This window comes from Citrobacter rodentium NBRC 105723 = DSM 16636 (assembly GCF_021278985.1).
Lineage (GTDB): Bacteria > Pseudomonadota > Gammaproteobacteria > Enterobacterales > Enterobacteriaceae > Citrobacter_A > Citrobacter_A rodentium.
In genome coordinates this window covers 3041868-3157210 of record NZ_CP082833.1, presented here as the reverse complement: position 1 = coordinate 3157210, position 115343 = coordinate 3041868, and the positions used below count along the sequence as shown (strand labels likewise).

General features: G+C 56.1%; 104 protein-coding genes and 4 pseudogenes (2 of these 108 cut by a window edge). 33 read left to right on the top strand and 75 right to left on the bottom strand.

Annotated features, from left to right (window positions below):
- From K7R23_RS14855 to narP, 3 genes are all read left to right on the top strand, one after another.
- Window positions 1-972 carry the 3' portion of a glycosyltransferase family 2 protein gene (locus K7R23_RS14855; RefSeq protein WP_012906518.1) on the top strand. The gene continues 27 nt to the left of window position 1, outside the view, so 972 of the gene's 999 nt are visible here — the last part of the coding sequence; the start codon falls outside the window, past its left edge; the stop codon is at window positions 970-972.
- A gap of 38 nt (window positions 973-1010) precedes the next feature.
- Window positions 1011-1580, top strand: coding sequence for a serine acetyltransferase (locus tag K7R23_RS14850; protein ID WP_012906519.1), 570 nt, complete (start codon window positions 1011-1013; stop codon window positions 1578-1580).
- A gap of 140 nt (window positions 1581-1720) precedes the next feature.
- Window positions 1721-2368, top strand: coding sequence for a nitrate/nitrite response regulator protein NarP (gene narP / locus K7R23_RS14845; RefSeq protein ID WP_012906520.1), 648 nt, complete (start codon window positions 1721-1723; stop codon window positions 2366-2368).
- 68 nt (window positions 2369-2436) lie between these two features.
- Here narP and K7R23_RS14840 read toward each other — a convergent pair whose 3' ends face one another.
- The 15 genes from K7R23_RS14840 to napF all read right to left on the bottom strand — a co-directional run bounded on the left by K7R23_RS14840 (window position 2437) and on the right by napF (window position 14609).
- Window positions 2437-3489, bottom strand: a complete 1053-nt coding sequence (locus tag K7R23_RS14840) for a cytochrome c-type biogenesis protein CcmH (protein ID WP_012906521.1) — start codon at window positions 3487-3489, stop codon at window positions 2437-2439.
- A complete protein-coding gene (gene dsbE / locus K7R23_RS14835) occupies window positions 3486-4043 on the bottom strand; it encodes a thiol:disulfide interchange protein DsbE (RefSeq protein ID WP_012906522.1) in 558 nt (185 codons plus the stop codon). Before dsbE ends, K7R23_RS14840 begins: the two co-directional genes overlap by 4 nt.
- Window positions 4040-5983, bottom strand: coding sequence for a heme lyase CcmF/NrfE family subunit (locus tag K7R23_RS14830; RefSeq protein WP_012906523.1), 1944 nt, complete (start codon window positions 5981-5983; stop codon window positions 4040-4042). The genes dsbE and K7R23_RS14830 overlap by 4 nt, the downstream gene beginning before the upstream one ends.
- A complete protein-coding gene (ccmE, locus tag K7R23_RS14825; RefSeq protein WP_012906524.1) occupies window positions 5980-6459 on the bottom strand; it encodes a cytochrome c maturation protein CcmE in 480 nt (159 codons plus the stop codon). Before ccmE ends, K7R23_RS14830 begins: the two co-directional genes overlap by 4 nt.
- Window positions 6456-6668 (bottom strand): heme exporter protein CcmD, encoded by a 213-nt coding sequence (ccmD, locus tag K7R23_RS14820; RefSeq protein WP_012906525.1) that lies wholly within the window; start codon window positions 6666-6668, stop codon window positions 6456-6458. The genes ccmE and ccmD overlap by 4 nt, the downstream gene beginning before the upstream one ends.
- Window positions 6665-7402, bottom strand: coding sequence for a heme ABC transporter permease (locus tag K7R23_RS14815; protein WP_012906526.1), 738 nt, complete (start codon window positions 7400-7402; stop codon window positions 6665-6667). Before K7R23_RS14815 ends, ccmD begins: the two co-directional genes overlap by 4 nt.
- Before the next feature lie 69 nt (window positions 7403-7471).
- Window positions 7472-8131, bottom strand: coding sequence for a heme exporter protein CcmB (gene ccmB / locus K7R23_RS14810; protein ID WP_012906527.1), 660 nt, complete (start codon window positions 8129-8131; stop codon window positions 7472-7474).
- On the bottom strand, window positions 8128-8748 hold the full coding sequence (gene ccmA, locus K7R23_RS14805) for a cytochrome c biogenesis heme-transporting ATPase CcmA (RefSeq protein ID WP_012906528.1): 621 nt from the start codon (window positions 8746-8748) through the stop codon (window positions 8128-8130). The genes ccmB and ccmA overlap by 4 nt, the downstream gene beginning before the upstream one ends.
- Window positions 8749-8771: 23 nt before the next feature.
- Window positions 8772-9374, bottom strand: a complete 603-nt coding sequence (gene napC / locus K7R23_RS14800) for a cytochrome c-type protein NapC (RefSeq protein WP_012906529.1) — start codon at window positions 9372-9374, stop codon at window positions 8772-8774.
- Between the two features lie 9 nt (window positions 9375-9383).
- Window positions 9384-9833 carry a nitrate reductase cytochrome c-type subunit gene (napB, locus tag K7R23_RS14795; RefSeq protein WP_012906530.1) on the bottom strand — a complete coding sequence of 150 codons (450 nt, stop codon included), beginning with the start codon at window positions 9831-9833 and terminating at the stop codon, window positions 9384-9386.
- A complete protein-coding gene (napH, locus tag K7R23_RS14790) occupies window positions 9830-10693 on the bottom strand; it encodes a quinol dehydrogenase ferredoxin subunit NapH (RefSeq protein ID WP_012906531.1) in 864 nt (287 codons plus the stop codon). The genes napB and napH overlap by 4 nt, the downstream gene beginning before the upstream one ends.
- Window positions 10680-11375 carry a ferredoxin-type protein NapG gene (gene napG, locus K7R23_RS14785; RefSeq protein ID WP_012906532.1) on the bottom strand — a complete coding sequence of 232 codons (696 nt, stop codon included), beginning with the start codon at window positions 11373-11375 and terminating at the stop codon, window positions 10680-10682. The genes napH and napG overlap by 14 nt, the downstream gene beginning before the upstream one ends.
- A 6-nt stretch (window positions 11376-11381) precedes the next feature.
- A complete protein-coding gene (gene napA, locus K7R23_RS14780) occupies window positions 11382-13868 on the bottom strand; it encodes a nitrate reductase catalytic subunit NapA (protein ID WP_012906533.1) in 2487 nt (828 codons plus the stop codon).
- Entirely contained in the window at window positions 13865-14128 is a 264-nt protein-coding gene (napD, locus tag K7R23_RS14775) for a chaperone NapD (protein ID WP_012906534.1), read from the bottom strand. The genes napA and napD overlap by 4 nt, the downstream gene beginning before the upstream one ends.
- Window positions 14118-14609, bottom strand: a complete 492-nt coding sequence (napF, locus tag K7R23_RS14770; RefSeq protein WP_012906535.1) for a ferredoxin-type protein NapF — start codon at window positions 14607-14609, stop codon at window positions 14118-14120. Before napF ends, napD begins: the two co-directional genes overlap by 11 nt.
- Before the next feature lie 494 nt (window positions 14610-15103).
- Here napF and eco point away from each other — a divergent pair, with 494 nt between their 5' ends.
- On the top strand, window positions 15104-15601 hold the full coding sequence (gene eco / locus K7R23_RS14765; RefSeq protein ID WP_012906536.1) for a serine protease inhibitor ecotin: 498 nt from the start codon (window positions 15104-15106) through the stop codon (window positions 15599-15601).
- Between the two features lie 43 nt (window positions 15602-15644).
- Here the strand turns inward: eco and K7R23_RS14760 are convergent, their stop codons facing one another.
- Window positions 15645-17108, bottom strand: a complete 1464-nt coding sequence (locus K7R23_RS14760; RefSeq protein ID WP_012906537.1) for a malate:quinone oxidoreductase — start codon at window positions 17106-17108, stop codon at window positions 15645-15647.
- A gap of 276 nt (window positions 17109-17384) precedes the next feature.
- Here K7R23_RS14760 and K7R23_RS14755 point away from each other — a divergent pair, with 276 nt between their 5' ends.
- Window positions 17385-18632: a SulP family inorganic anion transporter gene (locus tag K7R23_RS14755; RefSeq protein ID WP_012906538.1), complete on the top strand. Its 1248-nt coding sequence runs from the start codon at window positions 17385-17387 to the stop codon at window positions 18630-18632.
- Here the strand turns inward: K7R23_RS14755 and mgtE are convergent.
- The 6 genes from mgtE to K7R23_RS14725 form a co-directional block, all read right to left on the bottom strand.
- On the bottom strand, window positions 18595-20031 hold the full coding sequence (gene mgtE, locus K7R23_RS14750; RefSeq protein ID WP_012906539.1) for a magnesium transporter: 1437 nt from the start codon (window positions 20029-20031) through the stop codon (window positions 18595-18597). The two genes, K7R23_RS14755 and mgtE, sit on opposite strands and share 38 nt — an antisense overlap.
- Window positions 20032-20179: 148 nt before the next feature.
- Window positions 20180-21823 (bottom strand): multidrug ABC transporter permease/ATP-binding protein, encoded by a 1644-nt coding sequence (locus tag K7R23_RS14745; protein ID WP_012906540.1) that lies wholly within the window; start codon window positions 21821-21823, stop codon window positions 20180-20182.
- A gap of 75 nt (window positions 21824-21898) precedes the next feature.
- The gene (gene alkB, locus K7R23_RS14740; protein WP_012906541.1) at window positions 21899-22549 is read right to left on the bottom strand and encodes a DNA oxidative demethylase AlkB; all 651 of its coding nucleotides are present in this window, start codon (window positions 22547-22549) and stop codon (window positions 21899-21901) included.
- Window positions 22549-23613: a bifunctional DNA-binding transcriptional regulator/O6-methylguanine-DNA methyltransferase Ada gene (gene ada, locus K7R23_RS14735; RefSeq protein ID WP_012906542.1), complete on the bottom strand. Its 1065-nt coding sequence runs from the start codon at window positions 23611-23613 to the stop codon at window positions 22549-22551. The genes alkB and ada overlap by 1 nt, the downstream gene beginning before the upstream one ends.
- A gap of 83 nt (window positions 23614-23696) precedes the next feature.
- Entirely contained in the window at window positions 23697-24752 is a 1056-nt protein-coding gene (apbE, locus tag K7R23_RS14730; protein WP_012906543.1) for an FAD:protein FMN transferase ApbE, read from the bottom strand.
- A 116-nt stretch (window positions 24753-24868) separates the two neighbouring features.
- Entirely contained in the window at window positions 24869-25987 is a 1119-nt protein-coding gene (locus K7R23_RS14725; protein WP_012906544.1) for a porin OmpC, read from the bottom strand.
- Window positions 25988-26726: 739 nt separating this feature from the next.
- Between K7R23_RS14725 and rcsD the strand changes: the two genes are divergently transcribed.
- Both rcsD and rcsB read left to right on the top strand, forming a co-directional pair.
- Window positions 26727-29396: a phosphotransferase RcsD gene (gene rcsD / locus K7R23_RS14720; protein ID WP_012906545.1), complete on the top strand. Its 2670-nt coding sequence runs from the start codon at window positions 26727-26729 to the stop codon at window positions 29394-29396.
- Window positions 29397-29412: 16 nt separating this feature from the next.
- Window positions 29413-30063 carry a response regulator transcription factor RcsB gene (rcsB, locus tag K7R23_RS14715; RefSeq protein ID WP_001061919.1) on the top strand — a complete coding sequence of 217 codons (651 nt, stop codon included), beginning with the start codon at window positions 29413-29415 and terminating at the stop codon, window positions 30061-30063.
- A gap of 348 nt (window positions 30064-30411) precedes the next feature.
- On the opposite strand, the gene rcsC is transcribed toward rcsB, so the two are convergent.
- Both rcsC and gyrA read right to left on the bottom strand, forming a co-directional pair.
- On the bottom strand, window positions 30412-33258 hold the full coding sequence (rcsC, locus tag K7R23_RS14710; protein ID WP_024132754.1) for a two-component system sensor histidine kinase RcsC: 2847 nt from the start codon (window positions 33256-33258) through the stop codon (window positions 30412-30414).
- Between the two features lie 129 nt (window positions 33259-33387).
- The gene (gyrA, locus tag K7R23_RS14705) at window positions 33388-36024 is read right to left on the bottom strand and encodes a DNA topoisomerase (ATP-hydrolyzing) subunit A (RefSeq protein WP_012906547.1); all 2637 of its coding nucleotides are present in this window, start codon (window positions 36022-36024) and stop codon (window positions 33388-33390) included.
- 192 nt (window positions 36025-36216) lie between these two features.
- Here gyrA and ubiG point away from each other — a divergent pair, with 192 nt between their 5' ends.
- The 4 genes from ubiG (at window position 36217) to yfaE (ending at window position 41110) form a co-directional block, all read left to right on the top strand.
- A complete protein-coding gene (gene ubiG, locus K7R23_RS14700; RefSeq protein WP_012906548.1) occupies window positions 36217-36945 on the top strand; it encodes a bifunctional 2-polyprenyl-6-hydroxyphenol methylase/3-demethylubiquinol 3-O-methyltransferase UbiG in 729 nt (242 codons plus the stop codon).
- 380 nt (window positions 36946-37325) lie between these two features.
- Entirely contained in the window at window positions 37326-39611 is a 2286-nt protein-coding gene (gene nrdA / locus K7R23_RS14695) for a class 1a ribonucleoside-diphosphate reductase subunit alpha (protein WP_012906549.1), read from the top strand.
- 114 nt (window positions 39612-39725) lie between these two features.
- Window positions 39726-40856: a class Ia ribonucleoside-diphosphate reductase subunit beta gene (nrdB, locus tag K7R23_RS14690; RefSeq protein ID WP_012906550.1), complete on the top strand. Its 1131-nt coding sequence runs from the start codon at window positions 39726-39728 to the stop codon at window positions 40854-40856.
- Complete coding sequence (yfaE, locus tag K7R23_RS14685; protein ID WP_012906551.1) at window positions 40856-41110, top strand: class I ribonucleotide reductase maintenance protein YfaE; 255 nt, start codon at window positions 40856-40858, stop codon at window positions 41108-41110. The genes nrdB and yfaE overlap by 1 nt, the downstream gene beginning before the upstream one ends.
- Window positions 41111-41402: 292 nt before the next feature.
- Here the strand turns inward: yfaE and K7R23_RS14680 are convergent, their stop codons facing one another.
- From K7R23_RS14680 to tnpA, 7 genes and pseudogenes are all read right to left on the bottom strand, one after another.
- The gene (locus K7R23_RS14680; RefSeq protein ID WP_012906552.1) at window positions 41403-41669 is read right to left on the bottom strand and encodes a hypothetical protein; all 267 of its coding nucleotides are present in this window, start codon (window positions 41667-41669) and stop codon (window positions 41403-41405) included.
- Between the two features lie 12 nt (window positions 41670-41681).
- Window positions 41682-42035 carry a hypothetical protein gene (locus K7R23_RS14675; RefSeq protein ID WP_231851612.1) on the bottom strand — a complete coding sequence of 118 codons (354 nt, stop codon included), beginning with the start codon at window positions 42033-42035 and terminating at the stop codon, window positions 41682-41684.
- Between the two features lie 99 nt (window positions 42036-42134).
- Window positions 42135-42221: pseudogene (locus tag K7R23_RS25980) on the bottom strand (hypothetical protein); the annotation flags it as partial.
- Between the two features lie 117 nt (window positions 42222-42338).
- Complete coding sequence (locus K7R23_RS14665; RefSeq protein WP_012906554.1) at window positions 42339-42749, bottom strand: hypothetical protein; 411 nt, start codon at window positions 42747-42749, stop codon at window positions 42339-42341.
- A 189-nt stretch (window positions 42750-42938) separates the two neighbouring features.
- Window positions 42939-44510, bottom strand: a complete 1572-nt coding sequence (locus tag K7R23_RS14660; protein ID WP_012904571.1) for an IS66-like element ISCro1 family transposase — start codon at window positions 44508-44510, stop codon at window positions 42939-42941.
- Between the two features lie 19 nt (window positions 44511-44529).
- Window positions 44530-44877: an IS66 family insertion sequence element accessory protein TnpB gene (gene tnpB / locus K7R23_RS14655; RefSeq protein ID WP_012904570.1), complete on the bottom strand. Its 348-nt coding sequence runs from the start codon at window positions 44875-44877 to the stop codon at window positions 44530-44532.
- Window positions 44877-45554 carry an IS66-like element accessory protein TnpA gene (gene tnpA, locus K7R23_RS14650; protein ID WP_012904569.1) on the bottom strand — a complete coding sequence of 226 codons (678 nt, stop codon included), beginning with the start codon at window positions 45552-45554 and terminating at the stop codon, window positions 44877-44879. Before tnpA ends, tnpB begins: the two co-directional genes overlap by 1 nt.
- Window positions 45555-45609: 55 nt before the next feature.
- Between tnpA and K7R23_RS14645 the strand changes: the two genes are divergently transcribed.
- Entirely contained in the window at window positions 45610-46047 is a 438-nt protein-coding gene (locus K7R23_RS14645; RefSeq protein ID WP_024132756.1) for a hypothetical protein, read from the top strand.
- Between the two features lie 1229 nt (window positions 46048-47276).
- Here the strand turns inward: K7R23_RS14645 and K7R23_RS14640 are convergent.
- Window positions 47277-47903 (bottom strand): hypothetical protein, encoded by a 627-nt coding sequence (locus K7R23_RS14640; RefSeq protein ID WP_024132757.1) that lies wholly within the window; start codon window positions 47901-47903, stop codon window positions 47277-47279.
- Between the two features lie 350 nt (window positions 47904-48253).
- Entirely contained in the window at window positions 48254-49180 is a 927-nt protein-coding gene (locus K7R23_RS14635) for a LysR family transcriptional regulator (RefSeq protein ID WP_012906557.1), read from the bottom strand.
- 89 nt (window positions 49181-49269) lie between these two features.
- Between K7R23_RS14635 and K7R23_RS14630 the strand changes: the two genes are divergently transcribed.
- Entirely contained in the window at window positions 49270-50268 is a 999-nt protein-coding gene (locus tag K7R23_RS14630; RefSeq protein WP_012906558.1) for a bile acid:sodium symporter family protein, read from the top strand.
- Here K7R23_RS14630 and K7R23_RS14625 read toward each other — a convergent pair.
- The 3 genes from K7R23_RS14625 to zipA all read right to left on the bottom strand — a co-directional run bounded on the left by K7R23_RS14625 (window position 50265) and on the right by zipA (window position 53567).
- On the bottom strand, window positions 50265-50483 hold the full coding sequence (locus tag K7R23_RS14625; RefSeq protein WP_024132758.1) for a DUF3820 family protein: 219 nt from the start codon (window positions 50481-50483) through the stop codon (window positions 50265-50267). The two genes, K7R23_RS14630 and K7R23_RS14625, sit on opposite strands and share 4 nt — an antisense overlap.
- 1 nt (window position 50484) lies before the next feature.
- Window positions 50485-52500 carry an NAD-dependent DNA ligase LigA gene (ligA, locus tag K7R23_RS14620; protein WP_012906560.1) on the bottom strand — a complete coding sequence of 672 codons (2016 nt, stop codon included), beginning with the start codon at window positions 52498-52500 and terminating at the stop codon, window positions 50485-50487.
- 71 nt (window positions 52501-52571) lie between these two features.
- Window positions 52572-53567, bottom strand: a complete 996-nt coding sequence (gene zipA, locus K7R23_RS14615; RefSeq protein ID WP_012906561.1) for a cell division protein ZipA — start codon at window positions 53565-53567, stop codon at window positions 52572-52574.
- A gap of 230 nt (window positions 53568-53797) precedes the next feature.
- On the opposite strand from zipA, the gene cysZ reads away from it, so the two are divergent.
- From cysZ to crr, 5 genes are all read left to right on the top strand, one after another.
- Window positions 53798-54559, top strand: a complete 762-nt coding sequence (cysZ, locus tag K7R23_RS14610) for a sulfate transporter CysZ (RefSeq protein WP_012906562.1) — start codon at window positions 53798-53800, stop codon at window positions 54557-54559.
- Window positions 54560-54722: 163 nt separating this feature from the next.
- On the top strand, window positions 54723-55694 hold the full coding sequence (gene cysK, locus K7R23_RS14605) for a cysteine synthase A (RefSeq protein WP_012906563.1): 972 nt from the start codon (window positions 54723-54725) through the stop codon (window positions 55692-55694).
- 381 nt (window positions 55695-56075) lie between these two features.
- Window positions 56076-56333, top strand: a complete 258-nt coding sequence (ptsH, locus tag K7R23_RS14600; RefSeq protein WP_000487600.1) for a phosphocarrier protein Hpr — start codon at window positions 56076-56078, stop codon at window positions 56331-56333.
- A gap of 46 nt (window positions 56334-56379) precedes the next feature.
- Window positions 56380-58107, top strand: coding sequence for a phosphoenolpyruvate-protein phosphotransferase PtsI (gene ptsI / locus K7R23_RS14595; RefSeq protein WP_012906564.1), 1728 nt, complete (start codon window positions 56380-56382; stop codon window positions 58105-58107).
- 40 nt (window positions 58108-58147) lie between these two features.
- Window positions 58148-58657 (top strand): PTS glucose transporter subunit IIA, encoded by a 510-nt coding sequence (crr, locus tag K7R23_RS14590; RefSeq protein ID WP_012906565.1) that lies wholly within the window; start codon window positions 58148-58150, stop codon window positions 58655-58657.
- Window positions 58658-58823: 166 nt separating this feature from the next.
- On the opposite strand, the gene pdxK is transcribed toward crr, so the two are convergent.
- The gene (pdxK, locus tag K7R23_RS14585; protein WP_024132759.1) at window positions 58824-59684 is read right to left on the bottom strand and encodes a pyridoxine/pyridoxal/pyridoxamine kinase; all 861 of its coding nucleotides are present in this window, start codon (window positions 59682-59684) and stop codon (window positions 58824-58826) included.
- A gap of 82 nt (window positions 59685-59766) precedes the next feature.
- Here pdxK and ptsJ point away from each other — a divergent pair.
- The 3 genes and pseudogenes from ptsJ (at window position 59767) to K7R23_RS14570 (ending at window position 65122) form a co-directional block, all read left to right on the top strand.
- Window positions 59767-61058, top strand: a pseudogene (gene ptsJ / locus K7R23_RS14580) (MocR-like B6 salvage transcription factor PtsJ).
- 325 nt (window positions 61059-61383) lie between these two features.
- Window positions 61384-63267, top strand: a complete 1884-nt coding sequence (locus tag K7R23_RS14575) for a hypothetical protein (protein WP_012906567.1) — start codon at window positions 61384-61386, stop codon at window positions 63265-63267.
- A 19-nt stretch (window positions 63268-63286) separates the two neighbouring features.
- Window positions 63287-65122: a hypothetical protein gene (locus K7R23_RS14570; RefSeq protein ID WP_012906568.1), complete on the top strand. Its 1836-nt coding sequence runs from the start codon at window positions 63287-63289 to the stop codon at window positions 65120-65122.
- A gap of 40 nt (window positions 65123-65162) precedes the next feature.
- Here K7R23_RS14570 and cysM read toward each other — a convergent pair whose 3' ends face one another.
- From cysM to ucpA, 6 genes are all read right to left on the bottom strand, one after another.
- Entirely contained in the window at window positions 65163-66074 is a 912-nt protein-coding gene (gene cysM / locus K7R23_RS14565; RefSeq protein ID WP_012906569.1) for a cysteine synthase CysM, read from the bottom strand.
- A gap of 67 nt (window positions 66075-66141) precedes the next feature.
- Window positions 66142-67239, bottom strand: coding sequence for a sulfate/thiosulfate ABC transporter ATP-binding protein CysA (gene cysA / locus K7R23_RS14560; protein WP_012906570.1), 1098 nt, complete (start codon window positions 67237-67239; stop codon window positions 66142-66144).
- The gene (gene cysW, locus K7R23_RS14555) at window positions 67229-68104 is read right to left on the bottom strand and encodes a sulfate/thiosulfate ABC transporter permease CysW (protein WP_012906571.1); all 876 of its coding nucleotides are present in this window, start codon (window positions 68102-68104) and stop codon (window positions 67229-67231) included. The genes cysA and cysW overlap by 11 nt, the downstream gene beginning before the upstream one ends.
- Window positions 68104-68937, bottom strand: coding sequence for a sulfate/thiosulfate ABC transporter permease CysT (cysT, locus tag K7R23_RS14550; protein WP_012906572.1), 834 nt, complete (start codon window positions 68935-68937; stop codon window positions 68104-68106). Before cysT ends, cysW begins: the two co-directional genes overlap by 1 nt.
- Window positions 68937-69953, bottom strand: a complete 1017-nt coding sequence (cysP, locus tag K7R23_RS14545) for a thiosulfate/sulfate ABC transporter substrate-binding protein CysP (RefSeq protein WP_012906573.1) — start codon at window positions 69951-69953, stop codon at window positions 68937-68939. Before cysP ends, cysT begins: the two co-directional genes overlap by 1 nt.
- A 152-nt stretch (window positions 69954-70105) precedes the next feature.
- On the bottom strand, window positions 70106-70897 hold the full coding sequence (ucpA, locus tag K7R23_RS14540) for an SDR family oxidoreductase UcpA (RefSeq protein ID WP_012906574.1): 792 nt from the start codon (window positions 70895-70897) through the stop codon (window positions 70106-70108).
- Window positions 70898-71048: 151 nt separating this feature from the next.
- Here ucpA and K7R23_RS25975 point away from each other — a divergent pair.
- Window positions 71049-71198, top strand: a pseudogene (locus tag K7R23_RS25975) (hypothetical protein); the annotation flags it as partial.
- Here the strand turns inward: K7R23_RS25975 and K7R23_RS14535 are convergent.
- The 4 genes from K7R23_RS14535 to K7R23_RS14520 all read right to left on the bottom strand — a co-directional run bounded on the left by K7R23_RS14535 (window position 71134) and on the right by K7R23_RS14520 (window position 73625).
- Complete coding sequence (locus K7R23_RS14535) at window positions 71134-72033, bottom strand: Dyp-type peroxidase (protein ID WP_012906575.1); 900 nt, start codon at window positions 72031-72033, stop codon at window positions 71134-71136. The pseudogene K7R23_RS25975 and the gene K7R23_RS14535 sit on opposite strands and share 65 nt — an antisense overlap.
- Before the next feature lie 95 nt (window positions 72034-72128).
- On the bottom strand, window positions 72129-72704 hold the full coding sequence (locus tag K7R23_RS14530; protein ID WP_012906576.1) for an RpoE-regulated lipoprotein: 576 nt from the start codon (window positions 72702-72704) through the stop codon (window positions 72129-72131).
- Between the two features lie 59 nt (window positions 72705-72763).
- A complete protein-coding gene (locus K7R23_RS14525) occupies window positions 72764-73213 on the bottom strand; it encodes a DUF2919 domain-containing protein (RefSeq protein ID WP_012906577.1) in 450 nt (149 codons plus the stop codon).
- Entirely contained in the window at window positions 73200-73625 is a 426-nt protein-coding gene (locus tag K7R23_RS14520) for a GNAT family acetyltransferase (RefSeq protein ID WP_012906578.1), read from the bottom strand. Before K7R23_RS14520 ends, K7R23_RS14525 begins: the two co-directional genes overlap by 14 nt.
- Before the next feature lie 213 nt (window positions 73626-73838).
- Between K7R23_RS14520 and amiA the strand changes: the two genes are divergently transcribed.
- Both amiA and hemF read left to right on the top strand, forming a co-directional pair.
- Window positions 73839-74708 (top strand): N-acetylmuramoyl-L-alanine amidase AmiA, encoded by an 870-nt coding sequence (gene amiA, locus K7R23_RS14515; protein ID WP_012906579.1) that lies wholly within the window; start codon window positions 73839-73841, stop codon window positions 74706-74708.
- Window positions 74709-74710: 2 nt separating this feature from the next.
- Window positions 74711-75610 (top strand): oxygen-dependent coproporphyrinogen oxidase, encoded by a 900-nt coding sequence (hemF, locus tag K7R23_RS14510; protein WP_012906580.1) that lies wholly within the window; start codon window positions 74711-74713, stop codon window positions 75608-75610.
- A gap of 314 nt (window positions 75611-75924) precedes the next feature.
- Here the strand turns inward: hemF and eutR are convergent, their stop codons facing one another.
- From eutR to maeB, 18 genes are all read right to left on the bottom strand, one after another.
- Window positions 75925-76977, bottom strand: a complete 1053-nt coding sequence (gene eutR / locus K7R23_RS14505; protein WP_012906581.1) for an HTH-type transcriptional regulator EutR — start codon at window positions 76975-76977, stop codon at window positions 75925-75927.
- A 47-nt stretch (window positions 76978-77024) separates the two neighbouring features.
- Window positions 77025-77522 carry an ethanolamine utilization microcompartment protein EutK gene (gene eutK, locus K7R23_RS14500; RefSeq protein WP_012906582.1) on the bottom strand — a complete coding sequence of 166 codons (498 nt, stop codon included), beginning with the start codon at window positions 77520-77522 and terminating at the stop codon, window positions 77025-77027.
- Window positions 77523-77534: 12 nt separating this feature from the next.
- Window positions 77535-78194 carry an ethanolamine utilization microcompartment protein EutL gene (eutL, locus tag K7R23_RS14495; protein ID WP_012906583.1) on the bottom strand — a complete coding sequence of 220 codons (660 nt, stop codon included), beginning with the start codon at window positions 78192-78194 and terminating at the stop codon, window positions 77535-77537.
- 9 nt (window positions 78195-78203) lie between these two features.
- Entirely contained in the window at window positions 78204-79100 is an 897-nt protein-coding gene (gene eutC / locus K7R23_RS14490; protein ID WP_012906584.1) for an ethanolamine ammonia-lyase subunit EutC, read from the bottom strand.
- Between the two features lie 20 nt (window positions 79101-79120).
- Window positions 79121-80482 (bottom strand): ethanolamine ammonia-lyase subunit alpha, encoded by a 1362-nt coding sequence (gene eutB, locus K7R23_RS14485; protein WP_012906585.1) that lies wholly within the window; start codon window positions 80480-80482, stop codon window positions 79121-79123.
- A gap of 11 nt (window positions 80483-80493) precedes the next feature.
- Window positions 80494-81897, bottom strand: coding sequence for an ethanolamine ammonia-lyase reactivating factor EutA (gene eutA / locus K7R23_RS14480; protein WP_012906586.1), 1404 nt, complete (start codon window positions 81895-81897; stop codon window positions 80494-80496).
- Window positions 81894-83120 (bottom strand): ethanolamine utilization protein EutH, encoded by a 1227-nt coding sequence (eutH, locus tag K7R23_RS14475; RefSeq protein WP_012906587.1) that lies wholly within the window; start codon window positions 83118-83120, stop codon window positions 81894-81896. Before eutH ends, eutA begins: the two co-directional genes overlap by 4 nt.
- A gap of 39 nt (window positions 83121-83159) precedes the next feature.
- Window positions 83160-84347, bottom strand: coding sequence for an ethanolamine utilization ethanol dehydrogenase EutG (gene eutG / locus K7R23_RS14470; protein ID WP_012906588.1), 1188 nt, complete (start codon window positions 84345-84347; stop codon window positions 83160-83162).
- Window positions 84337-85176 carry an ethanolamine utilization protein EutJ gene (eutJ, locus tag K7R23_RS14465; protein WP_012906589.1) on the bottom strand — a complete coding sequence of 280 codons (840 nt, stop codon included), beginning with the start codon at window positions 85174-85176 and terminating at the stop codon, window positions 84337-84339. The genes eutG and eutJ overlap by 11 nt, the downstream gene beginning before the upstream one ends.
- Before the next feature lie 10 nt (window positions 85177-85186).
- Window positions 85187-86590: an aldehyde dehydrogenase family protein gene (locus tag K7R23_RS14460; protein WP_012906590.1), complete on the bottom strand. Its 1404-nt coding sequence runs from the start codon at window positions 86588-86590 to the stop codon at window positions 85187-85189.
- A gap of 11 nt (window positions 86591-86601) precedes the next feature.
- Entirely contained in the window at window positions 86602-86889 is a 288-nt protein-coding gene (gene eutN / locus K7R23_RS14455) for an ethanolamine utilization microcompartment protein EutN (protein ID WP_012906591.1), read from the bottom strand.
- 109 nt (window positions 86890-86998) lie between these two features.
- Complete coding sequence (gene eutM, locus K7R23_RS14450) at window positions 86999-87289, bottom strand: ethanolamine utilization microcompartment protein EutM (protein ID WP_012906592.1); 291 nt, start codon at window positions 87287-87289, stop codon at window positions 86999-87001.
- A 35-nt stretch (window positions 87290-87324) separates the two neighbouring features.
- Complete coding sequence (gene pta, locus K7R23_RS14445) at window positions 87325-88341, bottom strand: phosphate acetyltransferase (RefSeq protein WP_012906593.1); 1017 nt, start codon at window positions 88339-88341, stop codon at window positions 87325-87327.
- Window positions 88338-89141 (bottom strand): ethanolamine utilization cob(I)yrinic acid a,c-diamide adenosyltransferase EutT, encoded by an 804-nt coding sequence (gene eutT, locus K7R23_RS14440; protein WP_012906594.1) that lies wholly within the window; start codon window positions 89139-89141, stop codon window positions 88338-88340. Before eutT ends, pta begins: the two co-directional genes overlap by 4 nt.
- Window positions 89138-89827 (bottom strand): ethanolamine utilization acetate kinase EutQ, encoded by a 690-nt coding sequence (eutQ, locus tag K7R23_RS14435; protein WP_012906595.1) that lies wholly within the window; start codon window positions 89825-89827, stop codon window positions 89138-89140. Before eutQ ends, eutT begins: the two co-directional genes overlap by 4 nt.
- The gene (gene eutP / locus K7R23_RS14430) at window positions 89805-90284 is read right to left on the bottom strand and encodes an ethanolamine utilization acetate kinase EutP (protein WP_012906596.1); all 480 of its coding nucleotides are present in this window, start codon (window positions 90282-90284) and stop codon (window positions 89805-89807) included. The genes eutQ and eutP overlap by 23 nt, the downstream gene beginning before the upstream one ends.
- A 12-nt stretch (window positions 90285-90296) precedes the next feature.
- Entirely contained in the window at window positions 90297-90632 is a 336-nt protein-coding gene (gene eutS, locus K7R23_RS14425; protein WP_024132761.1) for an ethanolamine utilization microcompartment protein EutS, read from the bottom strand.
- Between the two features lie 160 nt (window positions 90633-90792).
- Window positions 90793-93072 (bottom strand): NADP-dependent oxaloacetate-decarboxylating malate dehydrogenase, encoded by a 2280-nt coding sequence (maeB, locus tag K7R23_RS14420; protein WP_012906598.1) that lies wholly within the window; start codon window positions 93070-93072, stop codon window positions 90793-90795.
- Window positions 93073-93348: 276 nt separating this feature from the next.
- Here maeB and tal point away from each other — a divergent pair, with 276 nt between their 5' ends.
- Together tal and tkt are read left to right on the top strand one after the other, a co-directional pair.
- Complete coding sequence (tal, locus tag K7R23_RS14415; RefSeq protein WP_012906599.1) at window positions 93349-94299, top strand: transaldolase; 951 nt, start codon at window positions 93349-93351, stop codon at window positions 94297-94299.
- A 19-nt stretch (window positions 94300-94318) separates the two neighbouring features.
- Entirely contained in the window at window positions 94319-96313 is a 1995-nt protein-coding gene (gene tkt, locus K7R23_RS14410; RefSeq protein WP_012906600.1) for a transketolase, read from the top strand.
- Between the two features lie 50 nt (window positions 96314-96363).
- On the opposite strand, the gene K7R23_RS14405 is transcribed toward tkt, so the two are convergent.
- From K7R23_RS14405 to aegA, 3 genes are all read right to left on the bottom strand, one after another.
- On the bottom strand, window positions 96364-97404 hold the full coding sequence (locus tag K7R23_RS14405; RefSeq protein ID WP_012906601.1) for a DUF1176 domain-containing protein: 1041 nt from the start codon (window positions 97402-97404) through the stop codon (window positions 96364-96366).
- 126 nt (window positions 97405-97530) lie between these two features.
- The gene (gene nudK / locus K7R23_RS14400) at window positions 97531-98106 is read right to left on the bottom strand and encodes a GDP-mannose pyrophosphatase NudK (protein ID WP_012906602.1); all 576 of its coding nucleotides are present in this window, start codon (window positions 98104-98106) and stop codon (window positions 97531-97533) included.
- Between the two features lie 394 nt (window positions 98107-98500).
- Window positions 98501-100459, bottom strand: coding sequence for a formate-dependent uric acid utilization protein AegA (gene aegA / locus K7R23_RS14395; RefSeq protein ID WP_012906603.1), 1959 nt, complete (start codon window positions 100457-100459; stop codon window positions 98501-98503).
- Window positions 100460-100664: 205 nt separating this feature from the next.
- On the opposite strand from aegA, the gene narQ reads away from it, so the two are divergent.
- Both narQ and acrD read left to right on the top strand, forming a co-directional pair.
- Window positions 100665-102371 (top strand): nitrate/nitrite two-component system sensor histidine kinase NarQ, encoded by a 1707-nt coding sequence (narQ, locus tag K7R23_RS14390; RefSeq protein ID WP_012906604.1) that lies wholly within the window; start codon window positions 100665-100667, stop codon window positions 102369-102371.
- 172 nt (window positions 102372-102543) lie between these two features.
- A pseudogene (gene acrD, locus K7R23_RS14385) lies at window positions 102544-105657 on the top strand (multidrug efflux RND transporter permease AcrD).
- Window positions 105658-105749: 92 nt separating this feature from the next.
- On the opposite strand, the gene ypfM reads toward acrD, so the two are convergent.
- Window positions 105750-105809, bottom strand: a complete 60-nt coding sequence (gene ypfM / locus K7R23_RS14380; protein ID WP_001386977.1) for a protein YpfM — start codon at window positions 105807-105809, stop codon at window positions 105750-105752.
- A 394-nt stretch (window positions 105810-106203) separates the two neighbouring features.
- On the opposite strand from ypfM, the gene K7R23_RS14375 reads away from it, so the two are divergent.
- Genes K7R23_RS14375 through K7R23_RS14365 form a run of 3 tightly spaced genes read left to right on the top strand, consistent with a single transcriptional unit; the run spans window position 106204 to window position 107918 of the window.
- Window positions 106204-106560, top strand: coding sequence for an ArsC family reductase (locus K7R23_RS14375; protein ID WP_012906605.1), 357 nt, complete (start codon window positions 106204-106206; stop codon window positions 106558-106560).
- Window positions 106561-106563: 3 nt separating this feature from the next.
- Window positions 106564-107691 (top strand): succinyl-diaminopimelate desuccinylase, encoded by a 1128-nt coding sequence (gene dapE, locus K7R23_RS14370; protein ID WP_012906606.1) that lies wholly within the window; start codon window positions 106564-106566, stop codon window positions 107689-107691.
- A gap of 26 nt (window positions 107692-107717) precedes the next feature.
- Window positions 107718-107918 carry a YpfN family protein gene (locus K7R23_RS14365; protein WP_012906607.1) on the top strand — a complete coding sequence of 67 codons (201 nt, stop codon included), beginning with the start codon at window positions 107718-107720 and terminating at the stop codon, window positions 107916-107918.
- An 81-nt stretch (window positions 107919-107999) separates the two neighbouring features.
- On the opposite strand, the gene ypfH is transcribed toward K7R23_RS14365, so the two are convergent.
- The 6 genes from ypfH to dapA all read right to left on the bottom strand — a co-directional run bounded on the left by ypfH (window position 108000) and on the right by dapA (window position 114624).
- Window positions 108000-108698: an esterase gene (ypfH, locus tag K7R23_RS14360; RefSeq protein ID WP_012906608.1), complete on the bottom strand. Its 699-nt coding sequence runs from the start codon at window positions 108696-108698 to the stop codon at window positions 108000-108002.
- Window positions 108699-108771: 73 nt separating this feature from the next.
- Window positions 108772-110781: a tRNA(Met) cytidine acetyltransferase TmcA gene (locus tag K7R23_RS14355; RefSeq protein ID WP_012906609.1), complete on the bottom strand. Its 2010-nt coding sequence runs from the start codon at window positions 110779-110781 to the stop codon at window positions 108772-108774.
- 14 nt (window positions 110782-110795) lie between these two features.
- Entirely contained in the window at window positions 110796-111662 is an 867-nt protein-coding gene (gene ypfJ / locus K7R23_RS14350; protein WP_012906610.1) for a KPN_02809 family neutral zinc metallopeptidase, read from the bottom strand.
- A gap of 128 nt (window positions 111663-111790) precedes the next feature.
- The gene (gene purC, locus K7R23_RS14345) at window positions 111791-112504 is read right to left on the bottom strand and encodes a phosphoribosylaminoimidazolesuccinocarboxamide synthase (RefSeq protein WP_012906611.1); all 714 of its coding nucleotides are present in this window, start codon (window positions 112502-112504) and stop codon (window positions 111791-111793) included.
- Between the two features lie 190 nt (window positions 112505-112694).
- A complete protein-coding gene (gene bamC / locus K7R23_RS14340) occupies window positions 112695-113729 on the bottom strand; it encodes an outer membrane protein assembly factor BamC (RefSeq protein WP_012906612.1) in 1035 nt (344 codons plus the stop codon).
- A 16-nt stretch (window positions 113730-113745) separates the two neighbouring features.
- Complete coding sequence (gene dapA / locus K7R23_RS14335) at window positions 113746-114624, bottom strand: 4-hydroxy-tetrahydrodipicolinate synthase (RefSeq protein WP_012906613.1); 879 nt, start codon at window positions 114622-114624, stop codon at window positions 113746-113748.
- 145 nt (window positions 114625-114769) lie between these two features.
- Here dapA and K7R23_RS14330 point away from each other — a divergent pair, with 145 nt between their 5' ends.
- Window positions 114770-115342: a glycine cleavage system transcriptional repressor gene (locus K7R23_RS14330; protein ID WP_012906614.1), complete on the top strand. Its 573-nt coding sequence runs from the start codon at window positions 114770-114772 to the stop codon at window positions 115340-115342.
- On the top strand, window positions 115342-115343 hold a 2-nt sliver of the coding sequence (gene bcp, locus K7R23_RS14325; protein ID WP_012906615.1) for a thioredoxin-dependent thiol peroxidase. The gene runs 469 nt beyond the window's last position; just 2 of its 471 coding nucleotides fall inside the window; only part of the start codon is in view: it crosses the right edge, with 2 bases visible at window positions 115342-115343; its stop codon lies beyond the right edge, outside the window. The genes K7R23_RS14330 and bcp overlap by 1 nt, the downstream gene beginning before the upstream one ends.

Below are 115343 nucleotides of genomic sequence, written 5' to 3'. Positions count from 1 at the left end.
GGCTTACCTGATGTTTCAATTATTGTCCCTGCATATAATTCTGCCGAATTTATACATGTTCTTTTAGATTCGCTGGCGAAACAGACTGATAAAAACTTTGAGGTCATCGTTGTTGATGACGGCTCTACGGATAATACTGGTGACGTCGTTAATCATTATAAAGCCGCACAGACATTTCCAGTAACGCTTATCCGGCAACAGAATGCGGGAGTGTCCTCTGCAAGAAATACCGGTATGGACAATGCCTGCGGTGAGTTCTGTATCTTCATAGATAGTGATGATTTTGTTTCTCCCGATTTTATTGAGAAATTATTATCCCGTCAGGAGCAGACGCAGGCTGATATCGTCTATTGTGGCTATCATCATGGCCAGAGAAACGGAACCCATTGTAAACCCGAACATTTTTATGAGGGCAATTTGTTAACCAGACGAATTAGACGGGAGATTATTTTTCACCTCGGAGGCGTATTAATTCGCAGATCGCTACTGGTTAACAGGAACCTGCGATTCAATACCCAATTGGCTCTTGGGGAAGATCTTCTATTTACCTATTCGCTACTCGCAAAGGAGCGCGTTTATAGCGTACCAGAGTACCTCTATCACCAGACTTACAGAAAAGGGTCAGTGATGAATTCGTCGTGGTCTTTATTACGTTACGAACATAACGCATCGGCGATGGAACTCATTCATAACGTTATTGTGAACCTGTGCCCGGTGCAAGAAAAAAAAGACGTATCCAGATTACTTAAACATTCGGCCAATATCGCAAAAATAAAATATATCTGGCAACTCTTAGCGGCGAAAGAATATGAGAAAGCAATGGCCAGGCTTAACCTGAATTATCTGAACTTCTCATCAGAAGAAGTATCTTCGCTTCAGCGCAAAGACAGAAAAAAATATAAAATAATCAACTCTAAAAACAAGTTCCTGTGGGCAACTTATTTTTTCATCCGTAAAAGCAAGCACAATTAAAGAAGGATACTTTACACAAGGAGCATAGCGAGAAGAAGATGGACAAAAATTTCTTAAAGGAATGTCTCAGAGTCGAAGTTATTGGTGGAAAAGATAAAGTTTTTTCATGGCCGCGGGCAATTCGTCATGCGTGGCGACAGCCCCACAGAAGATATTTATTCTGGTTCCGCATTTATTCCTATCTGTACAACAAGCACAGTAACCTGTTGAAAAAAATTGCAAATTCTTTAAATCGCAAATTAATACGAAAATATAATACAGATATATCTTTAAACGCGAAGATTCAACCCGGATTACATATTGCGCACTATAACTCGATAGTCATTACATCGCATTGTAGTATTGGCAAAAATTTTAAAATACGTCAATGTACTACAATAGGAATACAAAATCAGGGAAGAAGAAGCGAAGAGTACAGTATAAATATCGGCGACAATGTATACGTGGGCGCACATGTGTGCATTGTCGCCGATAGCATCCGCATCGGCAATAACGTGATAATTGGCGCCATGTCATTTATTAACAAAGATATACCTGACAACTGCACCTACTATACCAGAAAAGAAGGTGCGATTAGTGCGCACAGCGCCAGCGTAATCGAGAAGTAATTCTCGCATTTCAGCAGCAGGTTTCACTACTTACCCATGCACAAATTGGGGTAAAATTTAGCGTCTTATCGATGCCATGAATCTGGACGATTCGTGCGCTAATAACAATAATGATTCTAATAAAATCTCAGGAGATAACTATGCCTGAAGCAACGCCTTTTCAGGTGCTGGTTGTAGACGATCACCCTCTTATGCGACGTGGAATTCGTCAATTACTGGAGCTGGACCCGGCATTTGACGTGGTGGCCGAAGCGGGCGATGGCGCAACGGCGATTGATCTGGCGAACCGTCTCGACCCCGATTTAATCCTGCTTGATCTGAACATGAAGGGTCTGAGCGGTCTGGACACGTTGAATGCCCTGCGCCGCGATGGCGTGACGGCGCAAATTATTATTCTGACCGTTTCGGATTCCGCGAGCGATGTGTATGCGCTGATTGATGCTGGCGCGGACGGCTATTTACTGAAAGACAGCGATCCGGAAGTGCTGCTGGAGGCGATTCGCAAGGGCGCCAACGGCGGTAAGGTGTTCAGCGAACGGGTGAATGAATACCTGCGCGAGCGGGAACTGTTCGGCGAGCAAGACGATCCGTTCAGTATCCTTACGGAACGCGAGCTGGACGTCCTGCACGAACTGGCACAGGGGCTGTCGAACAAACAGATCGCCTCGGTACTGAATATTTCCGAACAGACGGTTAAAGTGCATATCCGCAATCTGCTGCGCAAACTTAACGTGCGCTCGCGCGTCGCCGCCACCATTCTTTTCCTGCAAACACGCGGGATACAGTGACGAAAACCACGTTGCCGGATGGCGACGCAAATGCGTCTTATCCGGCATACGTATTCTACGAACTCGCTTTACTCTTTCGCTGGCGCCAGGTGCTGCATCGCCTGGGCGATACTGCGCTCGATGACCGCCCGACGGGTGTCGTTAGCGGGTAACAATTTCAGCATCATTTCCCAGGCCGCGACCGCCTCGCCAAAACGCTGCTGCTCAAAGGCGTTAAACGCGTACATGCTTAACACCCGGACGTTGGCGTGATCGCTGCGCACCAGTTGACGCAGTATCTCCCCGCCCTGGCGGTTATCATCGGGATCGGGGGAACGGGTCAGCGCCTCGGCGTAGCCCAGCGCGACATCACTGTTTTTCGGCTCCAGCCGGTAGGCATTGGCATAAGCTTCAGTGGCGGTGCTGGCGTTGCCAATTACCATGCCAATCCGCCCGAGCATAATCCAGCCTTCGACATTTGTCGGATCGTCCTGCAGGCGGGTGCGCAGGCCCAGCGCCAGCCGCATCATCTCTTCTCCGTTCAGCGGCTGAGCGTTCGGATCCAGCGCACGCTGCAGCAGCACCGGCGTCTGCGCCGTCGCCTGCCGCCAGATCTTCACCTGCGCATAGCTTCCGGTCTGATAATAGCTGACGCCGCCAATCGCCAGAGCAACAATGCCTGCCGCCAGATATATGCCGACCCCGGCGCGCTTGTCGCCCTGCACTGGCGCATCCAGCGTATACGTCTCCTGCGTCAGTCGTACCCGACGACGGGTGCGGGCGTAAATCACCCAGCCGCCCACGCATATCGCCGCAGCCGGCAGCAGCCACAGCAGAATGGTCAGCGGCGTCAGCGGCGGATCGTAGGTCACGAAATTGCCGTAGCGCGCCACCATATAATCGATAATCTCCTGCTGGCTTTTGCCTTCCTGCATCAGCTCATACACCTTCTGACGCAAATCGGTGGCGATCATCGAATTGGAGTCCGCAATGCTGTTATTCTGGCACTTCGGGCAGCGCAGCTGTTCGGTAAGCTGGCGGAACTGCTGCTCCTGAGCCTCGTCCTTAAACGGCATCACGTCAATGGTCGCCAGCGCGTTCGCCGAGAGCAGCAGCATCAGCACGCCCATCAGAAATCTCATTGCGCGGCCTCCTTGCTGTATTTTTCCCACAGCGGCCGGATTTCGCTCTCCCACACCTGGGCATTTAAATCACCGGCGTGGCGATATCGAATGATGCCTTTGCCGTCAATCAGAAAGGTTTCCGGCGCGCCGTACACGCCGAGATCCAGTCCCAGCATGCCGTCGCCGTCAAACAGGCTCAGGTCGTAAGGATTCCCCAACTCTTTCAGCCAGACGATGGCCTGTTGCCGATCGTCTTTATAGTTCATACCCACTACGCGAATCCCCTGCGCCGAAAGCTGGTTCAGATACTGATGCTCAGCGCGGCAGGTTGGGCACCAGGTGGCCCAGACGTTGAGCAGCACCGGTTTCCCCTGGGTCAGCACATCCGCTTCGTAGTACTTGCCCGGATTCTCCAGCGACTCAAGGCGAAACGTCGGCACCGGTTTACCAATCAGCGCCGACTCGAGATTGGTCGGCGTATCCCCTTCCGCATTGCGCGCCAGCTGCCACAGCAGCGCTGCGGCAATCAGCAGAAAAATAATCAATGGGATCAAAAGTACGTTGCGCTTCATACAGCCTCCGGCGCGGTGTTCTGCGGTCGTGCGCGCTTGCGATAGCGCGGATCAAACAGGCAGAACAGCCCGCCCAGCGCCATCAGCAGCCCACCCGCCCATATCCAGCGAATAAACGGTTTGTAATACAGGCGTACCGCCCACGCGCCGTTGTCCAGCTCCTCACCCAGCGCCGCATACAGATCGCGGGCGATGCCGCCGTCAATCGCCGCTTCCGTCATCATCGAGCGGGTACTGTTGTAAAAGCGTTTTTCCGCGTGCAGCGTCGCTTCCGCCTTGCCGTCCCGCGTGACGTCGATCATCGCCACCCCGCCGCGGTAGTTCGGACCGGTAATGTCTTTCACATCGCGGAAGGTAAAACGGTACTGATGGATATCGACGCTGTCGCCCACCTTCATCCGCACATCCCGCTCAACGCTATAGTTCTGGCTAAAGGCAATGCCGACGACGGTCACCGCCAGGCCAACGTGACCGAGCACCATCCCCCAGTAGCTCAACGTCATTTTACCGCCGAGGGAGACGCGTCGGACGACCTCAGCGATCGCCAGCACAAAGACCCAGCAGGCCATCGCCAGTCCGACTACCGTCATTGCGACAATTTTGTTTTCAAACAGCCACGGCAGCAGAAGAGAGAGCGCCAGCGTACTGACGAGCGCAACCATCAGCAGACGCCGCAGCTTCCGCGGACGATCCCGCCCCCAGCGCACCAGCGGGCCGATGCCCAGCAGCAGAGCAAACGGCGCCATCAGCCAGGTAAACATGGTATTAAAGAACGGCTCGCCGATGGAAATACTGCCCAGCCCCAGCTGCTTGTGCACCAGCGGCAGCAGCGTTCCTAACAGCACCACCAGCATGGCGGCAATCAGCAGCACGTTGTTACCCAGCAGCAGCGACTCACGCGACCACAGCGCGTTATTGACCCGTGAACGAACCTTATGCCCCCGGGTAGCGAACAGCAGCAGCGAGCCGCCGATCACCAGCACCATAAAGGCCAGGATAAACATCCCGCGCGACGGATCGGAAGCAAACGCGTGCACCGAAACCAGCACTCCCGAGCGCACCAGGAAAGTGCCGAGCAGACAGAGCGAGAAGGCGCAGATGGAGAGCAGCAGCGTCCACGCCTTAAAGCTGGCGCGCTGTTCGGTAACGGCCAGCGAGTGCATCAACGCGGTGCCCACCAGCCACGGCATGAACGAAGCGTTCTCTACCGGGTCCCAGAACCACCAGCCGCCCCAGCCAAGCTCGTAATAAGCCCAGGCAGAACCAAGCACGATCCCCAGCGTCAGAAACACCCACGCCGCCAGCGTCCACGGGCGCGAGAAGCGGGCGAAGGTGCTGTCCAGACGACCGCTCATCAGCGCGGCGATAGCAAAAGCAAAGGCGACCGAAAAACCGACGTAGCCCATATACAGCAGCGGCGGATGGAAGATAAGCCCCGGATCCTGCAACAGCGGATTGAGATCGCGCCCCTCTATTGGGTAATCCGGCAGCGTGCGGGCGAACGGATTCGAGGTGAAGAGAATGAACAGCAGGAAGCCGACGCTGACCATCCCCATCACCGCCAGCACCCGGGCGACGATATCCAGCGGCATCCGCTGAGAAAACAGCGCCACGGCGAACGTCCAGCCGCTCATCAGCAGCACCCACAGCAGCAGCGAACCTTCGTGCGCGCCCCAGGTGGCGGCCACGCGATACCAGACCGGCAGTTCGGTGTTGGAGTTGCTGGCCACGTAGAGCACGGTGAAATCATTCACCACAAAAGCGTTAATCAGCACCATAAAGGCGCCCATCACCAGGATGAACAGCAGCCAGGCAAACGGTCTTGCCGAAGCCATCATCCGCACGTCGCCGCGCCCTACGCCCCATAGCGGCAGGACGGAGAGGAGCACGGCGACGCCCAGCGCCAGACACAGCAGCGCGTTGCCAAATTCAGGCATCATGATGTCTTATCCTTATATACGCTTTCCGGGCGGCGATGATTTTCCTGCATCGCTTTTTCCACCTCCGGCGGCGTGTAGTTCTCATCATGTTTCGCCAGCACCTCTTTCGCCTGAATATGGTTATTTTCGCCGAGCTCTCCCTGCACCACTACCCCCTGCCCTTCGCGGAACAGGTCCGGCAGAATGCCTTCATAGCTGACATCGACCACCCCCTCGGCGTCGTAGATACTGAAATTGATCTTCAGGGAATGCGGATCGCGCTTCACACTGCCGGGCATCACCATACCGCCGACGCGCAGACGTTGTCCCACTTCCGGCATCTCGTGAGTTTCACGCTTACCGTACAGAATCTCGCCCGGCGTATAGAACAGGTCGATATTCGAACGCAGTGCATACAGCACCAGCGTAGTGGTCAGCGCCAGCCCCACCAGGACGCCACAGGCAATCCATAACCGGTTTCTGCGTCGAATATTCACGCTGCCTCCTGTTGCGCCTGCGCCGCGCGCAGACGCGCTTCACGCGCCCGCTGACGGGCGACGCCGCGTAAAATCACCCGCTGCCGGGTAGCGGTATGAATCACTAACACCGCCAACGGTATCACGCTCATCGCCACCGCCAGCCAGACGTAAAAGGCGTAACCGCCCATGGCGAAAAATTCACTCCACGATGTAAAAGCGCTGGTCATTGACGCCCCCTTTTTAAAATCAGCTCGCTCACCCACGGGCGACGTTTTTCCATCATCAGAATCAGGTTACGCATCCGCATCAGCGTCAGCGTGATAAACAGCAGCAGATAGCCGACGATCGCCAGGCGCAGCGGCGCGCGCATCGCCGGATCGATGCTTTGTTGCATCCGGGTCGATCCCTGATGCAGGGTGTTCCACCACTCCACGGAGTAATGGATGATCGGCAGGTTAACCACGCCGATCAGCACCAGAATCCCCGCTGCGCGCCCCGCCATTTTGCGGTCATCAAAGGCATGCCACAAGGCGATGGCGCCAACATAGAGGAACAGCAGCACCAGCTCCGAAGTCAAACGCGCGTCCCATACCCACCAGGTGCCCCACATCGGTTTGCCCCACGCGGAGCCGGTCACTAACGCAATGAAGGTAAACACCGCGCCAATCGGCGCCATCGCGGCGAGGGCGAGGTTAGCCATTTTCATCTGCCAGACGAGACCGATAAACGCCGCCACCGCCATCGAGGCGTAAATTCCCATCGACCAGATCGCCGCCGGAACGTGCAGATAAATAATGCGATAGCTATCCCCCTGCTGATAGTCGGCCGGCGCGAAGCCAAATCCCCAGATCCAGCCGGTCGCCAGTACGACGGCGCTGGCGACGGCCAGCCACGGGACGAACCAGCCGCAGATTTGATACAGCCGTGGCGGGATTGCCAGTTGATGAAGTGTTTTCCACATATGCGTTACCAGATTTATACAAACCAATGAAATTTCGCGGCGCCGGATGGCGGCTTCGCCTTATCCGGCCTACTGCACGCTAATACGTAACGCCGCCGCCGTTGCAAACGGGCTTAACGTCGCGCTGCCTGCCAGCAGCGCGCCCAAAATTGCCATATAGCCGTCAACCGGCAGATGCATCGACGCCGCGTCCATGGCGGCGGTGGCGAATATCAATAACGGGATAGTTAACGGCAGCACCAGCACGCTCAGCAATACGCCGCCGCGCTTCAGTCCGACGGTTAATCCTACGCCCGGCGCGCCGAGAAAGCTCAGCGTCGGCGTCCCCAGCAGCAGCGTCAGCGCCATAATTTTCCAGCCGTAGACGTCCATTCCCAGCAGCAGCGCCACCAGCGGAGAAAGTATCAACAGCGGTAAGCCGGTCACCACCCAGTGGGCCAGCACTTTCGCCAGCACCACGACCGGCAGCGGAACCGGCAGCAGCATCAGTTGCTCCAGGCTGCCGTCCTGTAAGTCGTCACGAAACAGCCGCTCCAGCGCCAGCAGCGAAGCCAGCAGCGCGGCGACCCAGATAATGCCCGGCGCAATACGCGCCAGCAATTGCGGCTCCGGCCCGATGCTCAGCGGAAACAGCGTGATCACAATCAGGAAGAACCACAGCGGGTTGGCGATTTCCGCGCTGTGGCGAAAAGCGACGCGCAGCTCAAGGCGAAAAATACGCCACATCATGGCTCTGTCCTTTCATGTGTAAGGGCTATGCGGCGGATACGCTCCGAAGCGACGTTCAGCGGCTGGTGGGTGGTGAGGATAACAATCCCCCCCTGTCCGGTATGCTGCGCCATTCGCTGCGTCAGACGCTCTACGCCGTTGACGTCGATGGCGGTGAAAGGTTCATCAAGGATCCAGAGCCGGGCATGGGTCAGCCAGAGACGCGCTAAGGCCACGCGACGCTGCTGTCCGGCAGAGAGCTGATTGACGGGGAGATCTTCGTATCCGGCAAGCCCGGCCTGCGCCAGCGCCGCCAGGCACTGCGCGGTGTCGCCATCCTGATGAAAAAAACGCAGGTTCTCCAACGCCGTCAGCCGGGTTTTTATGCCCGGCTGATGTCCAATCCACAACAAATTTTGATGGTAGCTGTCCCGCACGCGATGCAGCGGTTGCCCTTGCCAGCATACCTCCCCGGCGTCAGGGCGGGCGAGCCCCGTCAGCAACCGCAACAGGGTAGTTTTTCCTGCGCCGTTGCTGCCGGTGATTTGTATCCACTCGCCAGGGTTAACCTTAAACGACAAATCGCTGAACAGGACCCGTTCGTCCCGTTCACAGAGAAGCTTTCTGGCTTCAAGCATACTGCCCACTTATTATCATCCCGTCAGAAACCCGGTTTGACGTCGCGCATGTCAGGAAGCTTATGGGCGATCCCTTTATGGCAGTCAATACAGGTTTTCCCGTCTTTCACCGCCTGGTCGTGCATTTTCGCCGCGACGCCTTTCTGGGCGGTTAAATCCATAAACTCAAAGTTGTGGCAGTTACGGCACTCCTGCGAGTTATTGTCTTTCATCCGCCGCCATTCGTTTTGCGCCATGGTCAGACGGTGATCTTCAAATTTCTGCGGGGTATCGATCAGACCAAAGGCTTTAGCATACAGCTCTTTGCTGGCCTTGATCTTACGGATCATTTTCGGTCCCCACTCATGCGGCACGTGACAGTCCGGACAGGTTGCGCGCACGCCGCTGCGGTTGTTGTAGTGTACGGTTTCCATATATTCCTGGTATACCGTGTTACGCATTTCATGACAACTGATGCAGAACTCTTCGGTATTGGCCTTTTCCATCCCGGTGTTGAATCCACCCCAGAAAATAATGCCGCCAACGAACCCGATTAACAACAGCGTACCCAGCGCCAGGCGGCTGGGGCGACGCCACCATTGCCAGAGGCGCTTAATCCGGCCAGGTTTACGGTTAGAATTTTCCATAATCGCCTCTTATTTTCCGTAACCTTTCGACGGTGTAAAGCTATTCCCTACAATTGGCGCGGCATCGGCCTGCGGCACATGGCATTGCAGGCAGAAATAACGACGCGGCGCCACTTCGGCCAGCACTTTGCCGTCGCTGTCCATAAAGTGCGTCGGGCTGATGCGCGGCGCGCCGGTCGCGCGGTAGCTTTCCACGCCGTGACACTGCAGGCAGCGGTTAGTGTTAGTGGTCACCTGATAGCCCTCGACGCTGTGCGGCACCATCGGCGGCTGGTTAACGTAGTTCAGCGGCATACGCTCCTGCTCTTTCGGCATGCGAATAGCCCCTTCCTGCGTCCCCGACACTTCCGGCGACTGGCTAAAATCCACTCCATTTGCCGCCCAAACCGCGCCGCTGACTACCAGGGCAAGCAGGGCCGTCCATTGACACAGCGCTTTCTTCAGGTCATGGCTTTTCATTGTTTCGCTCCCGAACTCCATCGTGTTGTTATTGTAAAAACATCCTCAGAACAGACATCCACGCAGCGACCGCAGGTCATGCAATCGCGGCTGGTGACCTGCACCGGACTTTGCTCATCCAGCACCGGGGCACGTAGCACATGCGGTTCCGGGCAAACATGAAAACAGTCCATACAGCGGTTACATTTCTGTCGGTCAGTCGCCGCAACGGTTAATGCGCCTTTGCTACCCAGCACGCCGTACAGCGCGCCTAAAGGACAGAGATGTCCGCACCAGCCGTGTTCAACGACCAGTAAATCAAATAAAAACAGAGCGATAATCAGCAGTGCGCCGCTTCCGAACCCCATTACCAGACTGCGTCCCAGCAGCGAAACGGGGTTAATCCATTCCCACAGCAGCGTTCCGGTGAGCGCTGACCCTACCAGCACCACAATCAGCAGCACGTACCGTATATGACGCGGCAGCGTCGCGGACTGATTCAGGTCAAACCTTCTGCGTAACCAGGCTGCAAAATCGGTTACCGGATTCAGCGGGCAGACCCAACTGCAAAACAATCGCTTTCCTGCCAGTGCGTACAGCGCGGCAATAATGACCGCCCCGGTCAGCGCCAGCGCGGCGGGTAGATGACCGCTCGCCAGGCTTTGCAGGGTAATCAGCGGATCGGTCAACGGAACGGTGTCCAGCAGCAGACTGCCGGAGTAGTTCCCGTGCAGGATCCATACCCCCAGCCAGGGACCGCTGAGGAACATCGCCAGCACCAGCAGCTGACTGATACGACGAAGCGCCAGCCAACGGTGGCTGCGCCACCAGCCTTTTTTCGCCAGCGCCTCGCGTCCGGCGTCACGTTTACGATTTGCCATTGCTCCCCTCCAGCCAGCCGAAGCGGTAATGGTGGCCCAGTTCCCCTTTCGCCAGCGACAGCGGCAGCACTTTGATGGCGGGCTGTTCCAGCACGCACACCTTTTCGCATTTGCCGCAGCCGGTGCAGGCGTCGCTGTGGACGGTGGGCAGGAATCGCGCATGTTTACCGGTCCGCATATTGCGATCCAGCTCCAGCGTGATGGCCTCGTCGATTTTCGGGCATTCGCGATAGCAAACGTCGCAGCGTAGCCCCTGAAAATTCAGGCAGTTCTCCTGATCCAGCAGCACCGCCAGCCCCATCCGCGAGTCATCGATGGATGCGATATCTTTATCCAGCGCACCGCTGGGACAAACTCTGGCGCACGGAATGTCTTCACACATTTCGCACGGGATGTCGCGGGCGACAAAATAGGGCGTGCCTGCCGACAAACCGGACGCCAGCGTCGCCAGCTTTAAGGTGTCGTACGGACACGCCTGAACGCACTGCCCGCAGCGCACGCAGGCGCTGGCAAACGCGTTCTCGCTCAGCGCGCCGGGGGGACGCAGCCGCACGCCGGTCGCGCGCGCGGTTTGCTGTTGTAGCCCCAGCGCCACGCCAACGGCAGCCAGTCCGCCAGCTGTGCGAACGACGTCGCGCAGAAAGCGGCGGCGGCCATTTTGCGATTTCGCAGACCGGGACATGATGGCTTACACCTTCGCCAGCTTCACGGCGCACTTCTTGAAATCCGTCTCTTTAGAGAGCGGATCCGTCGCATCCAGCGTCAGGTTATTCACCAGCTGCGCGGCGTCGAAGAACGGCATGTATACCAGCCCCCGCGGCGGACGGTTACGTCCACGGGTTTCGACAATCGAAATCACCTCGCCGCGGCGGGAGACCACTTTTACCTTGTCGCCACGACGCAGATCGCGCTCCTTTGCATCCAGCGGATGGATAAACAGCACCGCCTCCGGGAACGCGCGGTGCAGCTCCGGCACGCGGCGGGTCATACTGCCGGTATGCCAGTGCTCCAGTACGCGACCGGTGGAAAGCCACAGGTCGTACTCTTTGTCCGGCGACTCGGCGGCCGGTTCATACGGCAGCGCGAAGATCACCGCTTTGCCGTCCGGCTTACCGTAGAATTTGTAGCCCTCGCCCGCCTTCACGTACGGGTCGTGACCTTCGCTGTAGCGCCACTGCGTCTCTTTACCGTTCACCACCGGCCAGCGCAGGCCACGCGCCTTGTGGTAATCGTCGAACGGCGCGAGATCGTGGCCGTGGCCGCGACCAAACCAGGCGTACTCCTCAAACAGTCCTTTTTGCAGATAGAAGCCCAGCTCGCGGGATTCATCGTTAAGTTGGTCCTCTTTCAGCTCCGTAAGCGGGAACTTCGTCACCGCTGGCGTGGCAAACAGCACGTCGTACAGCGTTTTGCCGCGCAGTTCCGGTTTCTGCACCAGCAGTTCTTCCGGCCAGACCTCTTCGGTTTTGAAACGACGCGAGAACTGCACCAGCTGCCACAGGTCGGATTTCGCTTCGCCCGGCGCCTTAATCTGCTGACGCCAGAACTGGGTGCGACGTTCGGCGTTGCCGTAGGCCCCCTCTTTTTCCACCCACATCGCCGTCGGCAGGATCAGGTCGGCAGCCAGCGCGCTGACGGTCGGATACGGATCGGAGACGATGATAAAGTTGCGCGGATCGCGCCAGCCCGGTAAACGCTCTTCGTTAATATTCGGACCGGCCTGCATGTTGTTCGTACACATCGTCCAGTAGACGTTGAGCTTGCCGTCCTTCAGCGCGCGATCCTGCGCTACCGCATGGAGACCAACCTTCGCCGGAATGGTGCCCGCCGGGATATTCCAGTGTTTCTCGCAGATATCGCGGTGTTTTTCGTTGGTGACCACCATGTCCGCCGGCAGACGGTGGGAGAAGGTGCCCACTTCGCGCGCGGTGCCGCAGGCGGAAGGCTGGCCGGTCAGGGAGAACGGTCCGCAGCCCGGCTGGGCGATTTTGCCGGTCAGCAGGTGGATGTTGTAGACCAGGTTATTGGCCCACACGCCGCGGGTATGCTGGTTGAAGCCCATCGTCCAGTAAGAGATCACTTTCTTGTTCGGATCGGCATACAGCTGCGCCAGTTTCTCCAGCTGATCTTTCGGCACGCCCGTCATTTCCGCCGTTTTATCCAGCGTGTATTCAGCGACGAACGCTTTGTAATCGTCAAAGCTCATCGGCTCGGAGGCGTCGGAACCCGGATTCTTCGCTGCTTTTTCCAGCGGGTGCGTCGGACGCAGGCCATAGCCGATATCGGTGGCCCCTTTGCGCACGTTGACGTGCTTGCTGAAGAAGTCCTGATTAATCGCGTTATTTTGAATGATATAGTTGGCGATATAGTTGAGGATCACCAGGTCAGTTTGCGGGGTAAAGACCATGCCGTTGTCCGCCAGCTCAAAGCTACGATGCTGGAAGGTGGAAAGCACGGCGACGGTGACATTCGGATCGGAGAGACGACGGTTAGTGATGCGCGACCAGAGGATCGGGTGCATCTCCGCCATGTTAGCGCCCCATAGCACAAACGCATCGGTATGTTCGATGTCGTCGTAGCAGCCCATCGGTTCATCCATGCCGAAAGTGCGCATGAAACCAACCACCGCAGACGCCATACAGTGACGGGCGTTCGGATCGATGTTGTTAGAGCGGAAACCGGCTTTAAACAGTTTCGCCGCGGCGTAACCTTCCCAGACGGTCCATTGACCGGAACCAAACATGCCGATGGCCTCTGGTCCCTTCTCTTTCAGCGAGGCTTTGAATTTTTCTTCCATCACGTCGAAGGCCTGATCCCAGCCGATCGGCGTAAATTCGCCGTCTTTGCTGTATTTACCATCCTTCATACGCAGCAGTGGCTGCGTTAAACGATCCTCACCGTACATGATTTTGGGCAGAAAATAGCCCTTGATGCAGTTCAGGCCGCGGTTAACCGGGGCATCCGGATCGCCCTGGCAGGCGACGATACGCCCCTGCTGGGTTCCCACCAGCACGCCACAGCCCGTACCGCAAAAACGGCACGGGGCCTTATCCCACTTGATGGCTTCCTGCTGCCCCACGACCGCGCGGGCCACACCCGGCACGCTTAGTCCGGCAGCCGCCGCAGCGGCCGCAACGGCGTTAGCTTTCATAAAGCTACGACGACTGAGTTTCATGGCGTTTCCTCACCTTGCTCATCCTGCTGGTGATAAACCAGCGACACCGCCAGCACGCCCGCAACGTTGCGTACCGACTCAATTGTTTGCATCAGCGTTTCGCTGTGTTCTGCTTCCGCCACCACAATCAACTGACCGCTCTCCCTGTCGCTTACCGCGACCTCGCAGCCGGGAAAGGCGTTCAATTGCGTGCCGATGGCCTGTAAATCTTCACCTTTGGCCTGAACGATCAGGCTGCAAACCTGCCAGTTAGTGGGCATGGTTGTACTCCGCGGTAATGGCCGTTACCGGACAGCTGGCGGCACAGGCGCCGCATCCGTTACAGGCCTGATTGTCGAGCTGCGGTTGATAGATGCCGGAAAGCGTCGGGCGAAAGGTAATCGCCTGCGGTTCGCAGCTATCCTGACAGCGGCGGCACTCTACCGAACGGTACGCCAGACACGCTTCCCCGAGAGTGAATATCAGATCCCATGCCCTGGTGTGGCGCAAAGAGAACAGAGATTCGGGGCAAGCCTGCGCGCACGCGTAGCAGAAGCTGCATTCGTTATGCTGGAAGTTAACGCTCGGATAACCGCCCGCGCCGCGCTGCAATATGGCGTTTTCACACGCTTTGATACAGGCATCGCAACGGGTGCAATGAGACAGAAAATAAGATTCATCCATGCTCCACGGTGGACGTATCCCGCCGTTGGCTTTGCGCCAGCTACCGGTCAGTATGCCTCTGCGGGAGAGATCAACCATGGCATCGCCCTTCCATAAACGACGCTCCCCCTGGCGGGGTGAACGACAATAAAAACCGCATTACTACTAAAAGCCTGTTCCATCAGGCGTCACTGGCGCAGGCAGTCTTAACACTGCCTCAGGTGCAAAATAGCCCTGATGGATAAGCTTTAAGTCATTATTATGACGAGTAAGATATTAAAGGATATGTCAGAGGTGCATACCCCAATTGGGGTAAAACAGGTGGTCGGATCAAAAGAGAGTGAAAGAAGCGGTTAAGAATGTGCTTATACTCACATTTCAAAGGGTTATGTGAAGTTTTATATATCGAATTATCTTAACAGAATCTACAACTATTCATAAATAAAATACCAGCACAAACCACCATCATTGATAGTGACGCAAATTTAATACACTTAAAATATACGTAAAGACGAACTAATGGATTGAATGAATGTGTTAACCTGCGGCGCAATCGTTCATAAGATAAAAAAGGAACGCCTGTGAACTTAAAAATGAAAACAATGGTCCCTGCCGTGCTATTCGCCGCCTTCGCCAGCACCTCCGCCTGGGCGGCAACAAATGAAAACACCCCTCAGCCACTGGAAAAAATCGCCCCCTATCCGCAGGCGGAAAAGGGCATGAAGCGTCAGGTGATTCAGCTACCCCAGCAACAGGATGAGTCTACCCTGAAAGTGGAACTGCTGATTGGTCAGACGCTGGAAGTGGACTGCAACCAGCATCGTCTGGGCGGTGAACTGGACAGCAAAACGCTGGAAGGCTGGGGCTATGACTATTACGTGTTCGACAAAGTCACGTCGCCGGTTTCCACAATGATGGCCTGCCCGGACGGTAAGAAAGAGAAGAAATTCGTGACGGCGTATCTGGGCGATGACGGCATGTTGCGCTACAACAGCAAGCTGCCGATCGTGGTTTATACCCCGGAAAATGTCGAGGTGAAATACCGTATCTGGAAAGCGGAAGAGAAGATTCAGGACGCGGCAACACGCTAACAGAGATTGTGCCGGATAGCGCAACGCCATCCGGCACACAGATTTACAGCGCGATATCCGCCACTTCTTTACGCGCCGGCTGCGGTTTGAGCTGCGGCTGCGGCGCCGGATCCGCCGCCTGCGGCGTGTCATATTTCAGGCCGAGCACTTCGCTGGTGTACTGCAACTCCCGCTCCGTCGCCGCCACGTTGCCGTTCAGCTTCGTGCCGTAAGACGGAATAATCGTCTTCAGCTTCGCCTGCCACTCCGGCGTCACCACTTTATCTTTAAATACCGTTTCCATCAGGTGCAGCATAATCGGCGCTGCGGTAGAAGCCCCCGGCGATGCGCCTAACAGCGCCGCGACGGTTCCCTCTTTATCGCTCACCACTTCGGTGCCCAGACGCAGCACGCCACCCTTGTCTTCATCGCGTTTGATGATCTGAACGCGCTGACCGGCCTGCCACAAACGCCAGTCCTCTTTCTTCGCCTGCGGGTAATACTCTTTCAGCGCCGCAAAACGATCGTCATCGCTCAACATCACCTGACTAATCAGGTATTTCACCAGATCGAAGTTATCCAGTCCGACATTGACCATCGGCATCACGTTCGAGGTGGTGGTGGAACTGAGCAGATCCCACAGCGAGCCGTTTTTCAGGAATTTAGTCGAGAAGGTGGCGAACGGTCCGAACAGCACCACGCGCTTCCCGTCCAGCATGCGGGTATCGATGTGCGGAACCGACATCGGCGGCGCGCCGACGGAGGCCTGACCGTACACTTTCGCCAGATGACGATTCACCACCGCCGGGTTTTCCGCCACCAGGAACTGACCGCCAACCGGGAAACCGGCATAGCCTTTGGCTTCGGAAATACCGGTTTCCTGGAGCAGCTTCAGCGCCGCGCCGCCCGCGCCGATAAACACAAATTTCGCTTTGATCTGATGCTCCGCTTCGCCGTTTTTCAGGTCAGCGACGGTCACGGTCCAGGTGTTATCGTTATTGCGCTTAAAGCCGCGCACTTCGCTATTCAGCTCCAGCGCAAAGTTTGGCTTTTTCTGCAACGATGCCACCAGCTGACGCGTAATTTCGCCGTAGTTCACGTCAGTACCGATTTCGGTGCGGGTGGCGGCCACTTTCTGGTTCGGGTCACGCCCTTCCATCACCAGAGGCGCCCAGAACTGGCGGGATATCTGAAAGGCTTCGTTGATTTCAACAGCTTTTTCAATACTGACGCTGCCGTCGGCTTTCTTCGGCGTGTAGTTCAGCTCCATCAGCGCGGAGTGTCCGGTTCCGGCGTTATTCCAGCCGTTCGAGCTTTCCTGCGCCACGCCGTCAAGACGTTCAACCATAGTCATCGACCAGCCGGGTTCCAGTTCCTGTAAATAGGTTCCCAGGGTGGCGCTCATGATCCCGCCGCCGATCAGCAGCATGTCCGTCTCCTGCTCTTCCGTCGCTTTCGCTTTTGCCGCCATCGAGACGGCATTCAGCCCCACGGCCATCGAGAAGAGGATGGCAGTCACTTTTTTCATATTGTAAAGCCTTACTTTTAGTCGTGTTTTTTGTTTTTTTGCAGGTGAAAATCGAGCGTCGGCAACGTTAACATTTTGGAAGTGGAATTTAAATATTGTTTATAAATTATATTAAATTTTTAAATTTGTTATTAATAGGTTGAATTTTTATAGGGGTATTGACAATATTTTCTGGAAACTGGCGCGTCAGAAAGGTACTATTCTGCGCTTTGCTATTTACCGCACGGACGCCTGCCGGTCTGCTGTCATCAGGCCCCTTCTGCCCTGAGAGAATCTATGTCTGTAACTCCCTCATCTTCTGCTGTCGCGACGGAAAACAGCGTCGCCAGCGTTATCCGCGCGCCGCGCCTGCTGGTACGCGAAACGCTGGCCGGGGTGATCACCGCGCTGGCGCTGATCCCGGAAGTGATCTCCTTTTCCGTTATCGCCGGGGTTGACCCGAAAGTCAGCCTGATCGCGTCAGTAGTGTTGTGCCTGGCGATGTCGCTGCTCGGCGGCCGTCCGGCGATGGTCACCGCCGCCGCAGGCTCCGTCGCGCTGGTAATAGGCCCGATGGTCCATCAACACGGCGTGGAATACATCCTGCCTGCGGTGGTGCTGGCCGGCGTGATTCAGATCCTGTTTGGCGTGACCGGAATGGCGCGCCTGATGCGCTTTATTCCGTCCGCGGTAATGACCGGTTTCGTCAACGCCCTCGGCATTCTGATTTTCTTTGCCCAGGTGCCGCATTTCTGGAGCAAAAGTCCGCTCATCTGGGGCCTGTTCGCGCTGACCCTACTGATTGTGCTGTGGGCGCCGCGCTTTATTAAAAGCGTTCCCGCGCCGCTGATCGCCATTGTGCTGCTGACGATGTTTACGGTGACGACCGGCCAGATCCTGCCGACGGTGGGCGATGAAGGCTCAATGAGCGGCGGGCTGCCCGGACTGACGCAGCTGCTGGTGCCGCTCAATCTGCAGACGCTGACGATTATCTGGCCCTGCGCGCTGAGCATCGCCTTCGTCGGCCTGATGGAGTCGCTGCTTACCGCGAAGCTGGTGGACGACCTGACCGTCACGCCATCAAATAAAAATCGTGAAAGCGCGGGGCTGGGCATCGCCAATATCTGCGCCGGTTTTTATGGCGGCATTGCCGGTTGCGCGATGATCGGCCAGACCATCGTCAACGTTGAAATGGGCAAAGGACGCAGCCGCGTATCGACTATCGCTGCAGGCGTGGTGCTGTTGCTGCTGGTCACCGCCCTGAGCGAAGTGATGGCGAAAATCCCGATGTCGGTGCTGGCGGGGATTATGGTGATTGTGGCGGTTAAGACCTTCAGCTGGCACAGCGTTCAGCCGGCCACGCTGACGAAACTGCCGCTTGCGGAAACGCTGGTGATGCTGATCACCGTTGGCGCAACGGTATCTACTGGCAACCTGGCGATTGGCGTGGTTGCCGGGGTCATCGCGATGGGCCTGCTTCCGCGGGTTATCCGGCGCAAGCCGCGCGCTACAGCAGAAACAGCGTCGCCAGTCCAAGAAAAATAAAGAAGCCGCCGGTATCGGTAATGGCGGTAATCATCACGCTCGAGCCGACCGCCGGGTCGCGCCCGAGCTTCATCATCGTCATCGGAATGATGACCCCCATCAGCGCCGCCACCAACAGGTTCAACACCATCGCCAGCGTCATCACTCCGCCGAGCGCCATATCGTCATACAGCCACCAGGTGACGCCGCCCATAATCCCGCCCCAGACGAGGCCATTAACCAGCGCCACGCCCATTTCACGCAGGATCAGAAAGGTCAGGTTTCCCGGCTGAATGTTCTGCAACGCCAGGGCGCGGACAATCATGGTGATAGTCTGATTACCGGTATTGCCGCCTATTCCGGCGACAATCGGCATCAACGAAGCCAGCGCCACCAGCTGTGAAATGGTATGCTCGAAACCATCGATCACCCTTGAGGCGATAAACGCGGTGCAGAGGTTGATCGCCAGCCACGCCCAGCGAGTCTTTACCGCTTTGCTCACCGGCGCGAAGACATCCTCTTCGGCGCTCAGGCCCCCCATCCGGCGCAGATCGCTGTCGGTTTCCTCATACACCACGTCCACGATCTCATCGATGGTTAAGCGGCCCATCAGTTTACCGTCGGTATCGACCACCGCCGCGCTCACCAGGTTGTCACGTTCAAAGGTGCGCGCGGCGTTTTCCGCTTTATCCTCCGGCTCAAAGGTCAATGGATCGTCATCCATCACCTCGCTCACCTTACGCTGCGCATCGTTAAGCAAAATGCAGGTCAGGGAAAGTTCGCCGACCAGCGTTTTATCGCGCCGGGTCACAAACAGTTTATCGGTGTTTTCCGGCATCTTTCCCAGCCGACGCAGATAGCGCTGCACCGCCTGCAGGGTGACCTCCGGACGCACGGTGATGACTTCAAACTCCATGATCGCGCCGACGCGATTCTTTTCGTAGTGCAGCACCTGGCGCACGCGGGCGCGCTCTTCAGCGGGCAGCGTCGCCAGCAGCCGTCCGGTCAGGTTGCGCGGCAGGTGCTGAACCAGATAAATCTGTTCGTCGATGTCGAGATACTGTAGCGCTTCCAGCAGTTCCCGGTCGCTCATGCCATCGATCAGATCGTCCCAGACGCTTTCCGACGCTTCAAGCAGCACGTGTCCGCGCTTTTCTTTGGCGACCAGATTCCACAGGGCGTGGCGTTCTTCCGCAGGCAACGCTTCAAGGGTATCCGCCAGATCGGGCGGCGGCAGATGGGCGACCAGTACGCCTACCTCAGCAATATCGTCGGCCAGCGTACCGACATCATATTGCTCAGCCAGGGTCAGTTTGCCCAGCAGCGTTGAAACGATGGCTTTATTGGTGTTCAGCAGCCAGATCAGGCGCGCACGCTCTTCATCACGCAGCCTTGCGCTGTTTTTACTTTTTACAAACATCAGTCATAAATCCGTGTTATGCGTCGTCATTAAGCATGGCGCGGGGTTGTGTAAATGACAATAAACGGCAGAAGCGGCTGGATAAAAAAACGGCGGATGCGCGGCGGGATCCGCAGGCCCAGCGTTATCGGGCCTGCCTTGTCTGCAATCAGGCGGTGCGCGCCACCGCATCGCGCGACGCGAGGTCGCGCTCCTCCCCCACCAGCTCGCTTAGCTGGCCGTTACGCATTTCCAGCAGTCGGTCGGCATGAATAAAGTAGTGATCGTCGTGACTGATGGCGAAAATGGTTTTGCCCATCTCCTGCATCAGCGGTAGCAGCACCTGATAAAACTCGCGGCGGAAGTGCGGGTCCTGATCGGCGGCCCATTCATCAAGCAGAATAATGTCACGCTCTTCCGCCAGCGCCAGCAGCAGCGCCACGCGTTTCTTCTGCCCTTTCGAGAGCTTCAGGTTCAGGATCCGTCCATCCTTCAGCTCCAGCTTGTGCGCCATTTTCAGGTGCGCCAGCCATTTTTCCACCAGCGCCGGGTCTGCCGGTTCGCCCTGCGGACCAAGCAGCTGATCGAACAGCCAGACGTCGGTAAACACCGCTGAAAACAGCTTGCGGTAATCTTCCGGCTTTTCTGCGCCAACCGGCTTGCCGTCGAGCAGAATGGCGCCGGACTGCGGCTGATACAGCCCCGTCAGCAGCATCGCCAGCGTCGACTTGCCGCTCCCGTTGCCGCCGATCAAAAACAGCAGTTCGCCGCGGTGAATGGTGAGATTAACTGGCCCGACCGAGAAGGCGTTATCCTGGTAGCGGAACGTCACATCGCGCAGTTCCAGCGTCTGCCAGTCGGGGAAAGCCTGCGGACGCGGAAATTGCGCTTTAAACGGCGCGAGGGCGAATTTGTTCAGCTTATTGAAGGCGACCTGCGCCGTCAGCAGCGTCGGCAGCGCGCCGACCGCCGACAGCAGCGGCGTGCGCAGGAACAGCAGCGTCAGCGAATAGGTGGCGGCAACGTTGGTATCCGCCCAGCCGAGACTGTTCGCCATCCAGAATACCAGGCCGATAGCGCCGAGCATCATAATGTTTGACCAGTTCACCGCGCTCAGGTGAAAGGTATCGGCGCGGATGATATGGTGGCGGTACTCCCGGGCGTCCGGCAGGTACAGGTTATTAAAGATATGCTCCGCCCGCTCGCGGTTGAGCGTCAGCTCTTTGCGCCCTTCCAGCACCGTCTGGTAGTCGTTATACAGTTTGTCTTCGGTTTCACGCAGGGTCGCCATATGCCTGTAAACCCGCGCCACCAGCACAAATCCGCCCCAGATGGTGATCGCCATCCAGATGGCGGTCACCAGCAGCATTTTCGTCGATAACATCGCGAGGTACGCCGCTGACCCCACGGTAAGGATGATCCCCTGCACCAGCTCCGGCAGGCGGACAAAAGCGATGGTGATATTGCGGATATCGCTGGTCAGCCCGGCCAGCAGCGAGGCGCTGCCCAGCTGTTCAATGCGCTCAACGTGGGTATCAAGAATACGTTTGATAAATTCGCTGCGCAGTCGGTAAACGAAGTGGTGCCCAAGCGTGGTCAACGCCAGCTGAGAGCCGAGCGTTACCACCATCAGCAGCAGCAATAAGCCGAGGAATTCCGGCAATACCAGCAGCGAGGTATCCGCCGTTTCAATCAGGCGCTGATTAATAAAGGCAATCAGCCCAATCCCTAACGCAGCGCTGGCGAGACTGAGCGCCATCACGCTGATAAATGGCCAGCGATACTGCCGCCAGACAAGAAGAAGGAGTTCCATTGAGACAACCCGGACAAGAAATAACAGCCCGCAGTTTAAACATCTCAACGCTTTCAGCAATAATAATTCTTATTTTTATTCTTTTTTACCCGCATGGCGGAAGGTCAGATTGTAACGACAGTCGCCGGTAAGGGGATGGAAGCCCGCTTTCAGCGGCTGGATACCGTGATAAAACAGCCGCGATTCCCCGCCCCACACCACCACATCGCCATGCTCCAGCAAAATACGTTGCAGCGGATCGTTACGCTTCAGGCCGCCAAACTGAAAGACGGCAGGCAGCCCCAGAGAGACAGAAACAATCGGCGCGCGCAGATCCGGCTCGTCTTTATCCTGATGCAACGACAGCTTTGCGCCCGGCGCGTAGCGGTTAATCAGACAGGCGTCCGGCTGAAAATCAGGATAGCCCGCCGCCGTCGCCGCCCGCTGACAAAGGTCAACAAACGCGGCCGGAAATGGCGGCCAGGCGCTGCCGGTAAGCGGGTCAATGGCAGAGTAGAGATAGCCGCGCCGGTCGGTCGTCCAGCCCAGCTGTCCGCAGTTGGTCATCGCCACCGACATGGTATAGCCGCCCGGCGTCACCATCTGGCGAAACGGCGACCGGCTGGCCACCGTTTCGATATCCTGCATCAGCTGCTGCGCCGTGCTGAAAGCGAAGCGGCGCAATACCGTCGCGCCGGGGGCCAGCGGCTCCTGCCACGGTTGTGAATCAGCAAAAAGATCGAGCATTATGACTCCTTACCTGACGACTCACGCCGCAGGAGCTGCGCCTTGCGCGCCACGCCCCAGCGGTAGCCTGAAAGCGCCCCATCGCCGCGTACCACCCGGTGACAGGGGATCACGACCGCCAGCTTATTCGCGCCGCAGGCGCTGGCGACGGCGCGCGCCGCGTTCGGTTTGCCAATCTTCGCCGCCAGCTGCTGATAGCTGACGGTTTCGCCGCCGGGAATGGCGCGCAGCGCCTGCCAGACCTGCTGCTGAAAAGCGGTGCCCTGGATATCCAGCGGCAGCACCAGCGGAACGTCGCGCCCGTCAATGCTGGCAATCACCTGAGCCACGCGCTGGCGAAACGCCTCGTCGGCGGGCTCATCCTGCGCTGCCGGAAACAGCGAATGCAACCCGGCGATAAGCGACGCGTCATCATCGCCCAGCAGAATGGCGCATATTCCCCGCTCGCTTTCCGCGACAAGGCAGCGCCCGAGCGAACAATCCGCCAGCGTATAGCGTACCGCCAGCCGGTCGCCGCCGCGGCGAAACTGTTTTGCCGTCATCCCCAGTGCGCTATCGGCGTGACGATAGTAGCTGCTGCTGTCGGGAAGCCCGGCGTTGAGGATCGCCTGCGTCACGCTGTCGCCGCCGTTCAGCGCATCGCGCAGACGGCGCGCGCGGCTGGCCTGCTGCCAGGCTTTCGGCGTCATGCCGGTGGCGGCTTTGAACAGGCGATGAAAATGGTATGGACTCATTGCCACCTGCTGCGCCAGCGCCGCCAGAGCGATCGGCTCATCCTGCTCCAGCAGTTGGCAGGCCAGGGTTATTTTATCCAGCCGGTGCTGCTGCGGATGGGCTTTATCCGGCTGACAGCGTTTACATGGCCGGAACCCCGCCGCCAGCGCGGTCCGGGCGTCCGGAAAGAAGCGGACGTTTTTACGCAGCGCGTGTTTCGCGCTGCACGATGGCCGACAGAAAATGCCGGTCGTTCGCACCGCAAAGACAAACTGCCCGTCGGCAGCGGGATTTCGCGCCAGCACCGACTGCCAGCGTTCATCATCAGTGACTGATAGATTCGGTTTCATACTCGACTCCTTCATTAAGCATAGTGCCTGCTTAACGACAGTGTGGCCGAAACGCTCTGCGCAAAAACCGACAATCTTGCGGTTTAATTTTGCTCACGGATAACAAATCCCGCAAACTGCGGCGACATCCAGGTTTTAAACGCCTCGCCCTCGCGGGTGATCATGTATACCGCCAGTCCTTCCCTGCGCACGACCTCTTTCGCTCTCTCCGCGCCCAGCACCATCAGACCGGTATCCCAGGCATCCGCCTCCAGCGCGGTGGGCGCAATCACGGTCACTGATACCAGATTGTGTTCAATGGGACGGCCGGTTTGCGGATCGATAACGTGTGACAGCCGCTTGCCGTCCAGTTCGTAATAGTTGCGATAGCTGCCGGAGGTGCTGATACCGTGCCCGTTAATGTCCACCACCGCCTGAACGGCATTTTCGCGATCGGTCGGTTTCTGAATCGCCACCCGCCACGGGCGCCCTTCGGCGTTCATACCGCGACTGTTCAGCGCGCCGCCGACCGAGACCAGGTAACGCGCAATGCCTTCCTGCTCCATCAGACGCGCCAGACGATCCGCCGCGTAGCCTTCGCCTACCGTCGAAAGATCAACATACAGTTCCCGCAGATCTTTTTGCAGATACTGCCGTCCGGCCTGGTTAATGACCGTCAGATGGCGAAGCCCGGTTTTGGCTTTTGCCGCGTCGATTTGCGCCTGCGTCGGTATCTGTAGCGGCTGTTTGTCGGGGCCAAACCCCCACAAATTCACTAACGGGCCGACTGTGATATCCATCGCCCCCTGCGTTTTGGCGCCGACGCGCAGCGAGGTGGTGACAATATCCGCCATCGCCTCGTTCACCGGCCAGGGCGACAGGCTTTTCGACAGATTAAAACGCATCAGCGCCGAGTCGTTTTTCCAGGTGGAAAGCAGCTGATCGTCAGCATCCAGCTGCGTCTGGATCCGGGTGCGAAGTTTTTCAGCGCGCGCGGCGTCGATGTCGACCACGCTGACGCGCCAGTAGGTGCCCATGGTTTTGCCTTCGAGCACCACCGGCGCGGAAGCCGGGGCCTGCGTCGCCTGCGTAGCGCTATCGCACCCGGCGAAAAAGAGCGTGGCGACCAGCATCGCCACGCGCGCCATATTGATTTCCATAGGTGATTATCCTTCTGTGAGCGATGCGCAAGATTACACTAAAACCCGGTGCTTGTACGCCGTGAAAAATCCATAAAAAAAGGCCCCGCAGGGCCTCTTGTCGACATGAAGCGAAATCAGAACTGGTAAACCAGACCCAGCGCGACGATATCGTCGGTGCTGATGTTCGCTGCACGGGTAAAGCTGTTGTCATCCAGCAGGTTGATTTTGTAATCAACGTAGGTGGACATGTTTTTGTTGAAGTAGTAGGTCGCGCCAACATCAACATATTTCAGCAGATCTTCGTCGTCGTAGTTACGACCGTTAACGGTGCCCAGGTTTTTACCTTTCGACTGCAGGTAAGCCACGGACGGACGCAGGCCGAAGTCGAACTGATACTGCGCCACCACTTCAAAGTTCTGCGCTTTGTTAGCCCAGCCAATGTCGCCTGCACGCGTCGCGTTATACGTCTGGGTGTACTGTGCCGCCAGGTAGAGATTGTTAGCGTCATATTTCAGACCGCCGGTGTAGGTTTCAGCGCGGTCGCCGTTACCAATGTAACGTGCTGCGTTGTTCTGCTCATCGGTACGTTTGGAGCTGGTGACTGCCGCACCCAGGTTAAATCCTTCGCCGAGATCGTAAGTGACGGAACCGCCTACGCCGTCGCCGTTCTGACGCAGGGCATCACGACCGTTGTTGGTGATGCCAGTCATGCCTTCGCCGGACGGACTGCCGTTTTTACCCTGGTACTGCACGGCGACGTCCAGACCATCCACCAGGCCGAAGAAGTCGGTGTTACGGTAGGTTGCGAAGCCATTACCACGCTGCTGCATAAAGTTGTCGGAATTGTAGGTATCGCCGCCGAACTCCGGCAGAACGTCGGTCCAGGAGGTCACGTCATAAGCCACGCCGTAGTTACGACCGTAGTCAAACGAACCCGCATCGCCAAATTTCACACCGGCGAACGCCACACGGGTCCAGGAGTCATTTTCGTTTTCAGAGGTATTCCCCTGAATCTGATACTCCCACTGGCCGTAGCCGGTGATTTGGTCGTTGACCTGCGTTTCGCCTTTAAAGCCGATACGCATGTAGGTCTGATCGCCATCTTTGCTGTTGTCATCGGAGAAATAGTGCAGACCGTCTACTTTACCAAACAGGTCTAATTTGTTGCCGTCTTTATTATAAATTTCAGCCGCATTTGCTGCGCCCGCTACCAGCAGAGCCGGTACCAGGAGGGACAGTACTTTAACTTTCATGTTATTAACCCTCTGTTATATGCCTTTATTTGCTTTTTTATGCCACTGCATACTGATTAACCCTCATTAACCAGTCGGCAGGATCATTCTCCGCAAAATTGCAGAATAATCCAACAGGAATATGATACTAAAACTTTTAAGATGTTTCATTTACCCATCAACGTGTTTCATTTTGTAAAATGCCGGGAACTTTTTAGCGCCTCGCATTGCAAATAAATAAGCACTTTTACACAAGAAATATAATAACACTTTTAAAAACAAGAAATTAAGGTAACTAAAATCATAGCACTGAATGACAAAACAAAACCTTCACCCGCAACTAAAATAATCCTCGCTATCATCATTAACTTTATTTATTACCGTCATTCATTTCTGAATGTCTGTTTACCCCTATTTCAGCCGAACGTTTTCACGTTCGGTTTTTTTTTACCCTTATTTCCACCCCATACTGCTTTTTGTGTTACCCGCCGAGAACTATCACCATTATTAATCATTCCGTTTCGTTAAATAACGGGTGGATATCAATAACGCTTTTTTGTTATTTCGTGCTATTTTGCGCGCAACCTCTGTTCTATTTGTACGATGTTCGTCAGTTTGTACACATTTACCCCGTTGCGCTGCCGCGACCTGTACGGGTAAAAAAATGCAGGCCAGCGATGCTGAGAGGGTGTGGAAATCTGCACCGTAGCCTTTATACTGCGCTATCACCTTTGCGTTGTTTGACAGGTCATAACCACGAATGAGTCAGTCTGATACCACGGCTACGTCCCGATTTTCCCTGCTGCCGGGAAGCATTACCCGCTTCTTTTTATTGCTGATCATTGTGCTGCTGGTGACGATGGGTGTGATGGTGCAAAGCGCCGTCAACGCCTGGCTGAAGGACAAAAGCTATCAGATTGTCGATATTACCCATGCCATTCATAAACGCGTGGATACCTGGCGATATGTGACCTGGCAAATCTATGACAACATCGCTGCCGCCGCCAGCCCCTCCTCCGGCGAAGGGCTGCAGGAAACGCGCCTGAAGCAGGATGTTTACTATCTCGAAAAACCGCGGCGTAAAACGGAAGCGCTGATTTTTGGTTCTCACGACAGCTCCACGCTGGAGATGACCCAGCGTATTTCCACCTATCTCGATACCCTGTGGGGCGCCGAAACGGTGCCGTGGTCTATGTACTATCTGAACGGGCAGGACAACAGCCTGATTCTGATCTCTACGCTGCCGCTGAAAGATCTCTCCTCCGGTTTTAAAGAATCGACCATTGGCGGCATTGTCGATTCCCGCCGGGCGGAAATGCTACAGCAGGCTAACGCGCTGGATGAGCGGGAAAGTTTCTCTTCGCTGCGCCGCCTGGCGTGGCAAAACGGGCGCTACTTTACGCTGCGCACGACCTTTAACCAGCCGGGGCATCTGGCCACCGTCGTCGCCTTCGACCTGCCGATTAACGACTTAATCCCGCCGGGAATGCCGCTGGACAGCTTCCGCCTCGAGCCTGACGGCACGCCCGCTTCCGCGCGCAATAGTGAAAAGGAGTCGCCGGACAGCGTGAGCATCAGCTTTAACAGCTCGAAGATTGAGATTTCTTCGGCGCTGAACTCCACCGATATGCGTCTGGTCTGGCAGGTTCCTTTCGGTACGCTGCTGCTCGACACGCTGCAAAACATTCTCCTGCCGCTGTTGTTGAATATCGGCCTGCTCGCGCTGGCGCTGTTTGGTTATACCACCTTCCGCCATCAGCCGGGACGCTCCACTGAAGTGGCGCCCAGTTCCGCGGCCAATAATGAGCTGCGCATTCTGCGCGCCATTAACGAAGAAATTGTCTCCCTGCTGCCGCTGGGCCTGCTGGTGCACGATCAGGAGGCCAACCGCACGGTCATCAGCAATAAAATTGCCGATCATCTGTTGCCGCATCTTAATTTGCAAAATATCACCAGCATGGCGGAACAGCATCAGGGGGTGATTCAGGCAACCATCAACAACGAGCTATATGAGATTCGCCTGTTCCGCAGCCAGGTGGCGCCGCGCACGCAAATTTTCATCATTCGCGATCAGGATCGCGAAGTACTGGTCAATAAAAAGCTAAAGCAGGCGCAGCGTCTGTATGAGAAAAACCAGCAGGGCCGTATCGCATTTATGCAGAACATCAGCGAGACGCTGAAAGAGCCGGTTAAAACCCTTGCCGCCGGCGTGGCGCAGGTTGATACGCCCGACGCGCAAAAGCTGGTCAATCAGGCGGACGTGCTGGTGCGCATGATTGATGAAATTCAACTGGCGAATATGCTGGAAAACGACGCGTGGAAAAGCGAGTCAACGCGCTTCCCGGTACAGTCGCTGATCGACGAAGTGGTGCCGGAAGTACTGCCGGCCATGAAGCGCAAAGGCCTGCAATTACTGATCAATAATCGTCTGAACGCTAACGACGAGCGGCACGGCGATCGCAACGCGCTACGCCGTATCCTGCTTCTGCTGATGCAATATGCCGTGACCACCACCCAGATTGGTAAAATCACCCTTGAGGTCGAACAGGATGAGTCCGTCGCGGAGCGCCTGACCTTCCGCATTCTGGATACCGGCGAAGGCGTGACGCTGAGCGAAGTCGACAACCTGCATTTCCCGTTTATTAGCGAAACGCAGAAAGACCGCTATGGTAAAGCGAATCCGCTCGCTTTCTGGCTATGCGATCAGCTGGCGCGCAAACTGGGCGGACATTTAAACATTAAAGCGCGTGATGCGTTAGGCACACGCTACACGGTCCATGTTAAAATGACCCCGCTGGATCAGCATGTGGAACACGATGAACGTCTGCTGGATGATGTCTGCGTCATGATTGACGTGACCTCCAGCGAGATCCGTAATATCGTACTCCGCCAGTTAGAAAACTGGGGAGCGACATGCGTCACTCCAGATGAAAGGCTGATAAGTCAAGAATACGATCTCTTTTTAACTGATAATCCGTCTAATCTTACTGCTTCCGGATTGCTTTTAAGCGATGATGAGTCAGGCGTGCGGAAAATTGGCCCCGGCCAGCTTCGCGTCAACTTTAATATGAGTAATGCTATGCAGGAAGCTGTTCTACAACTCATAGAAGAACAGCTGGCGCAGGAAGATATTCCGGAATCGCCTCTGGGCGGCGATGAGAATGCCGAACTCCATGCCAGCGGTTATTATGCGCTATTTGTAGACACAGTACCGGATGATGTTAAGAGGTTGTATACTGAGGCGGAAAACGGCGATTTTGCGGCGTTAGCCCAAACGGCTCACCGCCTGAAAGGCGTGTTTGCCATGCTAAATCTGGTACCCGGCAAGCAGTTATGTGAAACGCTGGAACATCTGATTCGCGAGAAAGATGTTCCAGGAACAGAAAAATATATCAGCGACATTGACGCTTACGTCAAGAGCTTGCTGTAGCAAGGTAGCCTTATACATGAACAATATGAACGTAATTATTGCCGATGACCATCCGATTGTACTGTTCGGTATTCGCAAGTCACTTGAACAAATCGAATGGGTGAATGTTGTCGGCGAATTTGAAGACTCCACAGCACTGATCAACAATCTGCCAAAATTAGACGCGCATGTATTGATTACCGATCTCTCCATGCCGGGCGATAAATATGGCGACGGGATTACGTTGATTAAATACATCAAGCGTCATTTTCCGAGCCTGTCGATTATTGTTCTGACCATGAACAATAACCCGGCGATTCTGAGCGCGGTACTTGATCTTGATATCGAAGGGATTGTCCTGAAACAGGGCGCGCCGACCGATCTGCCGAAGGCGCTCGCAGCGCTGCAGAAAGGCAAAAAATTCACTCCGGAAAGCGTTTCTCGTCTGCTGGAGAAAATCAGCGCTGGCGGCTATGGCGATAAGCGCCTCTCGCCGAAAGAGAGCGAAGTGTTGCGCCTGTTCGCAGAAGGTTTCCTGGTGACCGAAATCGCCAAGAAGCTGAACCGCAGCATCAAGACCATCAGCAGCCAGAAGAAATCCGCGATGATGAAGCTGGGCGTCGAAAACGATATCGCCCTGCTGAACTATCTCTCTTCTGTGACCCTGAGCCCGACAGACAAAGAGTAATCGCTTTTCGCCGTAAAATGCCTGATGGCGCTACGCTTATCAGGCCTACGGATAACTCCCGGTCCGGATGAGGCATTAACCGCCACCCGGCAATGCGGCGCCCGGAAAATGCCAGATGTAGGCCGGGTAAGGCGTAGCCACCACCCGGCAATGCGGCACCCGGAAAATGCCAGATGTAGGCCGGGTAAGGCGTAGCCACCACCCGGCAATGCGGCACCCGGGAAATGCCTGACGTAGGCCGGGTAAGGCGTAGCCGCCACCCGGCAAATGTGTCGCCTGATGGCGCTACGCTTATCAAATTTACGGATGACCCGGGCCGGATGAGGCATTAGCCGCCATCCGGCTTTTTTATGCCCGCGTTTTACGTACCCGCTCGGCGTACGCTGCCAGCGTTTGCTTCAGCACGTCCAGCGTCACCGGTTTTGACAGACAGCTGTCCATCCCTGACTCCAGACAGCGCTGCTTCTCTTCCGCCAGGGCGTTCGCCGTCACGCCAACCACTGGCAGGGTCAACCCAAGCTGGCGTATACGCTGCGTCAGGCGATAACCGTCCATGTTCGGCATATTGACGTCGCTCAGTACGATGTCGATATGGTTTTTGCTCAACACGTTCAGCGCATCCACGCCGTCGTTAGCCGTCTTACACTGATAGCCAAGCGATCCCAGCTGATCGGCCAGCAGGCGGCGGTTTATCGGATGATCGTCCACCACCAGGATCATCATGTCATCGTTGGCGACTGCCGTTTTTTCCGGCGCCGGAAGCGAGGCGGAAAGCTCCTCATCATCCAGTTCAATACTGTAAATGCGCGCCAGCAGCGCAGGCAGTTCATGGGGAGAGGCCACGCTATGCACCCATTCGCCGGGTGTCCTTTCCAGCGGAATGCCAATGTGACGGCGGCAGAAGTTCACCGCCGCTCTCCCCCGCCACGGCTGTTCCAGCGCATCGTCGGTGACCAACAGGTCGTCAGCGGAAGGCTCCTGACCTTCATACCGAACCACCTCCATCCCGCTGCGCGTCAGGCTGTTTTCGACAAAATGGCACAGCGAGGCGTTGCGTACCGCCAGCCAGCAGCGCGTTTTACTCAGCCCTTCAAGCCCTTTTTTCGCCGGATACTGCGCGCCATATAGCGGAATACGCACCGTAAACTGGCTGCCCATTCCCGGTTCAGAATCAACCGAGATATCGCCGTCCATCATGCTGATCAGCTTTTCACAAATCGCCAGCCCCAGCCCGGTGCCCTGGAAATTACGCTGTACGCCGGTGCCGACCTGGAAGAACGGGTCAAACAGGCGCACCACCTCTTTCGCCGGAATGCCGACGCCGGTATCGCGTACCCGGATACTGAGATAGTCGCTATCGCGCTGGACGTGCAGCACAATGCAGCCGATGTCAGTAAACTTAATCGCGTTGCTCAACAGGTTAGAAATAACCTGCTGTAAACGCATCGGATCGCCATTCATCGCCACCGGCACATCCGGTTCAATAAAGCAGTACAGGCCAAGCTGTTTACGCACCACCAGCGGCAGATAGTTCGCGGTAATGTGGCTCATCACCTCACGCGGCGAAAACTCCCGCGGCTCGATTTTCAACTGCTCGGACTCAATCTTCGAGAAGTCGAGAATATCGCTGATAATCTTCAGCAGCAGGCTGGAGGAGTTATTCATCGCCGTCACCAGGCGATCGACGCCTTTCGGCAGCTCTTTAGTTTGCAGCAGATCGAGGTTGCCGATAATACCGTACAGCGGCGTACGCAGTTCATGACTCACGGTGGCGAGGAACATGGATTTCGACTGGCTGGCCTGCTCCGCCGCCTGCGCCATCTCCTGTAACGACTCTTCCATTTTGACGCGCGCGGAGACATCCACCAGTACGCAGATCGCCACGTTTTCGTTGCGATAGCGGGAGTGGACAAAGCTAATCTGCAAATTAGTGTTATTGCTGGTCAGTACATCGACAAAATTAACCTGCTGCCCGCAGATAATTTGCGTCAGCCGCTGGCGATCCTCATGGGTGAGCATGTTGAGATAGGTATGCGCCAGCTCGTTACTGAGAATGTTGATGCCGTCAACGGTACGCAGAATACAGATCCCGACCGGCGCAGAGGCGACAATCTTGCGGTTAAACTGTTCATGTTCTTCCAGCCGCTGGGCATCGCTTTCCGCCGGAATAAAGATCCGCCGTTCGTACATCCGCGCCAGAGTGAACAGCGCGGCGCCGACCAGCACGTTAAGCAGGATCGCATTGAGAATTAATATCCGGATGCGTTCCAGCACCACGTCGACCGGCACAGAGTAGACGACGCTGAGCGAGGATGACGGCAGGCTTTTCTTCAACGCCAGCTCGCGGAAACCTTGCGTATAGCCAAACCAAGAGCGCTCCTGCATCCAGCGCGGCTCCGCTTTAATATTGCCTTCCGGACCGGTCAGCGAGATCAGCGCATGACCGTTTTCATCCAGGATGGTGACGCCCATCGGCAAACTGCCCGGCGTGAAGAAATTCTCCATGCGGATAGATTGCTCTACGCCCAGCAGCGCCTGCAGGCGATTCGCCAGATACACCGGCGTGAGCGCATAAAAATAACCGATGCCCGAACGCGGCCCCTGCCCCACCCAGTAAAGGTTATTTCCGGACTCGTCCTGCGGCGCTTTGCGGTATTTCATGATCCGCTCATGCAGCGTTTTCAGCGCATTGTCCCGCTCAATGGGCATATCGCGCAGGCCAAAATTGGCCATACACAGGTTATCGCTGCCAATTAAAAAGACGCGATTGAGATCGTAGGCTGCGGAAAAATTATCCCGCCAGTAGCGCATAAACCACGCCAGCGACTCCAGCGAACCGCGCCAGGCGTTGCCCATCGCCGAACAGTCTGAGTCGGCAAACAGCGGCTCGAACGTGGGCACTACGGTTTTATCTTCACGGGTGCGGGAAGAGAGCACCCCATTTTCTGCCGTCAGGCGATTTTCGGCGATGTACTTAAGCTCTTTCATCACATCCGACGTGCGCTGAATGTAACGCTGTGCCTGATCGGAATTGAGATTAAACTCCTGACGAATCTCCGATTCCCGCTGATGCAGCGCATTGACGATGTAAAACACCGAGGCAAAAGCGATTAACAGCCAAATCAACAGCGCCAGCGTTCTGAACAGGTAGCGCGAGATTTTCAGGGTTGTGCGAAAGGAAGCAAGGTATTTCAAAGGGGCGAAGCTCCGCCTGCGGCGATAAATAGAGTGTGGTTAAGGTAGCGGTAAAAGGGCTTTCCCGCAACGGCAAAGCAAAAGGGCCGGATAATAATCTCCGGCCCTTTTCATCACGTCGAGCATTAATTACTCGTCGGCGTCATCCGCTGCATCGTCGTCGGTTTCCGCTTCCGGGGCGATATCATCCTCCCCTTCCGCGACGCTGCCGTCGATGGAGTCAAGCTCTTCATCATCCACCGGCTCAGCAACACGCTGCAGGCCCACGACGTTTTCATCTTCCGCGGTACGGATGAGGATCACGCCCTGAGTGTTACGGCCCACCACGCTGATTTCCGACACGCGCGTGCGCACCAGCGTACCGGCATCGGTGATCATCATGATCTGGTCGCAGTCGTCTACCTGCACCGCGCCGACAACGGAACCGTTGCGCTCGGTGACCTTGATAGAGATAACGCCCTGCGTCGCACGGGATTTGGTCGGATACTCTTCCGCCGCGGTACGCTTACCATAGCCGTTTTGCGTCACGGTCAGAATTGCGCCTTCGCCGCGTGGAATAATCAGCGAAACCACTTTGTCTTCGCCCGCCAGCTTGATGCCGCGCACGCCGGTCGCGGTACGACCCATCGCACGGACGGCGTCTTCTTTAAAGCGCACCACTTTGCCGGCGGCGGAGAACAGCATCACTTCGTCACTACCGGAGGTCAGATCCACGCCGATCAGTTCGTCGCCTTCGTTCAGGTTCACCGCGATGATACCGGCCGAACGCGGACGGCTGAACTCGGTCAGCGCGGTCTTTTTCACCGTACCGCTGGCGGTCGCCATAAAGACGTTGACGCCCTCTTCGTACTCGCGTACCGGCAGAATGGCGGTAATACGTTCGTCGGCTTCCAGCGGCAGCAGGTTGACGATCGGACGGCCACGCGCGCCGCGGCTCGCTTCCGGCAGCTGATACACCTTCATCCAGTACAGACGGCCCCGGCTGGAGAAGCAGAGGATGGTGTCATGGGTGTTGGCCACCAGCAGGCGGTCGATAAAGTCTTCTTCTTTAATACGCGCGGCGGATTTGCCTTTCCCGCCACGGCGCTGGGCTTCGTAGTCGGTCAACGGCTGATACTTGACGTAGCCCTGGTGAGACAGGGTGACGACCACATCTTCCTGGTTGATCAGATCTTCGATGTTGATGTCCGCGCTGTTGGCTGTGATTTCAGTGCGGCGCGCATCGCCGAACTGATCGCGGATCAGCTCCAGCTCTTCGCGAATCACTTCCATCAGACGATCGGCGCTGCCCAGGATATGCAGCAGTTCGGCAATCTGCTCCAGCAGCTCTTTGTACTCGTCGAGCAGTTTTTCATGCTCAAGGCCGGTCAGCTTCTGCAAACGCAGATCCAGAATCGCCTGGGCCTGCTGCTCGGTCAGATAATACTGGCCGTCGCGCACACCGAATTCCGGCTCCAGCCACTCCGGACGCGCGGCGTCGTCGCCGGCGCGTTCCAGCATCGCCGCCACGTTGCCCAGATCCCACGGACGCGCGATCAGCGCCGCTTTCGCTTCCGCCGGCGTCGGCGCGCGGCGAATCAGCTCGATGATCGGGTCAATGTTGGCGAGGGCAATGGCCAGCGCTTCAAGGATATGCGCGCGGTCGCGGGCTTTACGCAGTTCGAAAATGGTACGGCGGGTCACCACTTCACGGCGGTGACGCACAAACGCTGAAATAATGTCTTTCAGGTTCATGATCTTCGGCTGGCCGTGGTGCAACGCCACCATGTTGATGCCGAAGGAGACCTGCAGCTGCGTCTGGGAGTAAAGGTTGTTAAGCACCACTTCCCCCACCGCGTCGCGTTTGACCTCAATGACAATACGCATCCCGTCTTTGTCAGATTCGTCACGCAGCGCGCTGATACCTTCAACGCGTTTGTCTTTTACCAGCTCAGCGATTTTCTCGATCAGGCGCGCTTTGTTCACCTGATACGGGATTTCGTGCACGATAATGGTTTCACGACCGGTTTTCGCGTCCGCTTCCACTTCCGCGCGCGCGCGAATGTACACTTTACCGCGACCGGTACGGTAGGCTTCTTCAATGCCGCGGCGACCGTTGATAATTGCCGCCGTCGGGAAGTCCGGGCCAGGGATATGCTCCATCAGCCCTTCAATGCTGATGTCTTCATCGTCGATATAGGCCAGGCAGCCGTTGATCACTTCCGTGAGGTTGTGCGGCGGAATGTTGGTCGCCATACCTACTGCGATACCGGACGAACCGTTCACCAGCAGGTTAGGGATTTTCGTTGGCATAACGTCAGGGATTTTCTCCGTGCCGTCATAGTTATCAACGAAATCAACCGTCTCTTTTTCCAGATCGGCCATCAGCTCATGGGCAATCTTCGCCAGACGGATTTCCGTATAACGCATCGCCGCAGCAGAGTCGCCGTCGATGGAACCGAAGTTACCCTGACCATCCACCAGCATATAGCGCAGCGAAAACGGCTGAGCCATACGTACAATGGTGTCATACACCGCGGAATCGCCGTGGGGATGGTATTTACCGATTACGTCACCAACGACACGGGCAGATTTTTTATAGGCTTTATTCCAGTCATTGCCCAATACGTTCATGGCGTAAAGTACGCGACGGTGTACCGGCTTCAGGCCATCTCGGACATCCGGCAGCGCACGGCCAACAATGACCGACATCGCGTAATCCAGATAGGAGCTCTTCAGCTCTTCCTCAATGTTGACCGGTGTAATTTCTCTCGCAAGGTCGCTCATCTAACCGCTATCCCTCTACTGTATCCCGGATTCAAAGGTCGCAAATTATAACACAACCGCGCTGATTGAGGTAAACCTATCCCTAAATACTTCAGGATGCTACGGCCTGACAGATGACGGGGCCAGACGCTTTATTCAGCGTAAATGGCTGTTATACTCATTTGTCTTACCATATAAGGAGTAATCACCCTGATGAATGCCGAAACACAGCCGGTAAACCACAACGTCGACCACGAAGAAATTGCGAAATTTGAAGCAGTCGCGTCGCGCTGGTGGGATCTGGAAGGCGAATTCAAGCCGCTGCATCGCATTAACCCGCTGCGTCTGGGTTACATCGCCGAGCGTTCAGGCGGCCTGTTTGGTAAAAAGGTCCTCGATGTCGGCTGCGGCGGCGGCATTCTGGCCGAAAGCATGGCCCGCGAAGGGGCGACGGTAACCGGTCTGGATATGGGCGCAGAGCCGTTGCAGGTGGCGAAACTGCACGCGCTGGAAAGCGGTATTCAGGTCGACTATGTGCAGGAAACCGTGGAACAACACGCGGCGAAACACGCCGGACAGTATGATGTCGTCACCTGCATGGAGATGCTGGAACATGTCCCCGACCCGCAATCGGTGGTCCGCGCCTGCGCGCAGCTGGTCAAACCCGGCGGCGAGGTCTTTTTCTCGACGATTAACCGCAACGGCAAAGCCTGGCTGATGGCGGTGGTTGGCGCGGAGTACGTGCTGCGGATGGTGCCAAAAGGCACGCATGATGTGAAAAAATTTATTAAGCCCGCCGAGCTGCTGGGCTGGGTGGACGAAACGGCGCTCCAGGAGCGGCATATCACCGGGCTGCACTATAACCCGATTACCGACCGCTTTACGCTCGGCCCGGGGGTGGATGTAAACTATATGGTGCATACCACCGCTAAAACCGAGTAACCGACACGGCGCATAAATACAACGCCTGATGACGCTTTGCTTATCAGGCTTACAAAATTTGCGCCAGGTCATAGGATCTTTCTCTGCCTTCGTTGAAGAATTCAGCACTCGATCAAATTATCTATTTTTTTTATGAATTATTGACATCCCCGCCAGGCCTTATAAGACGCGCACTTAGCCTTTCTTACCCTTTTGCAACCTCAATTTAACCCTAAAATCAACTCTTGTGCTGAAAAGAATCCCAACTAGAATACTCACCATATAGCGTTTACTTTAACACTCACCCCCTACATATAGTATTTATCCACAGAGTTAGTCACAAGGCGACGCTGTGGATAACGCGGGGGATATTTTTCTTTCACGGACAGGTAAAAAACCACATGAATCAGAGTCTGCTGGTGACAAAGCGTGATGGTCGTACAGAGCGCATTAATCTCGACAAAATCCATCGGGTTCTGGATTGGGCGGCAGAAGGACTGAATAACGTATCCATTTCTCAGGTCGAACTGCGCTCCCACATCCAGTTTTATGACGGTATCAAAACGTCTGATATCCATGAAACGATCATTAAAGCCGCTGCCGATTTGATCTCCCGCGACGCGCCGGACTATCAGTACCTGGCTGCACGCCTGGCAATCTTCCATCTGCGTAAGAAAGCCTACGGCGAGTTCGAGCCGCCCGCGCTCTATGACCATGTGGTCAAAATGGTTGAAATGGGCAAATACGACAATCATCTGCTGGAAGACTACACGGAAGAAGAGTTCAAGCAGATGGACTCGTTTATCGTACATGACCGCGATATGACCTTCTCCTACGCCGCCGTTAAGCAGCTGGAAGGCAAATATCTGGTGCAAAACCGCGTCACCGGCGAGATCTACGAAAGTGCCCAGTTCCTCTATATTCTGGTGGCCGCCTGCCTGTTCTCGAACTACCCGCGTGAAACCCGTCTGGATTACGTTAAGCGTTTCTACGACGCCGTTTCGACGTTCAAAATTTCGCTGCCGACGCCGATTATGTCCGGCGTGCGCACCCCGACGCGTCAGTTCAGCTCCTGCGTGCTGATCGAGTGCGGCGACAGTCTGGATTCCATTAACGCCACCTCCAGCGCGATTGTGAAATACGTTTCCCAGCGTGCCGGTATCGGCATCAACGCGGGCCGCATTCGCGCGCTGGGCAGCCCGATTCGCGGCGGCGAAGCGTTCCACACCGGCTGTATCCCGTTCTACAAGCACTTCCAGACCGCAGTGAAGTCCTGCTCGCAGGGCGGCGTACGCGGCGGCGCGGCAACGCTGTTCTACCCGATGTGGCATCTGGAAGTGGAAAGCCTGCTGGTGCTGAAAAACAACCGCGGCGTGGAAGGCAACCGCGTGCGTCACATGGACTACGGCGTACAGATCAACAAATTGATGTACACCCGTCTGCTGAAAGGCGAAGAGATCACCCTGTTCAGCCCGTCCGACATGCCGGGCCTGTACGACGCGTTCTTCGCCGACCAGGACGAGTTCGAACGTCTGTACTGTCAGTACGAAAAAGATGACAGCATCCGCAAACAGCGCGTCAAGGCGGTCGAACTGTTCTCGCTGATGATGCAGGAGCGCGCCTCTACCGGGCGTATCTACATCCAGAACGTCGACCACTGCAACACCCACAGCCCGTTCGATCCGCAGGTCGCGCCGGTACGCCAGTCCAATCTGTGTCTGGAAATCGCCCTGCCGACCAAACCGCTGATGGATGTTAACGACGAAAACGGCGAGATCGCGCTGTGTACTCTGTCTGCATTTAACCTCGGGGCTATCAACAGCCTTGAGGAGCTGGAAGATCTGGCGGTACTGGCGGTTCGCGCCCTTGACGCGCTGCTGGATTACCAGGACTACCCGATTCCGGCTGCCAGACGCGGCGCTATGGGCCGCCGCACGCTGGGTATCGGCGTCATTAACTATGCTTATTACCTGGCGAAGCACGGCGTGCGTTACTCCGACGGCAGCGCCAACAACCTGACCCACAAAACGTTTGAAGCCATTCAGTACTATCTGCTGAAAGCTTCTAACGAACTGGCTATTGAGCAGGGCGCCTGCCCGTGGTTTAACGAAACCACTTACGCGCAAGGTATTCTGCCGATCGATACCTATAAGAAAGACCTGGATGCGATCGCCAGCGAACCGCTGCATTTCGACTGGGAAGCGTTGCGTGAGTCGATCAAGACCCACGGTCTGCGTAACTCCACGCTTTCCGCGCTGATGCCGTCCGAAACCTCGTCGCAGATTTCCAACGCCACCAACGGGATTGAACCGCCGCGCGGTTACGTCAGCATCAAAGCATCGAAAGACGGGATTCTGCGTCAGGTGGTGCCGGACTACGAACATCTGGGCAACGCCTACGAACTGCTGTGGGAAATGCCGGGCAACGATGGCTACCTACAGCTGGTCGGCATCATGCAGAAGTTTATCGACCAGTCGATCTCCGCCAACACCAACTACGATCCGTCGCGCTTCCCGTCCGGAAAAGTACCGATGCAGCAGTTGCTGAAAGACCTGCTCACCGCCTATAAGTTTGGCGTGAAGACGCTGTACTATCAGAACACCCGCGACGGCGCGGAAGATGCTCAGGACGATCTGGTGCCTTCCATCCAGGATGATGGCTGCGAAAGCGGCGCATGTAAGATTTAATCTGTTGCCGGATGGCGGCGAAAAGCCTTATCCGGCCTACAAAATCAATCGGATGTTGTAGGCCGGATAAGCGAAGCGCCATCCGGCATTACACAGCTGACAGGACTCACTTCAATGGCTTACACCACTTTTTCACAGACGAAAAACGATCAGCTCAAAGAGCCGATGTTCTTTGGCCAGCCGGTCAACGTGGCACGCTACGACCAGCAAAAATATGACATCTTCGAAAAGCTGATTGAAAAACAGCTCTCCTTCTTCTGGCGTCCGGAAGAAGTTGACGTTTCCCGCGATCGCATTGACTATCAGGCGCTGCCGGAACACGAAAAACACATTTTTATCAGCAACCTGAAGTATCAGACGCTGCTGGACTCGATTCAGGGCCGCAGCCCGAACGTGGCGCTGCTGCCGCTGATCTCCATTCCGGAGCTGGAAACCTGGGTGGAAACCTGGGCCTTCTCTGAAACTATCCATTCGCGTTCCTACACCCACATCATCCGCAACATCGTCAACGATCCGGCGGTGGTGTTTGACGATATCGTCACCAACGAACAGATCCAGAAGCGCGCGGAAGGTATCTCCAGCTATTACGATGAGCTGATTGAGATGACCAGCTACTGGCACCTGCTGGACGAAGGCACGCACACGGTGAACGGCAAAACCGTCACCGTCAATCTGCGCGAGCTGAAGAAAAAGCTCTATCTGTGCCTGATGAGCGTTAACGCGCTGGAAGCCATTCGCTTCTACGTCAGCTTTGCCTGCTCCTTTGCCTTCGCCGAGCGCGAGCTGATGGAAGGCAACGCCAAAATCATCCGTCTGATCGCCCGTGACGAGGCCCTGCACCTGACCGGCACTCAGCACATGCTGAATCTGCTGCGCAGCGGCGCTGACGATCCGGAAATGGCGGAAATTGCCGAAGAGTGCAAACAGGAGTGCTATGACCTGTTTGTTCAGGCGGCGCTGCAGGAAAAAGAGTGGGCGGATTATCTGTTCCGCGACGGTTCGATGATTGGTCTGAACAAAGACATTCTGTGCCAGTACGTGGAATACATCACCAACATCCGTATGCAGGCAGTCGGCCTGGATCTGCCGTTCCAGACGCGCTCCAACCCGATCCCGTGGATCAACACCTGGCTGGTGTCTGACAACGTGCAAGTGGCGCCGCAGGAAGTGGAGGTGAGTTCTTACCTGGTCGGTCAGATCGACTCCGAAGTCGATACCGACGATCTGAGTAACTTCCAGCTCTGATGGGACGCATTACGCTGCGCATCACTGGCACACAGCTGCTGTGCCAGGATGAACACCCTTCCCTGCTCGCCGCGCTTGAGTCGCATGATATTGATGTTGAATACCAGTGCCGCGAAGGTTATTGCGGTTCCTGTCGCATTCGTCTGATTGCCGGTCAGGTTGACTGGCTCACCGAGCCGCTGGCCTTTATCCAGCCGGGAGAGATTTTGCCCTGCTGCTGCAGGGCAAAGGGTGATATAGAGATTGAGAAGTAGGTAGTGTCCCCGTTATTTAGATATTTCTCTAAGGAAAAGACAGATACTACTCAATCTTCACTGCTATTCAGGGAGAAGGTCAGGAGGAAGGTCCCGATACCTGCACCAACATATATTTCAGGCCTTGTTGATGTTTAATTCATCTCAATTAGTTCTTTATTTTTCCAATACTTATCTTATTCTTTTTACCTTCTCGCAGCACATCACCACTTCATCAAATTCTAGTTATCAGGAAAATTTTCCAACCTGGCGTATCAACAACAGCGCCAGCCACGATGATAACTGTGATATATTAACATTTTTTATTTTTCTCTTTGTGAGAAGGATGTACTGTTGCTCTTCTTATAAGAGATAAGTCTACACTCTCTTCGGGATAATACACAAGCCCAGCTTGATTAGAGGCTATCATTACTCCTGTTGTATAATCACGCCATTCATCTTTATCGAAATCCTGTGTAAACCACCCTTCCTCAAAATTACAAACAACAATACCTGTCATTCCACCTCCAAGAGTCACGATGTCTCCTAATAAAATATTACTACCATCTGAATATTTCATTTTTAATTCTCTCTAGAAAATAAACGGTTCTATAGGTATGGAACCCACTGGAGGTGGAAGTCCATTAGAAGCATCAGCAGCTCCGGTTTCTTTCCAAAAGCAACGGCAATTATTGGGATTCTGATTTGCTTTGTAGAGATTATAATGGTCGCCTGTAAATGGATAGTGAGGCTTTCCTGGAGGAACCAAATCATGACGATAACCAGTAGTGCCTTTTGCCACAATTTTCCCACTCACCGTTTCACAAGGCGGACAGGTTTTCTTTTCTTTACAATTTAACAAATTTTCATTTCTTGCGTTGCTTTGTTCTGAATCCCCGGATGTAGCCAGGACTGCACCACCTGCTGCCGCACTACCGACAAGCAACCAGTTGACTCCTTCAAGTATGGCCGGGATTGCGAAAGCCCACAATCCCAGCGGATCTGATTCTGTGACCGGATTTAACGGATACGTATAGGGATTCTATCCCCCTCTAAGTCCAATCAGATCCTGCGTAATATACCGTCCCTGCTGCGTGCGGAGATAACGCTCCAGCCGGTGCCGGTTATCGTAATGATAATGGTGGCTGAGGCTGCCGCCGTCGCGGATACGCCGCTCATCCTTTTCCGCCCGTCTTCCATGCGCGTCGTGGTAGTAAAAATAGCAGGCGGTTGAAATGTTTCAATTTTTTCATTTCGAACGCCAGAACTTTCTTATTATTAGAGCCCCCCCTCCCCCTATTCCACCTAAAACAGCACCTGTTAGAGCACCTTCAAGAAGTAAAATATACTCATTTTGACCTATCCCCGAAACTAAATAAGTAAACATAACACCTAGAGCTACAGCTAGTGAGGAATGAAAAATAGAGTTTTTATGTATTAAAAAACCTGTAAGGCATCCACATAAAAACATTATAGAATAAGCCATTGAGTTAAAAAAAACAATTAACCAATGACTTTGATAAGACTCTCTAAACATATACCAAAGGATAATCTTAAGAGAATTCCTTGCAAATGCACAAATATTTATACAAATAATATATGAAAGTGCCACTCCAACTCTTGGCGGTAATTCCGAGAATTTTTTTATATACTTATCCATTTAACTTTGTTACCTTTTTCCACATAATTTTTCTCCTGATTTTTGAGTCATTTCAGAATCTTTAAAGCACTGATAACCACTCTTTGAACCACATGTTATTCCCGTGGAGTGAGCATCTATGACTCCTTTGATACCATCAATAGCAGAATCCGTAGCTGTGTAAGCGGCTCGCCAGAACCGTATTGATATTTACTGAGAGCTCAGATCAACTTTCCAGGGCAACAGATCGCGTACCCGATTTGCCGGCCAGTCCTGGATATGCTCAATGACGTAACGCAGCCATTTTTCTGGCTCCACATTGTTCAGACGGCATGTGCCGATCAGCGAGTACAACACCGCCGCATGTTCGCCACCGCTGTCAGAACCCGCGAACAGCCAGTTTTTCCGGCCTACGGCCACTCCCCTTAAGGCGTTCTCTGCGATGTTGTTGTCGATTTCCACCCAGCCATTACTGCAGTACACGTTCAGGCTATCCCACTGTTTCAGCAGGTATGCGAACGCTTTTGCCGTATCCGAGTGACGCGACAGTGTTTTCATCTGAGTCTGTATCCAGTCATACAGTGACTGCATCAGTGACGCAGCTCTGGCTTTTCTTGCCGCCAGACGCTGTTCTGCTGAACATCCCCGGACTTCTGCTTCGATGGCATACAGTTCACCGATACGCTGCAGGGCTTCCGTGGTGATATCGGTTGGCGCTCTTGCATGCACATCGTGGATTTTTCTCCGGGCATGGGCCATACACGCGGCTTCCGTTATTCTGCCGGATTCGTATAACGCCCGGTAGCCACCGTAAGCATCGGCCTGAAGCACTCCGCTGTAACCGGACAGGTGATTCTGTGGATGTATGCCTTTCCGGTCCGGGCTGTACGCGAACCAGACCGCCGGGGGCATCTGTGAACCGGCGTTACGGTCATCACGGACGTAGACCCACAGCCGGGCTGTCCGGGTTTTACCGCTGCCCGGCTCCTGGACCGGGACGGGGATATCATCAGCATGGACTTTACCGGGCATCAGCACATACTGGCGCAGGACGTCATACAGCGGCTCCAGCAGTTCAGCAACAGCACCTGTCCAGCGCCCCAGTGTGGCACGGCTCAGCTCCACTCCCTGACGACGGTATATTTCTGACTGGCGGTATAACGGCAGATGGTCTGCATATTTCCCGGTGACAACATGGGCCAGAAGCCCCGCTCCGGCATAACTGCGTGCAATGGGTTTTGAAGGTACTGGTGCCTGCACGATATGGTCGCACCGGCAACAGGCCAGTTTCGGACGTTGTGTTTCGATAACCTTAAAGGCGCTGCTGATAAGCTCCAGTTGCTCTGACACATCACATCCCAGAGAACTGAGTTCACCACCACAGGCAGGACAGCATTCCTCTTCCGGCCGGATAACCCGGGTTTCACGGGGAAGTGAGGCCGGTAACGGTTTACGGGCTGAAGACTGGCGCAGGGCGGATGGCAGTGCCGGGTCATATTGCTCACCCAGCGTTTCAGCCATTTCTTCCTGAAGTGCGCTGATTCTCTCCTGTGCATCCTGTATCTGCCGTTCGGTTTTTGCGCGAAGTTTTTCTGAGCTTTTACCGAACTGCATACGTTGCAGTTTCGCAACCAGCGCCTTCAGCCGGTTGATTTCGGAAGCATAAGCCGCCACCCGCTGTGAGAGCAGGCGGTTGTATTCGGCCATCTGGCGGATGGTGTCCTGTTGCGTCTGCAACAGTGCCCGCAGGCGGGCGTTCTCATGAGCAAGTGAGGTGTCCATATCCTCACTTTACAACGGGTTATATGCGGATTCCAGCGCGTTCCGTTCGTTTCGGGTGCTTCCAGTTGATACCTTCAAGAAGCATGGATAACTGAGCCGGAGTAAGGTGCACCTTGCCGTCACGGGTGACTGGCCAGATGAAGCGGCCCCGCTCCAGGCGTTTGGTGAAGAGGCACAGTCCGTCACTGTCAGCCCACAACACTTTTATCTGGTCACCCCGGCGTCCGCGGAAGATGAACAGGTGTCCGGAGAACGGGTCATCCTTCAGGACGTTCTGAACTTTTGATGCCAGGCCGTTAAAGCCATTTCGCATATCGGTGATACCTGCAACCAGCCAGATACGCGAACCTGCAGGGAGAGATATCATCAGTGGCTGCTCCCTTTTATTTCGCGGATAAGTGTCTGTAATAACGCCGGCGTCAGTTTACCTTTAAGCCTGAGAGTTCCGGCCGGCAGAACCAGCTCACAACACAGACTGTCGGACGGTGTATTTATCTGCTCTGGTTCCTGTGCGGGGGCCGGGATTTTATTATCCGGCTCCGGCGTTAACGTCACGGGAAGCAGTGCCGGCATATTTTTTCCGGAAGGCAGCAGGCCACCTTTCCGGTATTGATGGCGCCAGTTGAAGAGCAGGTTATCGTTGATTCCGTTTTCCCGGGCGATCTGCGCCACACAGGCTCCGGGCTGCAGTGACTGCTCCACTAAGGCGATTTTAAACTCATAAGGGAAGTTGGGCCGCCGGGGACGTTTTTTTACCACGGGGGTTTCGGATATAACGGTGCTTTCAGGACGTACGACTGGTACCGTGGAAAATTGTCCGTAAAGGCAGGCATCAAGTTCCTGCTCCGACATGCCTGCGGGCAAAGGCCACGAAAGGCCAGCTCTCCGAAAGCGCACGAACATACTACAAACTGTTGATTTTGGTACACCCAGGCGACGTCCGGCCACAACCCGAGGTAAATGTTCTTCGAAGTGAAGGCGTAAAGCTTCAGTAATCCAGGTCCGGTATTCCATACGATAGTGTCCACTAAAAATGATGGACATTATTTTTGTGGAGCCGGAGGAAACAGACCAGACGGTTTAAATGAGACGCTTACTCATGGACACAGATCCATTAGGTTTAAACACATATATGTGTATGATCCCCTTGCATTCTTTAGGTGGTAACGGGACACGCAGTGGGCCTGATATTTGGGGAAATCCATTTTATCACCAATATCTATGTATAGATGATGGTAATGGAGAATATATTTGTGGTGGACAGGATAGATCTGGAGGAGCATTTCTTCCTGGAAGCCGCGGGAAAGCAACGAATGACACGTGGCCGTCGGGTGAAAATGGAGCCTGTAAGCAAGTAGATGATCAGAAATGCGTAGATGAATGTGTTAAAAATAGAGTGGAAAATAAAAAACGGCCATGGTATCAAATTCCTTTCGGTATAGATTGCCAGGATTGGTCGGAAGAAGTATTGGAAAGTTGCCAAAAGTCTTGTCGCACAAACAACCTTCCTATGGGCTGGTTTAATAGATTATGGTGAATTATGTCATTAATAAATAAGAAGTTATTGATAAATACCCTAAAATTTTCATGGTTGAGTATGGTAACTGTGGTTTTAATTATCACTTTATTATTCTTTGATGGGCGGAAAAATAGTGATATTGAAGATTTTTTGGTTTATTCAATGTTTCTATTGACTTTCCCATCCGGCATTATAATTTCAGGGTTAATGTTTATTATTTTTTATTTTTTTATGTCAGTATTCTCTATAGAAGATATAATGTATGATGTTAATTATGTTTATTTAATTTTAGTGTGGTTTTTTCTGTTTATTCCAGGGTATATTCAGTGGTTTTTTTTAATACCTATAACTTGCAGGAAATATCAGGACAAAAAGAACCGCTATGGTCAAAGATGAACCACGCAATATTAAGTGATTTATTTAGCTATACCGTACAAAGTGTATGATGCGAAGGCAGATTGTATTATGAAATGATACGAATATATGTCATCGACTCCAGTTGTTCTGAAAGAAGGGGTTAATCTTAATACAAACCTATCGAGGCCTGTTTGTTATAGATACACTAAGGTTGCCTTCTACAAATCTTGACACTTTTTTTGTTCTATGCAATAGAAGAATATTCTATAAGCTTGCTCCAGTACATCACTCACACCTGAAATGTTTGTAATTATAAAAAAGCTTATGCTTGGTATTATGCAGCATATATTAATGGCTCTAAAGCTTCCAAAAATGAGTTAAATACTCTTCCTAAAAAAATGAGTAGCGAAGAATTTATTGAAGCACAAAAAATAGCTTTAGAATACAGCCAAAAATATCGTTCCTCTCCGACTGGAGATGATACCTATAAATCTCAAACAGAGTGTAGATATCCTTAATCGAAGGAGATTGAGAAGCAGAGGTTACATGCCGGGTAGCCTCACGCCATTAACGCACAGCGGAACTAAAATAATGCAATAATTCACTTGCTTTATTTTATGAAAAAAGGTTGGGTAATCTTCCTGTTAATAGAAAGAAGACATTAAAGTGATTAAAATTTCTGCTTGCCCAGGTTATGCCCCTGCCCAGAACAATCCCACCTGGAATATTATATTTCGAGGGGACGGATGAATTATCCAGAGATTATCTGAAATCTATGTCTGGTTCTCAGCAGCATTTTTTAATAGTTTTAAAAGCCAGATGCACAATGTGAGCAAGCACAATAACATTTCGGCCACGTCAGAATTGAAGTAGCCAAAATGGAAAGCCAACTATATACTAAAGATATGTTTTAGGATTTTCTTGTATTCTTTTAACAGACTGGATTTAAAATTTAAATTATTTCTTTCATAATCCCGACAGCCGGTTAACTCTTCGTACGTCTGTATACTATATTTATTTAGTAACCAATAATCAGCAATAATAGAAGCCTGTTGTTCGAGCGTATAAAAGTTAAATGATGGCTTATTGAAACTATACTGATAAACATTCGTTGAAGTATATGGATCGCAGAAAGATGAATCATATCGGTAATATTGCCAGACAAATGCCATAGCAAGTATAAATAAATGAGTAGATTTAGCTGACTCATGAAAGTTATCATAGCCAGTAGAGAAATCTTCGCGATACTCATTTATAGCAACAATAACACCTCCATTTCGAGGCTGAGTCATGATTTTTGACTGTGCTACAGTTTTTCCACTTCCACGATATATTTTAACTCTATTATATTTAATAACGTCCCGGAATACACTTTCTGCTAATTTAATCTCATCAGATGTTAATTTTCTGAATATAACCTCATCTTTGTCTGCAGAAGCATTCATTTGCAACATATTATTTCTTAATATGGTGGTATCGCTTTCAAAAAAGCAGTTTCTTAATATGTGTTCCCTCATTGCGATCTCCATTTTTATTGGCTCTTTCGTTATAATTATTATATTTCGCATAAAAGCTCAAGACATAAATGTTGAGTGCGATTGATTGATATAACCATTTGATATTTAGAAACTTTTATACTGCTGTAGATTTACGAAAGATTTACCCCCATCGCTCTGTTTGTGTTTTTGGAATTTTTACAAAGCATAAGTAAGGGCAAAATCAACAAAACCCACCTATGTGAAAAGCCTCCTGAACGCACCTTTTTGCTGTCTGCGCTATTCCATGCCGGATGGCGGCGACACCTTATCCGGCCTACAAGTCGGTTTCAAAAGACGGATAAGCGCCATCATTCAACGCCTCCGCCACGCTATAGCTGATAAAGCGGGTCCTTAGCGCGTTGCGCGGTTAACTCGCCTGCCTGGGTGCGCACGACGTTCCACAGCGCCTGGGCGGCGGTCGACAGCGAGCGGTTCTTGCGCCTCGCCAGCATTAATTGCCTTTCCACTACCGGCGTAAGACGCTTCACCTGCAAATGGCTTCCCTGAGGCAGTGGGAGGGCCAGTGCGGGCAAAATGCTGATGCCAATCCCCGCCTCCACCATCGGAAATAGCGTTGCGGGGTGTCCAATCTCCTGAACGATATTCGCTTTAATCGCAAAACGGGCAAGCGCCGCGTCAATCAGCGGACGGCTTCCTGAAGCGTAATCCTGCAATACCAGCCGTTCCTGCTGTAAATCCTGCCAGCTCACCCACTCCCGTCGCACCAGCGGATGATCCTCGTGGCATAACAGAAGAAATGGTTCCGACAGTACCGCCTCACACTGCAAATCGCTTACCGCACCGGGATCGATGACAATGCCGAAATCCACTTCGCCCTGACGGATACTCTCCAGCACCCACTGCTGGGGCCGATCGTGCAAAACAAAATCGATCGCCGGATAATCCTGATTGCTGCGGGCAATACATTGCGGGATCAAATGCGCGGAAATCGTCTGGCTGGCCGCCACGCGTACCGTGCCCGTAAGCTGCGTCCCCACCCTGCCCGCATCCCGTAGCGTAATGTGCAGTTCATCCAGCAACCGCTCCAGTCGCCCGGCCAGCTGCTGCCCCGCGGCGGTCAGCACCACTTCCCGCGTGGTTCGGTCCAGCAGCTTCACGCCCGTCTGGCGCTCCAGCTCTTTAATGCTGTGGCTGACCGCCGACTGGCTCAGACCAATACACTCCCCCGCCCGGCTGAAGCTTTTTTCCTGAGCGACGGTAACAAACACACGAAGTTGGCGCAGAGAATAATTCATCGACTAGATTCATATATAGATGCAATAAATCGATTTTATTTCTCAAAATGAAAAACGCAAAATGAGGGCACCGAATTCATGGAGTATGTATGAAAATTTTTCGTATCCTTGATCCGTTTACCCTGACCCTGATCGCGGTCGTGTTGCTGGCGTCTTTTTTCCCGGCTGAAGGCGGTTTTGTCCCGGTCGTGGAAGGGATCACCACTGCCGCCATTGCGCTGCTGTTTTTTATGCACGGCGCAAAGCTCTCACGTGAAGCCATTATCGCTGGCGGAAGCCACTGGCGTTTACACCTGTGGGTGATGTGCAGCACCTTTATTTTGTTTCCCGCGCTCGGCGTACTGTTTGCCTGGTGGGCGCCGGTTAATGTCGATCCGATGCTTTATACCGGCTTCCTCTATCTGTGCATTCTGCCTGCCACCGTTCAGTCGGCTATCGCGTTTACCTCACTAGCGGGCGGTAACGTTGCGGCAGCAGTCTGCTCCGCTTCCGCGTCCAGCCTGTTGGGAATCTTCCTGTCACCGCTGCTGGTCGGCCTGGTGATGAATATGCATGGCGCGGAAGGCAGCCTTGAGCAGGTTGGCAAAATCATGCTGCAACTGCTGCTGCCGTTTGTGCTCGGGCATCTGTCACGTCCGTGGATCGGGAATTGGGTGGCGAAAAACAAAAAATGGATTGCGAAAACCGATCAGACTTCAATACTGCTGGTGGTCTATTCCGCCTTCAGCGAAGCGGTAGTAAACGGCATCTGGCACAAAGTGGGCTGGGGTTCGCTGCTGTTTATCGTGGTGGTGAGCATTGTGCTGCTGGCTATCGTCATTGCGGTTAACATTTTTGTCGCCCGTAAATGCGGCTTTAATAAAGCGGACGAAATCACCATTGTTTTCTGCGGATCGAAAAAGAGCCTGGCCAACGGCGTGCCGATGGCTAACATCCTGTTTCCGACCTCAGTGATTGGGATGATGGTGCTGCCGCTTATGATTTTCCATCAGATTCAGTTGATGGTCTGCGCAGTGATGGCGCGTCGCTATAAGCGCCAGAGCGAACAGTTGCAGGCGCAGCAGGACAGCCGCGCCGCAAAAGTTTAAAGCGGACGCTTCAGGGGCTGAACCAGCTGCGTCAGCCCCTCAGTCTTGATCAGCAGCGTAATTTGCATCAGCTCACCCAGTTTGCCCGGCGGAAATTCATCTTTGCGGGCAAACCACAGTAAATACTCCTCCGGCACATCAATCAGGCGCTGCCCTTTATATTTACCGAACGGAATCACCGTATTGGCGATGTCGACAAGCTGCTCTTTTTCCATCTCAGGCACCCAGCAGGCGGAGCATTTCCGCTTCGTCAATCACCTCGATCCCCAGCTCCTGCGCTTTCGCAAGCTTAGAACCGGCCGCTTCACCGGCAATCACCAGATCGGTTTTCTTAGATACGCTGCCCGCCACTTTCGCCCCCAGCGCCACCAGACGCGCTTTGGCGTCATCCCGTGACATCTGACTCAGGCTACCGGTCAATACCACCGTCTTTCCGGCGAAGGGACTGTCGATCTCTTCCGCCTTAATCGCCACCGGCGCAGGCCAGTGCACGCCTTCCGCCAGCAGTTGCCTGATGACGTCGCGGTTGCTCTCTTCGGCAAAGAAGTTGAACACATGGGTCGCCACCACGATGCCCACGTCCGGCACCTTTTGCAGCTCTTCGATGGAGGCCGCTTCCAGGGCTTCCAGAGTGCCGAAGAACGCGGCAAGCCCCGCAGCGGTAGCCTCCCCCACTTCCCGGATGCCCAGCGCATACAGGAAGCGCGCAAAAGTCGTCTCTTTCGCTTTTTCCAGCGCATCCACGACGTTTTGCGCCGACTTCGGCCCCATGCGATCCAGTCCGGTCAGTTTGCCCGCGGTCAGCCTGAACAGATCCGCAGGGGTGTGCACATACTCTTTCTCAACCAGCTGGTCGATGATTTTATCGCCCATCCCGTCGACGTCCATCGCGCGGCGGGAAACGAAGTGCTTCAGCGACTCTTTACGCTGCGCCGCGCAGATTAAGCCGCCGGTGCAGCGAGTCACCGCTTCGCCCTCCACGCGCTCCACGTCAGAACCACACACCGGACACTGGGCTGGAAAGACCACCGGGCGCGTTTCCGCCGGACGCTCGGAGAGCACCACGTTCACCACCTGCGGGATCACATCCCCCGCCCGGCGAATCACCACCTTATCGCCGATACGCAGGCCAAGTCGTTCAATCTCGTCGGCGTTATGCAGCGTGGCATTACTCACCAGCACTCCCGCCACCTGTACCGGCTCCAGTCGCGCGACGGGAGTAATGGCGCCAGTGCGCCCGACCTGAAACTCCACGTCGCGGACAGAGGTCATCTGTTCCTGCGCCGGAAACTTAAACGCCACCGCCCAGCGCGGCGCGCGGGCTACGTAGCCCAGTTGCTCCTGAAGAGCCAGCGAGTTGACCTTGATCACCACGCCGTCAATGTCGAAGCCCAGCGTCGGACGGTCTTCTTCCACCTTATGGTAGAACGCCAGCACCTCTTCCGGCGAGTCGCAGAGCGTCACGCGATTGCTGACCGGCAGACCCCAGGCCTTAAACTGCATCAGGCGGCCCAGATGAGTATCCGGCAGCTCGCCACCTTCCAGAATGCCAATGCCGTAGCAGAAGAAAGTCAGCGGTCGCTTCGCCGTGATTCGCGGATCGAGCTGGCGCAGCGAACCGGCCGCCGCATTACGTGGGTTAGCAAAGACCTTGCCGCCGGTGCGACGCGCTTCTTCGTTAATTTTTTCAAATCCGGCCTGGGGTAAAAAGACCTCGCCGCGCACTTCCAGACGCGCCGGAATGTTCTCGCCATGCAGCCGCAGCGGAATAGCGCGGATAGTTCTCACGTTGGCGGTAATGTCTTCGCCGGTAGTTCCGTCACCACGGGTCGCGGCCCTGACCAGAACGCCGTTTTCATAAAGAATACTAACCGCCAGACCGTCCAGCTTCAGCTCGCAGCACCAGGTCAGCTTATCGCTGCTCTTTAAACGATCCTGCACGCGCTTGTTAAACGCCAGAAAGCTCTCTTCATCGAAAACGTTATCCAGCGACAGCATCGGCACTTCGTGGCGAATCTGGCTGAAAGAGGTTAACGGCGCCGCCCCTACCCGTTGGGTCGGGGAGTCGGGCGTAATCAGTTCCGGGTGTTGCGCCTCCAGTTCGCGCAGTTCGCGCATAAGACGATCGTATTCCGCATCGGGAACCTCTGGCGCATCCATCACATGGTAAAGATACTCATGATGGCGAAGCGTGGTTCGCAGTTCTGTCAGTTGTTGTTCGATTGATTCCATATCGCACCATCAATGATAAAAAACCCCCGACAGGCGGGGGTTCAGAGAAACAGTGTCGTGCCTTTAGTGTATCAGGCGTTAGCGTCCTTCACTTCGCGGATACGGTCCTGATACTCACGAAGTTTTTGCGGCGTCATCATCCTGCGTTGATCGTCAAGCACCACGCCGCCAACTTCATCGGCGATATGCTGGGCAGACTGCAACATCAGCTTGAAGTTTTGCAGTTCGTCGCCGTAAGACGGCACCTGCATAAAGATGGTTACGCCAGGCGTCGTGAAATCAGTCATTTCTGGATCAAACGTTCCCGGATTGACCATATTGGCAAGGCTGAACAGCGCCGGACCGCTGCCATCCGGACTCAGATGGCGGTGGAAAATATTCATGTCGCCGAATTTAAACCCGGCCTGCTGAATGCTGTTAAGCAGCACCTCGCCATTGAGCGTGCTTCCCTGGTGGGCCGCGACGTTCATGATGATGACCGCTTCTTTACGCTGCGGTTTTTCCGGGGCCGGGGCTTCTTCAACAACCGGCTCAGGCTGCGGTTCCGCTACCGGCTCGGCGGGCTGGAAGGTCTGCGGCGCGGGCTGCGGGGCAGAAGGCGCCGTTTGCGACTCAGGCTGCGCGTGAGGCGCGGCAGGCTGCTGCGGAACAGGCTGCTGTACGGGTTGCTGTGGCGCAGGCTGCGGCTGTTGTACCGGCTGCGGCGGACGCTGGCCGTGGGGCTGCTGGACCGGCGCTTGTGACGGCGGCGCAACGGGCTGACGCGGCTGCGCAGACGCATAAGGCGGCTGGTACTGGTGTTGCGGCGACTGGCGAGGCGCTTCATGCTCCTGCGGGTTGCCTGGGGCATGATTAACGCGGTGAACACGAACTTCGCCCACGCCTTCGTCAGCGTCGATGTCGTCATCAAACGGCTCATCGTCGCGTTTAGATTTCATGCGTTTCAGTGGACGATCGCGGAACATAGAAGATCGTTCTTTACGGCTGGTCCAGAAACCATGCACCAGTAAAGCGATTATGGCGATCGCGCCAACAATGATTAATATCAGACGCAAATCCTGCATCATTATATTCTCTGTTGTTCTAACACCTTGCCACCACGGCAAACATTTACTCACTAAGAGTATTTGCCGATTACGTCAAGTGCAAGTGTACTCTTAGCTTTCACAGCATAAAGATGAAGGAAATCGTGCTTTTTGCTGTTTTTTCGAACATTTCTGAACTGTCCCGCGTACGATAACCCGGTAAGATAGCCGGGTCCATCCAGGACTATTACGAAAAGGAGTCAGTCCCGACTATGGTGTCATCATCCATCGCTACGCCACGCAGCGGCGTTTATTACTTCGCTCAGGGGTGGAAACTGGTTTCGCAACACGGAATCCGTCGCTTTGTCATTTTACCTCTGCTGGTCAATATCGTGCTGATGGGCGCAGCGTTCTGGTGGTTGTTTACGCAGCTGGATGTCTGGATCCCGTCATTAATGAGCCACGTTCCGGACTGGCTGCAGTGGCTGAGCTATCTGCTCTGGCCAATCGCGGTGATCTCCGTCCTGCTGGTATTCGGCTACTTTTTCTCGACGCTGGCCAACTGGATTGCCGCGCCGTTCAACGGCCTGCTGGCGGAACAGCTGGAAGCCCGCCTGACGGGCGCCACACCGCCGGATACCGGCGTAATGGGCATCATGAAGGACCTGCCGCGAATTATGAAACGCGAATGGCAGAAGTTTGCCTGGTATTTACCGCGCGCGATTGTGCTGCTGATCCTCTATTTCATTCCCGGCATCGGCCAGACTGTCGCGCCTGTGCTGTGGTTCCTCTTCAGCGCCTGGATGCTGGCGATTCAGTACTGCGATTATCCCTTTGATAACCATAAGGTGCCGTTTAAGGAGATGCGTGCCGCTCTGCGCGCCCGTAAGGTCGCGAACATGCAGTTCGGCGCGCTCACCAGCCTGTTTACCCTGATCCCGGTGCTGAATTTATTTATCATGCCGGTGGCGGTATGTGGCGCGACGGCGATGTGGGTCGACTGCTACCGTGGGAAACATGCGTTATGGAAATAACGTAAAAATATTGCGTTAAAAGCGTCGATATGCCGTTTCTTATTCCATACTGATCGTCATTATTTCTTCACAGCATATAGATATGCGAATTCCTTACTTCCGCATATCTGCCTGACGGGTATGCTGGGAAGGTATCCCAATTTCATACAGTTAAGGACAGGCCATGAGTAAGATTTTTGAAGATAACTCGCTGACTATCGGTCATACGCCGCTGGTTCGACTGAACCGTATCGGTAACGGACGCATTCTGGCGAAGGTGGAATCACGTAACCCGAGCTTTAGCGTGAAATGCCGTATCGGTGCCAATATGATTTGGGATGCCGAAAAGCGCGGCGTACTGAAAGCCGGCGTTGAGCTGGTGGAGCCGACCAGCGGTAACACCGGTATCGCGCTGGCCTACGTGGCGGCCGCGCGCGGTTACAAGCTGACGCTGACCATGCCGGAAACCATGAGCATTGAGCGCCGTAAGCTGTTGAAAGCACTGGGCGCCAACTTGGTGCTTACCGAAGGCGCGAAAGGCATGAAGGGCGCGATTCAGAAAGCCGAAGAGATTGTCGCCAGCGACCCGGAAAAATACCTGCTGCTTCAGCAGTTCAGCAACCCGGCGAACCCGGAAATTCATGAAAAAACCACCGGTCCGGAAATCTGGGAAGATACCGACGGCCAGGTGGACGTTTTCATTTCCGGCGTCGGCACCGGCGGCACCCTGACCGGCGTCTCCCGCTACATTAAAGGCACCAAAGGTAAATCTGACCTGATTACGGTCGCGGTTGAACCGACGGACTCCCCGGTCATCGCGCAGGCGCTGGCGGGCGAAGAATTAAAACCCGGCCCGCATAAAATTCAGGGTATCGGCGCAGGTTTTATTCCGGGCAACCTCGATTTGAAGCTGATTGATAAAGTCATCGGCATCACTAACGAAGAGGCGATCTCTACCGCGCGTCGCCTGATGGAAGAAGAAGGTATTCTGGCCGGCATCTCCTCCGGCGCCGCCGTCGCCGCTGCGCTTAAGCTGCAGGAAGATGAAGCCTTTACCAATAAGAATATTGTGGTTATCCTACCGTCTTCGGGTGAGCGTTATCTGAGCACCGCACTGTTTGCCGATCTCTTTACCGAGAAAGAACTGCAACAGTAATGCCAGTATGTTAAAAACGCGTAAAAAAGCACCTTTTCAGGTGCTTTTTTGTGGCCTGCTTCAAACTTTCACCCCTCCTGGCATTGCTTCACCCCGTTGGCTCTGGTATTTAACCAGACTAATTATTTTGAAGCGCGAAATTAATCGTTACAGGAAAACTGCTTGCTGAATCGATTTTATGATTTGGTTCAAGTCTTGATTTCGCGGCATAATGTTTAATGACGAGCGAAACGTCAGCGGCCAGAGGTTGCCAGCAACGGATGGCGTATACACCTGGTGTGTCGCGCCCGTTTACGCCGGCGCTAACAATACAGGCTAAAGTCAAACCGCCAGGCTAGACTTTAGTTCCACAACACTAAACCTATAAGTTGGGGAAATACAATGTTCCAGCAAGAAGTTACCATTACCGCTCCGAACGGTCTGCATACCCGCCCTGCTGCTCAGTTTGTTAAAGAAGCGAAAGGCTTCACTTCTGAGATTACTGTGACTTCCAACGGCAAAAGCGCCAGCGCAAAAAGCCTGTTCAAACTGCAAACTCTGGGCCTGACTCAGGGCACCGTTGTCACCATCTCCGCAGAAGGTGAAGACGAGCAGAAAGCGGTTGAACATCTGGTCAAGCTGATGGCGGAACTGGAATAAGTTTTTCCGGGTTCTTTTAAAAATCAGTCACAAGTAAGGTAGGGTTATGATTTCAGGCATTTTAGCATCTCCGGGTATCGCTTTCGGCAAAGCACTTCTGCTGAAAGAAGACGAAATCGTCATTGACCGGAAAAAAATTTCTGCCGACAAGGTTGATCAGGAAGTTGAACGTTTTCTGAGCGGTCGTGCCAAGGCATCTGCGCAATTAGAAGCGATCAAAACTAAAGCTGGTGAAACGTTCGGTGAAGAAAAAGAAGCCATTTTTGAGGGGCATATCATGCTGCTCGAAGATGAGGAGCTGGAGCAGGAAATCATAGCCCTGATTAAAGATAAGCACATGACGGCTGACGCAGCCGCCCATGAAGTTATCGAAGGTCAGGCCTCTGCCCTGGAAGAGTTGGATGACGAATACCTGAAAGAGCGTGCGGCTGACGTACGCGACATCGGAAAGCGCCTGCTGCGCAACATCCTGGGTCTGGCCATTATCGACCTGAGCGCCATCAAAGATGAAGTCATCCTGGTTGCCGCCGACCTGACCCCGTCCGAAACCGCGCAGCTGAACCTGCAAAAGGTGCTGGGTTTCATTACCGACGCGGGTGGCCGTACTTCCCACACCTCTATCATGGCGCGTTCCCTGGAGCTGCCAGCGATTGTCGGGACCGGCAGTGTCACCTCGCAGGTGAAAAACGACGACTATCTGATTCTGGATGCCGTAAACAACCTGGTTTACGTCAACCCGACCAACGAAGAAATTGAAAAACTGCGCGCCGTTCAGGAGCAGGTTGCTACCGAGAAAGCGGAACTGGCGAAACTGAAAGATCTGCCGGCGATCACGCTGGACGGACATCAGGTTGAAGTGTGCGCGAACATCGGTACCGTGCGCGACGTTGAAGGCGCAGAGCGTAACGGTGCGGAAGGCGTTGGTCTGTATCGTACTGAATTCCTGTTCATGGACCGCGACGCGCTGCCGACTGAAGAAGAGCAGTTTGCCGCGTATAAAGCCGTTGCTGAAGCCTGCGGCTCGCAGGCGGTTATCGTGCGCACCATGGACATCGGCGGCGACAAAGAGCTGCCGTACATGAACTTCCCGAAAGAAGAGAACCCGTTCCTCGGCTGGCGCGCCGTGCGTATCGCCATGGACCGCAAAGAGATCCTGCGCGATCAGATTCGCGCTATCCTGCGCGCGTCCGCTTTCGGTAAATTGCGCATTATGTTCCCGATGATCATCTCTGTTGAAGAAGTGCGCGCACTGAAGAAAGAGATTGAGATCTACAAACAGGAACTGCGTGACGAAGGTAAAGCTTTTGACGAAACCATTGAGATCGGCGTGATGGTGGAAACACCAGCAGCGGCGACCATTGCGCGTCATTTAGCCAAAGAAGTTGATTTCTTTAGTATCGGCACCAATGATTTAACGCAGTACACTCTGGCGGTTGACCGTGGTAATGATATGATTTCACATCTTTACCAGCCAATGTCACCGTCCGTACTGAACTTGATTAAGCAAGTTATTGATGCTTCTCATGCAGAAGGTAAATGGACTGGCATGTGCGGTGAGCTTGCAGGCGACGAACGTGCTACACTTCTGTTGCTGGGGATGGGCCTGGACGAATTCTCTATGAGCGCCATTTCCATTCCGCGCATTAAGAAGATTATCCGTAACACGAACTTCAAAGATGCGAAGGTGTTAGCAGAGCAGGCTCTTGCTCAACCGACAACGGACGAGTTAATGACGCTGGTTAACAAGTTCATTGAAGAAAAAACAATCTGCTAATCCACGAGATGCGGCCCAATTTACTGCTTAGGAGAAGATCATGGGTTTGTTCGATAAACTGAAATCTCTGGTTTCTGATGATAAGAAAGACACCGGAACTATTGAGATTGTTGCTCCGCTCTCTGGCGAGATCGTCAACATCGAAGACGTGCCGGATGTAGTTTTTGCTGAAAAAATCGTTGGTGATGGTATCGCCATCAAACCGACCGGTAACAAAATGGTTGCGCCTGTTGACGGCACCATCGGCAAAATCTTTGAAACCAACCATGCGTTCTCTATCGAATCCGATAGCGGTATCGAGCTGTTTGTCCACTTCGGTATCGACACCGTTGAACTGAAAGGCGAAGGCTTCAGGCGTATCGCTGAAGAAGGCCAGCGCGTGAAAGTTGGCGATCCGGTGATTGAATTCGATCTGCCGCTGCTGGAAGAAAAAGCCAAATCTACCCTGACGCCGGTGGTTATCTCCAACATGGACGAAATCAAAGAACTGATTAAACTGTCCGGTAGCGTGACCGTGGGTGAAACCCCGGTTATCCGCATCAAGAAGTAATTCTTGCCGCAGTGAAAAATAGCGCCTCAGGGCGCTATTTTTTTATCTGTCTGGTGAGTTCACAGGCCTGCCCTTGCCGGATGGCGGCGCTGCGCGCCTTATCCGGCCTACAGGTTAAATCATCGGCTGCACGACCCTGCTGGCGAACCCAACCGGTAACGTTTCATTACTCCCCTGCCGGTGGCAGTATTAATTCGTCACAGCCGCACTGCTGCGTCCAGTTCATTACCGCCAGCACACGCTCTGCCGCCAGTCGGGTTGCTTTCGCCAACGGATGTCCGAGAACTAACCCGCAGGTCAGTTCCGCGCAAAACAGATCGCCAGTGCCTTTCAGATCGGTTTCCACACGCGGGTGTGCAATTACCTCCAGCGAGTCGGCGGTCACGACTGCAACGTTGATCGCGTCGTCGGTCTGCCCCGGCGCGCTGGTGATCACCACCCACTTCAGCGTCTCCGTGAGCAGCGACCTGGCCGCGATGACCGCCTCCTCGAGCGTACCGCAGGGTTTGCCGCTCAGCATTTCCAGTTCAAAGACGTTTGGCGTCAGCCCCTGCGCCAGCGGCAGAAGATGCTGCCGGTAGGCCTCAGGGATCTCCGCTTTCACATACATACCGCTGTCGATATCGCCAATCACCGGATCAACCACAATAGTCGCCTGCGGGTGGCGTTTTTGCACCGTCGTCAGCCATTGCGCCAGTAAGGCAATTTGCTGCGCGCTGCCCATATAACCGGTCGTCACCGCCTTCAGTTCGCGCAAGGCGTCGCGCTCGCTGAGCGCCCGCAGATAGCCGCTGAACCAGTCCGCAGGGATAACGCCGCCGTAAAACGTCTCATAATGCGGCGTATTGCTGAATAATACCGTCGGGACCGCGGTCACCCGTAGCCCCTTCGCCTTAATGGCCGGTACGGCGATGCTGTTGCCAACGCTGCCGTAGACCACCTGTGACTGGACGGCGACAATATCGGTTTGCAACGCCCGATGCTTATCGTCAAACAGCACTGACTGTATGTCACTCTCCTGCGCCATAAACGTCTCCTCTTACTGGACAGCGGGCAGATGGCTCACTATTATCGACCCATGCTAAAATTCATTTTGTCATAGGTCAATAATGATCGCCGGAAAAACCGCCAGTGAAATCGTTGACAGCATACGTCAACATATCACCCGTGGCACGCTGGCCGCAGGCGTTACGCTGCCGCCAGTCCGTGAACTAGCTGCGCGACTTAACGTAAACCGTAATACCGTTGCGGCGGCCTATAAGCGGCTGGTCACTATCGGTCTGGCGCAAAGCCTGGGACGTAACGGTACGGTGATCAAAGATGCATCCCCGCCCGCCGCGCTGGAAGGCAACCATCCACACACCCCGCTTATCGATCTTTCCGGTGGTAATCCGGCGCCGGATCGTCTGCCAGACCTCAGCCGCTACATTGCCCGTATCAGCACCACACACCGTCTGTACGGCGACGCGACGGTGTCGCCTGCGCTGAAGCACTGGGCGACGGCGTGGATGAAGGATGCCATTCCAGCGCAGGGCGAAATTAACATTACCAGCGGCGCCATTGACGCTATTGAGCGCCTGCTGAGCGCCCACCTGCTGCCAGGCGATAGCGTGGCGGTGGAAGATCCCTGCTTTCTGAGCAGTATTAACATGCTGCGCTACAGCGGTTATCAGACCTGTCCGGTGAGCGTCGACAGCGAGGGGTGCAACCTGCCGGGCTTGAGCAGGCGTTAAGCCAGGGCGCACGCGCGGTGATTATTACACCACGGGCGCACAACCCGACCGGATGCAGCCTGAGCGCCGCCCGCGCCGCCGCGCTACAGGAGATTCTCGCGCGTTATCCGCAGGTGCTGGTGATTGTCGACGACCATTTTGCCCTGCTCTCTTCATCACCGTGGCAGCCAGTAATAGCCGCTGAAACGCTGCGCTGGGCGGTGGTTCGCTCGATGTCGAAAACGCTGGGCCCGGATCTGCGTCTCGCCATTGTCGCCAGCGATCCGCTTACCTTCACAAAAACAGGTCTGCGCCTGAACCCCGGTAGTCAGTGGGTCAGTCATTTATTACAGGATTTAGCCTACGCCTGTCTGAGCGACAGCGACTTTCAGCACTCACTTACCCGAACCCGGCAGTATTACGCTTCCCGCCAGCAAAAGATGGCCGACGCGTTACGCCAGCACGGTCAGGTCGTCTCCCCCGGTGATGGGTTAAATCTGTGGTTACCGCTAAATACCGCCGGTCAGGATACTGCCTTTATGCTGGCAAAGTCCGGTTGGCTGGTACGCGAGGGTGAAGCGTTTGGCGTCAGCAGACCTGCATACGGCCTGCGAATAACCCTGTCAACGTTAAGCGACAGGTCGATCGTTAAGCTGGCGGCTGATATTTCCCGGGCGCTTAACGCGTGACGGTTGAAGGATATTACGGAAAAACACGCAGGCGCGGACAGAAAAATAAGAATTTATCAGCACTACTTATTAATCCATCTGCGCTATGATGCTCTGAGTTATATTTAAAAGGATTTTATAAAGACGATAATGTACCGAAACGTTCATTGATAACGTCGTATCGTCATCCTCAAGGGCTGACAATCCTTACCTCAAAAGCGATGAGAAAGCGTAATCCTGTCTTTATGCCTTAATCGCCGAAATGAATAAGACACTCAATTAACCTGGTCACACCCACTGAAGCATATGCCGCCCGGATAATCTGCCGTTCGCAAAGGATAGTAAAATGGCAAAAAACTTGTTGAAAAAAATATTGCCCGTCGTTTCACTGATGATATGCAGCCCTCTTAGCGCAGCAGAGGCGGATAACACCGCCGAACGCTCGCCCGTTACAAATGATCCTTGCGACTTTTCTACAAGTCGGCGCGTGCCCAATCCGCAACTGACAGAATTGATGAAGCAATTACCGGTTGTGGAAAAGTCCGGTGACAAAAAAGCGGCAAAACAATGGGTCGACAAGGTCTGGGAAAGCCTTTATTCCTCCTGCGCAAATTATAATGATGCTAACGCGATAATATGGCGTCTGACTCAGACATTAGACCGTACGGCGCAGTATGATGAGGCGCTGGTGTTACTTAAAAAAGCGTCAGAGGCAACCTCCGGCGTTGAGCAACGTTATCGTTTTATCCATAAAGCGACCACCCAGGCGATGCTGGCAGGAAAAGAAACGCAAGCGCGACAACTGATTAAAGACTATCTTTCCGCCAAACATCTCCCGGCTGCATTATGGCAACTGGATAAAACAGATAACCGGTTGCATTATCCCCTGGCACAGCTGGCGGTGCCATTAACCAGCGGGCACTGGACGCTGGAACATATTTATTCAACGGGTCAACGTGACGGCACATCGATAATTCGTTTTGCCAACAATGGAGACGGGATCTATAACGTCGCCGCAAACTATGTTTCCGCTGAAATGATGCTCCACTATCGGGAAACAGAGGACATTGAGCATTCGGTAAACACGACGCAAACAAAACGCCCCTGGCTGTATGCGACAACAAATGATGCTGAGCTTGCCGTAAAATTACCCGATATCCCCGGCGATAAGCTAAAACAGATAAAATCTGTTCAGCGTTATAGCACCGCTGACGATAGCGTGGCGACGGCAACATGGCAAATAACGCAAGGACCGTGGGAAATGACGGTTCTGGCATCCTTCCCTACAGCGCACAGTGAAAATGCCATCCAGCAACTCGCTACGCTGTTTATGCAAATTCAATGGCCACGGGCAGAAACGCTCCCTCCCATTCAGAAAGAGCTGGATGCACTGACAAAAAAATCTTACCAGACCGCTACCGAATGGAATAAGGCCGCACGACAGGCAGCCTCATTGCTCCCGGCGGCAAAATTTCCGCATGAAATAGCGGGAGTCAACACCATTCTCGGTATCCAGGCATATCGGCAAAATAAGCTGGAGAAAGCGTGGTCATATCTGCAACTTGCTCGCACCGCTTATGCTCAAACATTAAAGATCCATGCCGAAGAAAACTATGGCCCACAAGCGCTGCTGATGTACCTGACTGACATCGCCTACCAGATGAAAAAGAGTACTTATACAGAACTGGTAAAAGAATCATTCAGACATTCGCCAATGGGCGACCATTGGTTTTTTGCGCCATCCAGCCAGTCCATCGTTAATAAAAAAAGCCAGTTACATTATCCCTTTAACGCCGGAATTTTCCATGCCTCGGCAATTACGTATATTGAGGGAACCGTTGTTTATTCCGCAGCCCAATATGGTTATTCGCTTGAGTTTTTTGCCGGAAAGACGGTCATGCCTGACATGAACCAGCCAGAGATCGTAAAAGGTCAAGTCAGGCGACTGCAGAAAAAGGATCGGCAAAAAATAGCGATAACCGATAAAGATCTGCATAAATCAACGTATAGCTTTACCGTGCAAGGGCAGAAGAAAACGGCGACAAAATGGTCGGTCAAATGGTACAGCGACAATGAAAAAACAGAGAAGACGCTAATCTACTGGGCGTTTCCTTACCAGGATGGGCATGGCGGGATCATTGCGACGGTAGATAACAAGGACAAAGCGATATTGCCCAAACTGGACGAGTTTGCCAAAACGCTGGTGCACTACTCCGTCCCGACGCTGTAATTATTCTCTGGAGACTGTAATGATATTTGCCAACAACAAGTGCATTTTATTTGCTCTGGTATGCGCCCTCGCCGCGCCAACTTATGCCGCCCCCACCCTGTCCCCCAGAGAAAAATATGAACAGTGTGAAAAGCTGCCATATAGGGACCAGGAGCAACAATATCTGCTGAAAAATCAGCAGATCAACAGCTTCGACGAGGCAACTGGACTGATCCGTCAGGGGGATTTTGTTACTGCACAGCGAGCGCTAATCTTCAGTCTGGAAAAGATGAAGGCAAGCTGTGATATTAACCAATATGAACTTGCCGATGAACTGCGGGCACTGACATGGCTTCTGGAAAAAGATAAACGCTATGCGGAGGTACAACAGCTATTTGAAAATGCATTGCCGCTTGCCGGTTATCATAATTTCGAAAAAAGTTTCTTAACCTCCGCCGCAAAATATGCCTGGTTGGCGGAAAAGCCTGATGACACTCTTCGTTTGATTAAACAAATGATTTTCGGCGAAACAGGCGAAAAACTATCGCCCGTTCTCTGGCACCTTGACGAGAAAAATCGCCTGTTGTTCTGGCGGGTCGCGAATATGTATTACCCGATTTCCCACTCCCGGAAGTGGCTGCTGGTCGACGTAGACCCAGCCCAAAATCGGGGTTATACCACGTGGATAACCTATATATTATATCCCGGCGGTAGAATTCGCTTTTTGGGAAAATATAGCGAGGAAGATAAAAACAAATCCATGCTCTCACCAGGGGAAGAAAAAGTGACAACGCCGACAATGGATAGTCAGCTTCTTCCTGATTTTCCAGTAGAAAAAAGTCAGCAACGTAAAGCGTTAAAAAAAGAACAGCAAGGCCTTGTTGCTACCTGGGAAATTCGCCAGGGTGACTGGCTAATGAATATAGAAGCCGAACTTAATGAAAGCGAAAATCAGGCTGCGTTAAAATCGATTGCTGATTTATTTACCCATATTAAATGGGATAATCCGCCAAAGCTCTATCAGCTGCAAACCATGCGGTCGATTGAAAATGAGCTGCAACACCTCTGGCTGTCCGCGCGTAATGCCCCCGTAGAAAACTGGAACAAAGCCCGACTCATAGCCCGAAAAGGGCTACAAATCGCCGCGTATCCGGCTGAATATCAAAAATTCTATGCTATAGCAGGTATTGCAGACTATCGTAATGGCAATTATGCCGAGGCCTGGCAAACGCTAGAAAAAGCCCGTGCGCAGCTTCCTTATACCCGGGATGGATGGAACGATAAGGAAATTTTACTTTACGCCGCCCTTAGTGCGATACGTTGCGGAAATGAAAAAGAGGGCTATGAACGTCTAGCTGAATATATCCAGACAGCTGAGGTCATTGACTCTCCCCGGCAGTGGCGCGTAAACACCGCACTGCGGGTAATAACAGAAACTAACGATCGGGGACTGTCATTTCCCTTACTCACCGCCCGGACAATAATCGATTATGCGGGTGAGGATCTTCTTCTTTATCACGTTAATGACAGCGCTGAGAGCTATTACGTCGAGATCCTGCCGCCTGATACGGCGCCGAAGGCGCATATTTTACAGCGACTGAAAGTCGCGAAAGAGCAGGCAAAAGAAATTCAATTCCGGAAAACCTTACTGGCCATTCCTGGTAATCAGGTCAAAGCGACGCAATGGGCGTTTAAGAAATCTGACGCACTCAGAGATTACACCTCGCCTGACGAGGGCGTTTACTGGTTTATTCCCTGGCAGGGGAAAACTCTTGCCGTTTTCGCCAGAACATATGACCGGAAAATTCCCGACGCAGAAAAAGGAGAAGAGTTCGTTCGCGAGCTATTAGCCGCGAATGTCAGCGGAGTGAAATAATCACGACCGTGCCGGCCAGCGATCTACTGGCCGGCACTGTTTAAATCCCTGCCCCCTGGCTGAAATGTTCTTCGCCAAACACACCGGTGGAGAGATAGCGATCGCCGCGGTCGCAGATAATCGCCACCACAACCGCGCCAGGATTCGCCTGCGCCACGCGGATCGCCCCGGCCACCGCGCCGCCGGAGCTGACGCCGCAGAATACGCCTTCCCGCACCGCCAGTTCGCGCATGGTGTTTTCCGCCTCGCGCTGATGGATATCCAGCACTTCATCGACCAGCGAAGCGTTGTAAATGCCCGGCATATACTCTGCCGGCCAGCGGCGAATGCCGGGAATGCTGCTGCCCTCTTGCGGCTGCAGACCGACAATGGCGACATGTTTTTCCTGTTCACGCAGAAAGCGCGACACGCCGGTTATGGTGCCGGTCGTGCCCATGCTGGAGACAAAATGGCTGATGCGCCCGGCGGTTTGCCGCCAGATTTCCGGGCCGGTAGTGGTGTAATGCGCCAGCGGATTATCGGGATTGTTGAACTGATCGAGCAGTTTGCCCTCTCCGCGCTCTGACATGGCTAACGCTAAGTCGCGCGCCCCTTCCATCCCCTGCTCTTTGCTGACCAGAATCAGCTCTGCGCCATAGGCGCGCATCGCCGCGCGACGCTCCTGACTCATGTTGTCCGGCATCAACAGCTTCATGCGATAGCCTTTCAGCGCGGCAATCATCGCCAGCGCAATGCCGGTATTGCCGCTGGTCGCTTCAATCAGTACGTCGCCTGGCTTAATCTCGCCGCGCTTTTCCGCCTCTACGATCATCGACAGCGCGGCGCGATCTTTCACCGACCCGGCGGGATTGTTACCTTCCAGTTTAAGCCAAATTTCGCTGCCGTTGTCCGGTCCCATCCGCTGCAATTTCACCAGCGGCGTATTGCCGATTGTTTGTTCTAATGTGTTCACGTTCTTAGCTCATGAAAATGCCCGGTAAGCGTAGCGCCACCGGGCGAAAATAATGCAAATTAACGTATCAGGCCGATTGCGCCAGGGCAATTTCCTCTTCGTGCGTTTCAATCCGCTGCTCGCCGTTGTACAGACGCGCATTTTGTAGGCCGACAAACAGCCGTTCGCCGCGTACCGGGGCATCGTCGCCCGTCATGATTACCGTCAGCGGCTCGTTATACCATCCCAGCGGCTGTACCACTAGCTGGGTGTAGTGACCTTTCGGACTGGCTTCGATCACCTGCACCGGCAGCGGAGAATCAAGGCTGGTGCGGCGGCTGATATCCACCTCCCACGGGCGCAGGAACAGATCGACCGGCCCCTGATACGCAGGCGTATAGCCCAACGGCCAGCGGTGCGCGCCGACGTGAAACTGTCCACCGCGTACCGTCCCCTGCAGGCGGTTCACCTCGCCCATAAACTCCAGTACGAAGCGGGTTGCCGGTTCGCGCCAGACCCGATCCGGCGCGTCGGCCTGTTCGATATTGCCCTGACTCATCACCACCACGCGGTCCGCCACTTCCGTCGCCTCTTCCTGATCGTGGGTCACGAATACGCTGGTGAACTTCAGTTCCTCATGCAGCTGACGCAGCCAGCGCCTGAGCTCTTTACGCACCTGGGCATCCAGCGCGCCAAAGGGTTCGTCGAGCAACAGAATCTGCGGTTCGACGGCTAACGCGCGCGCCAGCGCCACGCGCTGCTTCTGTCCGCCGGAAAGCTGCGCCGGGAAGCGATCCGCCAGGTGGGCTAACTGCACCATCTCCAGCAGCTTCGTCACTTTGGCTTTGATCGCCGCCGCATTCGGCCTTTCACGCCGCGGCAACACCGTCAGACCAAAGGCGATATTGTCAAATACCGTCATATGACGAAACAGCGCATAGTGCTGAAAGACAAATCCAACCTTGCGGTCGCGCGCGTGAAGACGGCTTACGTCGGTGCCGTGGAAGCGAATCTGCCCGCTGGTCTGGTGCTCCAGCCCGGCGATAATGCGCAACAGCGTGGTTTTACCGGAACCGGACGGCCCCAGCAGCGCCACCATCTGCCCGGAAGGAATATCCAGCGAGATATCGTTCAGCACCTGGGTGCGACCAAAAGATTTCTTAATATTGGCAATCTCAATGCTCATGATTTTCCTCCTGTCGCGCGCGTTTTTCCTGGTTTTCCAGACGCCATTGCAACATGCTCTTTAAAAACAGGGTAATAATTGCCATCAGCGTCAGCAGCGCGGCGGCGGTAAAAGAGCCGACGGTATTGTAGTCCTGCTCCAGCAGTTCAATCTGTAACGGCAGCGAGAGGGTTTCACCGCGAATCGAGCCGGACACCACCGACACCGCGCCAAACTCGCCAATCGCCCGGGCGTTGGTCAGCACCACGCCATACAGCAGCGCCCAGCGGATATTCGGCAACGTCACGCGGCGGAACATCTGCCAGCCGGAAGCGCCAAGCAGAATCGCCGCCTCGTCCTCCTGACTGCCCTGACTAAGCATGACCGGCACCAGCTCGCGCACTACAAACGGACAGGTCACGAAGATAGTGACCAGCGCCATCCCCGGCCAGGAGAACATGATTTGCAGGTTATGCTCGTCCAGCCAGCCGCCCAGCGGCCCGTTGGAACCATAGAACAGCAGATACACCAGACCGGCGACCACCGGCGACACCGCAAACGGAATATCCAGCAGCGTCAGCAGCAGCTGGCGACCGGGGAAATTAAAGCGCGTCACCAGCCAGGCCAGCAGCACGCCAAACACCAGGTTTACCGGCACCGCGATCAGCGCAATCAGCACCGTCAGCCAGATGGCATGCAGCATGTCTGGATCGCTTAAATTGTCGATGACCGGCATCAGCCCCTTGCTGAACGCCTGCACGAAGATGTAAACCATCGGCACCAGCAGAATGAAAGCCGAAACCAGCATCCCGGTGCCAATCAGAAACCATTTACCCCAGTTAATGCGGGGCGCGTCATAACGCTTCAATTGAGTGACTTCCGCCATTAGTGACCTACCACTCGTCGGCCAAAGCGACTTTGCAGGGTGTTAATTGAAAACAGCAGCAGCAGCGATGCCGCGAGGATCACCGAGGCGATAGCGCTGGCGGCGGGGTAATCAAACTCCTGCAAACGGACAAAAATCATCAGCGAGGTCACTTCGGTTTTCCACGCAATATTACCGGCGATGAAGATGACCGCGCCGAACTCGCCGAGGCTGCGGGTAAACGACAGCGCGATCCCCGCCACCAGCGCAGGCGACAGCTCCGGCAGCACAACCTTACGGAAACTCTGCAAACGCGTTGCGCCCAGCGTTTGCGCCGCTTCTTCATATTCCGGCCCCAGATCTTCGAGCACCGGCTGCACGGTACGTACCACAAACGGGATGCTGGTAAAGGCCATCGCCACCGCAATCCCCAGCCAGGTGTAAGTGACTTTAATACCGAAATTCGCCAGAAACTCGCCGTAAAAACCGTTAACGGAAAACAGCGAGGCCAGCGTCAGGCCCGCGACCGCCGTCGGCAACGCAAACGGCAGATCCATCAGCGCGTCCAGCAGCGTGCGCCCGGGAAAACGGTAACGGGTTAAAATCCATGCCATCAACAGGCCAAACACGCCATTAAAAATCGACGCCACAAACGCCGCCAGCAGCGTCACTTTATAAGCGGCTACCACCTGCGGGTTGGTGATAACGTCCCAGTATTGCGCCCAGCTCATTTCAGAGAGCTGCATCACCAGCGCGCTGAGCGGCAGCAGTAAAATCAGACAGACAAACAGCAGGCTGGTGCCCAGGCTTAAGGTAAAGCCGGGCAGCACGCGTCTGGAGGAGACAGCAAACATTACTTACGCCCCGCCGCCAGCAGTTTGTCCAGCTCGCCGCCGCTGGCGAAATGGGTCTTCATCACCTCCGGCCAGCCGCCGAATTTCTCTTCCACGCGGAACAGTTCGGTCTGCGGGAATTGATCTTTCAGCTTATCCATCACTTCCGGGTTATTTACCCGGTAATAGAAGCTGGTGATGATGGACTGCGCCTGCGGGCTGTAAAGCCAGTTAAGATACGCTTTCGCCGCTTTCTCCGTTCCGTTGGCCTGTACGTTTTTATCAACCCACGCCACCGGGAACTCGGCCAGGATATTGGTCTTCGGGATCACCACCTCAAAACCCTGCGCTTCGTACTGCTTGCGGATGTTGTTCACTTCCGACTCAAAGCTTATCAGCACATCGCCCAGGCCACGCTCGGCGAAGGTTGTCGTCGCCCCACGCCCGCCGGTATCGAATACTTCGACGTTTTTCAGGAACTGCGTCATAAACGCTTCCGTTTTGGCTTTATCGCCGCCGTCCGCCTTATCCGCCGCGCCCCATGCGGCCAGATACGTATAACGCGCGTTGCCCGAGGTTTTCGGATTCGGAAAAATAAGCTTCACGTCGGAACGCACCAGATCGCTCCAGTCGTGGATATTCTTCGGGTTACCTTTGCGCACCAGGAAGCCCATCGTCGAATAAAACGGCGAACTGTTGTTCGGCAGACGGCTCTGCCAGTCCGCCGGGATCAGTTTGCCTCTGTCATGCAGGATCTGCACATCGGTCACCTGGTTGTAGGTCACCACGTCGGCCTTCAGTCCCTGCAAAATCGCCAGCGCCTGTTTTGATGAACCGGCATGAGACTGTTTGATCGTCAGCTTATCGCCGCCATTGTCTTTCGCCCACTGCTGCTCAAATGGCGGGTTCAGGGCGGCAAACAGCTCGCGGGAGACGTCATACGAACTGTTCAGCGGTTCCGTCGCCTGCGCCTGGCCGACCAGTAACAGCGACGCCATCAGCGCCAGGTATCTCTTTTTCAGTAAGTTAACGGCCATTGCGCACCCTTATAAATGAAATGACTTTCTTATAGTCATCATATTTATAACCAGTGCTAAAGGAGTAACGGTTTTATATACCGTTTGATGATTTGAAAGTTGAAAAGGGAATAAGAGCACCCTCCCGACATGCGGGAGGGGCTGGGCATGGCTCAGAGGCCGACGCTGACGCTTTCCGGCAGGGTGCTGCCGCCATCGATGACGTTTTGCGTCCCGGTGAGGTAGCTGGACTCATCGGAAGCGAGGAATGCCGCCAGTTCGCCGACCTCCAGCGGGCAGGCCAGACGGCGTAGCGGGATCGCCTTCGCCATTTCCGTCAGCACCGACTCCGGGTCCTGCGGATTAGACTGACGGGCGATGCTCTCCGCCATTGGCGTGCGCACATAGCCCGGGCAGATGGCGTTCACACGGATCCCCGACTGCGCGAACTCCACCGCCAGCGATTTGGTCAGGCCGACAATCGCCGCTTTCGACAGCGCATAAGCCGTCTCGCCCGGATCGGCGACCATATCGCCGGTGACCGATGACATCATCACGATGCGCCCGTCTTTACGCTTGATCATTTCCGGCAGAACGGCTTTCGTTACGTTCCACACGCCTTTGATATTCACGTCGATGTGGAAATCGCGATCCTCATCGCTCATCTCGAGGAAGCCGCCCAGACGACACACGCCCGCGTTGTTGACCAGGATGTCGATGCGCCCTTCCACCTCCTTCGCCCGTTTTATTGCCGCAGCAACGGACGCCGAATCGGTGACGTCCGCCACGACTGCGGTGCAGCGATGACCGCGCCCGCCCAGTTCATCGGCCAGCTTTTCAATCTCATCGGAGATATCCAGCAGGATTAAGTTCGCGCCGTGGCGGGCAAACACTCTGGCGATGCCTTCGCCTATGCCCTTCGATGCGCCCGTAATCAGTGCTGTTTTGCCCGTGAGTTTACCCATTTCAATGCTCTCCTTGTGAAAATGAAGTCTCACACTCCATTAACAACGAAAATACATTAAAAACAGATAAGTACTGAGCAGCAGCTCACTATTTAAGGTAAATCTTAGATAAAAAAAGCCCCGCAGAGGCGGGGACAGGGTGTTTTATGCTGTTTTGCCTGATGGCGCTGCGCTTATCAGGCCTACCGCCTCCAGGTCGGATAAGGCGTTTACGCCGCCATCCGACATATTTCGTCTTACAGCGCCAGCAGACGATCCAGCGACGGGGCAAAATAATAGCCGCCGGTCACCGGTTTGGTGAAACGCAGCATCGCGTCACGTTTCCCGTCGGTGTCGCCGAACATGCTCAGCAGCTGCTGCTCAATGTTATACAGGCGCGCGCAGTAGGCGCAAAAATAGAGTCCGTGGGTGCCGCTCGCCGTGCCGTAAGGCAGGCTCTGACGAACAATTTTCAGCCCCTTGCCGTCCTCTTTGAGATCGACACGGCTCAGGTGAGAGGTTGCCGGACGCACGTCGCCATCGATCTCTTCGTTGGCGTCTTTGGTGCGGCCAATCATCATCTCCTGATCCTGAATACTCATACGGTTGAGCTGCTTCAGGTTGTGCTCCCAGCGCTGCACGAACACATAACTGCCGCCCGCATCGACGCCATCTTTGATCACCGCCACTTCACGACGCGTCTCCTCACCTGCCGGGTTCTCCGTACCGTCGACAAAGCCGCTGAGATCGCGCTCTTCCACCCAGCGGAAGCCATGCACTTCCTCTTTGACCTCAACGCAGTCGCCAAAGGCTTCCATCGCCGCCTGCGCCACAGAGAAGTTAACATCATGACGCAGGGAGAGGATATGGATCAGCACATCGTACTGGGTAGCCGGCGCCAGCCCTTTGCCGTAAGGAATGAAATCCTTCAGCTCTTCGGCACCCACGCCGCCGCTCAGCGCGCGCCAGGTTTTATGACCAAACGCGACCACCGCGCCCAGCTGCGCATCGGGAAATTTCATTTCAAAGGTCGCCAGCTTATCGGCGAAAATGCGGCTGGCGCTACGCAAAGCATCAACATCGCCTTTGACGTTCGCTTCAATCCAAATCGCCGCGCGGCAGTGTTCGGGTAAAATGCCACTCTGAACCTGAGTCATCGTTCCTCCTGAAAAATGAGAATGCCACGCGGTCGTGGCATTGATGGCGGCTATTTTACCCTGTTTTTAAGCACAGCGGTTTGTTCCGACGCAAATTAACGACGCCAGATAATTTTGCTCACTTGCCATGTTTTCAGCGCATCGTCAGAGGGCATCAGTCCTTCCGGGCCTCGCCACTCGCCGGTAAAGAGATAACTGATATGCTGACTGCCCCTGGCCTTACACTCCACCGCATTATTCCCCTCCCCGACGGCGGGCTGACAGTTACCGAAGGCTTTGCTGTAGAGATCGCTGAACGGCGTACCAATTTCCACGCCGTCAGCGGTAGAAATGTCGCTGTCCAGCACATCAATGCGGCTGACGTTGCCCTGCTCGCCGTTGATGATCATCGCCACCTTGTCGCCGTTCATCGCTTCATAAAAGCGCACCACGTTGCCGTTGGCGGTTTTCATGCCGCTGCGCAGTCGATAGTCGCCATCAAGCACGTCGGCAATCGCCTGTTCGTTCAGTAGCGTCGATGCTGTTATCCCGCCGACGCCCTGTTCGGTCACTTCCGTCGATGAACCAAACCAGTTCCACGGGTTGGCGGCGGACCAGTTAACAGACGAGAGCGTCGAACAGCCGGTCAGCGCCAGCGGTAACGCACATAAAGTCAAACGCAGCGATTTCATCACACTTCCTTCTTTATTAATCAACGTTGTTTGGAGTCCCGGTTCGCCAAAAAGTGCCGTTATTCTTTATCAATGACGAAACAGGCGCGTAACCGGCGATGGGTTAACAGCCAGATCAACGCCACCAGATCCGCGACCGCCAGCGCCAGACTGACGCCATTAAGCGGCTCGCCCTGCCCCCACAGCAACAGCTGCCAGCCGAGAAGCAACGCCTGCGCCGCGACCAGTACGCTGTAGAAAATGCGCCAGAGCGCCGGAAAGGCGTAACGGCGTCCGCTAAGCAAAAAGGCCAGCACCGCCGGAACGCCGGGCAACAGCCCCAGCCAAAAATTATCGTGATCGGGATAAAACAGATTAAGCAGGGTATTACCCTGCTCGCGTGACGAACCGGCAATCACAAACAGCACCCAGGTCCGCGCCTGGAGCAGCAGTACCAGCCAGAACAGAAAAGGCAGGCGCAAACGACCGTGAGCATCGTAATCCGCAGGGTGAAACTCAGTACTCTTCATCTTCGATCAGGCGTTTTCCAAGGCTCAGCACGTCCGAATGTTCGTAGCCCAGCCGTTCATACATGCCGAGCACCACGTCGTTGTCTTCGCGCACCATGATCTGAATTTTGGGGCAGCCGCGGGCGATAAGCTTTTTCTCCAGCCGGTTCAGTAGCGCATTGGCAATACCGCGACCGCGAAACTCCGGATGCACGCCGAGATAATAAGCTGAACCGCGATGACCGTCGTAGCCGCCCATTACCGTCCCGACCACCTCGCCGTTCACGTCGGCAACGAGAAACAGACTGACGTCATGATTAAGCTTGCGCTCAATATCCATCTCAGGGTCATTCCACGGACGCAGCAGATCGCAGCGCTCCCAAAGGGTAATAACCTCTTCGAAATCTTCCTGGCGAAAAACGCGTATCTCCATGGTATTTGTTGCCTTTTCGGGTCTAAAAACCAAGATTATGGCGCAATCCGTTGATTCAGCCAATATCTGACGCGACGCGGTGAAAAAAATGGCATAATGGATAACTGTCATGTATTGAAATGAAAAGTAAAACAATTCTCAACATCAACAGTCGTAACGGAATACGCGATACGATATAACATCCTGGAACTATTATTTAACCATTCAGGCCGTATGAGCACTTTTAAACCCCTAAAAATTCTCGCATCACGCCGCCAGGTGCTGAAAGCCGGACTGGCTGCCCTGACGATTTCGGGGATGAGCAACGCCACCGCAAAAGACGCCCCTCTGAAAACCAGCAACGGTCACAGCCAGCCCGCAAAGAAAAAATCCGGCGGCAGACGGATCGTGGTGCTGGACCCCGGACACGGCGGCATTGACACCGGCGCTATCGGGCGTAATGGCTCGAAAGAAAAGCACGTTGTGCTGGCGATTGCAAAAAACGTACGTTCTATTTTGCGCAGCCAGGGATACGACTGCCGCCTGACGCGATCCGGCGATACCTTCATCCCGCTGTATGACCGGGTGGAGATCGCCCACAAGCACGGCGCGGATCTGTTTATGTCCATTCACGCCGATGGCTTTACCAATCCGAGCGCGGCCGGGGCGTCGGTGTTCGCCCTGTCCAACCGCGGGGCCAGTAGCGCGATGGCGAAATACCTTTCCGATCGCGAAAACCGTGCTGACGAAGTGGCCGGGAAAAAAGCGACCGATAAAGATCACCTGTTGCAGCAGGTGCTGTTCGATCTGGTGCAGACCGACACCATCAAAAACAGCCTGACCCTCGGCTCGCATATTCTGAAAAAGATCAAGCCGGTGCATAAGCTGCACAGCCGTTCAACGGAACAGGCGGCGTTTGTGGTGCTAAAATCACCGTCAATTCCGTCGGTGCTGGTGGAAACCTCGTTTATCACCAATCCGGAAGAAGAGCGCCTGCTGGGCACCACCGCGTTCCGGCAGAAAATCGCCACCGCTATCGCCAATGGCGTGGTCAGCTATTTCCACTGGTTCGATAACCAGAAAGCCCACTCGAAGAAGCGCTGAATATGAAACCTGATGCACAACGCGTAAAACAGTTCCTGCTCACGTTGCAGGAGAGCATCTGCGGGCAGCTGTGCGCCGTTGACGGCGCGCAATTCGTTGAAGACAGCTGGCAGCGCGAGGCGGGCGGCGGCGGGCGCAGCCGGGTGCTGCGCAACGGCGGCGTCTTTGAGCAGGCCGGAGTGAACTTCTCTCATGTCCACGGCGACGCGATGCCGGCTTCCGCCACCGCCCACCGGCCTGAGCTGGCCGGACGCAGTTTTGAGGCGATGGGCGTGTCGCTGGTGGTGCATCCGCTTAACCCTTACATTCCCACCAGCCATGCCAATGTGCGCTTTTTTATCGCCGAAAAGCCGGGCGCCGACCCGGTGTGGTGGTTCGGCGGCGGCTTTGACTTAACGCCCTACTACGGCTTTGCAGAAGACGCCGTTCACTGGCACCGCACCGCGCGCGATCTGTGTCTGCCGTTTGGCGAAGAGGTTTATCCGCGTTACAAAAAGTGGTGCGACGACTACTTTTTCCTGAAGCATCGTAACGAGCAGCGCGGCATTGGCGGGCTGTTTTTTGACGATCTGAACACGCCGGATTTTGACCACTGCTTTGCCTTTATGCAGGCGGTAGGAAAGGGTTATACCGAAGCGTATCTGCCGATTGTGGAACGGCGTAAAGCGATGATCTGGGGCGAGCGCGAGCGTAATTTCCAGCTCTACCGCCGCGGGCGTTATGTGGAGTTTAATCTGGTGTGGGATCGCGGCACCCTGTTTGGCTTACAGACCGGCGGGCGCACCGAATCGATTCTGATGTCGATGCCGCCGCTGGTGCGCTGGGAGTATGACTGGCAGCCGGAGGACGGCAGTCCGGAAGCCGCCCTGAGTGAATTTATTAAGGCCCGCGACTGGGTGTAAACCTGAGCCACACTTTTGGCCTTATGGCGATCCGGTTTGTAGGCCGGATAAGACGCGACGCGTCGCCATCCGGCAATCACGCAACCGTAATTGCCATTGCCTGATGACGGCTTACGCCTTATCCGGCCTACGATTCTGGTATATCCACCGGCAATCTGATGGCGGCACCGGCAATCACTGGGTGTAAACCTGAGCCATACTTTTGGCCTTATGGCGATCCGGTTTGTAGGCCGGATAAGACGCGACGCGTCGCCATCCGGCAATCACGCGACCGTAATTGCCACTGCCTGATGGCGGCTCGGTCTGGTATTTTCTCACATCCACTGGCGCATTCGGTGATGCAGCGTCGATGACGGCTTTTCGGCAAACAGCTGCTGATAATCGGTGGCAAATTGCCCTAAGTGCCAGAATCCCCACTGCATGGCGGCATCCTTCACCGTCCGGCTTTGCGACCACGGGCTGATCAGCTCGCGGCGCACGGCGTTCAGGCGAATCCGCTTCAGCCAGGCGTTCGGCCCAATGCCCAGAACAGCATGAAAAGCGTTCTGTAACGTGCGGCGGCTGACGTGCAGCTGGTTGCAGAGATCGAGCACCGTCAGCGGCTCGGCCATATTCTCCAGCACATACTCCCGCGCCCGCGACAGCAGCCTGCGATAGCCCTGATGGCTGATACTTTCCGCAGTATTGATCGGCTGCGCCTCCTCCAGCATCGTCCCCATCGCCAGCAGCAGGTTATCCCCCAGCACCTTACGTACGGCGGGCTGATGCAGATTCTCCGGATTCTCGCTGAAGGTCGCCAGCGCCTGCTGGACAAATCCCCACAGCGCCGCTTTGTGCTGCTCTTTGACCTCCAGCGCCGACTGATTACGCAGCATATGCAGCACCCTCTCCGGGTTATGCAGAAACCGGGCCTGGCGGGAGAGAACGTCTTCGGAGATCACCACCCCGAGAATGGTGTAATCATCCGGCGTGCTCAGTTCGAATTCAGTGCCGCCTGGCCGGGTGGCGATTTCAGCGCTGCCAAGAGACTGCGTGCCGATAAACCCCTGCTCGCCGCGCGTCGTCGGAATGCCAAACCAGAACGATTTCGGCCACACCAGGCAGGACTGGCGCAGCGCCAGGCCGGTGTATTCACGGAACACCTGAATATCATCGAGCAGGATTTCCGTGAACTCACCATGAAATTTACCGGGATGCAGCTGATCGTAAATCTGCTGCCAGGCGGTAATTGTCAGGGCGTGCTCATACACGTCCGTGGTCCGCCGCTGGTGCACGTTATCCACTTCCACCTTTGGCGTCAGTTTTACGTCTTCGGGTAATGCTTCATGATAAAGATGGTGCAAATTGGCTGTACGGGTCTTTTTCATGATCTTTTATGCCGGACGCCTGTGCGGACGTCCGGCCCTCCGACAGATTAATTTTTCAGGCGATAGCGACTGCTGCGTTTGCGTAACGCCCCGTCAGAAAAGAGCTGCTCCAGCGCCGCTCTGGCCTGCTCAAGCGGCCAGCCAAAGTGCGCGGCGACTTCACCAGCCGTCATGCCCTGTCGCACTTCGCCGAGCTTTGCCAACAGCAGGTCGGCGTACTCCGGCGCGGCGGGCGGCGGCGTGGTTTTTCGCTCTGCGCTGCCTGAAGCGCGCTTGAAGCCGCCGATCAGCCACTGGGTATCGTCCTCTGGCCGACCAATCTCTTTGCGGCTGATAACGCGCCCGGTACGCTGCGCCGCGGCGCTGCCGGCATCCAGCGCCGCACGACAGGCCGCCAGATCGCCTTCCACCACCAGCGTCACCTTGCCCGGGTCAAGCACTTCATGGTTCAGCAGATTGACGTTGGCGGCTTTCAGCATGGCATCCGCGGCGTCAACCGCCGCGACCATGCCCTCCACTTCCAGTAATCCCAGTGCGTTGATCATCGGCGACCTCCGTTACGCGCGCTGGATGGGGCTACGGGCGATATCGAGAACCGCATCGGCAAAGGCGTTACAGGCGGCTTTACAGGCCGCCTGGCTTCCGGTTAAAAAGGCCGCCGAATAGTTGGTTTCCGACGGCGGCGGCACGTAAGTCACCAGCTGCACGTCGGCAGATTTCATCGCCGCATCAATGCCAAAGGTGGCCTCCAGCGGCGGCGCGACCAGATAAGCGATCGGATCGCCCAGCGCAATACCGGCAGTCGACGAAAGGTAAGAACCGGTGCGCGACACCACGTGCGCCAGAAACGCCGTATCCTCCGCGTCGTTGGCCCACTGGAACGCCGCGCCGTTCTCAATATGGGCGACCATCGCATCCAGCCCGGCGCGCACTTCCGCCGGGTTCGGGCCGCCGAGCATAATCAGCACTTCACCGGCGGTCGGCGACGGCCCGTGGGCCGCGCCAGCGTACAGCGAACGGCCATACACCACCTCCACCATCGCCTGTTTTGTCGCTTCGTCTGCGGCAATATACGTCACGTCATCAGAATCTGCCGTGATAAGACCGAGGCTACGTATATGCGGCGGTAATTTCAGTTCCCTGGCAAAGCCGTCGTTGACGGAAGCAATCACGCGCATTGCGCTGACCGAGGGTCGAATCAAATCTAATGCTGGCATGATGCCTCCTTAACGGGTCATGTTGATGCCGGATGCTTTCTGCTCCAGCATCCGTTTGGCCAAATCGACAATGACGGCGGCCGCTTCTACCGGCGGCGTGCCGCCCTGATGGATGTTCGAGATACAGGTGCGGTCGGCTTCGACGGTGGTCGCCACGCGCGGGGAATACACCGCGTAGCAGGAGAGGCTTTCCGACTGCCCCAGCCCCGGACGCTCGCCCACCAGCAGGATCACTACCTTCGCGCCGAGGATCTCGCCGATCTGATCTTCAATCTTCACCCGGCCATAGCGCACGAAGAACGGCGTACCGACCTTCAGCCCCGCCTGCTTCAGTCCGGCGAGCAACGGCGGCAAAATCTCTTCGTAGTTGGCGGTAATCGCATCGGTGGATAGCCCGTCAGAAACCACCACCTGCACATCCGGACTCATTACGCACTGCGCTTTCAGCACATCGATCGCCTGCGGGCTCAGGCGTCGGCCCATGTCGGGACGCGTCAGGTACAGGTTTTTGTCGCTGATTTCCGAGCGCACCTCCAGCAGCCCCTGCGCTTTCACCCACTCTTCCGGCACCTCTTTCAGCACCGTGTCCTTTGAGCGGGAGTGGTCGGCGAGAAAGCGCAGCAGCGCCTGGGTGCGGGGTCGCGGACCGGCGCGACCGGTACAAACCCGCGCGGCGGTACTGCGCCGCAGCTCCGTCAGCACGTCGGCGCGATGCGGGTTTTCAACGCCGATCCACGCCTTCGCTTGTGCGGATCCTAAATCAAGGGCGCAGCTTTCCGCGGCAGCCGGAGCCGCGCACTGCGGCTTAGTGCCCCCCTGCGCTGACGGCGCGGCGGGCTGCGGCGCCTCCTGTCCCATCGACGCCATCACGCTACGTACAATTTCTTCAATCTGTTTTTGATCCATGGTGTGTCATCCCCGCGTCATCAGAAGAACAGAGACGGATCGCCCGCCCGTTTGGTCAAACGACCGTTCGCCATAATGCCCATCGTCTCCAGCCAGCGTTCAAACTCCGGCGACGGTCGCAGGTTCAGCAGCTGGCGCACGGTGGCGGTGTCGTGGAAGGCGGTGGTCTGATAGTTGAGCATGATGTCGTCGCCGAGCGGCATGCCCATGATGTAGTTGCAGCCTGCGGTAGCGAGCAGAATCATCAGGTTCTCGTTAAGGTTCTGGTCGGCGTCGGCGTGGTTGGTGTAGCAGCAGTCGCAGCCCATTGAGATGCCGCTCAGCTTGCCCATAAAGTGATCTTCTAAGCCCGCGCGGATAATCTGCCGATCGTTATAGAGATACTCTGGTCCGATAAAGCCCACCACGGTGTTGACAAGGAACGGATCGTAGTGCCGCGCCAGCCCGTAGTTACGCGCCTCCATCGTCACCTGATCGGCGCCGAAGTTCGCCCCTGCGGAAAGCGCCGAGCCCTGGCCGGTTTCAAAATACAGGCAGTTTTCTCCGGCGATACGGTTGAACTCCGCTCCCACCGCCCGCGCCTCATCGAGCATTGCCAGCTCGACGCCGAACTCTTTTAACCCCTTCTCGCTGCCGCAGATGCTCTGGAAGATAAGTCCGCCCGGCGCGCCGCGACGAATGGCTTCAATCTGGGTGGTGACGTGCGCCAGCACGCAGCCCTGCGTCGGGATGTTGAATTTGTCGATCACTCCGTAAACGGTGTCGAGCACCCGGCTTAAGTTTTCCACGTCGTCAGTGACCGGGTTAACGCCAATCACCGCGTCGCCCGCGCCGAAGGAGAGCCCTTCGTAGATTTGCGCGGCGATGCTCTGCACGTCGTCGCGGGTGTCGTTCGGTTGTAACCGGCAGCTGAAGGTGCCCGGAATACCAATCGTGGTGTTGGCTTTTTTTATCACCGGCATTTTCTTGCCGCCGTAGATCAGATCGGCGTTCGAGCAGATCTTCGCCACTGCCGCCACCACTTCCGAGGTCAGCCCTTTGCGGGTGAACGCGATATCGTCAACGGAGGTTTCATCGCTCAGTACGTACTCGCGCAGCTCACTGATGCTCCAGTTTTTAATCCGGTTATAGGCGGTTTCGTTAACGTCGTCCTGGATCAGACGCGTCACGCAGTCCTCTTCATAAGCAATCACCGGATTGTTACGAATATCCGCTACCGTCATTTCCGACAGCACCTGTTTCGCCGCCACGCGCTCCTGGGAACTCTGCGCCGCGACGCCAGCCAGCACATCCCCCGAACGCAGTTCGTTGGCCTTCGCCAGCACCTCTTTTACATCCTTAAACTGATAAACATTGCCGAACAATGTGGTCTTTAGTTTCATAAGTCGTTCCCTCAGGAAGGAAATGCGAGTGATTTCACCGTCACCGGCACAACCGATCCGCCAAAAAGAGGCGTACCAATGTCGATATAGTCCCCCGCCCGCACGATCACCTCATCAATGACCGCCAGCGGGAGTTGCTGTAACTGCGGGCGTAACAACATGCCCAGGGCTTTGCCAAAATCCTGCCCGGCCACCACCAGCAGGGGATGCGGATTGGGAAAACGGGCGACGAAAGCGGTCAGCGCATCGATGACCGACAGTAAGGCGGCGTAACGCACCGGCAGCGAGGCGGGAAGCGCCAGCACGTAGGCGTCAGTCTGCGGATCGAGATCGAGCTGGAGAAGCGCCTGCTGCCAGGCGGTCGCCAGATCGCCCTCCTCCTGCGGGATCGCCACCGGCAGGTTGCGCAGCGGTAGCTGAACGCCTTCCAGCCAGATGGTGCTGCCGGAGAGCGACAGCGTATGCGCGCCTGCGCCAATCACCGTGGCGCGCACGGTCTGCGCCGGGAACTGCACGCGCATCTCGCGCAGGCGCGGGTGCTCATGCAGCGCGGTGGCCAGCAGCGGACCGATATCATTAAAACAGAACGGGTCGGCGGGGAGGTGGCGGTAGCATTCGCCCACGCCGCCGGAAAGGGTGATCACCTCCGGCTTCGCTCCCGCAGGCAGCAGCGCGGTTTGCATCAGCTCCTGCGCCAGCGCTGACGGCGCGCCTTCGACGATTTCCACAATCAGTTCCGCCATCTGCTGCGCCACCCGGGCTAACTGTGCGGCAGAAAGCGCACGCGGGTCGGTCCCCTCGCCGAACAGCGCGGCAACGATTTTTTTCCCCGGCTGATGGGCGTACACCACGCGTCCCTGGCCGTCGGTTTCCAGCAGGCGGCCGCCGACGTTCAGGCAGGCGGTGCCGCTGACCTTTCCGGCGTCAAACAGCGCATAGTTGGAGGTGCCGCCGCCGATGTCGATATTCAGCACCCGGCACATCCGCTGCTCAGAGAGTGTTTGCGCCCCGGCGCCGTGCCCGGCAATCACCGATTCCAGATGCGGTCCGGCGCTGGCGACGACAAAATCGCCGAGCGACTGCGAGAGCGCCAGCACCGCCGGACGCGCATTACGGGTTTTCGCGCTTTCGCCGGTGATGATAATCGCCCCGGAATCCACCGATTCAGGCGTAATGCCCGCCGCCTGATACTGGGCAAGAATCAACGACTTGAGTTCCGTCTCTTGTAAGCCGCCCTGCTTATCGACAGGTGTAAAGAAGACCGGGCTTTGCCAGCTAATTTCGCGTTTGATGAATTCGTAACGAGGCACCTGCGACACCGCCGCACGGTTGACCAGCTCCAGACGCGAGAAGATCACCTGAGTGGTGGTGGTGCCAATATCGATACCGACGCTCAGTAGCTGGCGAGTGTTCACGATTGCGCCTCCGCTTCGGCTTGCGCCGGGACGTTTTCATCTTTCGGCACCAGCATCATCGCCACGCCAATCGCCGTAACGCCGCCGATAAGCTTGCCGACAATCATTGGGAAGATCATGGCGTTCATATTGGCCGCCGCGAAGCCCAGGTGGTCGCCCAGCGCAAAGGCGGCGGAGACGGCGAAGGCGCAGTTGATCACTTTGCCGCGGGTGTCCATCTGCTTCATCATGCCGAACATCGGAATGTTGTTGGCCAGCGTCGCCACCATACCGCCTGCCGCCATGTTATTGATTTTCAGCAGACTGCCGACGCGCATCAGCGGCTTTTCAAACCAGCGGGTCAGCAGCAGCACCATCGGATAGGCGCCAAGCAGCACGCAGGAAATAGATCCGATCACCTCAATAGCGCGCATCACCTGACCCGGCTGGTCGCCCGGAGCCATGAAGATCGGGTCAAGCCCCGGGATCAGATCCCAGCCCAGCAGGAACTTGATTACTGCCGCCGCCAGACCGATGGTGATCAGCGCCACAAGAAATTTGGCGAAGATCTGGAAGCCGTTGATCATTTTTTCCGGGATGAATTTCAGCCCCAGCGCCACCAGCACCGCCACGATGATCACCGGGATCATGTTCATCAGGATCAGGGCGAAGGTGAACTCCACCGGCTGGCCGTTAATCTCAACGCCGGAGTACATTGCCACCAGCCCCCCGGCGATGCAGCCGATGGGAATGGTCACAATGCCCGCCAGTACGCCGAGCGCCAGATAACGGCGGTCGGAGGGTTCGATGATCCCCAGCGCGACCGGGATAGAAAAGACGATCGTCGGGCCCATCATCGCGCCGAGAATTAACCCTGAGTATAGCCACGCCGCCACATCGCCGCCCGCCAGCTCTTTGGCGAGGAAGAAGCCGCCCATATCGCAGGCCAGCAGCGTACCGGCGAACATCGACGGGTTAGCGCCGAGCATTTCATACAGCGGAATAATCACCGGCCCGAGCAGTTTGGCTAACACCGGCGCCAGCGCGGTCATCCCGACCATCGCCAGCCCCAGCGCGCCCATTGCCATAAAGCCCTCTTCAAACTGGCCGCCGGAACCCTCGATGCTTTTGCCGAATCTGCCGAGGAAGCGCGCCGAACCGCCAAACTGCGACAGGATCCTGTCCACGGCGGCAATCAGCATAAAGAACATCATGATGTACATGATGATTTCGTTAATTCCCATAGCCTTTTCTCCATTAGCCAGGTGTCTGCCTGGTATGCGTTATTGTGCCGCCGCGTACAGATCGATAATCTGCTCCTGCGTGGCGGTGCGTGGATTGCCGCGCAGACAAATATCCTCCAGCGCCCCCTGCGCCCAGCCGCTAAAATGCGCAGCCGCGGCCCCCGCGTCACTGAGACGCTTTGTCAGACCAACTTCCGCGATCAGCTCGCTTACCGCAGCGATAGCGTCGCGATCGTCAGCTTTCCGGTTGGTTAACGCGCGTCCAATCTGGCTGAAGCGTTCGCGACACACCATCCGGTTAAAACCCATCACCGTTGGCAACAGCATGGCGTTCGCCTGGCCGTGGGGAATATGCAGCGTCGCCCCCGGCTGATGCGCCATCGCATGGCACAGCCCCAGCCCGGCGCTGGAAAAGGCCATTCCCGCCATACAAGACGCGAGCAGCATACTTTCGCGCGCGGTAAGGTCATGTCCGTTGCCCACCGCTTTCGGCAACGACCTGCCGATCATCGCAATCGCGCCAATTGCCAGGCTGTCGGTAAACGGCGTGGCGTTAAGCGCGCTGTAGGCCTCCACCGCATGGGTCAGCGCGTCGATGCCGGTCATCGCCGTAACCTGAGGCGGAACACCTTCCGTCAGCACGGCGTCAAGAATCGCCAGATCCGGCATCAGGGAAGCGTGCGCCAGCACCTGCTTGCGCCCGCTCACCGCATCAATAATCACCGTCACGCTGGTGGTTTCCGAACCGGTTCCGGCGGTGGTCGGCACCGCGATCAGCGGCAGACGCGGGCGCAGCGCGCTGTGTTCGTTCATCTCCGTCAGCGTCTGGTCAGGATTGGTCACCAGCAGCGCAACCGCTTTTGCCGCATCCAGCACCGACCCGCCGCCAAACGCCACCACACCATCGCATTCCGCCGCGCGCAGCTGTGCGACCGCCGCGCAAACGTCGGTAATGCACGGCTCGCCCGGCGGACAGGGCCAGAGCGTCATCGCCACGCCTTTCATCGCCAGGCTGCGTTCTAACGGCGCGGTCATCCCCGACTGATGCAGAAAGCTGTCGACCATCACGAACAGATGGCTTAATCCTCGCGCCTGCGCTTCCTGCCCGCAGGCGCTGAGCGCGCCAGCGCCGCACAGGGTGACCGGCGGTACGCTGAAGCTTTTCACCCGTTGCAGATTCAGGGTATCGAATGCCTGAAACAGCGCCGTCTGCAAATCAGCTTGCATAGATTCCCTCCGCTTTCTCTTTCCCGCTGTTGGCGATCGCCAGCGGCGTCATAAACAGGCTGTGCCGCGGCAGATGCACCCGTAATGCCGGGAAGCGCTGACGAAACAGATCGTCGACGCCCGGCTGCATACAGGAACCGCCCGCCAGCCACAGATCGTGAATCCCCTGCCCTTCGATATGGCGGGCGACAATTTCCGCCATTTTTTCGTATACCGGCTTCACCACCGGCCAGATCTCCTGCGCATGGCTGCGCTTGTACTGCTCCGCCTCTTCCAGCGGGATACGACGGTTGCCGGCAAGGGTCAGCGAAATGTGATGCCCGCCGGTGGCCTCATCGGCGGAGCTGGTCACGTTGCCCTGCTTAACAATGGCGATGCCGGTGGTGCCGCCGCCGATATCCACTACCCCGGCGTTATCAAGTTGCAGCAGATCCGCTACCGCGGTTGGTTCGTCCAGTACATGGCTCACTTCCAGCCCGGCGGACTCCAGCACATTGACCGAAATACGCGGATCGGTGCCCGGCGGGAACGAGGTCGCCGCATGGGTGAAACGACAGCCAAGCTGCTGCTCAAGCGCGTCAAGATGGCGGCGCACGATGGTGACGGCGCCAAAGAAATCCCAGACGATGCCGTCGCGCACGACGTCGGCCCAGTCGAGACAGACCGCCACCGGCTGCGCGTCGGCGTCAACCACCATCGACACCACGTCGCAGGTGCCCAGATCCACCCCCAGCCACAGCGGAGCATCGCTCGCGGCGGGCGTTTGATTGCACAGCTCCGCGGCCTTTTGCAGCCGCGGCGTCAGCCAGCGTTGTTCGTCGTGCGCCATGCGTTATCCCTTATACAATCCTGAAGGCATCCACCAGCACACAGCGGCGCAGACGGACAAAGGTGCGCGCGCTGGTAACCCCTTCGCCGGTCGGCGTGGTGATGGTCATGGTGGTCCAGCCTTCGCCGCCCAGCCCCAGCCCGGCAATGCACAGTCCGTTTTTCACAAAGATGCTGGTATCAATGGCGTTCGCCATCTGGTTCATATTGTCGATATTGCGCGAGTGCATCGCCGCGGTATGGTGGCAGCCATCTTCCAGTTGAACCGCCAGCGCAATGGCTTCGTCGACGTTTGCGACCCGCACCACCGGCAGCACCGGCATCATCAGTTCGGTAACCGCGAACGGGTGCGCAGCCGGGGTTTCGACAAACAGCAGCCGCGTCTTTTCCGGTACGGTCAGGCCGATGGCGGCGGCGATTTTGGCGGCATCGCGGCCCACCCAGTCGCGGCTGACCACCCCCTTGCCGCGTTCGTCGATATTTTTCAGCAGCACTGGCTGGAGCTGTTCAGCCTGTGCGGCGGTCAGCCTCACCGCCTGCTCGCCTTCCATCAGGCGCATCAGTTCGTCGGCGACGCTGTCGACGACAATCAGTACCTTTTCGTCGGCGCAGATAATGTTGTTATCAAACGATGCGCCTTTGACGATGGAGCGGGCGGCGCGCGCCAGATCGGCGGTTTCATCCACCACCACCGGCGGATTCCCGGCGCCTGCGGCGATCAGCCGTTTGTTGGTGTGTTTACGCGCCGCTTCCACGACCGCTTCGCCGCCGGTAACCACCAGTAACCCGATGCCGGGGTACTTAAACAGCCGCTGGGCGGTTTCGATATCCGGATTCGCCACCGTCACCAGCAGGTTTTCCGGCCCACCAGCGGCGACTACCGCCTGGTTAAGCAGGGTGATGGCGCGTTGTGAAACACCTTTCGCCGCCGGATGGGGAGCAAACACCACGCTGTTGCCGGCAGCAATCAGGCTGATGGCGTTATTAATCACTGTCGCCGCCGGATTGGTGGACGGCGTGACCGACGCCACCACGCCCCACGGTGCATTTTCGATTAACGTCAGGCCGTTATCGCCGGTCAGCGCCTGTGGCGACAGGCACTCCACGCCCGGCGTACCGCGCGCCTGGGCGACGTTTTTGGCATATTTATCTTCTACGCGGCCCATGCCGGTTTCTTTGACGGCAAGCTCCGCTAATTCCCGGGCATGTTTTTCACCCGCCTCACGAATGGCGTGAATAGCCAGCTGGCGCATCGCCACGCTTTTCAGCCCCTGCTGGGCGACCTTTGCGGCTGCCACCGCATCATCCAGGGAGGCAAAGACGCCCGGTTCATGAACGGCGGCCACCGGCTGCGCGCTGCCCTGCATTTTCAGCAGCACCGCTTTCACCACCTGTTCAATATCCTGTTGATTCATGATGTTCAGTCCTATTTATGGAAAATCACCTGACCGCCAGCCACGACCTCATCGACGATGCCAATAACGCACAGGTCGACCGGCGACGCCTCGCTGCGGTGCGCCTGGCGCGCTGAGCTGCCGCTGACCAGCAGCACCCACTCGCCGGTTCCTGCCCCGATGCTGTCGATGGCGACGGCGCACTGCCCGTCGGGCCTGCCTGCGGCATCGATCATCTCGACCATCAGCAGCTTGTCGTGCGCCAGTCCCGGATGGCGGACGGTACAGACGATCTGTCCTGTGACGACTGCCAGTTTCATACCCGCCTCCTTACTTGCCGGATGGCGGCGCTTCGCGCCTTATCCGGCCTACGGGATTGAATTTTGTAGGCCGGATAAGCGCAGCGCCATCCGGCACCCTGCGCCCCGCTTAGATATTGCCGTCGCCTTTGAAGCTGATCGGGAACACCTCTTCCAGATCGCCGTGCGGGCGCGGGATCACATGTACAGAGACCAGTTCGCCGATCCGCTGCGCGGCGGCGGCACCCGCGTCCGTTGCGGCTTTGCAGGCCGCGACATCGCCGCGCACCATCGCGGTCACCAGACCGCCGCCAATCTGTTTCACACCGACCAGCTTCACGCGGGCGGCTTTCACCATCGCATCAGAGGCCTCAATCAGTGCAACCAGGCCCCGGGTTTCAATCATTCCTAAAGCTTCCATCGTGTTTTCCTCTCATGGGTCCAGAACGGGACCGTTTATACAACCAGGGTTTGCGAGTCGCGCTGGCGGCTCGCGTCAGTCTGGCGCGGCACTGCTGCCACCAACGCCAGTTCGATAATTTCCTGTACGCTACAGCCCCGGGAAAGGTCGTGCAGCGGCGCGGCCAGCCCCTGAATCAGCGGCCCGACGGCGCGGTATCCCCCCAGACGCTGGGCGATTTTGTAGCCGATATTTCCCGCCTCCAGCGACGGAAAAACCATCACGTTGGAATTGCCGCGCAGCGGACTGGCGGGCGCTTTTTGCGCGGCGACTTCCGGCACAAAAGCGGCGTCAAATTGCAGTTCGCCGTCCACCAGCAGCGCGGGGGCGCGTTCACGCACCATCTCCGTGGCCTGCTGCACGCTGGCGACGTTCAGGTGACGGGCGCTGCCGTGGCTGGAGAACGACAGCATCGCCACCCGCGGCTCTTCACCGGTTATCGCACGCCAGCTCTCCGCGCTGGCAATGGCAATGTCCGCCAGCTGCGCCGCGGTGGGCTGCGGCACCACGCTACAGTCGGCGAACCCTAACGCCGGTCCGACGTACTGCGGCAGCATCAGGAAGATTGATGACAGCGTTTTACAGCCGGGCTGAAGGCCGATAATGCGTAACCCGGCGCGCAGTACGCTGGCGGTAGAAGAAAGGTTTCCGGCGATACAGACGTCAGCGTGACCCGCGCTGACCATCGCCGCGGCAAACATCAGCGGATCGCAGAGTTTCTCTACCGCATCCACTGGCGTTTTCTCACCCGCTCTCGCCAGCCAGCGCCGGGCAAACGCTTCACGCAGGGCGAGATTGCTCTGCGGATCGATAACCTGAATGCCGTCCAGCGCCACGCGGTGGCTCAGGGCGAACTGCCGCAGGACGAACGGACTGGCGACCAGCACCGGACGGGCCAGTCCCTGCTGTTGCAGGTAGTGCGCCGCTTTCAGCACCCTTTCGTCCAGGGCATCCGGGAAAACCACGCTGGCTGGCGCGCGTAAAGCCAGCTGGCGGGCGCGTTCGATAATCATCGTTCACCTCCCAGTCGCTGTTGGATCTCGCTGACGCTGAGCGGCTGCTTCGCCACCGACAGAATCATCATCACGTAGACCGCGCTGGAGAGGCGGTTCAGCGCCTGCATAATGTCCGGGCGCAGAACCTCGAAGCTGCGGCTGATAAACACCTGTGCGGCAACGGTTTCCGTTTCGCGCACTCTGGCGCGCAGCAGATTGAGCAGCGCGGCATCGCGACCGTAGCGGGCTTCCGGCACCAGATGATCGTGTCCAAGATAGCGCAGCGGCTGATGGGACAGGCGGTGCAGCTCATCTTCGTTAAGACCGACCATCGCCTGCGCCGCCAGCGGTTCGTCCATCGCGTCGGCGCGCATAATATTGCCAAGGCGCGAGCGGATATCCGCCAGCCACGGCTGCCACGGTTCCGCCAGTTCGGTTTGCAGCCAGACGGTGAGCGCGATGGTGCTGTCCAGCGCGGCGCGAAAGCCAAGGCGCGGATCGCTTTTAGCGACCATTTTGTCGGCGGTCAGATGGGTCAGCGTATCGGGCTTTTCCGTCACCGGCTGGCGACACAATTCGCAGCAGGCCTGCGGATGGCTGTCGCTGCTGGTCAGCCCGTGTACCGGCTGCGGCTGCTGGCGTTCATCGTCAACAAACAAGCGCCCCTGCTCATCGAGAAATTTGATGCGCAGGCGGCGGCTTTCCAGCAGTTCGCGGGCCGATGGCGTCAGGCGGGCGTCAGCGGGAAGATGAATTTCCGCCCCTTCGCTGAGCGTGTGGTTCGCTCTGAGCCACGCTTCGGTGATGAAATCGTTCATACCGATTGCCAGTTCGCAGGCCACGCCACGTACAGAAAGCGCACGGTCGACGGCGTGCCGAATTCAATGCTGGAGCCTTTCGGAATAAACATCACGTCGCCCGCTTTGGCGATCATCGTTTCGCCCTGATGGCGCACGTGCAGTTCGCCTTCCAGCACCATATCGATTTCGTCGTAGTTCAGCGTCCACGGGAAGAAGGCGTTATCCCACTGCATAAACCCGGCGGCCATGCTGCTGCCATCCTGTTCCGTCACCAGGTCGGTTAAGCCCACACAGTGCGGTTCGGCGCCATCAAAGCGGCCAAATTTAACGCTGCTGCCGTCAACAACTTTGATCCCGCCTTTGCCGGTCACCGATTTAAAGCCCGGCTGCATCTCGCCCTGCTCCAGGGTCTGTTTTTCCTTCAGCACTTTCTCCATCAGTTGGGCAACCAGGCTTTCAGTGAACTGACCTTCCGGTAGCTGAGCGATGATGGTTTCCCGGATACGCTGGATGTCGGATTTTCCCGTCTCCGCACAGGACGCCGCAGGCGCGGCATCGTCGGTTTCGCTTATCGTCACCCCCAGTAGCTCCGCGACCTCACGCGCTTCCGGGGTAATGATGCTGGCGCGCAGGACCACCGACATCTCCTGTTCACCGCGTGCGTGTGCCGCACGTATGTCGTTAGCTGTGATGAGTTTTTTCACCTGCCCCTTCCTCCTTTTGGCTAAGCCTGGTCAGATAGTCCACCAGCTGCTGTACGCTGCGCGGGTCACGGTTATTAAGCGCAAAAATCGGCTCCTGAAAGCCCATTGCGCGCAGTAGCTCCTGCGTGGCGGGGAGATCGGCATCCGGCATATCCGTTTTGCTGATCACCGCGATATGTCGTTTACTGGCGCCAATATCCAATAGCCCGGCGGGTAAGCGACTTTCTTTATCATTTGCCGCATGGACGTAAATCAGCGTGTCGATATCCTGCAGCGTGCTAATTAAGGCGTGATACCAGCGGGGATGGCTGAAATATTCCCCTGGTGTATCAATGTCGCCATTAGCATTAAATTCCACGGCCTGCGTTTTTCTGGCGAGGGAGTAATTGCCTTGCAGGGCATTAAAAAGCGTGGTTTTTCCCGCGCCAACCGTACCCACAAACGCAATACGCTTCATAGGCTCTCCGAATTAGTTTTTGGTCAGCTCGCATAACGTGAAATTTAATAAGCGTCCAAGACCGCTGACCGTCTGCAATAAGGCCTCCTCCACCGCGCCGACGGAGCCGTAAATCACCAGCGCCCCGCTGAACCGATCGAGAAAACCGATATGGACATCCGCGGCTTTCATCGCCAGATCGCCAGCAATCATCGCGGTTTCACCGGGGGTCAGGGTCATAATGCCGATGGCCCCCGCTTCGGGTACGCCGATTTTTTTCGCCAGCTCTTCGCCCGGATGCGCAATAAGATGCGCCAGCGTGACCTGTTTACCCGGCACAAATTCCTGAATGATGCGTTCTTTATTCATTGCCGCCGCCCATGTAAAAACTGGACTTATCGTGACAATTTTTTGTCAGGGTAAATAACAAAATTCGGCAAGGTGATTTAAAAGGTGAAGTGGATCACTAAGAAAAGGCGATTATTTAAATGCGCGGGAGAACCCCGCGCAGGAGTGAATTAATGCATTATTACAGCGGCTGCGTCTGCGCTTCCACAACGGCCAGCGCCACCATATTTACGATGCGGCGAACGGAGGCGATCGGCGTTAATACATGTACCGGTTTTGCCACGCCCATTAATACCGGCCCGACCGTTACGCCTTCGGAGCTGGAGACGCGTAGTAAGTTGTAACTAATACGCGCCGCTTCCATGTTCGGCATCACCAGAATATTGGCAGATCCCTTCAGCGGGCTGTCCGGCATCCGGTCCTGACGAATGCTTTCCACCAGCGCGGCGTCGCCGTGCATTTCGCCATCGATCATCAGTTCCGGCGCACGCTGTTTAATCAGCGCCAGCGCTTCGCGCATTTTGCTGGCGGCCGGCGCGTTCGACGAACCAAAGTTGGAATGCGACAGCAGCGCTACCCGCGGTTCAATACCGAAACGGCGCACCGACTCCGCCGCCATAAGAGTGATTTCCGCCAGCTCTTCCGGCGTCGGGTCGTCATTGACGTAGGTATCGGCAATAAAGGTGTTGCCGCTTGGCAGCAGCAGCGCGTTCATCGCCCCCGCCGCGTGGACGCCCTCACGGTAGCCGAACACCTCTTTCACCACGCTGAAATGCTCATGGTAGTCGCCGATGGTGCCACAGATCATCGCGTCGGCTTCGCCGCGCTGTACCATAATCGCGCCGATAGCCGTGTGATTGCCGATCATCGCCCGCTGCGCCTGCTCCTGGGTAATACCGCGACGCTTCATGATCTGGTAATACTCGCTCCAGTACTCTTTGAAGCGCGGATCGGACTCGTTGTTGACGATCTCAAAATCGACGCCCGCTTTAATCTGTAATCCGAGTTTCTGGATCCGCATTTCGATCACGCTCGGACGACCAATCAGAATGGGCTTCGCCAGCCCGAGCGTAATCAACTCCTGGGTGGCGTGCAGCACGCGCGCCTCTTCCCCTTCCGGCAGCACCACGCGCTTCGGCTCTTTGCGCGCCTGCGAGAAGATCGGCTTCATGAACAGATTGGTTTTGTAGACAAACTCGGTCAGCTTGTCGATATAGACGTCAAAGTCGGCGATCGGACGTTTCGCCACGCCGGAGTCCATCGCCGCTTTGGCAACCGCCGGAGCGATTTTGACGATCAGGCGCGGATCGAACGGTTTCGGAATAATGTAGTCCGGACCAAAGCTCAGATCCTGATCGCCATAGGCCGACGCCACCACTTCGCTCTGTTCGGCATGGGCCAGCTCGGCAATAGCGTGCACCGCCGCCAGCTTCATCTCTTCGTTGATCGCCGTCGCGCCGACGTCCAGCGCGCCACGGAAGATGAACGGGAAGCACAGCACGTTGTTGACCTGGTTCGGGTAGTCCGAGCGTCCGGTACAGATAATCGCGTCCGGGCGGACCTCTTTCGCCAGCGGCGGCAGAATTTCCGGCTCCGGGTTCGCCAGCGCCAGAATCATCGGCGCACGGGCCATCTTCTTGACCATCTCCTGGGTCAGCACTTTCGGGCCTGAACAGCCGAGGAAAATATCCGCGCCGTCAATCACCTCGGCCAGCGTGCGCCTGCCGTCATCTTCCACCGCATACGCCGCTTTGGTTTCCGCCATGTTCGGCTCGCGGCCTTTGTAGATAACGCCTTTGGAGTCGCAGACCACAATGTTGTGTTTCTGCATCCCCAGCGCCACCAGCAGGTTCATACAGGCGATTGCCGCCGCCCCGGCGCCGGAAACCACCATCCGCACGTCGGAGATGTTCTTTTCCACCACCCGCAGGCCGTTCAGTATGGCGGCGGTGCTGATGATGGCGGTGCCGTGCTGGTCATCGTGAAATACCGGAATGTTCATCCGTTCACGCAGCTGCTGCTCGATATAGAAGCACTCCGGCGCCTTAATATCTTCAAGGTTAACGCCGCCAAACGTCGGCTCCAGCGCCGCCACCACGTTGATAAACTTGTCCGGATCGAGCTCATCCACTTCAATATCGAACACGTCGATACCCGCGAATTTTTTAAACAGCACGCCTTTGCCTTCCATCACCGGCTTACCGGCCAGCGCGCCGATGTTGCCTAAGCCCAGCACCGCCGTACCGTTGGAGATCACCGCCACCAGATTACCGCGGGCGGTGTATTTGTAAGCAGCCAGCGGATCTTTTTCAATTTCCAGACAGGGGGCAGCCACGCCCGGGGAGTAGGCGAGCGCCAGATCGCGCTGGGTCGCCAGCGGCTTGGTCGGAGAAACCTGAATTTTACCGGGGACAGGGAATTCGTGGAAATCAAGCGCACTTTGTTTTAACTGGTCATCCATCTTGTTGTTCCTTTTCACGTATCGATAAAAATAAGACGCAACAGCCTGGTGCGACGCACATTATCCCCGCACTGGGTGGCGCAAACTTTGAAGGTCGCCAAACTCTTACGACTCGAAAGAGTAAATTTGTAATCAATTCATAACAACCATGTTACCTGCTTGCGCCAGCAATACCATGCCCGTCTGCTATGCTTTTTTGTTATGCAGTTCATCTTTTTTCCAGAAGTGTGAATCAACGCACTCACCTAACACTTTACTTTTCAAGGAGTATTTCCTATGAACCAGTTAGACGGCATCAAACAATTCACCACCGTTGTGGCAGACAGCGGCGACATTGAGTCCATCCGCCATTATCAACCCGAAGATGCCACCACGAACCCTTCGCTGCTGCTGAAAGCGGCCGGGCTTGACCATTACAGCCATCTGATTGACGACGCCCTTGAGTGGGGTAAAAAGCGCGGCACAACCCAGGAGCAGCAGGTGGCGGAAGCCTGCGATAAGCTGGCGGTCAATTTCGGTGCGGAAATTCTGAAAAGTATCCCTGGCCGCGTGTCCACCGAAGTCGATGCCCGCCTCTCTTTTGATAAGCAAAAAAGCATAGAGAAAGCCCGTCATCTGGTTGACCTGTATCAGCAGCAGGGAATCGATAAATCGCGCATTCTGATCAAGCTGGCCTCCACCTGGGAAGGTATTCGCGCGGCGGAGGAATTAGAAAAAGAGGGCATCCACTGCAACCTGACGCTGCTGTTCTCTTTTGCCCAGGCCCGCGCCTGCGCCGAAGCCGGGGTTTATCTGATCTCGCCGTTTGTTGGCCGTATTTATGACTGGTATCAGGCACGCAGTCCGCTGGACCCGTACGTGGTGGAAGAGGATCCGGGCGTCAAGTCGGTGCGTAATATCTATGACTATTACAAGCAGCACCGCTACGAAACCATCGTGATGGGGGCCAGCTTCCGCCGTACCGAACAGATTCTGGCGCTGACGGGCTGCGACCGTCTGACCATCTCCCCTGACCTGCTGAAACAGTTGCAGGAAAAAGAAGAACCGGTGATCCGCAAGCTGGTGCCCTCCTCACAGACGTTCCATCGCCCGACGCCAATGACCGAAGCCGAATTCCGTTGGGAACACAACCAGGACGCAATGGCGGTTGAAAAACTGTCTGACGGCATTCGCCAGTTCGCCGTCGACCAGCGCAAGCTGGAAGACCTGCTCGCGGCCAAACTTTAAACCTGACACGGAGAGATTTATGTCCCGTAAAGAACTTGCCAACGCCATTCGTGCGCTCAGTATGGATGCCGTACAGAAAGCCAATTCCGGTCATCCCGGCGCCCCGATGGGGATGGCGGATATCGCTGAAGTGCTGTGGAACGACTTTCTGAAGCACAACCCGACCGACCCGACCTGGTACGATCGTGACCGCTTTATTCTCTCAAATGGTCACGCTTCGATGCTGCTCTACAGCCTGCTGCACCTCACCGGCTACGACCTGCCGCTGGAAGAGTTAAAAAACTTCCGCCAGCTGCACTCTAAAACCCCGGGACATCCGGAAATCGGCTACACGCCGGGCGTTGAAACCACCACCGGCCCGCTGGGTCAAGGGCTGGCGAACGCCGTTGGTCTGGCGATAGCGGAGCGCACGCTGGCCGCACAGTTTAACCAGCCGGAACATGAGATTGTCGATCACTACACCTACGTGTTTATGGGCGACGGCTGTCTGATGGAAGGGATCTCCCATGAGGTCTGCTCGCTGGCCGGAACGCTGGGCCTCGGCAAGCTGATCGGCTTCTACGATCACAACGGTATTTCAATTGATGGCGAAACCGAAGGCTGGTTTACCGACGATACCGCCAGACGTTTCGAAGCTTACCACTGGCATGTGGTGCATGAAATCGACGGCCACGATCCGCAGGCGATAAAGAAAGCGATCGAGGAAGCGCAGAGCGTGACGGATAAACCGTCGCTGATTATTTGCCGCACGGTTATTGGTTTTGGCTCGCCGAACAAGGCGGGTAAAGAGGAGTCTCACGGCGCGGCGCTGGGCGAAGAAGAGGTGGCGCTGACCCGCCAGAAGCTGGGCTGGCATCATCCGGCGTTTGAGATCCCAAAAGAGATTTATCGCGCCTGGGATGCAAGAGAAAAAGGCGAGAAAGCGCAGCAGAGCTGGCAAGAAAAATTTGCCGCTTATGAGAAGGCGTATCCGGATCTGGCAGCCGAGTTTACCCGCCGGATGAGCGGCGGCCTGCCGGAAGCCTGGGAAGAGACGACGCAAAAGTTCATCAACGAGCTGCAGGCGAACCCGGCGAAAATCGCCACCCGTAAGGCATCGCAAAATACCCTTAACGCCTATGGCCCGCTGCTGCCGGAGCTGTTAGGCGGCTCAGCGGACCTGGCGCCAAGCAACCTGACCATCTGGAAAGGCTCCACTTCGCTGAAAGAGGATCCGGCGGGAAATTATATTCACTATGGGGTGCGCGAATTCGGCATGACCGCCATCGCCAACGGCATTGCCCATCATGGCGGATTTGTCCCCTACACCGCCACCTTCCTGATGTTCGTCGAGTACGCGCGTAACGCCGCGCGCATGGCGGCGCTGATGAAGGCGCGGCAGATTATGGTCTATACCCACGACTCGATTGGCTTGGGTGAAGATGGTCCGACTCATCAGGCGGTGGAGCAACTGGCCAGCCTGCGCCTGACGCCCAATTTCAGCACCTGGCGACCGTGCGATCAGGTTGAAGCGGCGGTCGGCTGGAAGCTGGCGGTGGAACGGCATAACGGCCCGACGGCGCTGATTCTCTCGCGGCAGAATCTGGCGCAGGTGGAACGCACTCCGGAGCAGGTCAAAGAGATTGCCCGCGGCGGGTATATTCTGAAAGACAGCGGCGGCAAGCCGGATATCATTCTGATCGCCACCGGGTCGGAAATGGAGATCACCCTGCAGGCGGCGGAAAAACTGACCGGCGAAGGCCGCAACGTGCGGGTGGTTTCTCTGCCCTCTACCGATATTTTCGACGCGCAGGACGACGCATACCGCGAGTCGGTACTGCCGTCGAACGTGACGGCGCGCGTGGCGGTGGAAGCGGGAATCGCCGATTACTGGTACAAATACGTGGGCCTGAAAGGCGCGATTGTCGGAATGACGGGATACGGCGAGTCAGCGCCAGCGGACAAACTGTTCCCTTATTTCGGCTTTACGGTGGAGAATATCGTTGAAAAAGCGCATAAGGTGTTGAACGTGTAAACGGCGACAGACAATGCCGGATAAGGCACAGTCGCCATCCGGCAAAAAATCTAACGCGTAATCCATAACGTGGGCCAGGCATCTGGCCCATGCCAGTTATCGCAGCTTGGCTCTTCGGCATAACGCACCAGCTGAAAACGCTGGCCGTCGAAACGCCAGCGCGTCTGGATCCCGCAGTCGGTCAAACCCCGCCCTTTCGCCAGGGTAATTAACTCCCGCGATTTTTCATCAAAGCTGGCGTTCATCAGCTCCATCTCGCGACTTCCCGCTCCGCTGTTAAACGGCAGCCGCAGGCGAACGGCGTGCGACGCCAGCGGTTTTTTACGCGAGACAACCCATGCGAGATCGACGGTATTCCAGGCGCCCGCTTCGCAGGCAATCATCATCAGGGCTTTATCGTCGGTGAGCGCGGTCACCCGGACATCGCGGCGCGACGGGTCGAGCGAGCAGCGAATGCCGTTCATTCGCCAGTTGCCGTAATCGAGCAGATCGTTGCGCTCTTCCGCCGAGAGCGGCGTCGGGGTGGGATTCACCACCGCCACGCCTTTCAGCGCGGGGGCTGGCGGCACGCTGAGCGGCGGATCGTCGCCTTTTTTAATCCACGCCGTCTCGCTGCCGACGCGCTTTTGCTGCGCGTCGATAAACAACAGGGCGGCTTTTAATCCGACCAGCGAGATGGTCTGATTGCCTTTACTGAGCGCGATCGCCTGCCCTTCCTGAATGATCCGCAGAAATCCGGTAATCGCGGCTGAGCTGTCGGTCATTAACTGCCACGGAGTAATGCGCCAGTGCGGATCGCTAAGCGTCAGCGGTTTGCCGTCCAGCAGCAGGCGCGACGCAATCTCTTTTTCATTAACCGGCGTGCTAAGGCCGCCCAGCTCTATGCGTAAAACGGCGTCGGTATGCGCGCCCGCGCTGCGGCTCAGGGACATCACCAGGCCGTGATGCTCGCCGATGTTACGGGCGATACAAAAATTCTGGTTATTACAGGTGACCTGCCAGTCAGAGAAGATCTGTTGCGCCGGAGCCGCCCACAGCAGCCGGGCCGGTAGCAGGCCCAGCAGGAGAAGAAGAGTAACGCGATAGGGCATGGACGGCGATAACTCCGGCATTCAGTCAGACAACACTGGCGTGTATCTTCGTTGCGCAGTTCGCCATGCTCAATCGGATTTATCGGATAGCGTCAATAAATCGTAAAGAAATATATCTTTTATTTATCAATCCATTAAATGCGATGCCTGCAAATAGTTAAGCAATAACACGGTCTTACCGTCGCGAATTTCACCGGATTTGATCATCTCCAGCGCCCGGCTGAACGGCAGTTCCAGCACTTCGATATCTTCATCTTCCACGCCGCCACCGGCGCTGGCGCGCTGGGCGTCGCTGTATTCAGCGATAAAGAAATGGATAAGCTCCGTGACGCCGCCGGGAGACATGTACAGCTCAAATAGTTTGCGCACCTCTCCGACCAGATATCCCGTCTCTTCGATAGCTTCCTTACGGATGCAGGCTTCCGGCTCGTCGTTATCCAGCAACCCGGCGCAGGTTTCAATAAGCAGTCCGTTTTCGTTGCCGTTAACCCAGGTGGCGACGCGGAACTGGCGGATCAGCACCACGGTCTTTTTTTCGGCGTTATACAGCAGGATAGTCGCCCCGTTGCCGCGATCGTATACCTCGCGCTTGTGGCGGATCGTCTCGCCGTTACGGCGGGTGAGATGGTAGGTAATGTTGCGCAGGATGAAGTAGTTATCGGACAGGATTTTGTCTTTAATGAGAGTGATTTTTGGCGACATACCGGCTCCACAGCTTAAGAAGAGAAATTATAGTACGCCGCGAAGCCGGGTTTGTCTGTGTGGGATTAGGCTGAATTATGCCATTACGCCTGACGCCGGATGGCAACGCTATGCGTCTTATCCGGCCTACAGGCCAACGGGGAAATATGCGGCATGGCGCCGGATGGCGACGCTACGCGTCTTATCCGGCCTACAGGCCAACGGGGAAATACGCGGCATGGCGCCGGATGGCGACGCTACGCGTCTTATCCGGCCTACAGGCCAACGGGGAAATATGCGGCATGCCGCCGGATGGCGACGCTACGCATCTTATCCGGCCTACGTCCCTTCTACTACCTGGGATATGAGGCGGTAGGCCTGATAAGCGCAGCGCCATCAGGCACGGGCTACGGGATTATCGCCCCAGCCAGTCGATAATCCCCTGGGCGGCGTGGCGGCCTTCCGCCATCGCGGTCACCACCAGATCCGCGCCGCGCACGGCGTCGCCGCCAGCGAAAATTTTCGGATTACTGGTCTGGTAGCGGTACGCGCTTTCAACATTCGCCGCAATGCGTCCCCAGTCGTCCACTTTCACCCCGTGCTTCTCCAGCCACGGCATACCGTGCGGATGGAAACCAAACGCCATGATGACCACATCTGCCGGCATGACGAATTCACTGCCGGCGATGGGCACCGGACGGCGGCGGCCCTGAGCGTCCGGTTCGCCGGGACGGGTGCGCAGAAAGCGCACGCCGCAGGCTCGCCCTTCGGCATTCAATTCCAGCTCAATGGGTTGAACGTTAAACTCAAACTGCGCCCCCTCCTCGCGCGCGTTCTTCACCTCTTTTTTCGAACCCGGCATATTGGCTTCGTCGCGGCGATAGGCGCAGGTCACCCTGTCCGCGCCATGACGCAGCGCGGTACGCACGCAGTCCATCGCCGTATCGCCGCCGCCCAGCACCACCACGTTCAGCCCGGCGGTATCAATAAACGGTTCATCCGGCTGCTCCTCCAGACCCATCACCTGCCTGGTGTTGGCAATCAGAAACGGCAGCGCATCGTACACGCCCGGCGCATCTTCGTTAGGTAAGTCGGCTTTCATCGAACGGTAGGTTCCGACGCCGACAAACACGGCGTCGTAGTCCTCCAGTAACGCCTCCAGTTTGACGTCGCGCCCCACTTCGCAATTCAGTTCGAAATGGATCCCCATCGCGCTGAAAATTTCGCGGCGGCGCGCCAGCAGCGATTTGTCCAGTTTGAAGGCCGGAATGCCGAAGGTCAGCAGCCCGCCAATCTCCGGATGTCGGTCGTATACGGTGGCGGCGATCCCGTTACGCGCCAGCACATCAGCGCAGGCCAGCCCCGCCGGGCCAGCGCCGATAATCGCCACCCGTTTATCCACCTTTTCCACCTCGCTGAGGTCCGGCCGCCAGCCTTTCGCCAGCGCCCGATCGGAGATGTAGCGTTCAATATTGCCGATGGTGACCGCCCCGTACTCATCGCGTAGCGTGCAGGCACCTTCGCACAGGCGATCCTGCGGACAAACGCGCCCGGTGATCTCCGGCAGGCAGTTAGTCTGATGGGAAAGCGCCACGGCCGCGTCAATGTCGCCGGCTTTCACCAGTTCGATCCACTGCGGAATATGGTTATGCAGCGGGCAGGTCCATTCGCAGATGCTGTGTTCACCGCACTTCAGGCAGCGTGAGGCCTCCTGCTTCGCCTGCGCGGTGCGAAACGGCAGATAGATTTCATCAAAGCTGGTTTTCCGCGCCTCAATAGCCAGTTTGTCCGGCTCGCCGCGCGCAGGCGTCGCGCGCATCTGCGTAATTTTGCTTATAACAGACGGCGATTGCGTCGCCTCGGTATGCCAGGGCTGGCTTTCCTGGCGCGCTGTGCGTAGCCGCCGCGCTTTCGACAGGCGGGTTAACGCCCCTTCCGTCACCAGCTGCAGCGCGTCCGCCGGGCAATTTTCCACACAGGCGGGGCCGTTTTCCCGTCCGTCACAAAGGTCGCATTTATGCGCCGTGGCTTTGACCTTGTCCCGGGCCACGGGGGTCAGGACAATCTGCATCGTGCCAAACGGACAGGCCACCACGCAGGATTTACAGCCGATACATTTCTGCTGGTTGACCTGTACGCTGTCGTTAAGATGGCTGATAGCGCCATTGGGGCAACTGCGGGCGCAGGGAGCATCTTCACAGTGGCGGCAGGTCACCGCGCTGCGCTGGTGCTGATGTTTGATGACGGTTATCCGCGGCTGGTAGTAACGCTGGCTCAGGACGTGCTGCTCATCATTGTGGGCCATAACGCAAGCCACTTCACAGGCATGGCATCCCAGGCACTGCTGGCTGTTGGCCATAATAAAACGATTCATGGCGACCTTCTTTTTTGGTTGTAAAAACCTTATTCTTTACGTGTTATTACCGACTAAGCACGGCGTCGGCAATGTTCATTTGCCCAGGAAGCGCAACTATTTCTCCAGAACCTGTGGCAGATCAATTTATTTCAGCCAGAATGAAATGGCGTTTTAGCCGGGCGAACACTTTTCAACACTGCCACATATAAAGGAAATCCCGCGAGTGATCGTCAAACGTCCCGTCTCAGCCAGCCTGGCCCGGGCTTTTTTCTACATTGTTCTGCTGTCGATTCTGTCGACCGGCGCCGCGCTGCTGACGCTGGCAAGCAGCCTTCGGGATGCCGAAGCCATCAACGTGGCGGGATCGTTGCGCATGCAGAGCTACCGGCTGGGTTACGATCTGCAAAGCCGCAGCCCGCAGCTGAACGCCCATCGCCATCTTTTCCAGCAGGCGCTTAACTCACCGGCGCTGAGTAAGCTGAATGCCTGGTATGTCCCGCAGACGGTAAAAAACCGCTATGCCCATCTGCACGCCAACTGGCTGGAGATGAATAAGCGGCTCGTTGCCGGCGATCTGCAGTGGTATCAGACCAATATCAATGCGTATGTGGATAAGATTGACCTGTTCGTGCTGGCGCTACAGCATTACGCCGAACGTAAGGTCATGCTGGTGGTCGGCACCTCGCTGGCGGGCGGCATCGGTATTTTCACGCTCGTCTTTTTCACGCTACGGCGTATTCGCCAGCAGGTGGTGCGCCCGCTGAACCAGTTAGTGATGGCCAGCCAGCGCATGGAGCATGGTCAGTTTGACTCCCCGGCGCTGGAAACCCATCTGCCGAATGAGCTGGGGCTGCTGGCGAAGACCTTTAACCGGATGTCCGGCGAACTGCATAAGCTGTATCGCTCGCTTGAAGCCAGCGTCGAAGAAAAAACGCGGGATTTGAACGAATCCCGACGTCGCCTTGAGGTGCTCTACCAGTGTTCCCAGGCGCTGAACACCAGCCAGATTGACGTGCACTGCTTCCGCCATATCCTGCAAATTGTCCGCGAACACGAAGCGGCGCAATTTCTTGAGCTGACCGTCGGTGAAAACTGGCGCATCAGCGAAGGGGAAAAACAGGTCGATCTGCCGATGCAAATCCTGCCGGTAACGATGCAGGACACCGTCTATGGCGAACTGCACTGGCAGAGTCGGCACGTCGCCAGCGCCACGCCGCTGTTAAACAGCGTTTCGTCAATGCTCGGACGCGGCCTCTATTTTAATCAGGCGCAGAAGCATTTCCAGCAGCTGTTGCTGATGGAAGAACGCGCCACGATCGCCCGCGAACTGCACGATTCGCTGGCCCAGGTGCTCTCTTACCTGCGCATTCAGCTGGCGCTGCTTAAGCGCTCGATTCCGGAAGATAACGCTCCTGCGCAGTCCATTATGGACGATTTCTCCCGGGCATTGAATGACGCCTACCGTCAGCTGCGCGAACTGCTGACCACCTTCCGCCTGACCCTGCAACAGGCCGACCTGCCCTCCGCGCTGCATGAGATGCTGGAAACGCTGCAAGGACAAACCTCCGCTAAACTCACTCTGGAGTGCCGCCTGCCGACGCTGGCGCTGGACGCGCAAATGCAGGTGCATTTGTTGCAGATCATCCGTGAAGCGGTGCTCAATGCGATGAAACACGCTAACGCCAGCGAGATTGCCGTCAGCTGCGTGACGGCGCCCGATGGCAACCACACGGTGTATATTCGCGATAACGGCGTGGGCATCGGCGAACCCAATGAACCCGCGGGGCATTATGGACTGAATATTATGCGCGAACGCGCGGAGCGGCTTGGCGGTACGCTAAGTTTTTCCCAGCCTTCCGACGGCGGCACGTTAGTGAGCATTAGCTTTCGCTCAATGGACGGGCAGGAAAGCGCGGAGCGTCTGACCTAGCCAGTCGTAAAAACCCGACATACGTGTACGAAACGCGGAGAGACGCTGTAATAACAGGCATGATAATTTACATTATCTCCTTTTTTTCTCCACGTTTGTTTCGACGCTTCCCGCTACAGTGAAGCACTGTCATACCCGTAAAGATATTAAGAAACATGAGGTCCTCTTTCTGATGGCGAATTTCTTTATCGATCGCCCCATTTTTGCCTGGGTGCTGGCTATCCTGTTATGTCTGACGGGAACCCTGGCGATTTTTTCTTTGCCCGTTGAGCAATATCCCGATCTGGCGCCGCCAAACGTGCGCATCACCGCCAACTATCCCGGCGCCTCCGCGCAGACGCTGGAAAATACCGTCACCCAGGTAATCGAGCAGAATATGACCGGTCTTGATAACCTGATGTATATGTCGTCGCAAAGCAGTGGAACCGGCCAGGCTTCGGTCACGCTGAGTTTTGAGGCCGGTACCGATCCGGACGAAGCGGTACAGCAGGTGCAAAACCAGCTACAGTCGGCGATGCGTAAACTGCCGCAGGCGGTGCAGAATCAGGGCGTTACCGTACGCAAAACCGGCGACACCAACATTCTGACCATCGCCTTCGTCTCCACCGACGGGTCGATGGATAAGCAGGATATCGCCGACTATGTCGCCAGTAATATTCAGGATCCGCTCAGCCGGGTAAACGGCGTCGGCGATATCGACGCCTACGGTTCCCCCTACTCCATGCGCATCTGGCTTGACCCGGCGAAGCTCAACAGCTTTCAGCTGACCGCGAAGGATGTCACCGACGCCATTGAGTCGCAGAACGCGCAGATTGCGGTAGGCCAGCTTGGCGGAACGCCTTCTGTCGATACCCAGGCGCTGAACGCCACCATCAACGCCCAGTCGCTGCTACAGACCCCCGAACAGTTCCGCGCCATTACTCTGCGGGTCAATCAGGACGGCTCGGAGGTCAGACTGGGCGATGTCGCCACCGTCGAGATGGGGGCGGAAAAATATGACTATCTCAGCCGCTTCAACGGCCATGCGGCCTCCGGGCTGGGAGTAAAACTGGCCTCGGGCGCTAACGAAATGGCAACCGCGACGCAGGTGCTCGCGCGCCTGGACGAACTGGCGCAATACTTCCCGCACGGTCTGGAATATAAGGTGGCGTATGAAACCACCTCCTTCGTCAAAGCGTCGATTGAAGACGTGGTGAAAACGCTGCTGGAGGCCATCGCGCTGGTGTTCCTCGTGATGTATCTGTTCCTGCAAAACTTCCGCGCCACGCTCATTCCCACTATCGCCGTACCGGTAGTGCTGCTGGGTACCTTTTCGGTGCTCTACGCCTTTGGCTACAGCATTAATACTCTGACGATGTTCGCGATGGTGCTGGCTATCGGCCTGCTGGTGGATGACGCCATCGTGGTGGTCGAAAACGTCGAACGCATCATGAGCGAGGAAGGGCTGTCGCCACGTGAAGCGACGCGTAAATCAATGGGGCAAATCTAGGGGGCGCTGGTCGGTATCGCGATGGTGCTCTCGGCAGTCTTCGTGCCGATGGCCTTCTTTGGCGGCACGACCGGGGCCATCTACCGCCAGTTCTCCATCACCATTGTCGCGGCGATGGTACTGTCGGTATTGGTGGCGATGATCCTCACTCCTGCCCTGTGCGCCACCCTGCTGAAACCGCTGCGCAAAGGCGAACATCATGGGCAGAGCGGCTTCTTCGGCTGGTTTAACCGCACCTTTAACCGTAACGCCGAGCGCTACGAAAAAGGCGTGGCGAAAATCCTTCACCGCAGCCTGCGCTGGATCATGATTTACGTGCTGCTGCTCGGCGCGATGGTCATTCTGTTCCTGCGTCTGCCTACCTCTTTCCTGCCGCTGGAAGATCGCGGCATGTTTATCACCTCGGTGCAGCTGCCCAGCGGCTCCACCCAGCAGCAAACGCTGAAGGTGGTACAGGAGGTCGAGAAGTATTACTTCACCCATGAGAAAGAGAATATTCAGTCGGTATTTGCGACGGTGGGCTCCGGGCCAGGGGGCAACGGGCAAAACGTGGCGCGCATGTTCGTCCGCTTAAAAGACTGGGATGAACGCGATGCGAAAACCGGCACCTCGTTCGCCATTATCGAACGGGCGACGAAGGCGTTTAACCGCATCAAAGAGGCGCGCGTGTTCGCCAGCAGTCCGCCCGCCATTAGCGGACTGGGCAGCTCGGCGGGGTTCGATATGGAGCTTCAGGATCACGCCGGAGCCGGACACGATGCGCTGATGGCCGCGCGCGACCAGCTGCTGCGGCTTGCGGCAAAAGACAGTTCGCTGACCCGCGTACGCCACAATGGGCTGGACGACAGTCCGCAGTTGCAGATTGATATCGATCAGCGCAAAGCCCAGGCACTGGGAGTGTCGATTGATGATATCAACGACACGTTGCAGACGGCCTGGGGCTCAAGCTACGTCAACGACTTTATGGACCGCGGACGGGTGAAGAAAGTGTACGTCCAGGCGGCGGCGAAATACCGGATGCTGCCGGACGACATTAACCAGTGGTATGTGCGCAATAACAGCGGCGGAATGGTGCCGTTCTCGGCCTTTGCCACCTCACGCTGGGAAACCGGCTCGCCGCGCCTGGAGCGCTATAACGGCTATTCCGCCGTCGAAATTGTCGGCGAAGCCGCGCCGGGGGTCAGTACCGGTACGGCAATGGACGTCATGGAGTCGCTGGTGCGCCAGCTACCGACCGGATTTGGCCTAGAGTGGACCGCTATGTCTTATCAGGAGCGGCTCTCCGGCGCGCAGGCCCCTGCTCTGTATGCGATTTCGCTGCTGGTGGTGTTCCTCTGTCTGGCGGCGCTGTACGAAAGCTGGTCGGTGCCCTTCTCGGTCATGCTGGTGGTGCCGTTAGGGGTGATCGGCGCTCTGCTCGCTACCTGGATGCGAGGGCTTGAAAACGACGTCTATTTCCAGGTGGGGCTATTGACGGTGATTGGCCTCTCGGCGAAAAACGCCATTCTTATCGTCGAGTTCGCCAACGAGATGAACGAGAAAGGACACGATCTGCTGGATGCCACCCTGCACGCCTGCCGCCAGCGTTTACGCCCGATCCTGATGACGTCGCTGGCCTTTATCTTCGGGGTGCTGCCGATGGCTATCAGCAACGGCGCGGGTTCCGGCAGCCAGCACGCCGTAGGCACAGGCGTGATGGGCGGAATGATCTCGGCGACGATCCTGGCGATTTACTTTGTCCCGCTGTTCTTTGTCCTGGTGCGGCGGCGCTTCCCGCTGAAGCCGCGTCCGGAATAAGCAATAAAAAAGGCGGCCTGCCAATGGGTCGCCTTTTCTGTGCGATGAGTCTCGCACGGTATGGTCTGTTATTTGGATGCCTTTCCAGAAATTTATTTACGAAGCATCACTTCGATAAAGTCTTTCCAGTTCCCCAGTTCACGTTCAATCATAACTACCTCTGCTTCTTATTATGGGTATTCTACAAAAACACACTCTTCAGGTGAAGATAAATTAGCCAATTACTGTGATTACACCTCCGCCGGCGTTCCGGGGTTGATGTGATTATAATGGCGCGTGGCTCATAAATTTTATGTGACTTACAGCAATATTTTGAAACAATCATTCGTCATCCCCTCTCCGCCAGATTTGACTTAGGAAACAGCCGGATGCGGACAGCGAGACGCTGAAGGGAATTTAAAAAACAGTTACAGGAACATGCAGGAATTATTATTCACATTTCTTCAACAATGTTATATTTTCCGTTCACGCTTAAATGACAAAATGTATTATCCACTACCGACGCGTGTATGATTAAAAAATCATTTTAAGTTAATAAGGATTCACATGATTACCCTTTACGGCATTAAGAATTGCGATACCATTAAAAAAGCCCGGCGCTGGCTTGAAGCACAAAATATTGAGTATCGCTTTCATGACTATCGCGTGGATGGCCTTGATAACGCGTTACTTAACACGTTTATCAACGAGCTGGGCTGGGAGGCGCTGCTCAATACCCGCGGCACCACCTGGCGCAAGCTGGACGAGGCCACGCGCAGTTCCGTTACCGACGCCGCTTCTGCCGCCGCCTTAATGGTGGAAATGCCCGCGATGATCAAACGCCCATTGCTCTGCGCGCCCGGTAAGCCTATGCTGCTGGGTTTTAGTGAATCCAGTTATCAGCAGTTTTTTGACGAGGTGTAGTCTATGTCGTGCCCGGTTATTGAGCTGACACAGCAGCTTATTCGCCGCCCTTCCCTGAGCCCGGACGATGCGGGATGTCAGGCATTAATGATTGAACGCCTGCGCGCCATCGGTTTTACCGTTGAGCGCATGGATTTTGCCGATACGCAGAATTTTTGGGCATGGCGCGGACAAGGCGAAACGTTAGCCTTCGCCGGTCATACCGACGTGGTGCCGGCAGGCGATGCCGATCGCTGGATTAATCCGCCTTTCGAACCGACAATCCGCGACGGAATGCTGTTTGGACGCGGCGCAGCCGATATGAAAGGCTCGCTGGCGGCGATGGTGGTGGCGGCGGAACGCTTTGTTGCGCAGCATCCCGACCATAAAGGGCGGCTGGCCTTCCTGATTACTTCGGATGAAGAGGCCAGCGCGAAAGACGGCACCGTGAAGGTGGTTGAAGCGTTGATGGCGCGCAATGAGCGTCTGGACTACTGCCTGGTGGGCGAACCGTCGAGCACCGAAGTGGTCGGCGACGTAGTGAAAAATGGCCGCCGCGGTTCGCTGACCTGCAACCTGACGATTCACGGTGTGCAGGGGCATGTCGCCTATCCGCATCTGGCGGATAACCCGGTGCATCGCGCAGCGCCGATGCTTAACGAGCTGGTAGGCATTGAGTGGGATCAGGGGAATGCATTTTTCCCGGCCACCAGTATGCAAATCGCCAATATCCAGGCGGGCACCGGCAGCAACAACGTTATCCCCGGCGAACTGTTCGTGCAGTTCAACTTCCGCTTCAGTACCGAACTGACCGACGAAATAATTAAACAGCGGGTTCACGCCCTGCTGGAAAAACATCAGTTGCGCTACACCGTAGAGTGGTGGCTCTCCGGCCAGCCGTTCCTGACGGCGCGCGGTAAGCTGGTTGATGCCGTGGTCAATGCGATTGAGCACTATAATGAAATTAAACCGCAGTTACTGACCACTGGCGGCACGTCTGACGGACGATTTATTGCCCGTATGGGGGCGCAGGTCGTTGAGCTCGGTCCGGTAAACGCCACAATTCATAAAATTAATGAATGTGTGAACGCCGCCGATCTGCAACTGCTTGCCCGTATGTATCAACGAATTATGGAACAACTCGTCGCCTGACGATGTTCCGCAAAGAGGTAAAGCGCATGGACTGGCTGGCTAAATATTGGTGGATTCTGGTACTGGTGTTTCTGGTAGGCGTACTGCTGAACGTGATTAAAGATCTCAAGCGCGTCGACCATAAAAAATTCCTCGCCAACAAGCCGGAGCTTCCCCCGCATCGTGATTTTAACGACAAGTGGGACGATGACGACGACTGGCCGAAGAAAGACCAACCGAAGAAATAACCCCATTACCGGACGGAAATACCGGCCTGGCATCCAGGCCGGATGGCGGCATCGTCTTATCCGGCCTGCGGTTTTGGTGGATCACATCATCTCAATAATATCATCATCGTTCGGCCTGCCGCCGCTCAGCGCCTCATCGAAGTAGTGCTTCGGCACGGTATAGCGCAGACGATCGAGGGCAAACTGCATACTGCGATCGTCAATCGCATGACCAAGATCTTCCACGATATCCAGCGTCACGTCTCCCCCCGCGCTGACCAGCGCCTCCTGCGCCGCGACGGCATGGGAAAGCTCAATCACCCGGTCTTCATCGCCGTGAATCAGGTGGACCGTAGTGGCGGTTGATGCCGTTTGCGGCAGGCTGGCGTAGCGTCCGTTGAAGGCGATCACCCGGGAAGCCAGCCCCGGCTGCGCCTTGATGCTCTCCAGCGCCATAATTGCCCCCTGCGAAAAACCGATTAGCGCCGTCGCGTTAGCCCCGACGCCGCTCTGCTGTTGCCAGTAGCGCACGGTTTCAATGAAAAGCGGCATGACGGCGTCCACGCGCGCCTGTCGATTTTCCTCGGTGACGTCCTGCACGGAAAACCACTGTCGGCCAGGCGCGACGCCGCCCGGCTCCGCACCGCCAATGCTCACCACCAGCGCCTGCGGAAAGACCGGGGCAAACCACGAACCGATTTCGCCCATCGCGACAGGGTTATCTCCCACGCCATGAAACAGCAGCAGCAGCTGTTGCGCAGGTTTTTCCGGACTTTGAACAATAAAATGGTCGTGTTTCATGGCGTTCTCCTTAGCTCAGGGAGTGAATTGTACGCCCCCCAATCGCCATGACCATGCCGGAAAATTGAAGGAGTTAGTGAAAAAATTGCCATTGCATAATGCGATCGCGCTCCTGCTGCGCGCGCGCAGGTTCCAGCGCCGACAGGGCCTGCGCCGCCTCCGCGCGCTGCTGTTCCAGCAGCGCTTTGCGGCCCGAAAGCTGCAATGCGCGACATAGCTGCGCGTCGCTTTGCCGCTCCTGCACGCAGCCGCGCAGGGCAGGTAACGCCAGCGGACTGGAGGCCAGCAGGCGGCTCAGGCAACCGAGCGAGGTCAGCAGCGGCCTGTGGGCAAAGGCGAAGCCCGCCAACGCGCGCCAGTCCTCCTCATTAAGCGTAGTCGCTTTCAGCGGCGTCACCGGGAGGGCTTCGCCGCTCCACTGGCTGAGAATCTCTGCATCACGGCGTAAACGCTGGTGCTCATTCTCCGCCAGCCGTTTTCCGGCTTCGGTAAGCGGCAGCATCGCCATCGCGGTATAGCAGCCGCTGCTCGCCTCGCGGTTATTGCCCATCCGTACCAGCGTAAAGCCGCAGCGCTGCCAGAAGCGCCACAGCTCAGGCGTATAGCCAAAGCTGACGGACAGATAATCGCAGTGCGCGTCACAGGCTCGGGCGATAAGCCGCTGGCCAATCCCTTCGCGCTGACGACCGGGATGGACGGCGATACGGCTGATTCGCCGCCCGGTCAGCGTGGCGGCCAGCGGATCGCCGCCGTGCGCCGCCAGCGACTGCGCCACCAGGTTGCCTCGCGGACGCCGGAAGCCAGCCCAGACGGCCTGGCTGAGTCCGGCGCTCAGACCGCCTTCCTCCACCAGCCATAGCGCGCCTGCAACCTCGCCAGCACAGGCGGCGTGGAAAAAATGCTGGCCCGGCGCGTCCATCATCCGGCGCAGATCCAGCGGCGAAGTACGATAATGCGCGCCGGACAGCAGACGATAAACCGCCAGCGGCAGTTCCGGATGCGTCTGCCAGCTTAGCGGCGTAAACGGGGCAATGGTGACTTCGCCCTGCGGCGTGGTGGCAAAATTATCGTCATCGAACGCCAGCGCCTCGCTGACCGTTTTCTCCAGCGGACACCCTTTCGCCCAGCGGACCGGCTGCTGTAGCTCAAAGCGCAGAAGCGCCGGAAAACGCGCGCAGAATTTCAGCAAAAAACCGCGCCCGGTCCCTTCGTAACCCTGCACGGTGGTGGTCAGCAATACGCGGGGAAAGCGTGAGACAAGGCGATGCAGCAACGGCGCGGGTATGGCCGCCGCTTCATCCACCACCAGCCAGTCGGCCTTCTCCTCTGAGGCCAGCAGCGCGTCCGGCGCCATAAAGCGGAACTTCTCGCCGGCAAACTGCGCCAGCACATCTGTCGCCGCCTTCGTTGGCGCGGTGACGATCGCCTGTCCGGAAAGATGGGCTATCAGCTGGCCCGCAAGCGCGGATTTACCGCGCCCGCGGGCGGCGGTAACGGCGGCAATCCTTTCAGGCATTTGCCGCAGCTGCGCAAGGATAGCGGATTGCTCCGGCAGCGGTTCGCCGGTTGCCGACTGCCACGCAGGGCGCCCGGGAAAATGCGTAACGCTCAACGACTGAGGCTGCCGCCAGCACAGCGTCTGACCGTCCGCCAGCAGGACACGGCAGAAATGGCGAACGAAATTGGGGGTGGGAATGGGCTGCGGGCAGTCACTCCAGCGCAGCGAGTCCGCATCCGGGCGCAAAGGCCACTGATCCAGCGGCGGAGCCAGCAGGACCAGCCAGCTCCCGGCGCGTAACGTGCCGCTCAGGGCGGCGAACGCCGCGGCGTCAAATCCCTGTTGCGCATCAAATACCGCATGACGAAACTCGCGCCCCAGCAGGGTTTGCAGCGTCCGGGGTGCACAGGAAGGCGCCCAGGGCGCATCAGGAGAAACCCACAGCCAGTCGCCGGGAAGTTGCTCGCGCAGCTGCTGCGCCTGCTCGCGACACCAGTCGCTTTCGCCGCTCAGCACCAGCAGGCGGCGAATCCCCTCGCGGGCCATCTGCCCGGTGAGGCTCTTTAGCGCAGCGTAGTCAGACATCCCTGCCTCAGAACTTAAAAACCTTTGCCGAAGGTATTACACTGCGCCGGATCGCCGCTGTCGAAACCGCGTTTAAACCAGCTGTAGCGCTGTTCGGAGGTGCCGTGGGTAAAGCTGTCCGGCACCACCCGTCCCTGGCTTTGCTGCTGGAGGCGATCGTCGCCGATGGCCTCGGCGGCGTTCAGCGCCTCTTCAAGATCGCCCACGTCCAGTACGCCCTGCTGCTGCATACTGTGTCCCCACACGCCGGCAAAGCAGTCGGCCTGCAGCTCCATCCGTACTGAGAGGTGGTTAACTTCCGTCTGCGAGGCGTTCTGCTGCAGCTGGCGAACTTTTGGCTCTATCCCCAACAGCTTCTGCACATGGTGGCCCACTTCATGGGCAATGACGTAACCCTGAGCAAAATCGCCGCCTGCGCCGAGCTTGTTTTTCATCTCATCGTAGAAGGAGAGATCGATATACACCGTTCCGTCCGCAGGGCAATAAAACGGCCCCATGACGGACTGCCCCGTTCCGCATCCGGTACGCGTCGCCCCGCGATACATCACCAGCTTCGGCTGTTGATAGGTGCGCCCCATTTTTTCAAACTGCTGTCCCCAGGTATCTTCTGTGGTTGCCAGAATGACTGAGGTAAATTTTGCCGCTTCATCTTCGTTCGGGCTAATCGAACGCGAAGCCTGCTGCTGCGAAACCGGTTGTCCGTTCATCAGACCGGTAAGGTCGACACCATAGTAGCCCGCGACCAGTACGACGATAAGCAGTATCAGCCCGCCCTTTCCGCTCGGCAGACGAAAGCCCGGACCGCCAAAAGAGGGACCGCCGCCCGAACGGCTACGCCTGTCTTCCACATTGTCACTTTCACGACGCCCTTGCCAGCGCATAAACACCTCAACTCTCTGTAGTCATTATGATAATGATCGTAGGCGGTTCAGCGCAGGATTACCACAGGAAAAACGCAATCGACGTGCAGGAAGCGGGCCGGAAAGGATATACCGGCCCGAAGGGAACGTTAGTCGAGATTCACACCCAGACGACGCGCAACGGTCTCATAGGCTTCGATCAGGCCGCCCAGGCTCTGACGGAAACGGTCTTTGTCCATTTTGTCGAGGGTTTCTTTATCCCACAGACGGCTACCGTCCGGGGAGAATTCGTCGCCAAGCACCACTTCGCCTTTATACAGACCAAACTCCAGTTTGAAGTCGACGAGGATGAGCCCCGCGTCATCGAACAGCTTCTTCAGCACGTCGTTGGCCTTGTAAGTCAGCTCTTTCATGCGCGCCAGGTTCTCTTTGCTGACCCAGCCAAAAGTCTCGCAGTAAGAGTCATTGACCATCGGATCGTGCATCGCATCGTTTTTCAGGAACAGATCGAACAGCGGCGGATTCAGTTCGATTCCCTCTTCAATACCCAGGCGTTTGACCAGCGAGCCCGCCGCACGGTTACGCACCACGCATTCAACCGGCACCATATCCAGCTTTTTCACCAGGCATTCGGTATCCGAAAGCAGTCGTTCCATTTGTGTCGGAATACCCGCCTCGGCCAGTTTGCTCATGATGAAGTGGTTGAACTTGTTGTTCACCATGCCTTTGCGATCAAACTGCTCAATGCGCGCGCCGTCTCCTGCTGACGTATCATTGCGGAATTCGAGCACCAACAGGTCCGGGTTTTCCGTGCTGTATACGGTTTTCGCTTTACCACGATACAACTCAGCTTGCTTTTGCATCTTCAATACTCCTGGGTGTGAATTAACGATAAAAATTCATTTACCACACACTTTCTCGCCGGATGGCGGCGTTGCCTTGTCCGGCCTACGCTCTGAGTGTGAATTAACGGTAAAAATGGCGTTTTTCTGCAGACGCACACGTTTGCGTATCATATCAGAAAAAAGGGCCGGATTTCTCCAGCCCTGTTTTTTACTTGCTAAACGCGGCCTGAAAAACGGCAACCAGCGCGTCGTTCTGGCTTTGCGTCAGGGTATGCCCCTTCGGATCGATAAACTGCATGCTGCTGCGGTTGTCTAAGTCGCCAACCTGCAATTTATAATCGCCGGAGGCAAGGCCCGGATCGCTTGCGCCCAGTTCGCGCCATTCGCTATCCGACAGCGGCTTATAGGTCACCGCCATGCTGCCCTGCGAACGGGTGCTGTCGGTAACCTTCATACCGGCTTTCTCCAGCGCCGCGGGCAGTCGCTGCCACACCACGTTGAACGGACCGCGCACCACCAGCATCGGCAGGCCGGTTTCATCGGCGGCGCTCTGCACGTCCATCGTCATAGCGGAACGGTTCTGCGCGGCATTTGCGGCGTCGGTCGCGTTCTTATCCAGTCCGGCCGAGATGACGTTCATCATCTCCGCGCTGTAGCGTTGCAGTGAAGCGGCATCCGCCACAGGCTTGCCCGCCTGCTCCAGATTGATAAGCTTCACCATCACCGCCTGCTGATAGCCCTGCGGTTTCACCGAGATTTGATAACGACCGCGATACTGCTGGTCTTCGTCAAGACGGTTCCACTCAACCCAGTCGGTCGTCAGGGTCTGGCTGGCGTCATCGCGCTTTTCAATCGTGTAGTTTTTTGACTGAATCACGCTGACTACCTGCGGCCACAGCGTGTTGCCGCGTCCGTTCTCCACCAGCAGCGTGGCGGTATCCCCGGCAAACTGGGTACGCGCTCCGCTGACCAGCGCCAGCGGCTGCGCAGGCGGGCGAATGTCCAGCGCTTTACCGACAGCGCCGCTGCCGTTGGTCACCGGGATGTTATAATCGCTCGTGGTCACCGGCAGGATCATTCCCGCTGGCGCATGGAGTTCAGCCAGCGGCGCGGCATCCAGATAGGATTCATCACCGCTCACCTGGCGCTTATAGCGCGAGTCGGAATTACAGGCCGCGAGCAGCAGAACGAGCGAAACACCCGCAACCCTGAACAGGCGCGACTTTTGTACTGAGTAAGCCATCAAATCTCCCTAAACTTTACAGCAAACCGGCATGCTTAAGCGCCGCTTTGACAATTTCACGACCACCGTCGGTGATCGGCGTCATCGGCAGACGCAGCGTATCGGTCGCCACAAGGCCCAACGCCTTACATGCCCATTTCACCGGGATAGGGTTGGGTTCGACAAACAGTTTGTTGTGTAACGGCATCAGACGCTGGTTAATGACCCGCGCCTCGGCAAAACGCCCTTCCGCCGCCAGTTTGCACATCTCAGCCATCTCGCGCGCCGCGACGTTAGCCGTCACGGAGATCACCCCGTGCCCGCCCAACTGCATAAAATCCATCGTGGTGGCGTCATCGCCGCTGAGCAGCAGAAAATCGTCTGAAACCAGCTCTTTGATCTGATGAACCCGACTTAAGTTCCCTGTCGCCTCTTTAATTGCGACAATATTTTTCAGTTCCGCCAGACGGCCTACGGTTTCCGGCAGCATATCGCAACCGGTACGGGACGGCACATTATACAGAATTTGCGGCAGGTCAGTATGTTCCGCGATGGCTTTGAAATGCTGGAACAGCCCTTCCTGGGTCGGACGGTTGTAGTAAGGCGTCACCGTCAGGCAGCCGACAATACCGCTGTCATTAAAACGCTGCGTCAGGCTAATGGCTTCCGCGGTCGCGTTCGCGCCCGTTCCGGCGATCACCGGAATACGCCCATCGGCCAGTTCCAGCGTCATCATCACCACGTCGCCATGCTCATCATGACTTAAGGTGGCTGACTCGCCGGTGGTCCCCACAGAAACGATCGCCGAGGTGCCGCTGGCGACATGATAATCAATCAGTTTTTTCAGGCTTGACCGGCAGACATTACCTTTCTCATCCATCGGCGTTACAAGCGCGACAATACTTCCCGTGAACATGAGCCATCCTCTGTGCAAACAAGTGTCTCAATGGTACGTTTGGTATGGCAATAAAAGCAAGTGACCAGAGCCCTTCTGGCTGTTGTACGGCGGTTTTTTTTATGCTTTCCTTATGATTACCCCACCCATCAAAGGAAGAACAGGTTTGACACCTTCATCGCAACATTATCTGGTTATTACTGCGCTGGGTGCCGATCGCCCGGGAATTGTGAACACCATCACCCGCCATGTCAGCAGCTGCGGCTGTAACATTGAAGACAGCCGACTGGCCATGCTGGGAGATGAGTTTACGTTTATCATGCTGCTTTCCGGCAGCTGGAATGCCATCACCCTGATCGAATCGACGCTACCGCTGAAAGGCGCAGAGCTGGATTTACTGATTGTCATGAAGCGTACCAGCGCCCATCCGCGCCCGCCGATGCCGGCAACGGTATGGGTTCAGGTCGACGTGCCGGATTCTCCTCACCTGATTGAGCGTTTCACCGCCCTGTTCGACAGCCATCAGATGAACATCGCGGAGCTGGTTTCGCGTACGCAACCGGCTGAAGATGAAAAGCCTGCGCAGCTGTACATCCAGATTACGGCGCACAGTCCGGCATCGCACGATGCGGAAAATATCGAGCAGGCCTTTAAAGCACTATGTACAGAACTCAATGCGCAAGGCAGTATTAACGTTGTTAATTATTCACAACATGATGAACAGGATGGAGTTAAGTAAT

What these genes read in the sequence shown, in the direction of transcription:
- K7R23_RS14850 (WP_012906519.1), top strand. Translation starts at nt 1,011, where the DNA reads ATGGACAAAAATTTCTTAAAGGAATGTCTCAGAGTCGAAGTTATTGGT.
- narP (WP_012906520.1), top strand. Translation starts at nt 1,721, where the DNA reads ATGCCTGAAGCAACGCCTTTTCAGGTGCTGGTTGTAGACGATCACCCT.
- K7R23_RS14840 (WP_012906521.1), bottom strand. Translation starts at nt 3,489, where the DNA reads ATGAGATTTCTGATGGGCGTGCTGATGCTGCTGCTCTCGGCGAACGCG.
- dsbE (WP_012906522.1), bottom strand. Translation starts at nt 4,043, where the DNA reads ATGAAGCGCAACGTACTTTTGATCCCATTGATTATTTTTCTGCTGATT.
- K7R23_RS14830 (WP_012906523.1), bottom strand. Translation starts at nt 5,983, where the DNA reads ATGATGCCTGAATTTGGCAACGCGCTGCTGTGTCTGGCGCTGGGCGTC.
- ccmD (WP_012906525.1), bottom strand. Translation starts at nt 6,668, where the DNA reads ATGACCAGCGCTTTTACATCGTGGAGTGAATTTTTCGCCATGGGCGGT.
- K7R23_RS14815 (WP_012906526.1), bottom strand. Translation starts at nt 7,402, where the DNA reads ATGTGGAAAACACTTCATCAACTGGCAATCCCGCCACGGCTGTATCAA.
- ccmB (WP_012906527.1), bottom strand. Translation starts at nt 8,131, where the DNA reads ATGATGTGGCGTATTTTTCGCCTTGAGCTGCGCGTCGCTTTTCGCCAC.
- ccmA (WP_012906528.1), bottom strand. Translation starts at nt 8,748, where the DNA reads ATGCTTGAAGCCAGAAAGCTTCTCTGTGAACGGGACGAACGGGTCCTG.
- napC (WP_012906529.1), bottom strand. Translation starts at nt 9,374, where the DNA reads ATGGAAAATTCTAACCGTAAACCTGGCCGGATTAAGCGCCTCTGGCAA.
- napB (WP_012906530.1), bottom strand. Translation starts at nt 9,833, where the DNA reads ATGAAAAGCCATGACCTGAAGAAAGCGCTGTGTCAATGGACGGCCCTG.
- napH (WP_012906531.1), bottom strand. Translation starts at nt 10,693, where the DNA reads ATGGCAAATCGTAAACGTGACGCCGGACGCGAGGCGCTGGCGAAAAAA.
- napG (WP_012906532.1), bottom strand. Translation starts at nt 11,375, where the DNA reads ATGTCCCGGTCTGCGAAATCGCAAAATGGCCGCCGCCGCTTTCTGCGC.
- napA (WP_012906533.1), bottom strand. Translation starts at nt 13,868, where the DNA reads ATGAAACTCAGTCGTCGTAGCTTTATGAAAGCTAACGCCGTTGCGGCC.
- napD (WP_012906534.1), bottom strand. Translation starts at nt 14,128, where the DNA reads ATGCCCACTAACTGGCAGGTTTGCAGCCTGATCGTTCAGGCCAAAGGT.
- napF (WP_012906535.1), bottom strand. Translation starts at nt 14,609, where the DNA reads ATGGTTGATCTCTCCCGCAGAGGCATACTGACCGGTAGCTGGCGCAAA.
- eco (WP_012906536.1), top strand. Translation starts at nt 15,104, where the DNA reads ATGAAAACAATGGTCCCTGCCGTGCTATTCGCCGCCTTCGCCAGCACC.
- K7R23_RS14760 (WP_012906537.1), bottom strand. Translation starts at nt 17,108, where the DNA reads ATGAAAAAAGTGACTGCCATCCTCTTCTCGATGGCCGTGGGGCTGAAT.
- K7R23_RS14755 (WP_012906538.1), top strand. Translation starts at nt 17,385, where the DNA reads ATGTCTGTAACTCCCTCATCTTCTGCTGTCGCGACGGAAAACAGCGTC.
- mgtE (WP_012906539.1), bottom strand. Translation starts at nt 20,031, where the DNA reads ATGTTTGTAAAAAGTAAAAACAGCGCAAGGCTGCGTGATGAAGAGCGT.
- K7R23_RS14745 (WP_012906540.1), bottom strand. Translation starts at nt 21,823, where the DNA reads ATGGAACTCCTTCTTCTTGTCTGGCGGCAGTATCGCTGGCCATTTATC.
- alkB (WP_012906541.1), bottom strand. Translation starts at nt 22,549, where the DNA reads ATGCTCGATCTTTTTGCTGATTCACAACCGTGGCAGGAGCCGCTGGCC.
- ada (WP_012906542.1), bottom strand. Translation starts at nt 23,613, where the DNA reads ATGAAACCGAATCTATCAGTCACTGATGATGAACGCTGGCAGTCGGTG.
- apbE (WP_012906543.1), bottom strand. Translation starts at nt 24,752, where the DNA reads ATGGAAATCAATATGGCGCGCGTGGCGATGCTGGTCGCCACGCTCTTT.
- K7R23_RS14725 (WP_012906544.1), bottom strand. Translation starts at nt 25,987, where the DNA reads ATGAAAGTTAAAGTACTGTCCCTCCTGGTACCGGCTCTGCTGGTAGCG.
- rcsD (WP_012906545.1), top strand. Translation starts at nt 26,727, where the DNA reads ATGAGTCAGTCTGATACCACGGCTACGTCCCGATTTTCCCTGCTGCCG.
- rcsB (WP_001061919.1), top strand. Translation starts at nt 29,413, where the DNA reads ATGAACAATATGAACGTAATTATTGCCGATGACCATCCGATTGTACTG.
- gyrA (WP_012906547.1), bottom strand. Translation starts at nt 36,024, where the DNA reads ATGAGCGACCTTGCGAGAGAAATTACACCGGTCAACATTGAGGAAGAG.
- ubiG (WP_012906548.1), top strand. Translation starts at nt 36,217, where the DNA reads ATGAATGCCGAAACACAGCCGGTAAACCACAACGTCGACCACGAAGAA.
- nrdA (WP_012906549.1), top strand. Translation starts at nt 37,326, where the DNA reads ATGAATCAGAGTCTGCTGGTGACAAAGCGTGATGGTCGTACAGAGCGC.
- nrdB (WP_012906550.1), top strand. Translation starts at nt 39,726, where the DNA reads ATGGCTTACACCACTTTTTCACAGACGAAAAACGATCAGCTCAAAGAG.
- yfaE (WP_012906551.1), top strand. Translation starts at nt 40,856, where the DNA reads ATGGGACGCATTACGCTGCGCATCACTGGCACACAGCTGCTGTGCCAG.
- K7R23_RS14680 (WP_012906552.1), bottom strand. Translation starts at nt 41,669, where the DNA reads ATGAAATATTCAGATGGTAGTAATATTTTATTAGGAGACATCGTGACT.
- K7R23_RS14665 (WP_012906554.1), bottom strand. Translation starts at nt 42,749, where the DNA reads ATGGATAAGTATATAAAAAAATTCTCGGAATTACCGCCAAGAGTTGGA.
- K7R23_RS14660 (WP_012904571.1), bottom strand. Translation starts at nt 44,510, where the DNA reads ATGGACACCTCACTTGCTCATGAGAACGCCCGCCTGCGGGCACTGTTG.
- tnpB (WP_012904570.1), bottom strand. Translation starts at nt 44,877, where the DNA reads ATGATATCTCTCCCTGCAGGTTCGCGTATCTGGCTGGTTGCAGGTATC.
- tnpA (WP_012904569.1), bottom strand. Translation starts at nt 45,554, where the DNA reads ATGTCCATCATTTTTAGTGGACACTATCGTATGGAATACCGGACCTGG.
- K7R23_RS14645 (WP_024132756.1), top strand. Translation starts at nt 45,610, where the DNA reads ATGGACACAGATCCATTAGGTTTAAACACATATATGTGTATGATCCCC.
- K7R23_RS14640 (WP_024132757.1), bottom strand. Translation starts at nt 47,903, where the DNA reads ATGAGGGAACACATATTAAGAAACTGCTTTTTTGAAAGCGATACCACC.
- K7R23_RS14635 (WP_012906557.1), bottom strand. Translation starts at nt 49,180, where the DNA reads ATGAATTATTCTCTGCGCCAACTTCGTGTGTTTGTTACCGTCGCTCAG.
- K7R23_RS14630 (WP_012906558.1), top strand. Translation starts at nt 49,270, where the DNA reads ATGAAAATTTTTCGTATCCTTGATCCGTTTACCCTGACCCTGATCGCG.
- K7R23_RS14625 (WP_024132758.1), bottom strand. Translation starts at nt 50,483, where the DNA reads ATGGAAAAAGAGCAGCTTGTCGACATCGCCAATACGGTGATTCCGTTC.
- ligA (WP_012906560.1), bottom strand. Translation starts at nt 52,500, where the DNA reads ATGGAATCAATCGAACAACAACTGACAGAACTGCGAACCACGCTTCGC.
- zipA (WP_012906561.1), bottom strand. Translation starts at nt 53,567, where the DNA reads ATGATGCAGGATTTGCGTCTGATATTAATCATTGTTGGCGCGATCGCC.
- cysZ (WP_012906562.1), top strand. Translation starts at nt 53,798, where the DNA reads ATGGTGTCATCATCCATCGCTACGCCACGCAGCGGCGTTTATTACTTC.
- cysK (WP_012906563.1), top strand. Translation starts at nt 54,723, where the DNA reads ATGAGTAAGATTTTTGAAGATAACTCGCTGACTATCGGTCATACGCCG.
- ptsH (WP_000487600.1), top strand. Translation starts at nt 56,076, where the DNA reads ATGTTCCAGCAAGAAGTTACCATTACCGCTCCGAACGGTCTGCATACC.
- ptsI (WP_012906564.1), top strand. Translation starts at nt 56,380, where the DNA reads ATGATTTCAGGCATTTTAGCATCTCCGGGTATCGCTTTCGGCAAAGCA.
- crr (WP_012906565.1), top strand. Translation starts at nt 58,148, where the DNA reads ATGGGTTTGTTCGATAAACTGAAATCTCTGGTTTCTGATGATAAGAAA.
- pdxK (WP_024132759.1), bottom strand. Translation starts at nt 59,684, where the DNA reads ATGGCGCAGGAGAGTGACATACAGTCAGTGCTGTTTGACGATAAGCAT.
- K7R23_RS14575 (WP_012906567.1), top strand. Translation starts at nt 61,384, where the DNA reads ATGGCAAAAAACTTGTTGAAAAAAATATTGCCCGTCGTTTCACTGATG.
- K7R23_RS14570 (WP_012906568.1), top strand. Translation starts at nt 63,287, where the DNA reads ATGATATTTGCCAACAACAAGTGCATTTTATTTGCTCTGGTATGCGCC.
- cysA (WP_012906570.1), bottom strand. Translation starts at nt 67,239, where the DNA reads ATGAGCATTGAGATTGCCAATATTAAGAAATCTTTTGGTCGCACCCAG.
- cysW (WP_012906571.1), bottom strand. Translation starts at nt 68,104, where the DNA reads ATGGCGGAAGTCACTCAATTGAAGCGTTATGACGCGCCCCGCATTAAC.
- cysT (WP_012906572.1), bottom strand. Translation starts at nt 68,937, where the DNA reads ATGTTTGCTGTCTCCTCCAGACGCGTGCTGCCCGGCTTTACCTTAAGC.
- cysP (WP_012906573.1), bottom strand. Translation starts at nt 69,953, where the DNA reads ATGGCCGTTAACTTACTGAAAAAGAGATACCTGGCGCTGATGGCGTCG.
- ucpA (WP_012906574.1), bottom strand. Translation starts at nt 70,897, where the DNA reads ATGGGTAAACTCACGGGCAAAACAGCACTGATTACGGGCGCATCGAAG.
- K7R23_RS14535 (WP_012906575.1), bottom strand. Translation starts at nt 72,033, where the DNA reads ATGACTCAGGTTCAGAGTGGCATTTTACCCGAACACTGCCGCGCGGCG.
- K7R23_RS14530 (WP_012906576.1), bottom strand. Translation starts at nt 72,704, where the DNA reads ATGAAATCGCTGCGTTTGACTTTATGTGCGTTACCGCTGGCGCTGACC.
- K7R23_RS14525 (WP_012906577.1), bottom strand. Translation starts at nt 73,213, where the DNA reads ATGAAGAGTACTGAGTTTCACCCTGCGGATTACGATGCTCACGGTCGT.
- K7R23_RS14520 (WP_012906578.1), bottom strand. Translation starts at nt 73,625, where the DNA reads ATGGAGATACGCGTTTTTCGCCAGGAAGATTTCGAAGAGGTTATTACC.
- amiA (WP_012906579.1), top strand. Translation starts at nt 73,839, where the DNA reads ATGAGCACTTTTAAACCCCTAAAAATTCTCGCATCACGCCGCCAGGTG.
- hemF (WP_012906580.1), top strand. Translation starts at nt 74,711, where the DNA reads ATGAAACCTGATGCACAACGCGTAAAACAGTTCCTGCTCACGTTGCAG.
- eutR (WP_012906581.1), bottom strand. Translation starts at nt 76,977, where the DNA reads ATGAAAAAGACCCGTACAGCCAATTTGCACCATCTTTATCATGAAGCA.
- eutK (WP_012906582.1), bottom strand. Translation starts at nt 77,522, where the DNA reads ATGATCAACGCACTGGGATTACTGGAAGTGGAGGGCATGGTCGCGGCG.
- eutL (WP_012906583.1), bottom strand. Translation starts at nt 78,194, where the DNA reads ATGCCAGCATTAGATTTGATTCGACCCTCGGTCAGCGCAATGCGCGTG.
- eutC (WP_012906584.1), bottom strand. Translation starts at nt 79,100, where the DNA reads ATGGATCAAAAACAGATTGAAGAAATTGTACGTAGCGTGATGGCGTCG.
- eutB (WP_012906585.1), bottom strand. Translation starts at nt 80,482, where the DNA reads ATGAAACTAAAGACCACATTGTTCGGCAATGTTTATCAGTTTAAGGAT.
- eutH (WP_012906587.1), bottom strand. Translation starts at nt 83,120, where the DNA reads ATGGGAATTAACGAAATCATCATGTACATCATGATGTTCTTTATGCTG.
- eutG (WP_012906588.1), bottom strand. Translation starts at nt 84,347, where the DNA reads ATGCAAGCTGATTTGCAGACGGCGCTGTTTCAGGCATTCGATACCCTG.
- eutJ (WP_012906589.1), bottom strand. Translation starts at nt 85,176, where the DNA reads ATGGCGCACGACGAACAACGCTGGCTGACGCCGCGGCTGCAAAAGGCC.
- K7R23_RS14460 (WP_012906590.1), bottom strand. Translation starts at nt 86,590, where the DNA reads ATGAATCAACAGGATATTGAACAGGTGGTGAAAGCGGTGCTGCTGAAA.
- eutN (WP_012906591.1), bottom strand. Translation starts at nt 86,889, where the DNA reads ATGAAACTGGCAGTCGTCACAGGACAGATCGTCTGTACCGTCCGCCAT.
- eutM (WP_012906592.1), bottom strand. Translation starts at nt 87,289, where the DNA reads ATGGAAGCTTTAGGAATGATTGAAACCCGGGGCCTGGTTGCACTGATT.
- pta (WP_012906593.1), bottom strand. Translation starts at nt 88,341, where the DNA reads ATGATTATCGAACGCGCCCGCCAGCTGGCTTTACGCGCGCCAGCCAGC.
- eutT (WP_012906594.1), bottom strand. Translation starts at nt 89,141, where the DNA reads ATGAACGATTTCATCACCGAAGCGTGGCTCAGAGCGAACCACACGCTC.
- eutP (WP_012906596.1), bottom strand. Translation starts at nt 90,284, where the DNA reads ATGAAGCGTATTGCGTTTGTGGGTACGGTTGGCGCGGGAAAAACCACG.
- eutS (WP_024132761.1), bottom strand. Translation starts at nt 90,632, where the DNA reads ATGAATAAAGAACGCATCATTCAGGAATTTGTGCCGGGTAAACAGGTC.
- maeB (WP_012906598.1), bottom strand. Translation starts at nt 93,072, where the DNA reads ATGGATGACCAGTTAAAACAAAGTGCGCTTGATTTCCACGAATTCCCT.
- tal (WP_012906599.1), top strand. Translation starts at nt 93,349, where the DNA reads ATGAACCAGTTAGACGGCATCAAACAATTCACCACCGTTGTGGCAGAC.
- tkt (WP_012906600.1), top strand. Translation starts at nt 94,319, where the DNA reads ATGTCCCGTAAAGAACTTGCCAACGCCATTCGTGCGCTCAGTATGGAT.
- K7R23_RS14405 (WP_012906601.1), bottom strand. Translation starts at nt 97,404, where the DNA reads ATGCCCTATCGCGTTACTCTTCTTCTCCTGCTGGGCCTGCTACCGGCC.
- nudK (WP_012906602.1), bottom strand. Translation starts at nt 98,106, where the DNA reads ATGTCGCCAAAAATCACTCTCATTAAAGACAAAATCCTGTCCGATAAC.
- aegA (WP_012906603.1), bottom strand. Translation starts at nt 100,459, where the DNA reads ATGAATCGTTTTATTATGGCCAACAGCCAGCAGTGCCTGGGATGCCAT.
- K7R23_RS14375 (WP_012906605.1), top strand. Translation starts at nt 106,204, where the DNA reads ATGATTACCCTTTACGGCATTAAGAATTGCGATACCATTAAAAAAGCC.
- dapE (WP_012906606.1), top strand. Translation starts at nt 106,564, where the DNA reads ATGTCGTGCCCGGTTATTGAGCTGACACAGCAGCTTATTCGCCGCCCT.
- K7R23_RS14365 (WP_012906607.1), top strand. Translation starts at nt 107,718, where the DNA reads ATGGACTGGCTGGCTAAATATTGGTGGATTCTGGTACTGGTGTTTCTG.
- ypfH (WP_012906608.1), bottom strand. Translation starts at nt 108,698, where the DNA reads ATGAAACACGACCATTTTATTGTTCAAAGTCCGGAAAAACCTGCGCAA.
- K7R23_RS14355 (WP_012906609.1), bottom strand. Translation starts at nt 110,781, where the DNA reads ATGTCTGACTACGCTGCGCTAAAGAGCCTCACCGGGCAGATGGCCCGC.
- ypfJ (WP_012906610.1), bottom strand. Translation starts at nt 111,662, where the DNA reads ATGCGCTGGCAAGGGCGTCGTGAAAGTGACAATGTGGAAGACAGGCGT.
- purC (WP_012906611.1), bottom strand. Translation starts at nt 112,504, where the DNA reads ATGCAAAAGCAAGCTGAGTTGTATCGTGGTAAAGCGAAAACCGTATAC.
- bamC (WP_012906612.1), bottom strand. Translation starts at nt 113,729, where the DNA reads ATGGCTTACTCAGTACAAAAGTCGCGCCTGTTCAGGGTTGCGGGTGTT.
- dapA (WP_012906613.1), bottom strand. Translation starts at nt 114,624, where the DNA reads ATGTTCACGGGAAGTATTGTCGCGCTTGTAACGCCGATGGATGAGAAA.